Here is a 110,564-nt window from a genome sequence, read left to right on the forward strand (position 1 = left end):
CGAGGTCTTCGGACCGTGGGCCGAGGGGGAGCGCACCGGTCGCTATCGGGACGGCGGTGACGTGCTCGTCCGCGATGAGGACGGCACGTCCTACATCTCCGGGGCGGACTTCGCCGTCGCCATCGTCGACGAGATCGAGCAGGGCAACCACCACCGCGAGCGGTTCACCGTCGGCTACTGACGCCGTCCGGAACCGGAGGGGCGGCCTCAGACGAGGTCGCGCCAGTCGACCTCGTCGTCGTCGCCGAGCGCCAGCGTGCCGGTGACGACGGGCAGGCCCATCGTCTCCGTCGGGGGTCCCATGATGGTGGCCTCGTCGCGGCGATGGCGGAGCACGTCGTTGATGTAGCTCGTCAGCACCTCCGCGAGGGACACCGAGCGTCCCTGCGCCTGCGACAGATACCAGCGGTGCTCCAGCACCTGGTGGAACACCTCGGCCGGCTCCAGCTTGGCGCGCAGGTCGTACGGGATGGCGCGCACGACGGGCTCGAAGACGCGCGTGAGCCACTCGTGCGCGTACATCTCCTCGTCCGCCCACTGCTTGGTGGAGCGGGCACGGAACTCGTCGAGGTCGTTGAGGAGCCGTCGCGCCTGGTTCTCCTCGACATCGAGACCGGTGAGGCGGATGAGTCGGCGCTGGTGGTGTCCCGCGTCGACGACCTTGGGTTGGATCTCCACCACGGTGCCGTCCGCGGTCGTCGACATCGACATCTCGTCGATGTCGAAGCCGAGGGCGTTGAGCCGCTCGACCCGCTCGGTGATGCGCCAGGTCTCGGCGGCGGAGAAGGACTCCTGCGCGGTGAGCTCGGCCCACAGCGAGCGGTAGGAGGACACGATGCCGTCCGCGATGGCGACCGCGTCGACGCCGTGCTCCAGGCGGCCGCCCGCGGCGAGGTCCATGATCTCACCGGCGATGTTCGTGCGGGCGAGATCCAGATCGTAGGCGCGCTGTCCGTCCGTCAGGCCCTCCTCGTGCAGCTCCCCGGTCTCCGCGTCCACGAGGTACGCCGCGAACGCTCCGGCGTCCCGGCGGAACAGGGTGTTGGAGAGCGAGACGTCGCCCCAGTAGAAGCCGACGTTGTGCAGACGCACGAGCAGCAGGGCCAGCGCGTCGACGAGGCGGGTGGCCGTGTCCGGGCGGAGCACCCGGGTGAAGAGCGCCCGGTAGGGCATCGAGAAGCGCAGGTGCGAGGTGACCAGCGCCGCGGGCAACGGATCACCCGACGAGTCCGTGCGGCCGGCGATCACCGCGACCCGCTCCACGCACGGCACGTCGAGGCGCGCGAGGTTGCCGAGCATCTCGTACTCCCGCCGTGCCATCTCGGTCGTCGTCTCCTTGACGGCCACCACGCGACCCGAGAGGTCCGCGAAGCGGACGAGGTGGCGCGAGAGGCCCTTGGGGAGGGAGACGATGTGCTCGGACGGCCACTTCTCCAGGGGCGTCGACCACGGCAGGGCGAGCAGCCCGGGGTCGACCGTCTTGGCGGTGATCCGGAGGGATTCCTGCATGGGGACTCCTGAGGGGTGCCGGGGAAAAGACGCGGCGCGGGCGACCGAAGTCAGCCCGCGCCGCGGTGGAGGTGTCCGATCAGGCCGAGACGACCGGCTTGTCGTTCAGGCGGTCGCCGGACTCGAGGTCGAACGCGTGCACGTGACCCGGGTTCGCGGCGAGAGTGACGGTCTCCCCGGCGTTCGGGTGGTTGCGGCCGTCGACGCGGGCGACGAGGTCGGTGCGCTTGCCGTTGATCTCGGTGTGGCCGTAGAGGTAGCCGTCGGCGCCGAGCTCCTCGACGAGGTCGACGACGACCGAGAGACCCTGACCGTCGGCCGGCCCGACGGTGATGTCCTCGGGGCGGACGCCCACGGTGACCTGGGAGCCGTTGGCACGGCCAACGGTGTCGCGGTCGAGCGGGACGACCTCGGTACCGAAGCGCACGCCGCCGTCGGCCAGGTCGGCCGAGAACAGGTTCATCGCGGGCGAGCCGATGAAGCCGGCGACGAAGACGTTCTCCGGCTTCTCGTACAGGTCGCGCGGCGAACCGACCTGCTGGAGCAGACCGTCCTTCAGCACGGCGATGCGGTCACCCATGGTGAGCGCCTCGGTCTGGTCGTGCGTGACGTAGACCGTGGTGACGCCGAGGCGGCGCTGCAGCGACGCGATCTGCGTACGGGTCTGGACACGGAGCTTGGCGTCGAGGTTCGACAGCGGCTCGTCCATGAGGAAGACCTGGGGCTGACGGACGATCGCGCGACCCATGGCGACACGCTGACGCTGACCACCGGAGAGAGCCTTAGGCTTGCGGGTGAGGTACTGCTCCAGGTCGAGGAGCTTCGCGGCCTCGAGGACGCGTGCGGCACGCTCCTCCTTGCCGACGCCGGCGATCTTGAGCGCGAAGCCCATGTTCTCGGCGACGGTCATGTGCGGGTACAGCGCGTAGTTCTGGAACACCATCGCGATGTCGCGGTCCTTCGGCGGCACATCGGTGACGTCGCGGTCGCCGATGAGGATGCGGCCGGAGTTGACCTCTTCAAGGCCGGCGAGCATGCGGAGGGAGGTGGACTTACCGCAACCGGAGGGACCGACCAGGACGAGGAACTCGCCGTCTCCCACCTCGAGGTTGAGCTTGTCGACAGCCGGACGGGTACCGCCGGGGTACAGGCGGGTGGCCTCGTCGAAAGTCACAGATGCCATCGTGTTTCTCCTTCACCGGCAGGTACGTGCCGGACGATCCGTAGTGAATGAAGCGGCGGAGCGACCCGCCGTGACCCTCCATCGGGTCGGGATCAGTATGGCACGAACGGCCGCACCTGGGTATTTCTCAGCCTCACTGGTTAGCATCGAACCCGGCCGTGCGCAGCGGCGATCACCGCCCGACGGTGGTCGGGGCCAACCCGGACCCCCTGAGACTCAAGAGGAACGATGTCGAGCGACGAAACGCCGAACGTCCCCGCCCCTCGCAATTCGCGCGAGGCCGTGCGGGAGAAGGCACAGAAGGTGCACGCCCAGCAGTCGCGGGCGCGTCTGATGCGACGGATCATCATCGGCGCGGTCGCGATCATCGCGGTCGGCGCGATCGGGACCGCGGTGACGCTCGCCGTGACCTCGCAGACGTCCAAGCCGCAGCTCAGCCCGAGCGGCATGGAGGCCGACGGCGTCGTGGTGACGGACATCGCCTCCGCCGCCATCGCCGGCACCACCTCCGCCACGCCGGAGCCCGAGCCCACGGAGGCCGGTGCGACCGAGACCCCGGCCCCGGAGCCCACCGCGGCCGGTGCGGTGGACGTGCACGTGTACGTCGACTACCTCTCACCGGACGCCGGCAAGTTCGAGCGCGCCAACGCCCGCCTGCTCGCGCAGTGGATCGAGGACGGCGCCGCGACCGTGAGCTACCACCCGGTCGCCCTGCTCACCGCCAGCTCCAACGGCACCAAGTACTCGCTGCGCTCCGCTGCTGCCGCCGCCTGCGTCGCCACGCACTCGCCGGACCAGTTCTACGCGTTCAACCACGACCTCCTCGACGACCAGCCCGACGTGGGCAGCGACGGGATGTCCGACGAGGAGCTCGCCAACCTCGCGGGCGCCGTGGGCGTGGACGATGCGAAGACCGTGCGCTCGTGCATCCAGGACGGCGACTACGTCAACTGGGCGAAGGAAGCGACGACGCGTGCGCTCAAGGGGCCGCTCCCCGGCTCCGACGACCTCGTGCTCACCGCCGCCCCGATGATCGTCGTCAACGGCGAGGCCTATGTCGGCGCGCTGGACGACCCGCAGGAGCTGTCGACGTTCGTCATGTCCGTCGCCAGCGAGGCGTACTACGAGTCGACGTCCCCGACGCCGACCCCGACCGCCACCTCGGCGCCGGCGGAGTAGACCGCCGCGCGTCCCCGCCATCGCTAAGCTGTGATGGCATCCGCCGACTTGGCGCAATTGGTAGCGCACCGTACTTGTAATACGGGGGTTACGGGTTCGAGTCCCGTAGTCGGCTCCGCACGCGAAGGGCCGCATCCCCTGGGAAACACCGGGGATGCGGGCCCTCTGCTCATCCAGGTGAGGAGGGCTGCCCACTTCCCCGGCGCCCACGGCCCCAACGCTAGGCTCTGCGCATGAGCGCACCCGCGGACGAGTCCGACCCGTCGCTGATTCCGCAGCGGCTCGCACTGCAGCGACGGAGGACGTGGGCGATCGTGCTCGCCGTCTTCTGGACGGTGAGCGCCGTCTGGTGGCTGAGCTCTGGTCTCTTGACGGACGCGCGCGCCCTCGATGTGATGCGGGTGGCCGTCGGCGTGGTGAGCGTGGGGTTGGCGATCGCGTACGCGCTCACATTGCGGCGCGTGCTGCGGGACATCCGAGACTTCGACGCGCGACACGGAGCGGACGCGGGCCGCCGATAGCCGGCAGGTGCGCCGAGATGTCAGGGCGCCCGCATATCGCGTAGCACATCGGAGGGTGTTATGTTACTGGGGTGCAGGTGGTCGGCACCCCGCCCCGGCCACCTGCGCATCTTTTCCGATCCCCCGTGGGAATGTTCGCGCCGCTCGCTGCGGTTGTCTCGGACATGACCCGTATCGGCTCCAGTGACCTCGACGTCTTCCCCCTCGCCCTCGGCGGCAACGTGTTCGGCTGGACCGCCGACCGTGACGCGTCGTTCGCCGTCCTCGACGCCTTCCTCGACGGGGGCGGCGACTTCATCGACACGGCGGACTCCTACAGTGCGTGGGTTCCCGGCAACAAGGGCGGCGAGAGCGAGACGATCATCGGGGCGTGGCTCGCGTCGCGGCGGCCCCAGGGCGTCGTCGTCGCGACCAAGGTCAGCCAGCATCCCGACTTCCGCGGCCTCTCGGCCGGGAACGTCCGCCGCGCGGCGGAGGCATCCCTCGCTCGCCTCGGCGTGGACGAGATCGACCTCTACTACGCGCACTTCGACGATGAGTCGGTGCCGCTGGAGGAGACCGTCGAGGCGTTCGGCGCCCTCGTCACGGACGGACTCGTGCGGCACGTGGCGGTGTCGAACTACACGGCCGACCGCATCCGTCAGTGGATCGACATCGCCGACCGGCTCGGCGTCGCGCGCCCCGTCGCCATCCAGCCGCATTACAACCTCGTGCACCGCAACGACGTCGAGGACACCATCATCCCCGTCGCCGAGGAGTTCGGGCTGGGCCTCGTGCCGTATTACGCGCTGGCGAGCGGCTTCCTGACCGGCAAGTACCGCTCGACGGATGCCGGGGGAGAAGGGTCGCCGCGCGCCGCCGGAGCCGCGAAGTACGCCACCGCGGCTGGACTTCGGATCATCGACGCGCTGGATGAGATCGGCGCCGCGCACGACGCATCCGTCGCCGCGACGGCTCTGGCCTGGCTGCGGGCGCAGCCGACCGTGGTGGCGCCCATCGCCAGCGCTCGGACGGTGGATCAGGTTCCGGATCTGCTCGTCGGAGCGCGGCTGGAGCTGTCGTCCGAGGAGGTCGAGCGCCTGAACCGCGTGTCGGCCTGGACGCCGCCTCAGAGCTGACCCGGCCTCACCGCCCGACGAGCCCGAGCCGGTGCGCGAGGATCACGGCGTGGATCCGGTCCCGTGCCCCGAGCTTGGCCAGGATGCGGCCGACGTGCGTCTTGACCGTGGACTCGCCGACGTAGAGGGTCGCCGCGATCTCGGCGTTGGAGAGACCCCTTCCCATCGCGAGGAAGACCTCCTGCTCGCGGTCGGTCAGGGAACGGTATCCGGCGTCGTCGACCGTCTCGGCCGCCGGCGCGGCGCTTCCCAGCTGCGGACCGACATGCTCCAACAGCATGCGGGTCACCCGCGGCGCCAGGGCGGCGTCGCCGCGGTGCACGGCACGGACCGCGGAGAGCATCTCGTGGCGCTGGGCGTCCTTCAGGAGGAAGCCGCTGGCGCCCGCGCGGATCGCACCGAAGGCGTACTCATCGAGATCGAACGTCGTGAGGACGAGCACCCTCGTCTCGGGATGCGCGCCGACGATGGCTCTCGTCGCGGCGATCCCGTCGAGCTCCGGCATGCGGATGTCCATGAGCACGAGGTCAGGGGCGAGGGCAGCGCTCTGGGCGATCGCGGCGTTCCCGTCGGCGGCTTCTCCGATGACGACGATGTCGGGCTCCGCCTCCAGGACCATGCGGAAACCCAGACGGATCAGCTCCTGGTCGTCGACCAGGAGCACACGGATCGGCGCTGTCATGTGTTCTCCTCTCCGCCCGGCGACACGGCCGGGGCCTCGGCCGACGTCGGCAGGACAGCCCGCAGGGTCCATCGCCCCTCGCCGTCCGGCCGGGACTCCAGGGTGCCGCGGACGTGCGCGGCACGCTCCGTGAGCCCTCGTAGTCCGAAGCCGCCCTCAGCGGGAGCCCCGGCCACGCCGTCGTTGACGATCTCCACCCTCACGGTAGCGGGCGTGTACTCGAGGCGCACGGACGCCGTGGTCGCCGTCGGCGCGTGCCGCATCGCGTTCGTCAGCCCCTCCTGCACGATCCGGCCGAGGGCATGGGCCACGTCGGACGACACCTCCGCCTGACCGGCTGTGGCGAGGGTGACCGGATACCCGGTCCGCTGCGCCGCCGCGACGGTCTCCTGTGGCGACGCGGGAGACACCGGCGCGAGGAGCAGCGGCGCGTCGTCGTCTCGCAGCACGCCGAGCATCGCCCGCATCTGGGTGAGCGCGCTGCGGGCGGTGTCCGCCGCGGAGGTGGCGGCTGCGCGGGCCTGCTCTCGGTCCGGGGTGGCGGCCGCTCCCTCGGACAGCGCCACGACCACGGTCAGGGAGTGCGACACGATGTCGTGCATCTCCCGCGCGATCCGCGCGCGCTCGGCGGCTGCGGCGAGCTGCGCCTGCTGATCCCGCTCCACGAGAAGCTGCCGCGAGCGATCGATGACGGCGTCCAGATAGCGTTTGCGGTTGCCCACGTTCGCGCCGATCAGGGTGCCGATGAGCCCGAGCACGACCGTGCCGAGGAGCGCGTTGACCGCCTCTTGAAGGGTGAAGACGCCAGCCCAGAGGAGGAGCCCGGCCCCGGAGGCGGTCGTCGCGACCCCGATGCCGAAGGCCGTCCACGCCGCGCGGGCGGAGCGGTAGACGGCGAGGGAGTAACCGGCGATCAGCAGGAGCGGGCTGCTCCCGGGCAGGGCGGTGAACAGGAGGAAGGCTTCGAGCAGGATCGCCGCGACCGCGGGAAGCCAGGGCTTCCGTCGACGCCAGAGCAGGGTGGCGCACGCCGCGATCACGCACAGCGGCAGCAGGGCGGCGAGCACGAGCCCGACGGGCCCGCGGTCGGCGTCATCGATGCGCGCGGCGGGGGTGATCGTGAGGATGATGCAGAGCAGGGTGAGCAGGACGTCGGCGAGGACGGGATGGCGCGCCCAGAAACGACGGAACACCCCGGGAGGACGAGGGAGCCGCAGCCCCTCGTCCTCCCGGACGGTGTCCGTTCCGCGTCGCGTCGCCGGCACCCGGTCTCCTACGCGTCGCGCGTGCGGAGGACGGCCCAGGCGGCCAGCAGGCCGCCGACCACCCAGCAGCCCAGCGTGAGGTAGGCGACCGGAGCGTCGAGCGTCGCCGTGTCACCGGGCAGGATCGCGTTCTGCGCAGCGGCGACCGGCAGGTAGGCCGAGGCGTCGAGCACCCAGGCCCAGGCCTCGCCGGCCATCGAGAAGAAGCTCGCGACGATCGGGAGCACGAACAGCAGACCGACCGTCGCCGCGATCGCCCCGGCGCCCGAGCGCAGGATGAAGCCGAAGGCCACACCGATCAGCGCGAAGACGGCCATGGCGAGCGAGGCGACCACGATCGGCAGGACGGAGCTCGAGGGGTCCGACCAGTCGATGCCCCGCTCGCGTCCCGCGACCACGGCGGAGACGGCCGCCGCCGCGGCACCGAAGATGACCAGCGACGACACGAACAGGAAGCCCGCGAGCACGAGCGACTTCGCCAGCAGCACCGACCCGCGGATCGGGTCGGCTGTCAGCGTCGAGCGGATCATGCCCGTGGAGTACTCCCCGGTCACCGAGATCGCGCCGATGATGCCGGCGAGCAGCATCGTGAACTGGATAGGCATGACGACGGCCTGGATCGGGTCGAACCCGGGGGCGTCGATCGCCTGGGCGATGAGGACGGCGATGCCGATCGTGAGCACGGCGGCGATCGCGATGGACCACCACGTCGACCGGAGGGTGGTGAGCTTGATGGCCTCGCCGCGCACGGCGCGCGCGAACGTGAGGCGCCGGCCGGAGTCAGCGGCGGGGGGTGCGACGGCCGGGGTCGTCACGGCGGGGGCGGCGGTCATGAGAGCTCCTTCGTGCGGTACTCGACGGCGTCGCCGGTGAGGGCGAGGTAGGCCTCTTCGAGGGATCCGGTGGTCGGGGTGAGTTCGTGCAGCGGGATCCCCCGCTCCGCGGCGAGGTCGCCGATGCGCGCCGCCGGGATCCCAGCGATGTCGAGCAGATCGGGAGCCGCGCTGACGATCTCCACGTCGGGACCGCCCACGGCGGCCACGAGGTCGGTCGGGCGCGGCGTCCGCACGCGCACGCGGTTGGTCGTCCACGAACGGACCAGCTCGGCGAGCGGGGCATCGGCGAGGACCTTGCCCCGTCCCATCACGATGACATGGTCGGCGGTCTGCGCCATCTCGCTCATGAGGTGACTCGACAGCAGCACCGTCCGGCCCTCGGAGGCGGCGTGTCGCACGAACTGCCGCACCCAGCGGACGCCCTCGGGGTCGAGGCCGTTGACGGGCTCGTCGAGGATGAGGGTGTGCGGATCGCCCAGCAGTGCGGAGGCGATCCCCAGGCGCTGCCCCATGCCGAGGGAGAACTTCCCGGCGCGCTTCCGGGCGACCGAGCCGATGCCGGCGAGCTCGATGACCTCGTCGACGCGGGAGGTGGGGATGCCGTGCGTGGCGGCCATCGCGCGGAGGTGATCGCGCGCCGTCCGTCCGGTGTGCACCGCCTTCGCGTCCAGCAGCACGCCCACCTCGGTGAGCGGTGCGCGGAGCTTGCGGTACTCCCGCCCGGCGACGGTCGCCTTCCCGGCCGTCGGACGGTCGAGCCCGACGATCATGCGCATGGTCGTCGACTTCCCTGCGCCGTTCGGTCCGAGGAAGCCGGTGACGCTGCCGGGCTGCACGGTGAAGGACACGCCGTCCACGGCGGTCTTGTCCCCGAATCTCTTGGTGAGGCCTTCTGCGGTGATCATGGGTTCCACGCTACGGATCGGCGGGTCGCGGCGCGTCCTCCCGGAGGACGATTCCCGGAAGCGGTGGGATCGTCCCCCGGGAGGACCGTGTGGGGGAGGACGGGTGGGCTGCGTCGCTCCGATAGTGTCGACAGGTGACCCCCGCCCGCCGACTCCCCGCTCCTCTGGCCCTCGGGGGAGCCGTCGCGATCGGGGTCATGACCGCGGTCCAGGCGCGCATCAACGGCGTGCTGGGCGTGCGCGTCGACAACGGCATCGTCGCCGGTTTCCTGTCCTTCGCGGTCGGGCTCGTGGCGCTCGCCGTGGTCATCTCGTTCCTGCCCTTCGCCCGGCGCGGCGCGATGCGCCTCGGACGGGGGATCCGGGAGCGCAGCATCCCGTTCTGGATGCTCCTCGGCGGTGCCTGCGGTGCGCTCACCGTGTCCACCCAGGGGTTGACGGCGGGGATCCTCGGCGTCTCGCTCTTCACCGTCGGCGTCGTCGCGGGACAGACCCTGCACGGCCTCGTCCTCGACCGCATCGGCTTCGGCCCGGCCGGCGTCGTGGCCGTGACCCCCGGTCGCGTGATGGGCGGCGTGCTGGCCCTCGCCGCGGTCGGCATCTCCCTCTCCGGCGATGTGCTCGCGACCGCCCCACTGTGGATGCTGCTGCTTCCGTTCGCCGCCGGCGTGGGCATCGCCTGGCAGGCGGCGACCAACGGGCGCCTGGCCCAGCGCGTGCAGTCGCCGATCGCCGCCACCCTGATGAGCTTCATCGCGGGAACGCTGGTGCTGGCTGTCGCCGCCGGCACCAGCGTCGCGGTGCGGGGGTGGCCGGCCGCGCTGCCGGCAGAGCCCTGGCTCTACCTCGGCGGTTTCCTGGGGGCCGGCTACATCCTGCTCGGCGCGTTCATCGTCGCGCACACGGGCGTGCTGCTGATGGGCCTGGGCTCGGTGCTCGGGCAGCTCGTCACGTCCGTCGTGATCGACCTGCTCTGGCCGGCGCAGGCGGGACCGGCACTGTGGCAGGTGATCGCGATGGTCATCGTGGCGATCGGCTCGGTCCTCGTCGCGGTGCCCTGGCGTCGCCGCCGGCTCTAGGAACCGCTCTTCCTGGCGGCCTTCTTCTTCGCCTTCTTCTTCGCCTTCTTCTTCGCCTTCTTGCGGGCCTTCTTCTCCGCCGTGGCGGCCTTCTTGTCCGCGGCCTCCCGCGCGGCCTCCTCCGCAGCCGCCCGGGCTTCGGCGGAGAGCTTCGGCGGGCGGGTCAGGAGGGCGCGGGCGTCGACGGTCTTGCGTCGGCCCGGGCTCTTGCCCTCCGGCTTCGTGCCGACGTAGAGCCAGCCGAGGAGTTCCTCGTCCGGACCCAGTCCATGCATCCGCGCGACCGGCTCCGAGCGCGTGTAGTGCCCGGTGCGCCAGATGACGCCCCACCCCGCCTCATCGAGAAGCAGGCTCAGCACATGGGCGATGCCAGACGCCACCGCCTCCTGCTCCCAGCGCGGTACCTTCTCGCTCGGGCGGTAGCTCGCGACCACCGCGATGAGGAGCGGAGCACGCAGCGGCTTCGTGGACGGCTCCGCGTCCCCCTGCGCCTCGGCGATCGCGGCGCCGAGCGCCTCACGGTCCGCGCCGCGGAGTTCGATCAGACGCCAGGGGCGCAGCGACGAGTGGTCGGCGACGCGGCCGGCGGCGCCGACGAGCGTCACCAGCTCCTCACGTCCGGGAGCGGTGTCGCCGACCTTCGACCAGGACTGCCGTGCGCGGACGGCGTCGAGGGCGCTCACGACGCGTCGGGCGTGAAGTTCAGCGCGATCGAGTTCATGCAGTAGCGGTCACCGGTGGGCGTGCCGAAGCCGTCCGGGAAGACGTGGCCGAGGTGCGAGCCGCACGACGCGCACCGGACTTCGGTACGGACCATGCCGAGGCTGTCGTCCTCGAGCAGTTCCACCGCGTCCGGACGGACCGACTCGTAGAAGCTCGGCCAGCCGCAGCCCGAGTCGAACTTGGTGCCGCTCTTGAAGAGCTCCGCACCGCAGGCGCCGCAGGTGTAGAGGCCGGCGCGCTCCTCGTCGAGCAGCTCACCGGTCCAGGCGCGCTCGGTCGCCGCCTGGCGCAGCACGGCGTACTGCTCCTCGCCGAGCTCTTCGCGCCACTCGTCTTCGGTCTTGTTCACGCTGTAGGGCATCGTGTCCTCCTGAGTCCCTTCCATTCTCCCTTGTGCGGAGCCTTCGTGGCGCTCCGCGTCAGAATGGACGAATGACCGACGCCGTGCACGAGCGCTATGCCCGATTCGCCGCGATGGAGGCGCCGGGGCGCAGCGCGCTGTATGCGGAGTGGGCGGCGGGGGTCGCCGAAGACCAGGAGATCACGCACCTCCTCCAGCGGATCCCCGCGACCCGACGTCAGCCTCCCCTCGTCTTCGCCGTGTCCCGCCTGCTCGGTGCCGGTCATGGGCCGTACTCGGAGTGGCGTCGCTTCGTCCTCGCGCACGCCGACCGGCTCGTCGAGGAATGCACACGGCGCGCGCTCCAGACCAACGAGCCGCTGCGTACCGCCGCGCTGCTCCCGGTGCTCTCCGAGATCGACGGACCCCTCGCTCTGCTGGAGGTCGGCGCCTCCGCCGGCCTCTGCCTGTACCCCGATCGCTACTCGTATCGCGTCATCGACGGAGACGGACTCGTCCGTCAGGCGCTCGATCCCCTCGACGGCCCCTCGTCGGTGGTGCTGGAGAGCGTCGTCTCCGGCGACCTGCCGTCGCTGCGGATGCCCGAGGTCGTGTGGCGTGCGGGGATCGACCTCGCGCCGCTGGACGCCGCCGACGACGAGGATCGGCGCTGGCTGCGCGCTCTCGTGTGGCCGGGGGAGGAGGGGAGGGAGCAGCGCATCACGGCCGCTCTCGACATCGCGGCCGCCGACCCGCCTCTTCTCGTCGCCGGAGACGCGGCTGTCCACCTGGAGGACCTGGCGCGGGCCGCCCCGGCGGACGCCACGCTGGTGATCACGACGCCGGGCGTTCTCGTGCACATCCCGCGGGCGGAGCGGGAGGCGCTGGTCGCGAGCATCGCGGCGCTCCCCGCGCACTGGGTCACGATAGACCCGCCCGCCCTGCTCGACGTCTGGGATCCGCCGGTCGCCGCGGAGACGTGGCCCGGGTTCGTCGTCGCGCTCGACGGTCGGGTGCGCGCCGCAGCCGACCCGCTCGGCGCCCGGTGGGAGTGGCGCGCGGGCGAAACACCGACCACGACCTAACCTGAGGACATGCCCGCAGACCACCTCACGGAGCGCGATCGCGCGATCCTCGCCCTGGAGGCCGCCTGGCCGCGCCACGGCGGCATGAAGGAGGAGGTCATCCGTACGCGGCTGGGGATGAGCGCGGCGCGCTACTACCAGCTCCTCGGTCGGCTCATCGACTCGGAGGCGGCCCTCGCCTTCGATCCGATCCTCGTCGGCCGCCTGCGTCGGCTGCGGGATGCCAGGAGCGCCCGGCGGTCGGCGCGGGTCCCCGGCTTCACGGGCTGACCCGACCCGCGGCACGCGATCGGGCTCGTCGCGGAACGGTTTGCCAGAGACGTGCCGCTAGCATCGAGGGGTGTCCAAGCTCCCCCGTGACCGTTTCGACGAGGTCCCCCGTTCCACCGGACGCGTGGGAGCACACCGCGCCGAAGCCCCGGGCATGAACGGCTGGGTCGTGCTGCTGTGGTCCTTCGTCGCCGCTCTCGTGCTCATCATCGCCGGCATCTTCGGCGCCCTGGCCGTCATGGGACGGATCGACCTCTTCCCGGAAGCGGCGCCGTCCGCGGCCCCCACGCCTGAGCAGACCGGGGTGATCGACCCGAGCTATTCGGTGCTCATCCTCAACGCGACCCCGGACAGCGGGCTGGACGATCAGATGCGCGACACCCTCATCAACGCCGGGTGGGCGGCGGCGACCGTGCTCGCCAGCGACAGCGCCAGCGACGACTTCGAGACCACGACCGTCTACTACGTCAGCGCCGAGGACGAGGAGGCGGCGAAGGGCCTCGCCGGCGTCATCGGCGGTGCCGAGGTGCAGCAGAGCGACTACTACGCCGGCCAGACGGAGGACGGGCAGAAGCAGCTCACCATCGTGATCGGCGTCGACCGGGCCGCGTCGGTGCCCGAGACTCCCGCGCCCTGACGCCCGTCTCCCTCCCGGATCGTGCGGCTTGCACTCGATGGTGTCGAGTGCCAGAATGGCGTTAGCACTCTCTCACTCTGAGTGCTAAACCCACCGTCTACGTCCAGGAGGGACGACAAAACTCATGGCAAAGATCATCGCCTTCGATGAGGAGGCCCGCCGCGGCCTCGAGCGTGGCCTCAACATCCTCGCCGACGCGGTCAAGGTGACCCTCGGCCCGCGTGGTCGCAACGTCGTGCTCGAGAAGAAGTGGGGCGCCCCCACGATCACGAACGACGGTGTCTCCATCGCCAAGGAGATCGAGCTGGACGACCCGTACGAGAAGATCGGCGCGGAGCTCGTCAAGGAGGTCGCCAAGAAGACCGACGACGTCGCCGGTGACGGCACGACGACCGCCACGGTGCTCGCCCAGGCCCTGGTCCGCGAGGGGCTGCGCAACGTCGCGGCCGGCGCCGACCCCATCTCGCTCAAGCGCGGCATCGAGAAGGCCGTCGCCGCGATCACCGAGGAGCTGCTGAGCACGGCGAAGGAGATCGACTCCAAGGAGCAGATCGCCGCGACCGCCTCCATCTCGGCCGCCGACCCGGCGATCGGCGAGCTCATCGCCGAGGCCATCGACAAGGTCGGCAAGGAGGGTGTGGTCACGGTCGAGGAGTCGCAGACCTTCGGCACCGAGCTCGAGCTCACCGAGGGCATGCGCTTCGACAAGGGCTACCTCAACCCGTACTTCGTCACGGACCCGGAGCGCCAGGAAGCCGTCTTCGAGGACCCGTACATCCTCATCGCGAACCAGAAGGTCTCCAACATCAAGGACCTCCTGCCCATCGTCGACAAGGTGATCCAGGACGGCAAGGAGCTCGTCATCATCGCCGAGGACGTCGAGGGTGAGGCCCTCGCGACCCTCGTGCTGAACAAGCTCAAGGGCATCTTCAAGTCGGTCGCCGTCAAGGCTCCCGGCTTCGGCGACCGCCGGAAGGCGCAGCTGCAGGACATCGCGATCCTCACGGGCGGCCAGGTCATCACCGAAGAGGTGGGCCTCAAGCTCGAGAACGCCACGCTCGACCTGCTCGGCCGTGCGCGCAAGGTCATCGTCACCAAGGACGAGACCACGATCGTCGAGGGTGCCGGCGAGGCCGACCAGATCGAGGGTCGCGTCACGCAGATCCGTCGCGAGATCGAGAACACCGACAGCGACTACGACCGCGAGAAGCTGCAGGAGCGCCTGGCGAAGCTCGCCGGTGGCGTGGCCGTCATCAAGGCCGGCGCTGCGACCGAGGTCGAGCTCAAGGAGCGCAAGCACCGCATCGAGGACGCCGTCCGCAACGCGAAGGCGGCCGTCGAGGAGGGCATCGTCCCCGGTGGTGGCGTCGCGCTCATCCAGTCCGGCACGAAGGCGCTCGACGCTCTCTCGCTCGAGGGCGACGAGGCGACCGGTGCGAACATCGTGCGCGTCGCGATCGAGGCTCCGCTGAAGCAGATCGCGCTGAACGCCGGTCTCGAGCCGGGCGTCGTCGCCAACAAGGTGTCCGAGCTCCCCGCGGGCCAGGGCCTGAACGCCGCCAGCGGCGAGTACGGCGACATGTTCGCACAGGGCATCATCGACCCGGCGAAGGTCACGCGTTCCGCGCTGCAGAACGCCGCGTCGATCGCCGGTCTGTTCCTGACGACGGAGGCCGTCGTCGCCGACAAGCCGGAGAAGGCTGCTGCTCCCGCGGGTGACCCCACGGGCGGCATGGACTTCTGATCCTCTGACAGGATCGGAGACCCCGGTCTCACCGACAGAAAGCCCCCGGCTCCGGCCGGGGGCTTTCTGCGTGTCCCTCAGCGGAACAGGCTCGCCGAGTACTGATCTGCGTCGGCGTACTGGGTGGCCACGGCGCCGAGCGAGGTGCCGATACCGTCCAGGACGAGCTCGACGTGCTGCTGGGCGCCCTGCCACTCCTCCGCGCACGCCTGGAACGCCGTGGCGGCGGTGCCGACCCAGGCGGTCTGCAGGTGCCTGAGCTGCGACATGAGGGTGGCGGATTCGGCGCGCAGACGCTCGATGGTGGCGCGCGTCGCGGCTTCCGCTGCGTGGACGGCGTCGGTGTCGACGGTGAAGACGGTCATGGGAACTCCCTTCGAGGAAACCCCGACGATACGCAGGCGGCAGTCCCGGGGCGCGCGGAGAGGGAGCGCGGCGCCGCGGACGGGAGAACGCCGCGGTGCGAGCCTACTGTGCAGAAGAGGCGGTTACGGCAGGTCGAGGCGGTCGAGCGGCTGCGTGTCCTCGAGGAGATGCTCCGGGGTCGAGCGCGCCGGCGCCAGTGGCAGCGTCACGGTGAAGGTGGCTCCGCCTCCAGGGCTCTCGGAGACCGCGATGTCGCCGTTCAGAGCCTTGAGGATGGAGGCGACGATGGCGAGCCCGAGACCGGATCCACCGGTCTCCCGTGCCCGGGACGTGTCGGCGCGCCAGAACCGCTCGAAGATCTGCTCCCGGATCTGCGGGGGGACACCCTCGCCGTGATCGACGATCGAGATGCTCGCGGTCCCGGCGATGCGGTCCGAGTCCACCACGATCTCGATCGGACTGTCCTCCGGGGAGAAGCGGCGCGCGTTCCCCAGGAGATTCGTGACCACCTGGCGGACCTTGTTCTCCTCGCCGAGCACGATCGGCGGCGTCCGGACCGGGATGTCCGCGACCTCGGTGAAGTCGATGGCGGGGGGCTGCTCCGGCGTGCGCGGACGGCGGCGCAGCCGCGACAGGGTGGCCCGGGGCCGGGTCTTGGGTGCGGGGTCCTGGGCGATGGGCACCACGGGCGTGCGGATGGGGGCGGTCGGGACGTTCTCGACCGTCCTGTCGATCACGGAGATCACGCGTCCGGGCGCCGCGGCGCGCACGTCGAGGGCGGCGTCGCGGGCGATGGGGCGGAGGTCGAGAGGGACGATCTCCGGCTCGCGCTCCTCGTCCAGCCGTGCGAGCGCGAGGAGATCCTCCACGAGCACGCCCATGCGGATCGCCTCCTTCTCGATGCGCTCCATCGCCCGAGCGGTGTCCTCCTCGCCCTTGATCGCGCCCATGCGGTACAGCTCGGCGTACCCGCGCACGCTGACGAGCGGGGTCCGCAGCTCGTGACTGGCGTCTCCGATGAACCGGCGCATGTGCTGCACCGTGCGGTCGCGTTGGGCGAGGGACCGGTCGACGCGGTCCAGCATCGTGTTGATGGCCGCATTGAGGCGGCCGACCTCGGTGGTCGGCTCCAGGTCGGTGAGCCGCTGTCGGAAGTCGCCGGCGGCGATCGACATGGCGGTCTGCTCCACCTGCCCGAGCCGTCGGAAGGTCAGCGTCACGAGGCCGCGGGTGAGCAGCGCTGCGACGAAGATCGTGATGAGGGCGATGGTGATGTAGATGCCGAAGTACTGACTGATGATGCGGTCGGCTTCGGCGAGGGGGAGCGCCACCATCTGGATGCTGAGCGGGTCGCCCTCCTGCTGCACGACCGCGGCAGCCGCGTGGTAGACGCCGCCGTCCGCGTCCTCGAGCGCGAGGACCTGCTCCTCATTCGCCTGGGCGTCGGAGAGCGAGTACTCGGCGGGGAAGACCGGAGCTCGGCCCGACGCGCTCGGCGCGGTCGCGCGGAGGGCGCCCTCCGCGTCGTACACCGCGAACGAGAAGTCACGCGGCTTCTCGTCTCTCGGCGTGTATGTGGTGACGCCGTCGATCGTCGTCGTGTCGAAGTACCGGTTGACGAGGTCGCTGGTCACCAGCGCAGGGAGCTGCGCGTTGATGTTCTCCACCAGGGCGTTCCGCAGCAGCGGTACGGTCCCGATGCCCGCGACGAGGAGGCCGAGCGCGAGGACGGCCACGGTGACGCCGGTGACCTTGGCGCGGAGGCTGATGCGCCGCCACCACGCGGTGACCGCATCCGGCTTGTGCGCCATGCGGTCCTCCCTGCTGCGACGGCGGTGCCGTCCGGGGACGGCGGGTGCGGACTCGACGGTCTCAGACCGTCTTGCCCACCTTGAGCATGTACCCGAAGCCGCGCTTCGTCTGGATCAGCGACTCCTCGGTGTGCGGGTCGATCTTGCGGCGGAGGTACGAGATGTAGCTCTCCACGATGCCGGCATCGCCGTTGAAGTCGTACTCCCAGACATGGTCGAGGATCTGCGCCTTCGACAGCACCCGGTTCGGGTTCAGCATGAGGTAGCGCAGGAGCTTGAACTCGGTCGGGCTCAGGTCGATCGGCTCCTTGCCGACGTGCACGTCGTGCGTGTCCTGGTCCATCGACAGCTCGCCGGCGCGGATGATCGACTCCTCGTCGGCCTGCATCGTGCGGCGGAGGATGGCCTGGGCCCTGGCGACGATCTCGTCCAGGCTGAACGGCTTGGTGACGTAGTCGTCGCCGCCGGCGTTGAGTCCCTCGATCTTGTCCTCCGTACCGTCCTTGGCCGTGAGGAAGAGGATGGGTGCGGTGAAGCCGGCGCCGCGGAGGCGCTTGGTCACGCTGAACCCGTTCATGTCGGGGAGCATGACGTCGAGGATGATGAGGTCCGGCTCCTCTTCGAGGACGGCGGAGATCGTGGCGGCGCCGTTGGCCACCGTCTTCACCTGGAACCCGGCGAAGCTGAGACCCGTGGAGAGCAGGTCGCGGATGTTGGGCTCGTCGTCGACGACCAGGATGCGCGCAGCAGTCATGACCCCATTATGGTGACTTCGGCCATGCGCGGGCTGATTATCCTGCGGAACGGCGTGGATGCGGTCGATCCGTCGGCAGGTGGATGTGCTGCACAGGCGGTCGGGGGAGGATCGAGGCATGAGTTCGATCGAGGACGCCACCGCCGCCCCCGTCACCCCGTCCGCCGCGTCTCCTGAGGGGTCCGACGGAGGGCTCGAGTACCACCGTCTGGCGCTCCTCCGCCCGCGCCCCCGGTGGTGGAAGCCGCTGCTCACCGGGCTCCTCGGCATCGCGTTCTACCTCGCGATCGTCGTGCTCGTGATCGTTCCGCTGGTCGTCGTGTCCGCCCTCGTCCCGGGCTGGGCGGCGGAACTGCAGATGATGTTCCGGACCACCGCCTACTTCCAGCTCGACCGTCCGTGGCTCCTCGTGGCGCTCGTGCTCCCGCTCATCCTCATGATCCCGGCGCTGCTGCTCGCCTCGCGGGTGGTGCAGGGGCGGGGCGTCGGCCTGCTCTCCTCGGTCACCGGGCGGCTGCGGATGGGGTGGCTCGGCCGGACCCTCGGGCTGGCACTCGCCGTGTTCGTGGTCTACTTCGCCGTGGTGCTCGGCTGGTCGGCCGCCGCGGGCGACGCGGTGACGCCCGACTTCTCCCACCCGGGGCTGCTGCTCATGGTGGTGCTCCTGCTCGTGCTGATCCCGTTCCAGGCCGCAGCGGAGGAGTACGTCTTCCGGGGGTACCTCATGCAGCTCGTCGGGAGCTGGCTGAGGCACCCCGCCTTCGCGATCCTGCTGCCGGTGCCGCTGTTCGTGCTGGGGCACGGCTACGACGTCTGGGGTGCGGCGAGCGTCGGCCTCTTCGCCGTCGTCGCCGCCTGGCTGACGTGGCGCACGGGCGGTCTGGAGGCGGCGATCTCGCTCCACATCGTCAACAATCTGCTGATCTTCCTGCTCGGCTCCGTCGCCGTGGTCGATGCGAACGCGACCTCGGGCACGCCGGTCGATCTCCTCGGCTCCGCGCTGGCGATGCTCGTCTTCGCCGTCGTCGCCGACCGCTGGGCCCGCCGCCGGGGCATCGAGCGGACCGCAGCGATCACCGACGGCGCCGCGGGCACGCATCAGCTCCCGCGGATGCTGCGCGGCTGAGCGCCGTCACCGCCGTCAGGCGGCGATCGCCTCGGCGTCCATGATCGTGTAGCTGTACCCCTGCTCCGCGAGGAACCGCTGCCGGTTCTGCGCGTAGTCCTGGTCGATCGTGTCGCGTGCCACGAGCGTGTAGAAGCTCGCGGTGTGGCCGGACTGCTTCGGACGGAGAAGGCGCCCGAGGCGCTGGGCCTCCTCCTGCCGGGAGCCGAACGAGCCGGACACCTGGATGGCGACCGATGCCTCGGGGAGGTCGATGGAGAAGTTCGCGACCTTGGACACCACGAGCAGCGAGATGTCGCCCTCCCGGAATGCCCGGTACAGCTCCTCCCGCTCCTCGACCGGAGTGGACCCGGTGATCTGCGGGGCATCGAGCGCCTGCGAGAGCGCGTCGAGCTGGTCGAGGTACTGGCCGATGACGAGGATCTGCTCGCCCTGGTGAGCCGCGATCAGCTCGCGCACCGCATCGATCTTCGCCGGGGCGGAGGCCGCGAGTCGGTAGCGCTCGTCGTCGGTGGCCGCCGCGTACTCCAGGCGGTCCGCCGGGGGAAGGTCGACCCGCACCTCGAAGCAGGCGGCGGGGGAGATGAAGCCCTGCGCCTCGATCTGCTTCCAGGGGGCGTCGAAGCGCTTCGGGCCGATCAGGCTGAAGACGTCGCCCTCGCGCCCGTCCTCGCGGACCAGGGTCGCGGTGAGGCCGATCCGGCGGCGGGCCTGGAGGTCGGCGGTGAGCTTGAACACGGGCGCCGGCAGCAGGTGCACCTCGTCGTACACGATGAGGCCCCAGTCCAGCGCGTCGAGGAGGGCGAGGTGCGCGTACTCGCCCTTCCGCTTCGCGGTGAGGATCTGGTACGTCGCGATCGTGACGGGTTTGACCTCCTTGGCCTGCCCGGAGTACTCCCCGATCTCCTCGGGGGTGAGGCTGGTGCGCTTGAGCAGCTCGTCCCGCCACTGCCGCGCGGACACCGTGTTCGTCACGAGGATGAGAGTCGTCGTCTTGGTGGCCGCCATGGCCCCGGCGCCGACGATCGTCTTGCCCGCACCGCAGGGGAGCACGACCACGCCCGAGCCGTCTTTCGAGAAGGCGTCGACGGCGTCCTGCTGATACGGACGGATGGCCCACCCGTCCTCGGCGAGCTCGATCTCGTGAGGGGTTCCTGGCGTGTACCCGGCGAGGTCCTCCGCCGGCCAGCCGATCTTCAGCAGCTCCTGCTTGATCTGACCGCGGGCCCAGGCGTCCACGACGAACGTGTCCGGCGCCGGGTGCCCGATGAGCAGGGGCTGGATGCGCTTGTTGTTCGCGACCTGGGCCAGCACGGCGGGGTCGGTCGAGCGCAGGATGAGCACGCCCTCGTCGTCGCGCTCGATGACCAGGCGGCCGTACCGGTTGACCGTCTCGCGCAGGTCGACGGCGACGGAGGGCGGGACGGGGAAGCGCGACCACCGGTCGAGCGTCTCCAGCATGTCCTCGGCGGTATGCCCGGCGGCGCGGGCGTTCCACAGCCCGAGCCGCGTGATCCGGTAGGTGTGGATGTGCTCGGGTGCGCGCTCCAGCTCGGCGAAGATCGCGAGCTCGTGGCGGGCGCTCTCGGCGTCGGCGTGGGCGACCTCGAGGAGCACGGTGCGGTCGCTCTGGACGATCAGGGGGCCATCAGACATAGCTGACCAGTCTACCGGCCCCTGGCTGCACGGGGCCTAGGTCGGGACGACGGTCGCGGCGCGGATGCTCGACACGGGCAGGGTGCGCTCGACATCGGCCGCCCTGTCCCTTCCCCGCAGCCGCCCGCCGCCGATCCCGGTGGCCTCGAGGAGGAGGTCCCTGGTGGATCCGTCCGGCATGCCGACCGTCACCCGCAGCACGGCCTTCGCGCGCACCGCCGCCTCCAGCTCCCTGTCCAGCCACGCGGCGTCCGCGTCGGGTCCCTGGCGTTCGCGCAGCCGCGCGATCAGCGGTGCGTAGTCGGGGGCGGGGGCGGGGTCGGGTACGGCAGCCGGGTGTCGCGTGCGTACAGCGACGGTCCCGTCGCGATCGACGAGGGTCGCGGGGTACCTGGCGTCGGTCAGCGCCCAGTAGACCGTGTCCTGCCCGACCTTGGTCGTCAGCGAGCCGACGTGCGCGGTGAGCCCGAGCGGCCGGAGCGACTGGTCGACCGCCATGGCTTCGAGGAGGTGCGCGTCCGTGCTCTCCACCCGCGTGCGCCCCGTCTCCTCGTCCACGGAGACCCGCACGAGTCCGTGGCGCTGGCCGGTCTGCGCGACGAGGTAGCCGAGGGGCTGCGGAATGCCCGTGAGTGAGATCTCGCCGAGGAACCCCAGGATCGAGGCCTCGTCCTCCCCTGCGGCGAACGCATGTGCGACCGACTCCGCGGTGAAGCGGTACGACGAGGCCTGGGAGGCGGACTCCCGACGGGCCATGGTCCGCAGCCGCACGTCCAGTGCAGGGTGCAGGGGGCCCGGCGCGATCGCGGTGAGGTCGTTCTGGAGGAAGATCCGGTCCACCTCCGCGGGTAGGAGCGCCGAAAGGGCGGAGGGATCGGCCGCCTCGCCGCGCCGCAGCGCCGCGGACCACGGGGGCTCGGAGCCGTCCTCCGCGATGAGGCCGAGAAGACGAGCGGCCTCGAACTGTCGAGCCGCCTCCTCCGGCCAGGCCGGATCCCAGGGATGGGCGAGGGGCCATTGACTCGGCGGCAGCCACCCTCCCGTCGCCGTGCGGATCCCGCGGGGGAGCGTGTCACGGAAGGCGGTGGCCAGGAGGTTCCAGCGTGCGGGCGCGGGGGAACGGAGCCAGTCCTCAGCGGCCGGGGTGGTGCGCAGCAGGCGCTCGACGGGAGCGGCGAGACCGGCGCGCACGGCGAGCGCCACCAGCGGATCGACGCTCTCGACATCGAGGCCCGTCTCGGTGAGCTGACGCTTCTGGCCCGCGCTCACCGCACCGCCCATGAGGAGGGTGAACGGCTGCTCCCTGGCGAGGAGCAGGATGTCGGCGAGCACGCCGACGGTGGTGAAGGCGCGCTCCGCGGCGTGCGCGGAGACGGACTCCTCCGCTGCCGGTGCGGGGGTCTCGTCGAGGGGAGCAGGCCGAGACCTCCCGGCCACCGCCTCGGCGACGGGCGGGTGCGGTGTGCCGTCGGCGCGGAGCAGGGCGAGCGCGGTCAGACGCTCGCGGTCGGCGCCGGCTCCGTCTCCCGCCACGGCGTCGACGAGCGCGGCGGCCTCCGCGGCGGTCAGAGCGGGCAGCGCACGGCCGATCGACGCAGCGTCCAGCAGGGCCTCGGCCGCGTCGAAGAGGTCCTGCCAGGCGACATCGGGACGCACACCGCGCGCGATCAGCAGCGCCGTCAGCTCGTCATCGCTCGCCGCGGCCAGGTCGTCGGCCAACGGGCGTGCGTGCGTGCTCATCGATGCGGCCTCAGCGACGCGACTCGGCGCGACCCTTCCGCACGAAGCTCATCACCAGCAGCGCGATGATCATGACGAAGGCGAGCGGCAGCCCCCAGTAGGGGATCGCGGCGATCACCGGCCACAGACCCTCACCGAACGCGGCCCTGTCCATGCCGAGCGCGGTGCCGATGATGATGACGAAGAAGCAGATCACCGACGCGGCCGCGATACCGAGCGCGGTGAACGCCAGGATGCGGTCGATCCGACGGATGGGGACCTCCGGTCCGGGACTCTGCGTACTCATCCGCCCCAGCCTACTCGCACGCGCGGGAGCGGTTCCGTTCCGCCCGTGACCGGTAGGCTGGGGGACACGCGCACGAGCGCGCTCCGTCCGCATTCGATCCAGCGAGGTTCTCCCATGCCCACCGGCAAGGTCAGGTTCTACGACGAAGACAAGGGTTTCGGCTTCATCGCCAGCGATGACGGCCAGGACGTCTTCCTGCACGCCTCCGCGATGCCGGCCGGCACCGCGGTGAAGGCGGGTGCGCGCGTGGAGTTCGGCGTGGCCGACGGCAAGCGCGGTCTCCAGGCGCTGTCGGTCCGGGTGCTCGAAGCGCCGCCCAGTCTCGCGAAGGCGAAGCGCAAGCCCGCCGACGACATGGCGATCATCATCGAGGATCTCGTGAAGCTCCTCGACGGCATCGGCGGCGACCTGCGCCGCGGCCGCTACCCCTCCTCGAGCCACGGCCGCAAGATCGCGGCCGTCCTGCGCAAGGTCGCCGATGACCTCGAAGCCTGACGCCGACGCGCGGCTCGTCGAGGCGCACGACCTCGCGCTCGCCGCCCTGCGCGAGATCACCCCTGCCGCCACGGTCGGGCCGGCTGCCGGCTTCACGCCGGAGGAGGACGGATCCGTCTCCCTGCGATTCGAGAACCGGCTCCCCGGCTACCCCGGCTGGTACTGGACGGTGACGGTCGCCCGTGTCGAGGACGAGGAGCCCACCGTCCTCGAGGTCGAGCTGCTCCCCGGCGATGGTGCTCTGCTGGCCCCGGAGTGGGTGCCGTGGGCGGAACGCCTCGCCGAGTACCGCGCACACCAGGCGGAGCTGGCCGAGGCCGCCGCTGCCGGTGGTGAGGACGCCGACGGGGAAGAAGAGGACGCCGACGGCGACCTCGACGACGACGGCATCGACGATGATGAACTCGACGAGGACGGCTCCGACATCCTCCATGCCGGAGACCTCGACGGCGTGGACATCGACGAGCTCGACCCGTCCGATCAGGACGACGGACTCGACGCGTCCGATGAGGACGACGAGGACGACGAGGCAGAGGACTCCGAAGACGACGACGCCGACGCCCGCGATGCGGACGCCGGCGACGAAGAGGAGTGAGGCGGACGCTCAGCCGCCCAGGTTCTCCTGCACGAAGTCGATGGCCCGGATGAGCTGACGCACGTCGTCCGGCTCGATCGAGACGAACGTCGCCACCCGCAGCTGGTTGCGGCCGAGCTTGCGGTACGGCTCGGTGTCGACGATGCCGTTGGCGCGGAGCGCCTTGGCGATCGCCGCGGCGTCGACACTGTCGTCGAAGTCGATCGTCGCGACCACGGGTGAGCGGTGCGCCGGGTCGGTGACGAAGGGGGTCGCGACGGCGGACGCCTCCGCCCAGTCGTACAGCGCCGACGACGACTCCGCCGTGCGCGCAGCGGCCCAGGCGAGACCGCCGTTGCCGAGGATCCACCGCAGCTGGTCGTCCAGGAGGAGCAGCGTCGTGAGCGCAGGGGTGTTGAGCGTCTGGTTGAGCCGCGAGTTGTCCACCGCGTGCTTCAGGCTCAGGAACTCCGGGATGTAGCGTCCCGAGGCGGCGATCCGCTCGATGCGGTCGATCGCGGCCGGAGACACGGCGGCGAACCAGAGCCCGCCGTCCGAGCCGAGGTTCTTCTGCGGGGCGAAGTAGTAGACGTCGGCCTGCGTCATGTCGACGTCGATGCCGCCCGCGGCGCTCGTCGCGTCGATCACCGTCAGGGCACCGTCGGCGCGGACGCGCTCGATCGGCGCGGCCACGCCGGTCGAGGTCTCATTGTGCGGCCACGCGTAGACGTCGACGCCGTCGACAGGTTCGGCCGTGCTCCGCGATCCGGGCTCGGCGGAGCGGACATCCGGCGCCTCGAGCCAGGGGGCTCCTGCCGCCTTGGCGAACTTGCCGCCGAACTCGCCGAACACGAGGTTCTGGCTGCGTCGCTCGATCAGGCCGAAGGCCGCGGCGTCCCAGAACGCCGTCGAGCCGCCGTTGCCCAGGATGATCTCGTATCCCTCGGGGAGACGGAAGAGAGCGGCGAGCTGCTCGCGGACGCTGCCGACGAGGTTCTTCACCGGTGCCTGGCGGTGCGAGGTCCCGAGGACGGAGGCCCCCGTCGTGACGAGCGCCTCGAGCTGCGCGCCGCGCACCTTCGAGGGGCCGCAGCCGAAGCGGCCGTCTGTGGGCAGGAGGTCACGGGGAATCTCGATCGCCATGGCTAGATTCTAGGGGGATCCCGCCGTTCCTCCCGTCCGCGACCCCGTCCGATGTCGCCGGAGGAATGTAGGCTTGCCTAAGAACTTCCGGAGGGCCCACATGACGGATCTGATCGACACCACGGAGATGTATCTCCGCACCATCCTCGAACTCGAGGAGGAGAACATCGTGCCGCTGCGGGCGCGCATCTCGGAGCGCCTCGGGCACTCCGGACCGACGGTCTCGCAGACCGTCGGTCGCATGGAGCGCGACGGCCTCGTCGTGGTGTCCGAGGACCGCACGCTCGAGCTCACCGACGCCGGCCGTCGCAAGGCCGTCGACGTGATGCGCAAGCACCGCCTCGCCGAGCGTCTGCTGTCCGACGTGATCGGGCTGGACTGGGCCTTCGTGCACGAGGAGGCCTGTCGCTGGGAGCACGTCATGAGCGAGCAGGTGGAGCGTCGTCTCGTCGAGCTGCTCGGGCACCCCACCGAGTCGCCGTACGGCAACCCGATCCCCGGTCTCGACCAGCTCGGCGACCTTCCCGCCCGCACCTTCGACGAGGGTGTGATCGGTCTCGTGCAGCGGCTGAACGCCGCAGGCGAGCCGGTCGAGGGGACGGTCCGCCGTCTCGCCGAGCCGGCCCAGGTCGACCCGGAGCTCCTGGAGCAGCTGCGTGACGCGGGCGTCGTGCCCGGGGCCCGCGGCGACTTCCGCTTCAACGAGGGCTATGTGCTCATCCAGATGGACGGCAAGGAGGAGGGTCTCGAGCTGCCCGTGGAGCTGGCCTCGCACATCTTCCTCGTCGGCGAACCGGCCTGAGAAGGCCTCACCGAGGATTGTCAGTTTCCCAGGGTGACATGATCGTTATCTTCCGGTAACCTCGGTCAGGTCCTCAGCGAAGAAGCCCGCTGGGGGCGAACCGCGAAGATCCGCCTTCCGGCTCGTCGTCTTCCCGACAGGGACGCACTCGAACCCGAGTAGTGCATCTCTGCCCTGGGGCAGAATGTCGACGGGCCAGCACCACCCGAGGTGCGAGGGCTCAGGAGGACCACGTTTTGGCCGCAGACATCGAACCGACCGCGAAGACATCTGAAGATCGAGTACCCGCCCGGCGCACCGGTGCACGGGTCAGTGCTCGGAAGATCGCAGCCCCTCTCCGGTCGGTGGCGATCTTCGGTGCTGTCGGCGCTCTCGTCGCCGCTGTCGCGCTGCCCGCCTACGCGGCGTCCAAGCCGACGGACGCCACGGCGCAGACCGTGCAGCAGCTCGCCGCGGTCGACGCGCAGTCGCTCGTCGTCGCGTCGGAGGCCACGGCCGCTCCGCTCGTGCGTGGTGCCTTCAGCGCGACCACGCCGGAGGAGATCGAGAAGAAGAAGGCCGAAGAGGCCGCCGCCGCGGCGGCGCGGGCCGCCGCTGCCGCTGCTTCCGCCTCCGCCTCCGCACCCTCGTCCGGCACCTTCAACACGGCCGGCTACGCACTCGTCGCTCCCGGCTCCGGCCAGGTCCGCTACCCGCTGCCGCTCGGCTCCTGGAACGTCAGCCGCACCGTCGGCGGCGGCCACAACGGCGCCGACATGCTCGCGCCCGCCGGCACGCCGATCTACGCCGCCGCGGCCGGCGTCGTGCGCGCCTCCGCCGAGAGCATCGGCGGCTACGGCGTCGCCGTCATGCTGGACAGCGTCGTGGGCGGTCAGCAGGTCCAGACCACGTACGGACACATGCTCTACGGGTCGCGCCAGGTGCAGGCCGGGCAGACCGTCGCCGCCGGACAGCTGATCGGCTATGTGGGCAGCACGGGACGGTCGACCGCGAACCACCTCCATTTCGAGGTCTGGATCAACGGCGGCCTCGTCGAGCCGATGTCCTGGCTCTCCGTCAACGCCGGCTGACCAGGACACGTTCTCGAGCATTCATCTCCCGTTTCGCCCCGGTCCTCGCGGGATGGGTTAGCCTGAACCCGTCGTCATACAGGCGGGAGAGGCTGATGGAGCGAACACCGAGCATCCGAACCATGGACGCTCTCGGTCGTCACGTCCTTCGGCATTGCCCGCAGGGATGCCGCGGTGCTGCCGCGCGCGAAAGGCGCCGTCTGTAGACGGCGCCTTTTCTCGTCCCTGCGAACACTCCTCCTCCTGCACGACGTCGTGTGAGTCGAGAGTGCCGGGAAGCCGTCCCGGCGGATCGAGAGGATGACGAATGCGCACACTGGTCCTGAACGCCGGATACGAGCCCTTGGCGATCGTGTCCTTCAAGAGAGCCCTCGTCCTGGTCATGAACGACAAGGCGACGGTCATCGAGAGAGTCGAGGACGACCCCGTCTGGGGAACCCACGGCGTCTACGATCGCCCGGCGGTGATCATCCTCTCCCGCTACGTGCGCGTCCCCCTCAGCCGTCGCGTGCCGGTCACCCGCCGCGGGGTCCTGCGGCGCGACGGGCATCGCTGCGGATACTGCGGCAAGGCCGCGGCGACGATCGACCACGTCCTGCCCCGCTCGCGCGGCGGCGCGGACTCCTGGGAGAACCTCGTCGCCTGCTGCCTGCGCTGCAACAACCTCAAGAGCAACCGCACGCCGCAGGAGATGCGGTGGCAGTTGCGGTTCACGCCGCGCCCGCCGCACGGGACGGCGTGGACGGTGCGCGGGGTGGAGCGCAGCGACCCCCGCTGGGAGCCCTACCTCGCCCTCGCCGCGTGAGAGCCAGCGCGAGGGCGCGCAGCCGTGGTCCCGTAGACTGGCTGTGCGCCCTCGTAGCTCAGCAGGATAGAGCAGCCCTCTCCTAAAGGGCAGGTCGCAGGTTCGAATCCTGTCGAGGGCACTCCCGCTTCCGCATGCGTCAGGGCTGCCCGCGCCGCCACAGCTTCGACGGCCACCAGATGGTCTTGCCGAGGTCGTAGGCGAGCGCCGGCACGAGGAGCGAACGCACCACGAACGTGTCCAGCAGCACGCCGAACGCGACGATGAACGCGAGCTGCACGAGGAAGAGGATCGGGATCACCGACAGTGCCGCGAACGTCGCCGCCAGCACCAGCCCGGCGGAGGTGATGACGCCGCCGGTGATGGAGAGCCCGCGGAGGATGCCCTCCCTCGTCCCGTGCTGCTTCGACTCCTCCCGCACCCTCGTCATGAGGAAGATGTTGTAGTCGATGCCCAGGGCGACGAGGAACACGAAGCCGTAGAGCGGGACCGCGGGGTCGGCACCGGGGAAGTCGAAGATGCCGTTGAACACCAGCGCCGAGACGCCCATCGCCGTACCGAAGGACAGCACCGTCGTGAGGATCAGCAGCACCGGCGCCAGGATCGAGCGCAGGAGCAGCATCAGGATGATCATGATGACGACGAGGATCACCGGGATGATGAGGTTGCGGTCGTGGATGGACGCGTCGTTCGTGTCGATCGAGGTGGCCGTCACCCCGCCCACCACGGCTCCGATGTCGTCGAGCTCTCCGCGCAGCTCGCGCACGGTGGAGGCGGCCGCGGCGGAATCGGCCGCATCCGTCAGCGTCCCCTGCAGGAGCACCTGTCCGTCGACTGTCGTGGGCTCCGGAGCGGGGGTCCCGGGAGGGCCGACGGCCGTGATCCCGTCCGTCGTCACCGGGGCGGACCCGCTCGGGGAATTGGCCGCGGTGACGGTCACCCCGTCGATCCCGTCGTTCGCGAGGAGCACATCGGCGGCATCCTGCAGGCGGTCCTCGTCCACGATCACGGAGACGGGGCTCCCTGAGCCGCCGGGGAAGTGCTCGCCGAGCGCGACCTGACCGTCGCGCGCCTCCGACGCTCCGAGCACGAGGTCGGACTGCGGGACGCCCTGTGCGTCGAGCTGTGTGACGCCCGCCGCGCCGGCGAGGAGGACGAGGGTGGTCGCGATCCAGATGACGCGGGGGCGCTTCTTGATGAGGCCCGACAGTCGCGCCCAGAGGCCGGTGGTGCGCATGCCGTGCTCCTCGGCCACGACCTCGGGCTCGAACCGGGGACGCCGGGGCCAGAAGACCGCGCGTCCGAACAGCAGCAGCAGCGCGGGCAGGAGCGTGAGGGCCGAGAGCATCGCGAACACGATGCCGATCGCCGCGACCGGGCCGAGGGTGCTGTTCGACTTCAGGTCGCTGAGCAGGAGGCACAGGAGTCCCGCGATCACGGTGCCTCCGGAGGCGACGATCGGTTCGACCGATCCCTTCCACGCGGCGAGGAGGGCGACGCCCTTGTCCTGCGCGACCCGCAGCTCCTCCCGGAACCGCGCGACGAACAGGAGCGCGTAGTCGGTGGCGGCGCCGATCACGAGGATGAAGAGGATGCCCTGGGTCTGTCCGCTGAGCAGCAGGATCTCCCATTTCGCCAGCCACCACACGACGAGGAGCGCGACGCACAGCGCGAACAGGCTCGTGGAGAGCACGACGAGCGGCAGCAGGAACGAACGGTAGACGAGGACGAGGATCACGAGCACGGCGAGCAGGGCGACACCGAGCAGGAGTCCGTCGATGCCGGCGAACCCGGCGGCGAGGTCGGCTGTGAAGCCTGCCGGCCCCGTGATGTAGACCGTGACGTCGTCCGGTACCGCCGCGCGCAGCTCGTCGCCGAGAGCGGCGGTGGCATCGCTGAGCTCGGCGTCGCCGTCGATGGGGATGAAGGCCTGCACGGCCCGGCCGTCCTCGGAGGGGAGCGCGGGGGAGACGTCGTCAGTGACTCCCTCCACGTCCGGGGCGTCCGCCACGGCGGCGGAGATCGCCTCGAGTGCGGACGGCGTCAGCTCCTCCTCGGAGGTGAAGACCGCGATCGCCGGGATCGCGTCGCTGTCGGAGAACTCACCGAGGAGCTGCTGCACCGTCGTGGCGTCCGCGGACTCCGGCAGGTACGTCGTCTGATCGTTGGACGACACCTCGTCGACCTTGCCGAACAGCGGACCGCCGAAGGAGGCACCCGCCAGCCACACCAGGATGAGGGCGACCGGCAGGAACACCCGCAGCCAGGAGTGGCGTCGGGTGCGCTCGCGGGTCGGCGGCGTCGGTGCGGGGGCGAGGCGGGACATCGGGGTCCTTTCGGGAGAGGGGCGGGGCGCGAAGGGTCAGGAGACCCAGGCGAGGATGAGGATCATCGTGGCGAGGAAGCCGGCGATGTAGTTGAGTGCGATGAACCGGCGCCAGGCGCGGTTCGTGCCGGCCGAGGTCTCGTCGGTGACGTTCCACCACGGCGCGGCGTTGACGATGTAGGGCAGCGCCAGCACGGCGGCGAGCGGTCCCGGCCACGGGGTCAGCAGCATCGCACCGCCGGCGACGGCCCACAGCACGAGGGAGAGCCGGACGGTCGCCCTCGCGCCGATCACGGTCGCGATGGAGGAGATGCCACCCTCGCGATCGGGCCCGATGTCCTGCACGGCACCGAACGCGTGAGCGGCCATGCCCCAGAGGAAGAACGCGACGAGCACGAGGACGCTGGTCGTGGTGACGGGCGCTCCGGCGAGGGAGAGGCCGACGAGGGCGGGGCTGACGAAGTGCGTGCTGGAGATCACGGAGTCCAGGAACGGGCGCTCCTTGAAGCGCAGCACCGGAGCCGAGTAGGCGAGGACGGCGAAGACACTCACGGCGAGCCACAGCCACGACGCCGGGGTGCCGACGGCGAAGAGGTAGACCAGGAACGGCACGTTCGTGGCGGCCGCCGCCCACAGCGTCGCGCGGTGGATGCGCGGGGACAGCAGCGCGCCCTCGATCCCGCCCTTGCGGGGGTTCGCCAGGTCGGAGGCGTAGTCGAAGACGTCGTTGATGCCGTACATCGCGAGGTTGTACGGCACCAGGAAGTACAGGGTGCCGATCACGAAGGTCGCGTCCATCTCCCTGGTGCTCAGCAGGTAGGCGGCGGCGAAGGGGAAGGCCGTGTTGATCCAGCTGATCGGCCGGGACGAGAGGAGGATCTGGGCGATGTCGTGGCCGATGCCGCCGCGGGAGGTCTTCTCCGTCATGCGTGCTCCTCCCGGTCTGCGGCGGTGCGCGTCCGGGATCGGCGCGCGCGCAGGGCGGTCCACAGCGCGGGGAGCAGCAGCACCCCGGCCAGCGGATACGCGAAGTCCTCGAGCGGCGCGAGACCGATGTGCACGCCGGCGAGCTGCGTCGGCGCGTAGTGGAACAGCCCGGTGGCGATCATGACGGTGTCGAACACGGCGGTCAGCACGAGGAGAGCGAGCGCGGTGAGCGTGAGGGCGCCGAGGTGCGGGGTGCGCCGCGCTCCGACGCAGAGGGCGACCGCGGCCAGAGCGGCGACGGCGAGGAACACGGCGGACAGCTGCAGGTAGGTCATCGCGCCGCTCCCTCCCCCGCGCTGACCCGACGGCGATCCAGAAGCCGGACGGCGCCGCCGTAGAGCACCATCGTGCAGACGACGAGGAAGATCAGGAAGATCGGCTCCTCCAGGGGGAGCTCCGGAGCCAGGACGATACCCGTGGCGATCGCCGCCTCGCCGCGGAAGAAGATCCCCGCCGCGATGCCGGCCACGTCCCAGACGAGGAAGAAGGCGAGTCCGACTATCGTGACGATGGCCGCCGCCACGGCATCCCGCCAGAAGAAGAGACGGAACCGCCAGTCGAGCAGCAGCATGCAGCCGAGGGAGACGAGCAGAGCGGTCAGGTAGATCGCGCCCATCATGCCTTCTCGGGTGTGGTGGTTCGGGTGGCCGGCTCCGGCAACGGGCCGGGCGAGTGGTCGCCTCGGATGCGCTTGAGCACGATCTCGGCGCTGATGAGGCACATCGGCACGCCGACGCCGGGCGCGGTGGTCGCTCCGGCGTAGTACAGCCCCCGCACGCGCCGGGAGGCGTTCTGCGCGCGGAACATGGCGCTCTGCGAGAGGATGTGCGCGGGGCCGAGCATCCCGCCCCGCCACGAGTGGTAGTCGTCGCGGAAGTCGGCCGGACCCACCGTCTCCCTGACCACGATCCGCTCGCGCAGGTCGGGGATCCCCGACCACGCTGCGATCATGTCGATCGCGGCGTCCGCGGCCTTCTCGACCTTCGGCGAGCCGGCGCCGTTGCTCCCGCCGTGGCCGAGCTCGACGTCGGCCGGGACCGGGATCAGGACGAAGAGGTTCTCGTGCCCGTCCGGCGCGACCCCCGCGTCCGTCGCGCTGGGCCGACAGACGTAGGTGGACGCCGGCGTGGGGACGCCGGGGGTGCGACCGAAGATCGCGTCGAAGTTCGCATCCCAGTCGTCGGTGAAGAACAGCGAGTGATGGGGGAGCTCGGGCAGGGTCCCGCGGACGCCGAGCATCACGAGCACGCCGCCGGGCCCGCTCGTGCGCCGCGCCCACCAGGACTCGGGGTAGGACTGCAGCGTGGGAGGCAGCAGCGCCGTCTCGGTGTGGTGGAGGTCGGCGCCGGAGACGACGATGTCCGCGTCCTCGACGTGCTGATGGCCGTCGCGATCCGTCCAGCCGACACCGGTCACGTGGGTCGCACTGTCCGCGTCCTGCGTGCGGATCCCGGTGACCTCGGCACCCGTGACGATCCGCGCGCCGGCATCCTGGGCCAGCGTCGCCAACCGCTCGACGACACGCCAGAAGCCGCCCTGCGGATACAGAACGCCCTGGTCGAGGTCGAGCGCGCTCATCAGGTGGTACATCGCCGGCGCCGTCCGCGGGTCGGTGCCCAGGAAGACGGCGGGGTAGCCGAGGATCTGCCGCAGCACCGGGTGCCGGAAGCGCCGGGCGGCGAAAGCCTGGAGGCGGGTGCCGAGCAGCGAGAACAGTCGCGGCAGCGCGCGCACCACCTCGGGAGCGGCGAGCGTCCTGGTGCGGGTGAACGGATTGTAGAGGAAGTACCGCCTCGCCATGGAGCCGGCATCGTGGGCGGAGGCGAGATAGGTCTCGAGTGCCGCGGCGGAGCCCGGTTCCATCGACTCGAACAGCGCGGACACGGCTTCCCGCCCGGCGGGCACCGTCACGGGGTCGTCGCCGGACTCGGGGGAGCGGAAGACGCGATACCCCGGGTCGAGCAGGGTCAGATCGAGCTGCTCCTCGGTGCTCGTGCCCATCATCGCGAAATAGTGGTCGAAGACCTCGGGCATGAGGTACCACGACGGGCCGGAGTCGAATCGGAAACCATCGCGCTCGATGGTGCCCGCCCGTCCGCCGACGCGGTCGTTCTTCTCCAGCACCACGACGTCATGTCCGTCGCGCGCGAGCAGCCCAGCCGTGGCCAGACCGGCCACGCCCGCGCCGATGACGACGACGCGGCTCATCGGTCCCGCTCCAGGGCCGTGACGAGGACGGCGCGCGCAGCGAGCAGCGCCTTGATCGGGTCCGGCACGCGCACTCGGCGGCGGTACAGCTCCGCAGCCGGCGTGCGTGCGACGCGGTGCGTCAGGGCGGCGAAGAGGGCGAGGGCGCTCCGGACAGCGGCACGGGCGTCCTTCGGGAGCAGCGGGATCGCGGCTCTCGCGTCGGCGAGCTGACGGTGGACGGTGTCGACCCAGGTGTCGCGGTCGGCGTCGGTGAGAGGTTCCGTGCCGCCGAGGTAGCCGCGCTGCAGGCGGTCGGTGTCGTCGGCGAGGTCACGGAGGAAGTTCACGTTCTGGAACGCGGCGCCCAGCCGACGCGCTCCGCGGTCGAGGATGTCGAGCTCCGCCGGCGTCCGCGTGGCGTCGCGCAGGAAGACCCGCAGGCACATCAGGCCGACGACCTCCGCCGAGCCGTAGACGTACGCGGCGTGTGCGTCGGCGTCATAGGCAGTGAAGCCGGACGGGCCGGCGATGTCGGCCCTCATCGAGTCGAAGAACGGCTGGGTGAGGTCTTCGCCGATCCCGCACTCGCGCGCCGTTCGCGCGAACGCATGCAGGATGAGATCGCTGCTGTAGCCGGTCCGCATGGAGCGATGGGTCTCCGTGATGTAGGAGTCAAGGGCCGCGGCCTGTGCACCGGCATCGAGTCCGGCCTCGGCGGCGACGCCGTCGACGATCTCGTCCGCGATGCGCACCATGGCGTAGATGTTGCGCACGTGCTGGCGATGGCGTCGCCCGAGAAGACGCGTCGCCAGTCCGAACGACGTCGAGTAGGTGCGGATGACGTCGGATGTCGCGATCTCGGCAGTCCGGCTGAAGCGTCGCAGCGCCGCGTCGTCGCGGGGCTCGGAAGGGGTCGCGGTCATCGGCTGCGGCCCTCGATCCGGTCGGCCAGAGCGAGGATGATGCGTCCGGCGTCGGCCGAGAGCGTGCCCGCCTCCTCGGCTTCCGCCAGGACCGTCGACACGGCCGCGAGCTGCTCCTCCACGAGTCCTCGGACGAATCCCTCCGCGCCGCACTCGCGGAGGCGGTCGCGCATCTCCGCCGCGTCGTCGATGCTGAGGTCGTTCTCGCCGAACCGCAATTCGATGCCGGGCCAGTGGCTGGTCATCCGGGCGTACGCGATGATCGCGGTCTCCTTGCCCTCGCGGAGATCGGAATAGGGGTCCTTGCCGTGAGCGTCCGGGTCCCCGAACACCGACAGCAGATCGTCCTGCAGCTGGTAGGCGAGACCGAGGTGGCCGCCGATCTCGGTCAGCTGCTCCTCGGCGGCGGTCGGAGCGCCGGACAGGATAGCCGCCGCGCGGAGCGGGAGGACGAACGAGTAGGCGGCGGTCTTCGACGCGCTGGTGGCGAGGATGGTGCGGAGGTCGGCCGCGATGATGCCGTCGCTGAGGGCGACGTCGGAGTGCTCCCCGGCGACGGTCTCGAACACGGTCGTCTCGAGGAGAGCGAGGAGCCGCTCTCGTCGCGGCGCGGGGACGTCGGCACGGGCGAAGCCGAGCACGGCGGTGGAGAGCAGGAGGTCTCCGAGGAGGATGGCGCTCGAGCGGCCCCAGTGCAGCGCCGTATCGCCGGCCTCGTCGGGGCGACGGGAGACCAGGGAGCCGATGAGATTGGGACGGCGGCGGCGGGTGAGGTCGCCGTCGATGACGTCGTCGTGCAGGAGGAACGCGAAATGCAGCAGCTCGACATGAGCGGCCACGTCGATCGCCCGCGCCGTGTCCTTCTCCGTGAGGGGGGTCGTGGCGAGTGCGGACAGCAGGTCCATGAGCATGCGCGGGCGCAGGAGCTTCCCGCCGAGGGCGTGCTCGGCGGCCGTGTGCCACAGGGCGGCGAACTCCGCCCCGTAGTGCTCGGCGGCGGCAGTGCGCTCGGCGAACCGTCGTCGCAGCACCGCCTCGATCCTGGTGCCGAGGTCTTCTTCTGTCACCATGACCGCCATGGCTCAGACCTCCCCGTGTCGACGGAGGAGAGGGAGCTGCTCGGCGAGCCAGGGGCTGAAGGCGAACGGGGTGCGGATGACCGCGGCGAGCAGGTCATCGACATCGACCCACTCCCACTCCGCCACCTCGTCCGGGTTCGCCGAGGGCTGCTCGTCGACCACCGCGACGTGCACCGGGCAGATCTCGTTCTCCACGATGCCACTCGCGTCCACGGCGCGGTAGCGGTAGTCGGGGAGAGCGAGGCGGATCTCGGTCACCTGGATCCCCAGTTCGTCGGAGCCGCGCCGTCGCACCGCATCGGCCATGTCCTCGCCGGGCTGCGGGTGCCCGCAGAAGCTGTTGGTCCAGACCCCGGGCCAGGTGCGCTTGCCGAGCGCGCGACGCGTGACGAGGAGGCGTCCCTCTCGATCCTGCACATAGCAGGAGAAGGCGAGGTGGAGAGGAGTGTCGGTCGTGTGGACTTCGCTCTTGGGCAGGATGCCGACGGCAGTCCCGTCTTCGGCGAGGAGTGTGACGTTGTCCATGGCGTCCTCTCGTCGTTTAGCTAACCTGGCGAAATATCAACTTAGCATGAAGCTGTTCGTGTGTAACATGATCGCATGCCCTCCGAGCCCCGCACCACCCCGGTCGCCCACGCGACGGCGGCGGCGGAGCGGGACGAACTCGCTCAGGGGTCCATCTACGACGTCGACGCCAGCGACCCGCGCAGTACGCTCGTCGATCGCTCGGGCGTCGCCCCGGAGGATCTGCGTCAGATCGGACGCCTCATGGAGGCGCTCGGCGGGCTGCGCGAGGCCGAGCAGCGTCTCTCGCAGGCGTCCCGGCGCTACATGCAGTTGAACGAGACCGACATGCGCGCGCTGCACTACCTGATCGTGTGCGACAACCGAACGGTCGTGGCGACGCCCAGCGGGATCGCCCACCATCTCGGGGTCTCCACCGCCGCGACGACGAAGCTGCTCGACCGGCTGGAGAAGGGTGGGCACATCCGGCGCTCGCCGCATCCCACCGACCGACGAGCCCTCGCGATCACCATCACCCCCGAGACCAGGCACGCCGCGATGGAGACGGTCGGGCGGCAGCAGGCCAAGCGCTTCTACGCGGCGGCGCGACTGTCGGCTGCGGAGCGGGAGGTCGTGATCCGCTTCCTCCTGGACATGACGGAGGAGATCACCCTCCGCGATGAGGCGTGGGCGCTCGAGGGTGCGAAAGAAGATCCCGCCCGACCGTGAGGTGGGGCGGGACCGGATCAATGCGCGGCGCGGTAGGCCTCGAGGATGGGAGCCGGTACGCGACCCCGCTCCGAGAGCGTGTAGCCGTTCTCCTTCGCCCAGGCGCGGATCGCGGCGACCTCCGGGTTGCGTGAGGGCCGCTTCCGCGACGAGGACGAGGACGAGGACCGTCCTCCGCCGGACGCCGCTCCCGATCCGGCCCGACGCCCGGCTGTGATGTAGGGCTCGAGTGCCTGTCGCAATTCCTCGGCGTGCGCGGAATTCAGATCGATCTCGTAGGAGGTGCCGTTCAGCGAGAAATGCACGGTCTCGCCTTCCCCGACCTCCAGGACGGTGCCGTCGATGTCGTCGACCAGCTGGTGCACAATTCGTCTCGCCATGGGGCCGACTTTATCGCGGGTGCGGGAATGCGCACAACAAAGGCCGTTTCGTCATGGCGAACAATGACGCAGCCGCCGAGAATGTCGATTCAGGGGAGAAGGCCGGCGCGACGCGCTTTGGTCACGGCGGCATGCCGCGTCGACGCATCCAATTTCGACATCGCGGTGCCGAGATAGGCCTTGACAGTCCCTTCCCGCAGACCGAGGTGCGCGGCGATCTCCGCATTCGTCGATCCCAGGGCGGCGCAGGCCAGGACATCCGTCTCGCGCGGGGAGAGGTGGACGACGGGGACCGGGCCGGTCGTGGTCGTCGGCAGGTCGTCTCCGGCGAGGGTCAGCAGTCGGCGTTCCACCTGCGCCAGCCGCGCGCGGATGCCGGCGTCGTCGACGGTCGCGGCGATGCTGCGGAGCTCGGCGAAGCTCTCCCGCAGCTCCTCGCGCTGTGCCGGCGCGACCGCGGCGGGTGTCGGCGATGCGGCGCGGAGGCGCCGCTGCACCTCGTCGCGGATGCGCAGCTCGTCAGCGACGGACTGGGCGACCTGCATGGCCGGGGCCGTGGTCACGCCGCCGATCCTCTCCTCCGCCCACGCGCCGGCATAGAGCACGCCGCGAGGGCGGCCCTGGACGACGATCGGCAGGGCGAGCAGGGTCCGCAGGCCTTCGCCGAGGACGAAGACGTCGTAGTCATGGGTGATCTGGCGGGAGGAGCCGTAGTCGCTGGTCATCCGCGGACGCAGCTCCATCATGGCCCGCCCACCGAGACCGCGCTCGGGGCGTACGCGGAGACCGTCGAGAGCGCGTGTGCGGGCCCCGACGATGCTCGTGACGCTCACGACGCCCTCTTCGATCAGCCCACCGAACGCCACCGGGAAGCGCGTGCGCCGCGCCAGCTCGCGCACCGCGTTGGCGACGAGCTCCGCCTCGGGTTCGACGGTGATCGGAGAGCTCACGAATACCTACTTTCGGGGGTGACGGCGGTGTTCCCCGTTTCGTAGCGTCGACCCTACCACTCGGGCGGCGACGGCCGCGCGTGCAGCGGACATGTGGCAAGGAGGCCCCATGAGCGAACAGGTTCCGACCCCTCAGAACGGTGCGATCGATTACGTCGCCGTCGAGCAATCCCCTCGATTCCTGCGGTTGAAACGGACGCAGCGGTCATTCATCTTCCCCCTCGCCGTGTTCTTCCTGGTGTGGTATTTCGTCTACGTGCTGCTGGCCGCATTCGCCCGCGATTTCATGGCGCAGCGCGTATGGGGGGATATCACCGTCGGGCTGCTTTTCGGGCTCGGGCAGTTCGTGACGACGTTCGCCATCACGATGGCATATGTCGCGTTCGCCAACAGGAAGCTCGATCCGTTGGCGTCGGAGATCCGTGAAGAACTCGAGAAGGCGCAGGCCGACGCATGAGCATCATCCGCACGGCCACCGAGGATGTCGCGCTCGACATCAACCCGGTGTTCAACATCTCGATCTTCCTGGCCTTCGTCGCGGTGACATTGTTCATCGTCATCCGCGCCAGCAGGAACAACAAGACCGCCGCCGATTATTACGCGGCGGGGAGGTCCTTCACCGGACCTCAGAACGGATTCGCGATCGCGGGCGACTATCTGTCAGCCGCATCCTTCCTGGGCATCTGCGGTGCCATCGCGATCAACGGCTACGACGGATTCCTGTACTCCATCGGCTTCCTCGTCGCCTGGCTGGTCGCCCTGCTGCTGGTGGCCGAACTCATGCGCAACACGGGCAAGTTCACGATGGCGGATGTGCTCTCGTTCCGGTTGCAGCAACGGCCGGTGCGGATGGCGGCGGCGATCACCACGCTCGCGGTGTGCTTCTTCTACCTCCTCGCGCAGATGGCCGGGGCAGGCGGTCTCGTGTCGCTGCTCCTGGGGATCGACGGGAGGGTCGGGCAGTCGGTCGTCATCGCCGTCGTCGGCATCCTCATGATCGTCTACGTGCTGATCGGCGGTATGAAGGGCACCACCTGGGTGCAGATCGTCAAGGCGGTGCTACTCATCGGCGGCGCCCTCGCGATGACCATCGGGGTCCTCGCGATCAACGGCTTCAGCCTGAACACCCTGCTGGAGGCCGCCGTGGCGAACTCCGACAAGGGGGAGGCGGTGCTGGCGCCCGGCCTGCAGTACGGCGCGAACCCGTGGGACTTCCTCTCGCTGGGGATGGCCCTGGTGCTCGGCACCGCGGGCCTGCCGCACGTGCTGATGCGCTTCTACACCGTGCCGACGGCCAAGGAGGCGCGGCGTTCGGTGGTGTGGGCGATCTGGCTGATCGGCGGCTTCTACCTGCTGACGCTCGTGCTCGGCTACGGCGCCGGCGCGCTCGTCGGCGCCGACGTGATCGCGGCGGCACCCGGGGGCGTGAACTCCGCGGCTCCGCTGCTGGCGCTCAAGCTCGGCGGTCCGGTGCTCCTCGGGTTCATCTCCGCGGTGGCGTTCGCCACGATCCTCGCCGTCGTCGCGGGACTCACGATCACCGCGGCGGCGTCGTTCGCCCACGACATCTACGCGAACGTCATCCAGAAGGGACGCAAGGACGCGGAGGGGAAGCCCGTCGAGCCCGATCCCAACGGCGAGGTGCGGGTCGCCCGTCGGACGGTGATCGTCATCGGCATCCTCGCGATCGTCGGCGGCATCGGGGCGCAGGGGCAGAACATCGCCTTCCTCGTGGCCCTCGCGTTCGCCGTGGCGGCGTCCGCCAACCTGCCGACGATCCTCTACTCGCTGTTCTGGCGCCGGTTCACGACGCGCGGTGCGGTGTGGAGCATGTACGGCGGGCTCGGCTCGGCGATCATCCTCATCATCCTGTCGCCCGTGTTCTCCGGCACGCCCACCTCGATGATCCCCGGCATCGACATCGCGATCTGGCCGCTGAACAACCCGGGCATCGTCTCGATCCCGCTCGGGTTCGCGCTCGGCTGGCTCGGGACGATCACCAGCACCCGGCGGGAGTCGCCCCAGCTCGCGGCCGAGATGGAGGTGCGCTCTCTCACCGGCTTCGGGGCGGAGAAGGCCGTCGATCACTGACGCGTCACCCCTCGGGTGCGGGCCCGGCGGCCTACTCGCCGGGCCCGCACCCGAGGAGCGGGGGACTCACCGGGACTCGAGGTCCAGCAGGAACCTCTTCCGTTCCGGGTGACCGCCGTAGTGCCCTGCGGAGCCGTCGGACCGCACCACCCGGTGCACGGGCACGATGAGGGAGAACGGTGTGAGCCGACAGGCGGTGCCGACGGCCCTGGCCGCTCCGGGGTGGCCGGCGAGGACCGCGACCTCCCCGTAGCTCAGTGTCTGTCCCCACGGGATCTCGCAGACGGTGCGCAGCGCCGCCCGGTGGAAGCCGTCCACGAGGCGCCAGTCGAGAGCGACATGCTCGTCGAAGCGCACGGGCTCTCCGTCGAAGTACGCCTCCAGGAGCGGGACGAGCTCGTCGGCAGCTCCGGGCACGGGCTCCGGGACGGCGCCGAGCTGCCGAGACACGCCCTCCAGCAGCCACGGCACCTGCGGATCCGCGGACTCGGACAGGTCGAAGCGCACGATGCCGTCGTCGGAGAAGACCGCGAGGGCGTCGCCGAAGGGCGTCGGAGCGAAGTCGTAGCGGAAGGTCATGTCCCCATCCTGACCGTCCGGGTCGACAGCGGAGAACCGGTCGCCGGGTCCGTCGCGCGTTCCGTGGACAACGAGAGCGCACGACCATGCGGGCAGGAGTAGTCCGAGCGAGTGCCGCACCGGCGGTTTTTCACCGGAAACCCGCCGGGGATACCGATCTCCGGCGGTGTCGCGCCTAGGGTGTCAGTGTGTGGCGACGGGAAAGCAGGTCTGCGAACAACACGGCGGTGGACAACGCTGTGTCCCTCGGCGACCTGCGCGACTCGTCCACCGGCGTCGGCATCGCGCACGCCGCGGAGGCGGAGCGCACGCGGCTGCGGGCGGAGGCGGCTGATCTGGGTGGACCCTCGCCGTTGAGCAGCTTCCGCGACGGCCCGGAGTCGGGCATCGACATCTCCAAGGCGCACCCCGGCAGCCTCCCGCAGTTCATCACCGGCAAGTCGACGCTCCTGTCCAACCTCTTCCGCGATGAGGTGGGTCTGCGCACCGCGCGGCTCGCCGCCGAGCGCATCACGGCCAAGAACACCGAACTGCGCACCGTCCGCGGCATCGAAGCGGTCCACCTCGCCGTCGGCGTCGCACGGTGGCGCATCGGCGGGGCGACCTTCGCCGCCCCCGTCCTGCTGCGGCCGCTCGCGATCCGCCGCCATCACACCGATTTCGAGCTCAAGCTGCAGGGGGCGTTCGAGGTGAACCCGGAGCTCGTGCGGGTCGCCCGCGAGCACTTCGGGCTGACCCTCGATGCGTCGGCGCTCGCCGCACTCGCGTACGACGGCGGCATCTTCAAGCCCCAGCCCGTGATCGACAGCCTGCGCGCGCTGACCCGATCCATCGAGACGTTCTCCGTCGAACCGCGACTCGTCGTCTCCGCCTTCGCCGACGTCGCCGGCGCCATGGCCCAGGACGGCGGCAGCCTCGACCATCCCGTCCTCAACGCGCTCGGCGGCCACGTCGGCGATCGTGAGCAGGTCACGGCACCCCGCGCCGTCCCGCACCACGTCGGGCCCGACGACCGTGCGCCCGCGTCGGACAACCTGCTGCTCGATGCGGATGCGGAGCAGGAGGCCGTGCTGGCCCGCATCGCCGCCGGGCACTCCCTCACCGTGGCGACCCTTCCGGGCACCGGAGGGACGCAGACCGTCATCAACGCGCTCGGGGAGCTCGTCCGCGCCGGGAAGAAGGTCCTCGTCGTCTCGGCCCGGCGGTCCACGCTCGACGGTGTTCGTCATCGCCTCGCCGGTATCGGGCTGGACAGCCTCGCGGTGTCGCCGGGGAGCCTGCGCCGCGATCTCGTCCGCGCGATCGGACGCAACGAGAAGGCGACGGCTCCGAAGGTCAGCGAGGTCGACGACGCGCTGGTGCGGCTGCGCACGGTGCTGCGCGACTACCGCGACGCGCTGACCGTCCCCGTCCCCGGTCTCGACGCCTCCGTGCTGGATGCGACCCGACACCTCACCCGGCTCGCCTCGCTTCCCGTCCCCCCGTCGACGACAGCGCGGTTGAGCGTGGATGCGCTGCGCAGGCTGGCGAGGGACCGCACGGACGCGGCCGCGGCGCTGGCGCAGGCCGCGCGCCTCGGAGAGTTCCGCGTCGGGCCGAACGACTCGCCCTGGTACGGCGTCACCTTCGGCAGCACCGAGGCGGCCCGCGCCGCGCACGAGCTCGCCGGACGCCTGCACGCCGACAGCGTGCCCGCCCTGCTCGAGCGCGGGTACGAGCTCATCGCGCAGACGCACATGCGGCCCTTCTCGACGATCGACGAACTCGGCGAGTACCTCGGGCTGCTGGAGGGCATCCGCGACACGCTCGACCGCTTCAGCCCCACCGTGTTCGAGCGGCCGCTCGGGGAGCTCATCCAGGCCCACGGTTCGCGACGCGACGCGCCAGGGATGTCGGGGGCCAATCGTCGTCGGCTTCGTCGCCTGGCCAAGGAATACGTCCGCCCGGGCGTGCACGTGACGGAGATGCACGAGGCGCTGCTGCGCATCCAGACCCAGCGCACCCAGTGGCAGCGGTACGTGGAGGCGGGCGTCGCTCCGGAGATCCCGCTCGGTCTGGCCGATGTGTCCGCCGCATGGCAGCGGGTCGAAGCGGAGTTGGCGGAGCTCGATGCCGCCCTCGGCCGCCGCGAGCCCCTCTCGTCCCTGCCGGTCGCACGGCTCGTGCGCATGCTCGCCGGCCTCGCCGCGAAGTCGGACGTCTTCGAGAACCTCGTCGAGCGTGCCCAGCTGCGCGACGAGCTCGCTCTCCTCGGCCTGGAGCCGCTGCTGACCGAGCTCTCGGTGCGGCACGTCTCCGAGGCGCGGGTGGGGGAGGAGCTCGAGTACGCCTGGTGGCAGTCCCTCCTGGAGCGCGCACTGCAGGACAACCGGGCCCTGCTCGGCGCGAACACCGCCGTGGTCGACCGCCTCGAGCGCGATTTCCGGCTGGTGGACGAGGCCCATGCGGCCATGGCAGGGCCGCTGCTCGCGTGGCAGCTCGCGAACCAGTGGCGCATCGCCATCGTCGACGAGCCCGAGCAGTCGCAGAACCTCCGCCGCGCCCTGACCCAGTCCGCGACGACCGCCGCGGAGGTCGTCAGCGCCGCGCCGACCCTCGTCGACGTGCTGGCTCCGGTCTGGATCTCGTCGCCCTACCTGGTGCCGGAGATCCCGGATGCGGTGGAGTTCGACACCGTGCTCCTCGTCGACGCCGCGGCCATCAACCTCGCCGAGGCGGCTCCGGCCATCCGCCGCGCCCGTCAGGTCGTGGCGTTCGGCGATCCGGTCACGCAGCGTCCCTCTCCCTTCCGCATCGCGGTCGACCCCGCCGAGGAGTGGGAGGAGGAGGTTCCGTTCGATGACGTCTCGGTCTTCGAGCGCCTGTCCGAGCTGTTCCCGGTGATGACCCTGACCCGTAGCTACCGGGCCGGCGGCGAGGATCTCGCGGAGCTCATCAACGACGCGTTCTACGGCGGAGAGATCGTCTCCCTCCCGTGGGCCGGTTCGTACCTGGGGCGTGGCAGCCTCACCGTCGACTACGTCGAAGGCGGTACCGGCGCGCCCGACCCCGTCTCGGGCGCCGTCGAGAGCCCGGACGCCGAGGTCGCCCGCGTCGTCACCCTCGTCGTCGAGCATGCGGTGCATCGCCCGACCGAATCGCTCATGGTCGTCACCGCCAGCACCCGCCATGCCGAGCGCGTGCGCGCCGCCGTGACCGCCGCCTTCGCGGGACGCTCCGACGTCGCCGACTTCGTCGCCCGCGACACCGCGGAGCCGTTCGCGGTGCTGACGCTCGAGGAGTCCGTCGCGGAGAGCCGCGACCGCGTCATCTTCTCCCTCGGCTTCGGGCTCACGAAGCACGGCCGCGTCCTGAGCGACTTCGGCGATCTGTCGACGCCGGACGGCGAGCGACTGCTGACCGTCGGGATGACCCGGGCGCGGCGCTCGATGGTCATCGTCTCGTCCATCCGCCCCTCGGCCTTCGACGACGGGCGCCTTGAGCACGGCGCGGCCACGCTCATGTCGATCCTCGGCGGTCTCGCGGCCCGTGCCCGCGACGCGCGACTGGAGGACCTGGCCGACCCGCTCACCCTCGCACTGGCCAGGGAGCTCCGGCGTCTCGGGGCATCGGTCGACGTCGACTATCGGGGACTCCTGCCGCTCGTGGCGCAGCACAACGGCAAGGCGGTCGTGATCGAGTCTGATCCGGAGTCCCGGGGAGAATCCCTGCGCGAGACGCTGCGGCTGCGCCCTCATGTGCTCCGTCGCCTCGGCTGGCACTACGTCCGGGTGCACGCGTTCGACCTCTACAGCGACCCGCGCACCGTGGCGTCCCGGATCGCGACCGTCCTCGGCATCTCCGAGACGGCCCCGCGCGCGGAGAACGACACGCAGCCTCTCGATCTCGGCGATCACCGGAATGACTGACGACCGGGACGAGCCGCGTCAACGGGTCGTTCGGGTGCCGGGCTCCCGGCGGGCGCGGCTGACGCCGGTCGATGGCAGCGATCCGGCACCGGAGGTCCCGGAGGGCGGCGCGCCGCAGCGGTCGGCGCCCGGCGACCGGAAGGGTCCCAACGACGACCAGCTCCTCCGCGATGTGCCCCCGCATTACTGACGCGTCCGGGCCGGAACGAGAGAGACCCACGGCCCTCCGAGGAGAGCCGTGGGTCGTGAGGGCGGTGCGATCAGACGCCGCGCGGGCCCTGCTGGGTCTTGAGCAGATCGCGGATCTCGACGAGCAGCTCCGCCTCGGTCGCGGCGGCCGGCTCCTCCTCCGGCTCCTCGGCCGGCGTGCCCTTGCGCGCCTCGACGTGCGCCTTGAACGTGTTCATCGGGAGGACGAACACGAAGTAGACCACTGCGGCGACGGCGAGGAAGCTGATGAGCGCCGAGATGAGGTCGCCGATCGGGAAGACGACCTCTTCACCGTAGATGTTGGTGACAGGGATGCCGAACTTGCCGGCGGCATCGGCCTTGAGGAAGAGCGCGATGAGCGGGTTGATGACGCTGTTCACCACGGCCGTCACGACGGCCGTGAAGGCGGTGCCGATGACGACCGCGACGGCCAGGTCGACGACGTTCCCGCGGAGCAGGAAGTCCTTGAATCCTTTGAGCATGGAAACCCCCAAGTCGACTGGGCCTCAGTTCGAGGCGGGAGTCGACGCAGCAGCCGGTTTGGCGCTCGTCGTCGAATCCGACTTCGATGATGCCGAAGCATCCTTCGAACCCCCGGATTTGGCGCGCGAGTCCGTGCGATAGAAGCCGGAGCCGTTGAAGGTCACACCGATCGAGCCGTACTGCTTGCGCAGGGCGCCGCCGCATTCGGGGCAGACCGTGAGCGCGTCGTCGGAGAAGCTCTGGACGGCGTCGAACTGGTGCCCGCACGCGGTGCAGGCATAGGCGTAGGTGGGCATGGCGGTCCTTGCGGGTCAGCGTCGCCGGGGCGACAGATGCAGCGTCTGCGACGGGGTCACGATGCCGTCGACCGGCTGGTCGTGCACCTCGCGCGGCAGTTCGTCGAGTACCTCGGAATCATAGATCACCGCGTACACCGGAGGGCATTTCTCCATGGAGCCGATGGTCTTGTCGAAGTAGCCGCGGCCCCAGCCCATCCGCATCCCCGAGCGGTCGACGGCGGCGGCGGGGACGATCATCAGGTCGACGTCGTTCACCGCGATCGGACCGAGCACCTCGCCGGTGGGCTCCGGCAGCCCGTACAGGCCCTCCGCGATCTCCTCGGTGTCGTCGGCGACGGCCCAGTCCAGCAGTCCGTCGGAGCGGGTGACCGGGAGGAGGACCCGGATCCCGCGGCGGACCGCGCGAGTCACGAACTCCCTGGTGCCCGGCTCCGTGGTGGTGGAGAGGAAACAGGAGACGGAGCGGGCCCCGAGCTCGTCGACGAGGGCATCGAGGCGTTCGCCGATCGCCTCGGCAGCGGCCTCGCGCTGCGGATCGGACAGCAGCTGACGCCGCTCGCGCAGCTCCGCGCGGAGGGCTCGCTTGGCGTGCTCGACGTCGTTAGCCATGGTCCGAGTCTAGGGCGGCCCCCACCGGTAGGCTGTGGGAATGGCTCACGAGAAGATCAAGGCTGTCATTCCCGCTGCCGGGCTGGGGACACGATTCCTGCCCGCGACGAAGGCGATGCCGAAGGAGATGCTCCCCGTCGTCGACAAGCCGGCGATCCAGTACGTCGTCGAGGAGGCGGCGAACGCCGGGATCGAGGACATCCTCGTGATCATCGGGCGCAACAAGAACGCCATCTCCAACCACTTCGACTCCGTGCCGGAACTCGAGGTGAAGCTCATGGAGAAGGGCGACACCGGTCGCCTGGAGCGCGTGATGAAGTCGAGCGACCTCGCCGACATCCACTTCGTCCGCCAGGGCGAGCCCAAGGGTCTCGGCCACGCCGTGCTCCGCGCTCGGACGCACGTCGGCGACAGCTCGTTCGCGGTGCTGCTCGGTGACGACCTCATCGACGAGCGCGACCCGCTGCTCACGGAGATGATCGCGGAGCACGGGCGCACGGGTGCCGCCGTCATCGCCCTCATGGAGGTCGACCCGGACAACATCCACATGTACGGCGCCGCCGCCGTCGAGGCGATCGAGGGCTCGGACGCCGTTCGTGTCACGGGCCTCGTCGAGAAGCCTGCCAAGGAGGACGCCCCCTCCAACCTCGCGATCATCGGTCGCTACGTGCTCCCGGCGTCGGTCTTCGAGATCCTCGAGCGCACCGAACCCGGAAAGGGCGGCGAGATCCAGCTCACCGACGCGCTCCAGGAGCTGGCGACGGCGGACGGCGGACCCGGCGTGGTCGGCGTCGTCTTCGGAGGCCGCCGCTACGACACCGGTGACCGCGTGGACTACATCAAGGCGATCGTGCAGCTCGCGGCCGACCGTGACGACCTGGGCTCCGAGCTCCGCCCCTGGCTCAAGGACTTCGCGGAGCGCCTCTAGGCGCCTCGCGGTCGTCGGAGGTGCGGCGTGGAGCTGTCGACGGGGATGCGGCACGGACCGGTCGAGCTGCGTCTCATCCGGACGAAGGACGCGCGGCCTCTGCAGCAGGAGCTGCTCGCCAATCGCGCGTGGCTGCAGCCGTGGGAGGCGACCATTCCGCACGGAGCGGTCTCCTTCGACATGCGGGTCAGCATCCGTCGCCTGCTCCAGCAGTATCGGGACGGCGGCGGCTACCCGTTCGTGATGGAGTACGACGGCGAGGTCGCCGGACAGCTGAACGTCTGGGGCGTCGCCCGGGGCTCGCTGTGCTCGGCGACGATCGGCTACTGGGTGAGTGAGCGGTTCGCGGGTCGGGGGATCACCCCGACCGCGGTCGCGCTCGCCACGGACGCCTGTTTCACGGAGTACGGGCTGCATCGGATGGAGATCTGCATCCGCCCCGAGAACGCCGCGAGTCTGCGGGTCGTGCAGAAGCTCGGCTTCCGATACGAGGGGCTGCGCCGCCGGTACATCCACATCGACGGGGACTGGCGTGATCACTACGCCTTCGCCCTCACGCAGGAGGAGGTTCCGCAGGGTGTCCTCGCCCGGTGGATCCACGGACAGGTGCCGCCGCAGGCGGCGACGATCCCGCCGGCGGACCGTCTCACCCTCTGACGCCCCCGTCGCGGGAGGACTCGCCGCGACACGCGCCCCGACTGCACGGCGCGGCCGGTCCGCCGCCGTTACCGTTGACCTATGGACGGGCCGGTGCTGAGTGGGGGAGTGATCGTGCTCGTCGCCGTGCTCCTGTGGATGCTGTATCTCCTGCCCTCCTGGCGTGGCCGCTTCCAGTACAACGCGGCTGAGCGCAACGCCGTGCGGCTGAATCAGGCGCTGCGGATCCTCGCCGAGACGAGTGAGACTCCCGGCGAGGTGCACATGGAACTCAACGCCCGCACCGTCGTCGCGCAGCAGAAGCTCGCGAAGCGGTTGCAGGCCGAGCGGGAGGCCGCAGAGCTCGAAGCGCTCCGCCAGGAGCTCGCTGCGACCCGCGCCGATCCCGTGATCCGTCAGGCCCGCGCCCGCCGCCGCGTGCGTCTGGCGGCGACCGGCGCGCTCGTGCTCGGACTCGTCGCCGTCGGTCTCGGCGTCTGGCAGCTCCTCGCCACCGGGGGCGCCGTGCTCCTCTGGAGCGGTGGAGCCACGGCGCTCGTGGCGACCATGGTCCTGCAGCGGATGGCGTCGGTCGCGCTGCGCGCCGCCCGTCGTCCGCAGGCCGCGGCGGTCGAGACCGTCGAGAGGAGAGAGGCCCCGGTCCTGCACGACCAGGGCCCCGCCACCTGGACTCCGCGTCCGCTTCCGGAGCCGATGGTGTCGGTCACAGGATCCCGCGCACAGGCGGCTCGCGCCGAGATCGATGCGCAGGAGGAGCGCCGCAAGGCCGCCCGAGTGGCCGCGCTCCGTGCCCGTGCCGAGGAGATGGCGCCGCCGACGCCGGTCACCCTCCTGGCGGCATCGACGGAATCGCCGTACGCACGTATGGGATTCGTCGACGACGCCGAGATCGAGGAGCACGTGCGCCGGCTTCTGCAGCGCCGGGCCGCCGGTTGACGGCTGCGGGGAGCGCGGGTCTCCACCGCTGATACCGGATGCGGGAGAGTGTCGCTCCTCGCGTCAGCGCCGCTCGGGGCCGTAAAGTCGTGGGATGGGAACCATGCAGTACGGCTCCGGCAGCGAGATCCAGATCGAGGACCGCGCCCTGGCCCATCTGAAGGTCGCGATCGCGACCAAACTCCGTCGGAACGAGAGCTTCACGCTGTCCTGGAAGCACCCCGACGGGGATGTGCCGGGGCGCTCGACGATCTGGCTGCATCCGTCGATCCCGCTGCGCTTCACCTTCGGCGAGCCGGAGACGCCGGAGCTGAACGTGAAGTGGGTCCAGGCCCTCATGGTCGAGGCGAGCTCGTCGGGGGGCATCAGCCTCGTGGACGAGGTCATCGACGGCCCGGCCGACTGAGCGCCTCCGCTACTCGGCGGGGTACGCCTGTGCGGCGAGCTGCTGCGCGAGGTGCGCCGCGTTCCGGGCTGCCGTCGTGATCGCGGAGCTCACGGCCTCCGGAGTCTCGTCGAGGTCCTTGTAGTCCACGGTCTGCATGGCCTCGCCGTTCCAGTACACCGAGGTCTGCGCGGGGATCGTGTACCCGATGTCGTTCAGCGCCTGGAAGAGGATCGCGGAGATGTGGTGAGCGCCGTCCTCGTTCCCGAGCACGCCGGCGATGGCGACCTTGTCGAACAGGATCGGGCGGCCCTGCTCGTCCGTCTCGCTGAGCTCGGCGTCGAGGCGCTCCAGCACGCGCTGGGCGACGCTCGAGTGCTGTCCCATCCACGTGGGCGTGACGAACACGAGGATGTCGGCGTCGAGGACGCGCTGTCGCAGGGTCGGCCACTGGTCGCCGTCACCCATGTCCTTCTCGACGCCGGGTCGGATGTCGACATCGACCGCTCGGACGAGGTCGCCCGTCACGCCGTGCTCGGCGAGGGCATCGAGGAGCTGACGCGCGAGCAGATCCGAGCTCGACGACGCGGGGGAGGGCTTGAGCGTGCAGGAGATCGCGACGGCGGTGAGTGGAGTGTTCATGCTCCGACCCCACCAGGGATCCGGGCGGCGGCACAGGGCCTTTCCGGGTCCGGGCTATCCTGGTAGAGCACCGACGACAGGAGATCCCGTGATCCTCAGCTTCCTCTTCTTCATGATCATGTTCCTCGGAGGCTTCTGGCTGCTGGGGATCGCGCACGAGATGCCGGACACGCTCGCCGCGCTCACCTTCGTCGGCGGCATCCTGCTCGTCTCGCTGGCCCTCGGGTTCGCGATGCGTCAGCGCGGTTCCGCCACGCGTCGCTCCAAGAACTGGACCGGCAGCCCGACCGAGTGATCGCCGCGGGGCTGCGCCCCGCGCTCACCGTCGCCGGGCGAGCCTCGCTTCGAGGTTCGCCCGCACCGCCGGCCACTCCGGCTCGATGATGGAGTACTCCACGCTGTCCCGGAGCGCGCCGTTGCGGTAGCGGCTCATGGCCCGCATCACGCCGTCCTGCTTCGCGCCCAGTCGCTCGATCGCGGCGCGCGACTGGAAGTTCACCCACTGGGTCGTCAGCCCGACCCGGAAGACCCCGAGCGTCTCGAAGGCGTGGCGGAGGAGCAGCAGCTTCGATTCCGCGTTGGTACCCGTGCCGTGGGCGGACGGGCGGTTCCAGGTGTATCCGATGTGCAGCCGGGGGACGTCGGCGACGATGTCGTAGTACGAGGTCAGCCCCAGCACGCGACCGGCGGCGTCGAAGGCCGTGAACGGCACCATCTCGCCGGTGGCGACGAGGCCCAGGCGCCGGTCGACCTCGGCGGCGACTCCATCGGGTGCAGGAACAGAGGTGTACCAGGCCGTCTTCCACAGGTCGCCCTCGGTGACCGCTTCGACGAGCCCGTCGACGTGCGACCGGTCGAGAGGGCGGAGCTCGACGAGCTCACCGGTGAGAGTGACGGGGGCGGGGGCGACGTGGAAGGCCATGAGGTCATTCAACCAGCGTCGGGCGCTGCGCCCGGCCCTCAGGCGGGGACGGCCAGGTGCTCCCGGCTCAGCACGCGCTGGAACGCGAGGACGATCTCGATCGTCACGTCCAGCTCGAAGGCGAGGCTGGCCAGATGTGTGCCGCGCAGCTGCTCCGCCGCCGCGTAGGCCGCCGGCGTGATCAGGCGTCGCGCGGCCCACTCGTCGGCCTGCCGCTCCTGCCGAGCGCGAAAGGCGGGGTGCCGTGTGGGCAGGTGGCCGAGGTGGGCGTGACCGAGTTCGTGGGCGAGCACGCTGCGGGCGGTGCGCCTGCTCATCCCCGGAGCGAGCCGGATCGTCCGGGTGGCGGGTTGGAAGCCGCCGGGTGTGGGCCCGGGGCGCTCGACCACGCGAAGCCCGAGGTCGTCGGCCAGACGGAGGAGCTGCTGCATGGGCCTCCGTCCGGTCGGTGTCGTCTACTCGTAGAGGTCGTCGGTGTCCGTCTCGCCGGTGGATCCGGATTCGAAGGCGACCTCGCGGGCATTATCGCGTGGGGTGGCGACATCGGTGCGGCGCCGGAGGGGAGTGACGATCGCCGACGTGCCGTCGGCGGCCAGACGCTCCTCGGCCCGGGCGACGAGGATGTGCGGCTCGACTCCCAGCGTGGCGCACACCGCATAGACGACGGGCACCGGGATCGCGCGCTTGCCGGTCACGTAGTTGTCCAGCGCGCTCCGGGCGATGCCCACGTCGCGTGCCATGGCGGCGATGCTGCTTCGTGCCGCCGCGATCTCCGCCCGCATCTGACGGCCGACCGCCTCGTTGAACTCCTCGGCTGGTGTCTTCATCCGGCTCACCTTAGCAGCGGGCCGAGAGCAGGATGCCGTCATATTGGTCTCTCGTGACCCGACGAGTGTCCGTGCGTGGCGGTACCGTAGGCGCATGGGGACAGAACTGCGTCATCTGGTGGCATCGGCGGTGGAGGCTGCGCGCCTGCACGCCGGAGTGTCGTTCATCGAGCTCTCGGAGCGGGCCGGAATCGCGCCGGCCGCGCTGACCGACCTTCTCGAAGAGCGCGCGGACTTCACGATGGAGGATCTGGCGGGGATCGCGACGGTCCTCGGCGTCCCCGTCACGCGGCTGCTTCCCTGCGCGCCGTAGACGATGCCCGCTCGCGCCTCGGACCGGGCGATGCGATGAAGTAGCGTGGGCTCATGAAGACCGTTTCCTTCGGATCGACGACCGCTCCGGCCCTGATCGCCGGGATGATGCGCATCGACAGCCTCGACGACGAGCAGATCCGCGACCTGTACGCGACCGCCCGCGACGCGGGCATCGACTTCTTCGACCACGCGGACATCTACGGCGGGCAGATGCACCGCTGCGAAGCGCGATTCGCCGATGCCCTCCAGCTCAGCGCCGCGGAGCGGGACGAGGTCGTGCTGCAGACCAAGTGCGGCATCGTGCCGGCGCAGGGCATGTTCGACTTCTCCTACGACCACATCATCGCGCAGGTCGAGGGCTCGCTCGCGGCCCTCCGCACGGACCGCATCGACGTGCTCCTGCTGCACCGGCCGGACGCCCTGGTCGAGCCGGACGAGGTGGCGCGCGCCTTCGATCATCTCGAGTCCTCGGGCAAGGTGCGGGCGTTCGGGGTGTCCAACCACACGCCCTCGCAGATCGAGCTGCTGAAGACCGCGGTGGGGCAGCCCCTGGTCGCGAACCAGCTGCAGCTGTCCCTCACACACGCGCCGATCATCGCGCAGCCCGTGGCCGCGAACATGGCGGGCCACGACCAGAGCATCGGACGGGACGGCGGCGGCATCGTCGACTACTGCCGGATCCACGGCATCACCGTGCAGGCGTGGTCGCCGTACCAGAGCGGCTTCGGTGGCGGGGTCTTCCTCGGGCACCCGGACTACCCCGAGCTCAACGCCGTGATCGAGCGCCTGGCGGGGGTCCACGGAGTGACGCCGACGGCGATCGCCACCGCTTGGATCACCCGTCACCCCGCCGGGATGCAGGTGGTGCTCGGGACGACGACACCGCACCGGGTCCAGGAGGCCGCGGCCGGGGCGGATGTCGCGCTCACCCGGGCCGAGTGGTACGAGCTCTTCCGCGCCGCGGGACACCTGCTGCCGTGATCCCTCCGCTCCGGCCCGCGCGTCGTCTACCCTGATCCCATGCCGTTCCTGTTCTCGCTCCTGGTCATCGCGCTGATGATCGGTGCACTGATCGACATCATCACGCGCGACGACTCGCAGGTGAAGTATCTGCCGAAGATGGTCTGGATCATCATCGTGATCCTCCTGCCGTTGATCGGCAGCGCGCTGTGGTTCGCGATCGGCCGGGAGTACGGGGAGGCCGGTGTCCCCCTCCCGCGGATGCGGCGAGCCGAGCGCCCTGCGGCCCCGACGACCACCGTCGCACGGCCTGCGCCGTCGGTGGACACCCGTTCGACCGAGCAGCAGATCGCGGACCTCGACCGCGAGATCGAGGAGTGGCGGCTGCGCGAGGAGATCGAGAAGCGCCGTCGCGAACGCGGAGACGACGCCCTCCCGCAGTCCTAGCGATCGACCGCTCCGGGCTGTCAGGATGCCGTCATGAGCATCCTCGTGAACGTCGACAACTTCGCCCTCGCCGAGACACACCGCATGATGCGCGACCTCCAGAAGGAGGCCGGGGGTGTGGCTCGGTTCCTGCACAACAGGGCTCCGGCCGCGATCGACCGGCAGACCGTGATCCGGCTGAACCGGGACACGCTCTACAGCTTCGCCGTCCTGGACATCAGCGAGGGAGCCGCCTTCGCGATCCCGGAGCACGGCGACCGCTACCTCTCGGCGATGGTCGTCAACGAGCACCACTACGTGGATGCGATCTTCCACGAGGCGGGCGAGCACACTCTCACCAAGGCGCAGTTCGGGACGCCGTACGTCGTGCTCGCCGTGCGCATCCTCGTCGACCCCACCGATCCGACGGATGTGGCGGCGGTGACCGCTCTCCAGGACCGCATCGCCCTGCGCAGCGGGGCGGCCACGCCCTTCACGATGCCGGACTACGACACCGCCAGCCTCGACGAGACCCGCCGGGCGCTGCTCGCGTTGGCCCGGAACCTCCGGGGCTTCGACCGCATGTTCGGCAGCGAGGACGAGGTCGACCCGGTGCGGCACCTCATCGGCACGGCGGCGGGCTGGGGAGGGCTTCCCTCGTCCGAGGCGAGCTACATCGGCGTCGACCCGCGTCTGCCGGTGGGGCGGTACGAGCTCACGGTCGGCGACGTTCCCGTCGACGGCTTCTGGTCGATCTCGGTGTACAACGCGGACGGCTTCTTCGAGCCGAACGATCGCGACGCCTACACGATCAACGACATCACCGGCGTCCGCAACGACGACGGCACGCTCACCGTCCGCTTCGGCGACCACCCGGAAGGCCTGCCGAACGTCCTGCCGATCACGGAGGGCTGGAACTACCTGGTCCGGCTCTATCGCCCCCGTCCCGAGGTGCTCGACGGCAGCTGGACGTTCCCGACGCTCCAGGAATCGGCTTGACGGCCTCTTCACGCGGTCGGGATCAGGCCGCGCGCGGTCCGGAGCTCACGTCGGCGACGGCGAACGAGGCGCGGACGGCCTCTTCCAGGTCGGGGTAGCGGAAGGTGAAGCCGGCGGCGGTGAGCTTCTCGGGCAGGACCCAGCGGCTCTTCAACACGAGCTCGGTCTCGGTGCGGATGCCGATCGCGCCGAGCTCGAGCATCCAGCGCGGCATCGGCGGGCCGACCTTCGCCCCCAGCACCCGGCGCACGGTGGCCATGAAGGCGGCGTTGTCGACGGGGTGCGGCGAAGCGGCGTTGACCGGGCCCTCCAGCGCCGGGGTCTCCTCGAGGAACTCGATGATGCGCGCCACATCCTCGATGTGGATCCAGCTGAAGCGCTGCCGACCGCGACGGGCGCCGGGGAGGTGTGCGGTCCCGGCGGCCCGGCGCGCGGGCCCGACCGGCCAGAACCCGTCGTACTGCGGGCCGCCGAGGCCCCGTCGGGCGAGCGTGCGGAGCGGTTCCAGCACGCCGCCGTCGCCGAGGACGATGGCGCTGCGGAGAGCCACGCGACGGGTGCCGGGCAGGGCGTCGGCGAAGAGCGCGCGCTCCCACGCCTTGGCGACCTCGACCGAGAAGCCGGTGCCGATCTCGCCGGATGACTCCGTCATCGGCCGGTCTTCGGCATGTCGGTAGATGGTGGCCGTGGAGGAGTTGACCCACAGCGGCGGCGGAGTGGCGGCGCGGGAGATCGCGCGGCTCAGGGCTGCGGTCGTGTCCAGTCGGGAGCGGAAGATCTCGGCCCGGTTGCGCGGCGTGTACCGGCAGTTCACGCTCTTGCCCGCGAGGCCGATCACGAGGGACGACCCATCGACGGCGGCATCGATGCCGTCCTGGTCGCCCCAGGACAGGTCGCTGCCGGAGCGGGAGATCGTGACGACCTCGCGCCCGGCATCCCGCAGGCGTGCAGCGAGATACCGTCCCATGAAGCCCGTCGCTCCGCCGATGACCACCCGGTCCGTGCTCATGCGTCGTCGTCCTTCCGATCCGGTTCCAGGATGTAGCTGAAGTCGCCGCGGTATTCGTAGAGGCGCCCGAGGAGCGGCGCATCCACGGTCAGCCGCACGCGCTGCCGCTCGGCCTCCTCGTCCCAGCGCTCGACGAGCCGGACGACAGGGGCCACGACCCGCGGGATGCGGAGCCGGAAGCGCCCGACGCGGATGCCCACCGCGCGACTCGTCAGGTGCAGGGCGCCGGCACGGGGCTCCACGTCGAAGCAGGCCACGACCAGGCCGGGCTCGCCGAGCTCGTCGACGATGCGGCCGTGCCTGGTCGGGGCCACGGCATCGCGCATCACCCACGGCCCGCCCGCGAATCGGAAGGTGCGCTCGGCGATTGCCCGGGAGGCGATGGTGCGGTTCTCGATGCGGAACGGCACGTCGCGCTCCCAGCGGGCGGCGATCACCCCGCGCCGTTCGAGGCGGCGGAGCAGGGGCCAGAGGGCCCGGCGGGGCGTGCCGACGCGCTGGAACGTCCCTTCGCCGACGCCGACCATCCCGTCGGGGACCGCCTGGAAGTAGGCCCGCAGCCGGGGGTGCAGCGCGGTGAGACGCGCGCCGAGAGCCCTCGCGTACGGGGACTGCGGCACGGGCGTCACGCTTCGAGCCTAGCCCGCGGAGGACCCCTCCCGGCCCGCGTCGTCGGTCGGGCGGAGCAAGCGGTCGAGGAGGGCGAGGGCCTCATGCTGCGGAGCGGTGTCGTCCAGGAGCCACTGCGTCTGCAGGCCGTCCGAAGCGGCGACGACGAGGGCGGCGACCGCGAGCGGATCGACGTCCGTACGGATGCTTCCGTCCTTCTGCTGCTCCCGGACCGTCTCGGCGATGTCGGCCCGCAGACGGGCGAAGCGCTCGGTCGCGAACCTGCGGGCGGCGGGGTGGCCCTCCTCGAGAGCGCTGGCGACGAGCGTGGAGTAGAGCTGCACCAGACCGGGCACCTCGCGGTTGGCCCTGGCCGACCGGATCATGCCCTCGACGGGGTTCGCGGGTTCCGGGTCGGTCTTCCGTTCCGGCGCGTTGCTCTCGACGTAGACCGCGACGAGCAGCTCCTCCAGCGACCCGAAGTAGTGGGTGAGGGCGGCATGCGTCACCCCCACCGCCTTCGCGATCGCCCGCAGGCTCGTGCGGTCGGCGCCCCGGGCCGCGAACACCTCGATCGCGCGGTCCAGGATCTCCTGGCGCCGCGCGACGCCCTTGGCGTAGGCGCCGCGCGGGCGCGGGCGTTCGGAGTCCTCGGAGGGTGCGGGGGGCATGGCCCGAGTCTAGCGACAAAAAACTTCCATGTGGAGGTATTCGGTGCTAGCGTGCCTCCGGGGCGCGATGCCCGCCTGTCACCGACGACCGAGGAGCACGACCGATGACGATCCAGACCTCTCTCCAGCTGTTCACGATCCGCGAGCAGTTGGAGGCCGACCTCGAGGGCACGCTCGCCGCCGTCGCGGCGCGTGGATTCAGCGCGGTCGAGCCCTACGACTTCGTCCGCCGGGCGGAGGCGATGGCTGCCGCGGTGTCGGCCGCTGGACTGACGGCGCCGTCGGGGCATGCGTTCCTCGCGACCCCGACCTTCGTGCGCCCGGACGGTTCCGGTACCACGGCCCCCGTGCCTTCACCCGCGGAGGTCTTCGCGGCCGCGAAGGCGCTCGGCATGGACACGGTGATCGATCCGTACACCGAGCCCGCGCGCTGGGAACAGGTCGATCAGATCGTCGAGACCGCCCGGCTGCTCAACGAGGCGGCGGAGATCGGCGCCGAGGCCGGCGTCCGGGTCGGCTACCACAACCACGCGCATGAGCTGGAGGCGGTGTTCGACGGGGTGACCGGGCTGGAGGTCCTCGCGGAGCACCTCGATGAGCGCGTCGTGCTGGAGGTCGACCTGTACTGGGTGGCCCGCGGTGGTGTCGACCCGGTGACCCTCGTGGAGCGTCTCGGCGAGCGCGTGATCGCCGTGCACGCGAAGGACGGTACGCTCGACCCCGCGCTGCTGGACGCCTACCCGCCCGCGGATCAGGTGCCCGCGGGCGACGGGGCGGTGCCGCTCCGGGAGGCCATCGCCGCCGCGCCGGCGCTCGAACTCGCCATCGTCGAGTTCGACCACTACGACGGCGATCTGTTCGACGCCATCGAGCGCAGCCGGGTCTTCCTCGACGCCGAGGCGGCGCGCTGATGGTGCGCGGCGGCGACGTCGTCGGCGTCGGCCTCATCGGCGCGGGCAACATCAGCGACCAGTATCTGCAGAACCTCACGCGCTTCCCGGACGTGGAGGTGCGGGCGATCGGCGACCTCGTCGAGGAGCGTGCACGCGTGCAGGCCGCCGCGTACGGGGTGCCGCGAGCCGGTGGCGTCGAGCTGGTGCTCGATGATCCCGACATCGACATCGTCGTGAACCTCACGATCCCCGCCGCGCACGTCGCCGTCTCGGAGGCGATCGTCGCCGCGGGGAAGCACGTGTGGACGGAGAAGCCGCTCGGCGTGGACCGCGAGGAGGCGCGACGCCTGCTGGAGGCGGCCGCGGCGGCCGGACTCCGCGTCGGCGTCGCGCCAGACACCGTCCTCGGCCCCGGGGTGCAGACCGCGAAGCGCGCCATCGCCCGCGGCGACATCGGCCGCCCGCTGTTCGGCCAGACGACCTTCCAGTGGCAGGGGCCGGAGATCTTCCACCCGAACCCCGCGTTCCTCTACGCGAAGGGCGCGGGGCCGCTCCTCGACATGGGACCGTACTACGTCTCGACCCTGGTCCACGTCTTCGGGCCGGTCGCCGCGGTGGCCGCGCTCGGGCTGCAGGGGTCGCCGACGCGCCGGGTGCAGGTCGGCGACCGCGCCGGGGAGGAGTTCCCGGTCGAGATCCCGTCCACGCTCAGCGTCCTGATGGACTTCGAGGGCGGCGGTCAGGCGCAGAGCCTCTACAGCACGGACTCGCCGCTGGTGCGGCAGGGGATCGTGGAGATCACGGGGACCGAGGGCACCCTGGTCATCCCCGACCCGAACACGTTCGGCGGGCCGATCGCGATCACCCGGCCGCTGTCCCGACACTTCGTGCCGCCGGAGCCGGTGGTGCAGGAGGTCATCGACGTCGTGCCGGAGGGCGTACTCGCGGGGCGCGGGCTCGGGCTGCTCGACATGGCGCGCGCGATCGCGGAGGATCGACCGCACGTCGCCACCGGCGAGTTCGGGTACCACGTGCTCGACACCCTGCTCTCGATCGAGGAGGCTGCGGCGCGGCGCACCTTCGTGGAGGTGGCGAGCACGCTGGATCAGGTGGGCGCGCTGCCCGCCGACTTCGATCCCTTCGCGGCGACGTAGCGGTCGACGCTCGCGGGGGAGAGCACCTCGCGAGCGACCATGATCGCCGCCCCCAGCACCGCCGCGCGGTCACCTGCCTGCGACTGCACGATCGCGAGGTGCTGGGTGGCGAGCGGGATCGAGCGGCGGTAGACGACCTCGCGGACCCCGGCGAGCAGGTGCTCACCGGCGCGGGCGATGCTGCCGCCGAGCACGATGATCGACGGGTTGAACAGGTTCACGACGGTCGCGAGCACCTCGCCGACATCGCGTCCGGCCTGACGGGTGGCCTCGATGGCCGCGGCGTTGCCGGCGCGGACGAGGCCGACGACGTCGGAGGCAGTGTGCACGTCATGCCCCTCGGCGCGCAGCGCGACGGCGAGGGCCGACCCGCTCGCGAGGGCTTCGAGATCCCGTTCGTCGCCCGGCTGCCGTGCCGAGCCCGCGCTCATCGGCACCTGGACGTGGCCCATGTCGCCCGCCGACCCCTGGGCACCGCGCTGGAGCTGCCCGCCGGCGATGATCCCGGCGCCGATGCCGGTCGACACCTTCACGAACACGAGGTCGTCCACCCGGGGCCAGCTCGTGGCCTGCTCGCCGAGGGCGAGGATGTTCACGTCGTTGTCGACGAGGACCGGCACGTCGAACGTGCGCTGCACGTAGCCCGGGACGTCGAAGCGGTCCCAGCCCGGCATGATCGGCGGGTTCGTCGGGCGCCCCGTGGAGTGCTCGACGGGGCCGGGGACGCCGATGCCCACGCCCACGAGGGGGAGGCCGCCGGCGGTCGCCTCGAGCAGGGCGCTGCCCTCCGCGAGGATCGCGTCCAGCAGGGCCTCCGGCCCCTCGCCGATGTCGATCGCGCGCGTGCGTGCGTCCAGGATCACGCCGGCGAGGTCGGCCACGGCGACGGTCGCGTGGGTGGCTCCGAGGTCGACGGCCAGGACGAGCCCGGCGCGCGGGTTGAACGCCACGCGGGCGGGAGGACGACCTCCGGTCGACACCGCTTCACCGGCGGGGCGCAGGAGGTCGGCGGCCAGCAGAGCATCGACCCGGGAGGCGACGGTGGAGCGGGCCAGTCCGGTGAGGGCGGCGAGCTCCGCCTTGGTGCGGGCGTGCCCGTCGCGGAGGATCTGGAAGATCTCGCCGGTCCCGGGGGAGGGCGTCGCAAGCGGTCTCAGCACGTCAACCATGGCGTCAGTAAAGCACAGCACTTCCTCCGCTCCGTGGTGCGACTTCGAATTCGTTACACACAACTTTTGACGAAGGACTAGCAAAAGTCCTCATCGCTGTGTCAGACTCACCGGCATGACAACGGATGTCACTGACACCGGTCTCGGGACGATCCGGACCGGGATCCTCGGCGGAGGCTTCATGGCCCGCGTGCACCGCACGGCCGCCCGAGACGCAGGCGGGGCACTGCGCGCCGTCGCCACCCGGTCCGCCCAAGGCGCCAGGGATGCCGCGCACCTGCTCGGCGCCGCCCGCGCCGAGCACGACGCGGAGGCCCTGCTCGACGCCGACGACATCGACGTCGTCCACATCTGCACCCCCAACGCCACGCACGCCGACCTCGCCCTGCGTGCGCTGCGGGCGGGCAAGCACGTCGTGTGCGAGAAGCCCCTCGCCACGACCGCCGCCGACGCCGCCGCGCTCGCCGCGGAAGCCGCCGAGACCGGACTCGTCGCCGCCGTCCCCTTCGTGTACCGCTACCACCCCATGGTGCGCGAGGCCAGGGCGCGCATCGCCCGCGGCGAGGCCGGCGAGCTGCTCACGCTGGACTGCTCGTACCTGCAGGACTGGATGCTGCGGCCCACCGACGACGACTGGCGGGTGCGCTCCTCGTCCGGCGGCGCCTCCCGCGCCTTCGCCGACATCGGCTCGCATCTGTGCGACCTCCTCGAGTTCGTCACGGGCGATCGGATCCGGACCCTCAGCGCTCGCACCCGCCGGGTGTTCGCCGAGCGGGCGGGGCAAGCCGTCGACACGGAGGACATCGTCGCCGTGCTCGTCGAGACCTCGGCGGGGGCACTCGGCACGCTGCTCATCTCGCAGATGGCGGCGGGCCGCAAGAACGCCCTCACCCTGGAGCTGCACGGGACGCGGCAGAGTCTGCGGTTCGAGCAGGAACGGCCGGAGGAGCTCTGGGTCGGCATGCGGGAGGAGTCGCGGCTGCTGCTGCGCGACCCCGCCACGGCCGACCCGGAGTCCGCCCGGCTGCAGCGCGTCCCCGCCGGGCACGCCATGGGGTACCAGGACGCCTTCAACGGCTTCGTCGCGGACGTCTATGCCGCGATCGCGGGCGACGTGCCCGACGGTCTGCCGACGTTCGCCGACGGCCACCGTGCGGCGGTGCTGACCGAGGCCGTGCTCGATTCCGCCGCCCACGAGGGCCGCTGGACGGAGGTGCCGGCATGACCGCGACGACGACGCAGCCGGTGCTGCAGGTGGCCGGGATCCGCAAGGCGTTCTTCGGCGTGGAGGTGCTGAAGGGCATCGACTTCGACGTGCGACCGGGGGAGGTGCACGGCCTCGTCGGCGAGAACGGTGCAGGCAAGTCCACCCTCATGAAGATCATTGCCGGCGTGCAGCCGGCCGACGAGGGGACGATCGCCTACCGCGGCGCGGAGGTGCGCCACGCGCACCCCCGGCAGGCGATGGACGCCGGCATCGTCACGGTGTTCCAGGAGTTCACCCTGCTCCCGGAGCGCACGGTCGCGCAGAACGTCTACCTCGGCCGGGAGCCACGGCGCGCGGGACTCATCGACGTGCGGGCGATGAACGAGCGCACCGCGGAGCTGCTCAGCGACCTCGGAGTCTCCTTCATCGACCCGCAGGCCCGGGTGGGCTCGCTGACGGTGGCCGAGCAGCAGATCGTCGAGATCGTGAAGGCGCTGTCGTTCGATGCGCAGGTGATCTCGATGGACGAACCGACCGCGGCGCTCAGCGACCGCGAGGTGGAGCTGCTGTACGCGATCATCCGCCGGCTCACCTCCCGTGGTGTCGCCGTCATCTACGTCTCCCACCGGTTGAAGGAGATCTTCGACCTCTGCGACCGGATCACGATCCTCAAGGACGGCGCCCTCGTCTCCACGGACGAGACCGCGGCCCTGACCACCGACGAGCTCGTGCGCCGGATGGTGGGCCGGTCGATCCAGTCCTACTTCCCCGACCCGGTCGCCGGCACCGCGGTCGGCGCGCCCCGGCTCGAACTCGACCGCTGCGGGAACGCCTACGTGGACGGGGTGTCGCTGACGCTCCGCGCCGGGGAGATCGTCGGGGTGGCCGGGCTCCAGGGCTCCGGACGCACGGAGCTCGTGGAGGGGGTGTTCGGCATCCAGGCCTTCACCCGCGGCGCCGTGCGGATCGACGGGAAGCCGGTGCGGATCACCGGGCCGCGTGCGGCCGTGCGCGCCGGACTCGCCCTGGTCTCGGAGGACCGCAAGGCCCAGGGGCTCGCGCTGGGGCAGTCGATCCTCGACAACGCCCTGCTCGTGGTGCGGAACGTGTTCGCCGGACGCACCGCGGCGTCGCGCCGGGAGGTGCCGGGAGTGCTCCGCACGCTGGAGGTGTCCTCGCGCGGTCTCGACCAGGAGGTGCGCTTCCTGTCCGGCGGCAACCAGCAGAAGGTGGTGCTGGCCAAGTGGCTGCTCACCCAGCCGCAGATCGTGCTCTTCGACGAGCCGACACGGGGCATCGACGTGGGGGCGAAGTACGCCGTCTACCAACTCATGCGCGAGCTGGCGGCGCAGGGGAAGGCCGTGCTCATGGTCTCGAGCGAGCTGCCGGAGGTCATCGGCATGAGCGACCGCATCCTCGTCATGCACGACGGCGAACTCGTCGCCGAGCTGCCGGCCGGTGCGGCCGAGCACGAGATCCTCGCGGCGGCCACCGGCGCCGACAGCGGTCCGAGGGCGAAGGGAGGTGCGCGATGAGCCGCCGCCCCGGAGCCCGTCTCCGCATCGACTCGACCGCCATCGTGCTCGGCATCCTGCTGCTCGCCCTCGTCGTCGGCGCGATCCTCGTCGCCACGGTCGGTCGCAACTTCCTCAGCCCGGGGAACATCCGCGACATCCTGACCGGCATGAGCGTGCTCGGCCTCGTGGCCATCGGGCAGACGCTCGTGGTGCTCGGCGCCTCGCTCGACCTGTCGGTCACCTACGTCATCAGCCTGTCGAGCCTGCTCGCGGCGACGATGATGGCCGGGAACGCCGGCAACATCCCGCTCGCGGTGATCGTGACGCTCCTCGTGTGCGCGGGGATCGGGCTCGTGAACGGGCTCATCGTGACGGTACTCAAGGTCAACGGCTTCATCGCGACGCTCGGCGTCGGGCTCATCCTCCAGGGCATCCTCAACACGAACTTCGAAGGCTCGGCGGGCGAGGTCCCGTGGGCGTTCCAGCTCATCGGCGCGACCGGGGTCGGACCGATCCCGGTGTCCACGCTCATCATGATCGCGCTCGCCGTGCTGGTCTGGGTGCTGCTGAACCGCACCCGTACCGGTGCCCATCTCTACGCCGTCGGCGGGGACCCCGAGATCGCCCGGCTCAGCGGTGTGCGCACCCGCCTGCCGCTGATCTGGGCGCACGTGCTGTGCTCCGTGTTCGCGGGGCTCGCCGGACTCCTGCTCGCCAGCCGTCTCGGCGTGGGCAGCCCGACGGTCGGTCAGCAGGGCGGATACGCACTGCTCTCCATCGCCGCGGTCGTGCTGGGCGGCACCCTGCTCCTCGGCGGACGCGGCTCGATCTGGGGCACCATCGGCGGCGTCGCCATCCTCGCCGTCGTCGACAACGTCATGAGCGTGCTGCAGGTGAATCCCTTCCTCAAGGACGTGGTGCGCGGCATCGTCATCGTCGCCGCCGTCGCCGTCTACAGTCGGCGGGCCATCGTGCGGCGTCGTCCCCGCTTCGGTGCCGGCGGCACGCGCACCGGGGGAGACGACGCCGCGAAGGCGGCCGAAGCCGACATGGCGGTCGCGGCCGCCGAGCTCGCGGATCCGACCACCGAGGTCGCCGCCGTCGACAGCGCCGGGGATACCGCCTCCGTGCGGGAAGGAGGACGCTCATGAACGCGCTGCGCACGCTCGTCAGCCCCCGCGGGGCGGTCTTCCTGCTGCTCGTGATCCTGCTCGTCGCGGTCGCCGTGCTCAACCCGAGCTTCGCCGAGCCCGGGCAATTCATGCGGTACCTGCAGCGCGTCGCCCCCATCGCGATCGTCGCGATCGGGCAGTACTTCGTGATCATCGCGGGGGAGTTCGACCTCTCCCAGGGATCGCTCATCACGGCGCAGGTCATCATCGCCGGCAACCTCGTCGGCCAGGACGACGCCCGCACCCTCCCTGTCCTGCTGCTCATGATCGTGTTCGGCGTGGTCGTCGGGCTCGTGAACGGCGTCCTCACGACGCTGCTCAGGGTGCCGTCGTTCATCGTGACGCTGGGCATGATGCTCGCCCTGCTCGGCGGCGTGATGTGGTGGACGGGCGGCGCGGCCACGGGGAACCCGGCCGACAGCTTCCGGGAGATCGGCCGCGGCGGGATCCGCGACCTCCCCGTGCTGGAGTTCCTGCCCTGGGCCGTCCTCCTGCTCGCCGCCTGGCTCGCCCTCGGCATCGTCATCACCAAGCGCCCGCTGGGCAAGACCCTCATCGCGATCGGCGACAACGCCCGCGCGGTGGACTACGCCGGTGCCCGCCGGGCCTGGGTCACGACCCGCGCGTTCGTGCTGTCCTCCCTCTCGGCCACCCTCTCCGCCGTCCTGCTCGTCGGGTACGCGGGAGTGCACCCGTCCGTCGGCCGGGGCTACGAGTTCACCGCGATCACTGCGGTGGTGCTCGGCGGGGTCGTGCTGGGCGGAGGTCGAGGCTGGATCGTCGGCGCCGTGGCCGGAGCCTTCGCGCTGGAGGCCCTGTTCCTGCTCCTGAACATCGCGGGCGTCCCCTCCACCCTCCGTGACGCCGTGCAGGGCGTCATCATCATCGCGGCCGTCGCCTATGCGGGTGTCGCCTTCCGAGCCCGCCGCCGGCGCGGTCCCCAGCCGACGGACGTCCATACCGTGGGGACCGAGAACGCCGAGAACCGCAGCACCGCATCAAGCCCTACAACCAGAGGAGATTAGCAATGCGACGATCGATGAAGATCGCCACCGCAGGGGTGGCCCTCTTCGGCCTCATCGCGCTCGCCGGGTGCACGACCGACCCGTCCGTGGCGCCGGCGGAGTCGGAGAACCCCGAGGAGTCGGCCGAGACCACCGAGTGGTTCGACCAGGAGCTCTTCGACAAGCAGGACGAGGAGCGCGGCGTCGACCCCCAGGGCCCCGCCGACCAGCCCTACCTGCAGCACATCAACGCCGAGATGGTCGACACGTCGGAGTTCGCCAGCACCGGCGCCAAGAAGGCCTGCTTCGCGAACGCCTCGATCTCGAACCCGTGGCGGCAGACGGGCTGGATCACGATGAACGAGCAGCTGAAGGTGCTGCAGGAGTCGGGCGCGATCAGCGAGATGGAGACCCGCGACGCGCAGGACTCCGACGACACCCAGATCGCCGACATCGACTACTTCATCTCCGAAGGCGAGTGCGACGTCTTCCTCATCTCCCCGAACAGCACGGCGGCGATGACCCCCGCGGTCGAGCGGGCGTGCGAGACGGGCAAGCCGGTGGTCGTGTTCGACCGCGGCGTGAACACCGACTGCCCTGTCACGTTCATCCACCCGATCGGCGGCTTCGCCTGGGGCATCGACACCGCGGAGTTCCTCATCGACAACCTCGAAGAGGGCGACAAGGTCGTGGCTCTCCGGATCCTCCCCGGTGTCGACGTGCTGGAGCACCGCTGGGCCGGAGCCGAGAAGCTGTTCGAGGAGGCCGGGATCGAGGCCGTGGACCACTTCACCGGAGCGGACCCGGCCGAGATCAAGAGCATCATCAGCGACGAGCTCGCCAAGGGCGACGTGCAGGGCATCTGGATGGACGCCGGTGACGGCGCCGTCGCCGCCATCGAGGCCTTCGAGGATGCCGGGGCCGACTACCCGGTGATGACCGGCGAGGACGAGATGAGCTTCCTGCGCAAGTGGAAGGACACGGGCCTCACCGGCCTCGCCCCGGTGTACTCGAACTTCCAGTGGCGCACCCCTCTGCTCGCGGCGCAGATGATCTTCGCGGGCGAAGAGGTGCCGAAGGAGTGGGTGCTCCCGCAGAAGCCGATCACCGAGGCCGAGCTGGACGACTACCTCGCGGCGAACGAGGGGATGCCCGACGGCCACTACGCCAAGTTCGGCGGCGAGGACCTCCCCGGCTACCCGACGGTCTGGCAGGAGCGTCAGATCCCGTAACCCCGTGTGCTCCCGCCCTTCCGCTCGGCCCGCGCCGAGTGGGAGGGTGGGAGCACCCGTACGATCACAAGGACAACGATGCCCCGCACGATCGCCGTCAACACCTGGGTCTGGACGTCTCCGCTGACGGACGACACCCTGGAGCCGCTCGCCCGCACGGCGGCGCGGATGGGCTACGACGCCCTGGAGCTGCCGCTGGAGAGCGTCGGCGACTGGGATCCGCTCCGGGCCCGCACCGTGCTGGACGGCCTCGGCATGGGCGCGGTCGTGGTCGGCGCGATGGGTCCTGGTCGCTCGCTGCTCGCGCGCGCCGGAGACGTCGCCGCGACGCAGGACTACCTCCGTGCGTGCCTGGACGCCGCGGCCGTGCTCGGGGCCTCGATCGTCGCCGGACCCTTCTACGCCCCGACCGGCGTCACCTGGCGCATGGACGAGGCGGAACGGGCGAAGGTCGTCGGCGAGCTCCGGGAGAACCTCGCTCCGCTCGCCAGGGAGGCCGCGGCGATCGGCGTGACGCTGGCCGTCGAGCCGCTCAACCGCTACGAGACCAGCGTGCTGAACACTGTGGCGCAGAGCCTCGATGCGCTGGCGCCGCTGCTCGGTGCCGGGGTGGGGCTGGCCCTCGACACCTACCACCTCAACATCGAGGAGAAGCGTCCCGCCGACGCGGTCCGGGCGGCGGGCGCCACCATCGCGCACGTGCAGGTGTGCGGCAGCGACCGCGGTGCCGTGGGTGACGACCACACCGACTGGCCGGAGATGCTCCGCGCGCTCGACGACGCCGGCTACCGCGGCGTGCTGGGGCTGGAGAGCTTCACGGGCGAGAACGCGACGATCGCGGTCGCCGCCTCGGTGTGGAGACCGCTCGCCGCGAGCCAGGACGACCTCGCCGCCCGCAGCATCGCCCACCTGCGCGCCCTCGGCGCCTGAACCCCCCGCGATACGAGCACCCGCGATACGAAGGAGTATCCATGAGCAGTCACCCGGTCACCCTGTTCACCGGCCAGTGGGCCGACCTGCCGTTCGAGGAGGTGGCCCGCCTCGCCGCGGAGTGGGGATACGACGGGCTGGAGATCGCCGCGTCCGGCGACCACCTCGACCTCCGCCGGGCCGATGAGGACGATGCCTACGTCGCCTCCCGCCGCGAGATCCTCGACCGGCACGGACTGCGGGTGTTCGCGATCTCCAACCACCTCGCCGGGCAGGCGGTGTGCGACGACCCGATCGACTTCCGGCACCAGGGCATCCTGCGCCCGTACGTCTGGGGCGACGGCGCGGCCGAGGGTGTGCGGCAGCGGGCGGCGGAGGACATGACGCGTGCGGCCAGGGTGGCCAGGAAGCTCGGCGTCGACACCGTCGTCGGCTTCACCGGGTCGTCGATCTGGCCCTATGTCGCGATGTTCCCGCCGGTGCCGGAGACGGTGATCGCCCAGGGGTTCCAGGACTTCGTCGACCGATGGAATCCGATCCTCGACGTGTTCGACGGCGAGGGCGTGCGCTTCGCGCACGAGGTGCATCCCGGGGAGATCGCGTACGACTACTGGTCGAGCGTGCGCGCCCTCGACGCGATCGACCACCGCGACGCTTTCGGCTTCAACTGGGACCCCTCGCACATGATGTGGCAGAACATCGATCCCGTCGGCTTCATCGTCGATTTCGCCGACCGGATCTACCACGTCGACTGCAAGGACACCCGCCTGCGACCGAGGAACGGCCGTGCCGGGGTGCTCGGCTCGCATCTGCCGTGGGGCGACCCTCGGCGCGGCTGGGACTTCGTCTCCACCGGCCACGGCGACGTGCCCTGGGAGGACGCGTTCCGCGCGCTCGATGCGATCGGGTACGACGGCCCGATCTCGATCGAGTGGGAGGACGCCGGCATGGACCGCCTGCACGGCGCCCCCGAGGCGCTCGGTTTCGTGCGCTCCCTGCTGTGGCCGCAGCCCGCGGCCGCCTTCGACGCCGCGTTCCGCCACCAGTGACGGGACGGCAGGCGACCGGCCGTGCTCAGGGCTCCCGCAGGCGGACCAGGCGCTCGTGCCCGGTCTCCTCGAGCTCGGCGATGTCGTCGCGCGACTTGAGGAAGTCGGAGAAGGACCGGTAGCCGAGGGCCTTCTCGCTGAAGGACGGGTCCATGCGGCGCATGTGCGTCTTGACCGCGGAACTGTGCAACCACTCGTCGGCATCCGCCTTGTCGTGGCCGAGGCGCAGGGCGCGCTCCAGGAGCCGCGTGGCCTCGCCCTGGTCGTCGATCTTCTCCTCGACCTTGGGCTCCTCGGCAGTGGCCTTGGCCTTGGCTTTCGCCCGGGACTTCGACGCGGTCTTGGGCTTCGGGGTACCCGCGTCCGCGGCGGCCGGGGCGGACGGCTCCGCCGGGGCCTCGACCACCAGAGCGACCGCGGGCTGTGCCGCCTTCGCCGGACGCGCCACGCCCGGAAGCGAGTCGTACGACTCGAACTCGTCGCAGGCCGCGGCGAGCGACTTCGCCGTCGACCCGGCCACGCCCACCCCGATCACGTACCGGCCGAGGCGCTTGCAGCGCTGGGCGAGCGGCACGTAGTCGCTGTCGCCGGCCACGATGACCACATGGGTCAGGTCCGGAAGACGGAACATGTCCTCGACCGCATCGACCGCCAACCGGATGTCCGCGCCGTTCTTGGCGTACGCCGCGGCGGGGAAGAGCTGGACGAGATCCACCGCGCGGGCCACGAGCTGCGACCGGTACTCGGCGTTGACCGGCGACGACCAGTCCGCGTACGCCCTGGTCAGCACGAGGGTGCCGAAAGACGCCGCGTAGTCGATGATGGCGCCGACCTCGATCATCGCCCGGCTCAGCCGCTCGGCGACCTCGGGGTCGTTCGGGTGCTCCGTGATGCGCTGGCGGTCCTTGCCGTAGGAGTTCCGGCCGTGGACCCGGTCGTACCAGGAGATGACGATGTTGTCGAAGTCCAGGTACACCGCCACGCGGGCGTCGGTCGTCTCAGCCACGGTCGTCCTCCTCGCCGGGGTAGCGCACGCCGATCTGCGCGCGGATCTCGTCCAGGGCGCCCATGATGGCGACGCTCTCCGCGATGGGGAGGACGTCGCCCTCGAGGAGACCGTCGCGGACGAGGCGCTCGGCCGCGAACGCCTGGTACTGCATGCCGCGACCCTCGACGGACGAGACGTACTCCTCCTGCACCGTGCCGTCCGGCAGCACGAGACGGAACGAGGTGGGGGCGTACCAGACCCGGTCGATGTCGATGCGGGCTTCGGTGCCGACGATGCTCGCGGCGTTGGGGCCGGCGCCGCGCGAGGAGGAGAGCGTCGTGGAGATCGCCCCGCTCTCGTGGATCATGAGGGTGGCGACCTCGGAATCGGCTCCGGTCTCGACCAGACGCCCCACCGCGCGGATGGTGGTCGGTGCGCCGAGGACATCCCAGACGAAGGAGATCGGGTAGATCCCCAGGTCGAGCAGCGCCCCGCCGCCCAGTTCGAGGGCGTTGAGACGGTGGGCGGGGTCGGTGGGCAGCTGCTGCGTGTGGTCGGCGGTCACGGTGCGGATCTCACCCAGGGCGCCGTCGGCGAGGAGCTCGCGGATGCGGACCATGTGCGGCAGGTACCGGGTCCACATCGCCTCCATGACGAGCAGCCCACGCTCGGCGGCGAGCCGCTGGAGGTCCGCGGCCTGGGCGTGGTCGAGCGTGAACGCCTTCTCGACGAGGACGTGCTTCCCGTGCTCCAGGGCGAGCCGGGCGTTCTCGTGGTGCATCGGGTGCGGGGTGGAGACGTAGATGATGTCGACGTCGGGATCGGAGACCAGCGCCTCGTATGACGGATGCGCGTGCGCGATGTCGAAGCGCGCGGCGAAGGCATCGGCCGACTCCTGCGAGCGTGAGCCCACGGCGACGAGGTCGAGGCCGGCCGTGCGCAGATCGGATGCGAAGGCGCCGGCGATGCCGCCGGTCGCGAGGATTCCCCAACGAAGTCCAGTCATCCTCTCAGCGTAGAGGGTGGCGCGTGTGACCGTCTGTGACATCCGGTGACCTCCGGCTTCCTCCCCGTGGCCGGGATGGAGGCGGCGCTCCTACCGTGTCGGCATGACGGAACCCCTCGTGATCGGCGCCATGGTGCGCACCCTCGGTGCCTACCCCTCCGGCTGGCGGTATCCCGGAGCCCACCGCGACCCCGCGGAGGACGCGGACATCCTGCGCCGCATCGCGCGGGAGGGGGAGGACGCGGGTCTGGACTACCTCTTCTTCGGCGACTGGCTGGCGACCGGACCCGACCTGGAGTTCCGCGACCCCTACCTGCTCGCCCGCATCGACCCGCTGAGCGCGGTGCTGTTCCTCGCCGGGGTGACCTCGCGGATCGGTCTCATCGCGACGGTCAACACCACCTATGCCGATCCGTACGCCACGGCGCGGGCGCTGGCCTCCCTCGACGTCCTCACCCACGGCCGGGCGGGGATCAACCTCGTCACCGGCGCCGAGCCGCGTGCCGCGGGCAACCACGGCCGTGACGCCCACGCCGACACCGAGACCCGCTACGACCGGGCCGAGGAGTTCGTCGTCGCTCTGCGCCGGCTCTGGGACTCGTGGGACGAGGACGCCTGGATCGCGGACGCCGAGCGCGGCGTGCTCATCGACCCCGAGGGGCTGCGCGCGGCCGAGGTCGCGGGCGCACATGTGCGGGTCGCCGGTCCGCTCAATATCGCGCGTCCGCCGCAGGGGCGCATCCCGATCGTGCACGCGGGGACCTCGCCGCGGTCGCGGGCGCTCGCCGCGACCGCCGCCGATCTCGCGCTCATCGCCGCGCCCACCCTCGCCGATGCCGTGACCACGCGGCGGCTGCTGAAGGACATCGCCGCGGACGCGGGGCGCCCGGCGGAGGAGCTGAAGGTCATCGCCCCGGTGCTGCCCGTCGTCGCGGACTCGGACGCCGGGGCGCACCGGATCGTCCGGCGGCTGCTGGAGCTCGTGCCGCTCGCTGAGGGGGTGCAGCCCGATCGCGTCGCGTTCCCGCCGAACCGCACGGTGGATTCCCTCGCCGACGCACTGGAGGTGGCCGCCGACGACCCGCTGCGTGCCGCCGCCTTCGACGCCCCGGTGACGGCCGCCGAGGCGCTCCGGCTGGGGGAGCGGGGTGCCGCGCTCGTCGAGCGACTCGCGCGGATCGCCGGGCTCGCGGTCGGGGCGGAGGCGGCAGTGACCTGGCGGCATCTCGTCGCCGCGCACGCCGTCCCCGCGGCCTTCGTGGTCGGCGATGCCGGCACGATCGCCGACCACTTCGAGAGCTGGCGCGACGCGGGGGCCGCCGACGGCTTCAACGTCCTCTCGGCATTCCAACCCGCGCAGTTCGAGGCCTTCACCCGCCTCGCGGCCCCCGAGCTCCGCCGCCGTGGCCTGCTCCGCGCGGCGGAGGAGGCCGACCAGGACGGCCGGCGGGAGACGCTGCGCGACCGCCTCCGTGTGACGTCGCGTGTCGGCGCGTGACCACGGGTGTCGTCTCGCGACACCCGGAGTCCGCCGCCTCGCCCCCGTGCCCTGCCGCTTCCTACCGTGAACACCACCTGCACCCCCTCCGCACCCGAGACCCTGTCTTCCGAATCCGAGGAGTCCCCCGCATGAACCGCCGCCTCATCCGCACCGCCGCCGTCGCGGTCCCGCTCGTCCTGGCCGGCAGCCTTGCCGCTTGCGCCACCTCGCCCGCCCCAGGGAACACTCCGGCCGACGCGGGGGACCCGGTCTCCGGCGGCACCCTGACCTACCTCGAGCACCAGGCCTACACGAACCTGTACCCGCCGCAGGCCGGCTTCTACCCGAACGGCGGCATCGTCAACAACATCGCCGCCCGGCTCACCTGGCAGAATCCGGAGACGCTCGAGATCGAGCCGTGGATCGCCGCGGAGTGGACCGTGAACGACGACGCCACGGAGTACACCTTCGACCTCAACCCGGACGTGACGTTCTCGGACGGCACGCCCGTGGACGCCGCCGCCGTCGCGAAGAACTTCGACACCTACGGCCTGGGGGACGCCGAACGCGGTCTCACCGTCTCCGAGGCCATCAACAACTACGCCGGCAGCGAGGTGGTCGACGAGGACACCGTGACGTTCCGCTTCAGCGCGCCGTCGCCCGGCTTCCTGCAGGCGACGTCGACCATCAACTCGGGGCTGCTGTCCCCGGAGACACTGGACGGCACGATCGAGGATTTCGGCGCCGGCAACGCGGAGGAGATCATCGGCTCCGGTCCCTTCACCGTCACCGACGAGAAGCTCGGCACCGAGTACACCCTCACCGCCCGCGACGACTACGACTGGGGCCCGGACAGCGCCGAGAACGACGGTCGTCCCTACCTCGACGCCGTGCACGTGCTGGTGACCCCCGAGGACTCCGTCCGCATCGGGTCGCTTCTCGCGGCCCAAGCCGACTACGTCCGCTACGTCCAGGCGTTCGACGAGGACCGCGTGGAGGGGGCCGGCTTCACGCTGTACGCGCCGCAGACCCGCGGCGTGAACAACTCGATCGCCCTCCGCCCGGAGAACCCGCTGCTGTCCGACATCCGCGTGCGTCAGGCGATCATCGCCGCGGTCGACGCGCAGGAGGTCGTCGACACCCTGTTCACCGAGAACTACCCGGTGGCCACGTCGGTGCTGTCCTCCCAGGCAGCGGGATACAAGGACGAGTCCGCGCACTACGCCCACGACCCGGAGAAGGCGGAGGCGCTGCTCGACGAGGCGGGCTGGAAGCCCGGCGCCGACGGCATTCGCGAGAAGGACGGCGAGCGGTTGTCCATCACGGTCTACGAGGCCAAGCCGCAGCCGCTGTCGAAGCAGACCCTGGAGCTCGTGGCGCAGCAACTCGCGGCGGTCGGCGTCGAGCTCACCGTCAAGCCCGGCGACGCGGGCAGCTACGCGGAGGACACGCGTGATCCCCTGAAGACGGGGTTCTACCACTCGATGGTCGGCCGTGCGGATCTCGACGTGATCAAGAGCCAGTACTTCACGAAGAACCGCGACGTGCTCATCTCTCAGGACGCGACGCTCGACGAGCTGCTGCTGGCCGTCGCCTCCGAGCCGGACGCCGAGAAGCGGGTCGCCGCCTCGCAGGCCGTGCAGGACTACATCGCGGAGCAGGCGTACGTGATCCCGCTCTTCGAGGAGCCGCAGGTCTACGGTGCGGCCACGTATGTGCACGGCGTCGCCTTCGAGTCGGTCGGCCGCCCCACGTTCTCCGGCGTGTGGCTCGCGGAGCACTGAGGACCACGGTGACCCCATGACCTTCGTCCTCCGACGGGCCGGGCAGGCCGCGATCGTGCTGATCGCGGCCTTCACGGCCACGTTCTTCCTGCTGCAGCTGCTGCCGGGAGACGCCATCCTCATCAAGTTCTCCGACCCGAGCCTGGGGCTCTCGCCGGAGCAGCTCGACGACATCCGCGCGACCTACGGCGCCGACGTCCCGTGGGGGGAGCAGTATCTGCACGCGGGTCTCGGCTTCCTCGCCGGCGACTTCGGCTACTCGACCCAGTACGGCACCCCGGTCCGGACGATGCTCGCTGAAGCACTGCCCGCCACGCTGCTGCTCGCGGCGCTCGGGCTCATGGTCGCCGTCCTGCTCGCGGTGCTGATCGCGGTGCTCTCCTCGCTCGCGCCCTTCGCCTGGCTGCGGGACGGTCTGCGGCAGGTGCCGGGACTGTTCGTGGCGGTCCCTGTGTTCTGGCTCGGGATCCTGCTCATCCAGGTGTTCTCGTTCGGGCTCGGATGGGTGCCGATCGTGGGGGCCGATCCGATCAGCGGCCTGCTCCTTCCCGTCCTCACGCTCGCCGTGCCGATCTCGGCGCCGCTCGCCCAGGTCCTGGTCCGATCCATCGACCGCGTGCAGGCGCAGCCGTTCGTGACCGTGGTGCGGGCGAAGGGCGCGCCGCCGGCGTGGGTGCTCACGCGGTCGGTCGCGCGCAACGCGGCCGTCCCGACCCTCACCATCGCGGGCGTCCTGTTCGGAGAGCTCGTCGGAGGAGCGGTGGTCACCGAGACCGTCTTCGGCCGCACCGGCATCGGACGCCTCACGGAGCAGGCCGTCGCGAACCAGGACATCCCGGTGCTGCAGGGAGTGGTGCTGCTGTCGGCGCTGGGGTTCGTGGTGATCAGCTTCGCCGTCGACCTCGCCACGCCCCTGATCGACCCGCGGCAGCGACGGGCGGCCCGCGCCGCCCGGTCGCGCCCCGTCCGTCCCGCCGCCCAGGAGGTGCCCGCATGACCGCTCCCGTGATCGCGGAGACGTCGGTCGAGACGTCGGGTGCCCCGCCCGCGCCGTCCGCCCCGGCGCCCGTCTCCGCATCCCGTCCGCGACGGCGTTCGCGCGCCTGGGGGCTGTACCTCGCGTTCGCTGTCGTCGCCGTGGCGGTGCTGTGGGCGGTGATCCCGGGGGTCTTCGCGCCGGGCGATCCGCTGACCGGCGTGCCCGCCGACAAGCTCCTGCCGCCGAGCGCCGCGCACTGGTTCGGGACCGACGCCCTCGGCCGCGACCTCTTCGGTCGGGTCGTGCACGGCGCGGTGCACTCCCTGTCGGGCGCGCTCATCGCCGTGACGGTCGGCCTCGCGCTCGGCACGCTCCTCGGAGCCGTCGCCGGCGCGACCGGCGGTGTCGTGGACGACGTGCTGATGCGGATCGTCGACGTGCTGCTGGCCATCCCCGGGCTGCTGCTGTCGCTCTCCGTCATCATCCTGCTCGGCTTCGGAACGGTGAACGCGGCGATCGCCGTGGGACTCGGCAGCGTCGCCGCCTTCGCCCGGCTCATGCGCGCCGAGGTGGCGCGGGTGCGCCGCACCGAGTACGTCGAGGCGGCGTACGGCAGCGGCGGCACCTTCGTCGCCGTGCTGCGCCGGCATGTGCTCCCGAACGCCCTCACCCCGATCATCGCGCTCGCCGCGCTGCAGTTCGGCACGGCCATCCTCGCCATCTCCACCCTCGGCTTCCTCGGCTACGGGGCCCCGCCGCCCACCCCCGAGTGGGGCCTGCTGATCGCCGAGGGGCGCAACTACATCGCGACCGCCTGGTGGCTCACGGCGCTCCCCGGCCTCGTGGTGGTCGCCGTCGTGCTCAGCGCCAATCGCATCAGCCACCGGCTCGGAAGGAGCGCCCGATGACCGCGCCCCCGTCCTCAGCAACCCTCGTCCTCACCGCGACGGACCTGCGGGTCTCGTACGCCGCCCGCGAGGTCGTGCACGGCCTCTCCTTCGCCATCGCGGAGGGGGAGACCCTCGCCCTCGTCGGCGAGTCGGGCTCCGGCAAGTCCACCACGGCGCACGCCCTCCTCGGCCTGCTGCCGGAGGGCGGACGGGTCGAGAGCGGGCGCGTCCGGCTCGGCGACCTCGACATCTCCGGATGGTCGGATCGGGCGTTCCGCGGCATCCGCGGGTCGGAGATCGGGCTGGTCCCGCAGGATCCGACGACCTCGCTCGACCCGGTGCGCCCCGTCGGCGTGCAGGTCGCCGAGGTGCTGCGTCTGCACGGGCATCGCGACCGTCGTTCCCGGAACTCCCGCGTGCTCGAGCTGCTCGACCGCGTCGGGCTGGACGACCCCGACCTGCGTGCTCGACAGTATCCGCACGAGCTCTCCGGCGGGATGCGGCAGCGGGTCCTCATCGCGGCCGCGATCGCCCTCCGCCCTCGGCTGCTCATCGCGGACGAGCCCACCAGCGCCCTCGACGCCACGGTGCAGCGCCGGGTGCTGGATCTGCTGAACGAGCTGCAGCGCGAGGACGGCACGAGCATCCTGCTCGTGACGCACGACCTCGGCGTCGCCGCGGACCGGGCGGCGCGGATCGCGGTGCTGAAGGACGGCCGGATCGTGGAGCAGGGGCCGAGTGCGCAGGTGCTCGCGGAGCCGGAAGACCCGTACACGAGGCAGCTGCTCGCCGACGCGCCCGCCTTCACGACCGGCTTCCGGCGTCCGGACGCGCCGCCGTTCCTCCGGGACGCCGCGGCAGTGGCCGCCGAGAAGCCCTACGAGATCGTGGCTGCCGGCCTCGTCAAGGAGTTCCGGGTCGCGGGTCGTGAGCGCTTCCGGGCGGTCGACGACGTCTCCTTCCGGGTGCGGCGCGGGACGACCCATGCGCTGGTCGGCGAGTCCGGATCGGGCAAGTCCACGACCGCGCGCCTGGTCACGCGCTTCCTCCGTCCGGACGCCGGGACCGTGGAGCTCGCGGGGGAGGACGCGACGGCCGTCGAGGGGGCGCGACTGCGTGCGCTGCGCCGACGGATCCAGCTCGTGTACCAGAACCCCTTCGCCTCCCTGGATCCACGGCAGCAGATCGCCGACGTCGTGGCCGAGCCGCTGCACAACTTCCGCATCGGCGGCCGGTCCGAGCGTCGGGAACGTGCGGTCGCGCTGCTCGAGCGTGTGGCGCTGCCGGCGGATGCGGCCCGTCGCACGCCGAGCGAGCTCTCCGGCGGGCAGCGGCAGCGGGTCGCGATCGCGCGGGCGCTCGCCGTCGACCCCGAGATCCTCGTGCTCGACGAGGCGGTGTCGGCGCTCGATGTGACGGTGCAGGCGCGCATCCTCGAACTGCTCTCCGCGCTCCAGGCCGAGCTCGGACTCACCTACCTCTTCATCTCGCACGACCTCGCGGTGGTGCGTCGCATCAGCCACACCGTCTCCGTCATGCACCGCGGGCGCGTGGTGGAGGACGGGCCGACCGAAGAGCTGTTCCACGACCCGCAGCACGAGAACACCCGGGAGCTGCTGGCCGCGGTTCCCGGTCGAACGGAGATCCTCGCATGAGCGCCACCGCCCCTCGCCCCACCGTCGCGTTCTTCACCCGGCTCCTGGACGATGCGTCCCCCGCGGACCGCTACCGCCTCGCCCTGGCGCAGATCCAGCACGCCGAACGGCACGGCGTGGGGAGGGCCTGGGTGGCACAGCATCATTTCCGGGCGGCGGAAGGCGGGCTGCCCTCGCCGCTCGTCTTCCTCGCGCACGCGGCGGCACGCACTTCGGGGATCCGGCTCGGCACCGGGATCATCACGCTGCCCCTCGAAGACCCGGTACGGGTGGCCGAGGACGCCGTGGTGGCCGACCTGCTCGCGGACGGGCGGATCGACCTCGGGCTCGGCAGCGGCGGCACCCCGTCGTCCTTCGCGCCCTTCGGGGAGGACGTGCGCGACAAGGGGCCCACCTACGAGCGCAAGCTGGGCGTGCTGCTCGACGCTCTCCAGGGCCGCGACGTCGGTGCGGGGAACACGCTGTATCCGGACGCGGGGTCGCTGGCCGCGCGGATCTGGCAGGCGACGTTCTCGGCACCTGGCGGTCATCGAGCAGGCGTCCACGGTCACGGACTGCTGCTGTCGCGCACGCAGCCCCGCCCCCACGACCGGCTGCACGCGCCGCTGTCCGCCCTGCAGGACCCGATCATCGACGCGTACCTCGACGCGCTGCCCGCCGGCGCGACTCCGCGGATCACCGCCTCCCGCACCGTGTTCGTGGCGGACGACCGCGCCGAGGCGCTCCAGTTCGCCGAGGTCGGTCTACGGCGAGCAGCCGAGGGCTTCCGGCGGCAGGGCCAGACGATCCCCGGCGACGGCATCGACGACCTCATCGCCGCTCTCGACACGCATCTCGGCACCCCCGAGGAGGTCGCCGCCTCGCTCGCCGCCGACACCACGTTGCACCGCGCGACCGAGGTGGCGTTCCAGGTGCACTCGGTCGACGCGCCGCACGCCCACGTCCTGCGCTCGATCGAGCTGTTCGCGACGGAGGTCGCCCCGGCCCTCGGCTACGCGCTCACGCCGCCGGATCCCGAGACCACCCACACGCCCGAGAACACCCCCACCGTGAAGGAGAACGCATGACCGCCGACATCGTCGACCAGCTGACGGGGGTGACGCCGGAGTTGGATGCGCTGCGTCGGCGCCGTCCCGTGACCAGGGAGCAGCTCCAGGCGAGCTTCGACGCGCTCTTCCACCCGGTATCCGCGGAGCATGTGTCTCTCGCAGAGCGCGCGCTCATCGCGGCATTCGCGACCGCGCTCGCCGGTGCCGACGACCCCACGGCGGTGTTCTACGCCGGGCGGGCCCGCGAGATCGACCCGGAGCGCGCCGCGATCGTCGCCCGAGAGGCTGAGGCCGCCGCGACCACGGGACCGTTCGGCGCCTACACCGAACGCGGGCTGGAGGCGGAGAGCACCGACGGCACGCGCTACCTCCCGGACGAAGCGGCATCGGCGGCCTTGGGGGAACGTCTCGCGACCGCTCTCGCGCACACGCACCTGCTGGTGTTCCGTCCCCGCGAGGCATCCGGCGCCGACCTCGGCAGCCTGCACGACGCCGGCTGGTCGACGGACGGCATCGTGACGCTGTCGCAGCTCCTGTCCTTCCTCGCCTTCCAGCAGCGGGTCGTCACCGGCCTCCGCGTGCTTCAGGAGGCCGGACGCACCACCGCCGACACAGCGACCGCCACCGACACCGACACCGACACCGACGAGGAGGCCGCATGACCGCCGCCGACACCGTGCTCCGCCACGACGCCGCCCCCTATCCACACGCCTTCACGCGCGCCGAGGTCGGCTGGACACCCCACCTCGCGCCCCTGGCGGAGGAGGATCTGACCCCGCGGCACCTCGACGGCCTCGTCGATGCCGCCCGGGCGAAGAACGAGTACTTCCGGCTGCTCGCGCGCGACCCCGAGGTGCTCCGCGCGCGCACCCTCGTCGACAAGGACATCTTCTACAACGCCGCGGAGGGCCTCCCACGGGCGGAACGGGAGCTGGCGGCCACCGCCGCCTCGCGCCGCAACGGTTGCGTGTTCTGCGCCTCCGTGCACTCCCGGTTCGCGGCGCACCACAGCAAGCGGCCGGAGGACGTCGACGCGCTGCTCGCCGAGGGTGTGGACGCGGATCTCGGGGAGCGCTGGAACGCGATCGTCGCGGCCGCGGTCGCGCTGACCGACACGCCACGCCAGTTCGGTCCCGCGCACATCGCGCGCCTCCGTGCGGCCGGACTGGACGACCTCGAGATCGCGGACGTCGTGCACGGCGCGGCCTTCTTCAATTGGGCGAACCGGCTGATGCTCTCGCTCGGCCGCCCCGTCGCTCCATTCTGACCGACAGGGAGGTCGTCGCCAGATGCGCTACCGTCGCATCATGACAAGCCGTCTGCGGCGCCGAAGCCTCCCTGTCGTCGGCTTCGTCGCTGCGGCCGCAATGTTCGTCGGGTGCGCGCCGAGCATCGAGAACCTCGTGCGGGTGAGCCTCGCGGATTCCATCGAAGACGCGCAGGACAGCATGTGGGAGCACCGCGGCAAGATCGTCACGGACCCGGAAGCGACCATCGCCGAACTCTCCCTCGCCTCCGACCTCCGAGACGGAACCGACGAGCTCGACGGCAACCCCCTCAAGCTCCTCGACCTCGACAAGAGGGACGACAGCACCACCCTGACACTCCTCGCACTCGGTGGCGCGCAGACGGGCGGTGGCTGGTGGTACGAGCAGCGCCAGGGGGCGGTGTGCTTCACCCTGACCTTTCCGCGAGGCGAAGAGATCGTGGAGACAGGCCCCGCGGACTGCCCGGACATCCCGGAACTGGACGGCATCGAGGACGTCGTCCCGCTCGAAGAACTCGACGCCAGAATCACCGCCACCAAGGCCGACTACCCTGACTCGGTGTGCCAGTGCTACAGCGGCAGTGAGTGCGACTGCCCCGGAGGCTAGGCGATCGGGTCGGAGCCCGTCGTGGCCGCAACCCCGCTCCGGTGCCACCCTGATCCCTCAGGGGACGAGGATGATCTTCCCCGTGGCCCCGCCGGTCTCCATGAGTTCATGGGCCCGTGCCGCCTCGGCGAGGGGCAGCTCCGGGCCGAGCTCGATGGTGAAGTCGCCCGCGGCCAGGAGGTCCACGGTCTTCTGCAGCGCCTCGGCGCGCCACTCCAGCTCCTGCGGCGTGAGCGGCTCGGGGGACCCGCCGGAGAACGCCCGGATGCCGAAGTCGGCGGCGTCGGGACCGCGGACGATGGTCGCGATGCGGTCGCGGTCCGCGACCAGGGCGAGGGAGGTCTCGATGGCCTCATCGGTGCCCGCACAGTCCAGGACGACGGTCACGGGGGAGGGGGCCGCCGCGCGGACGCGGTCGAGCAGGCCGTCGCCGTAGGCCACGGGGATCGCGCCGAGCTCGCGGAGCTGGTCGTGCCGGGCGGGGCTCGCGGTGGCGATCACCGTCGCGCCCCAGGCGACCGCGAACTGCACGGCGGCCTGGCCGACCGAGCCGGATCCTGCGTGCACGAGGAGCACGTCGTCGGCCGTCACGGCGAGCGAGCGGAGGGACTGGTAGGCGGTGCCGGCCGGGATGCCGATCGCCGCACCCTCGGCCGCGGTGACGGCGTCCGGGAGCTTCACGAGCTTGTCGACCTCGACCGCGAGGGCGGAGGCGTAGGTCCCGAGCGTGTCGCGGATCGCGACGCGGTCGCCGACCTCGAACCCGTCGACGCCCTCGCCCAGCACCTCGATCACCCCGGCACCGTCGAATCCGACCGGACGCGGTTCGGTGATCGGCGCAGACGGGCGCTTGCCGCCACGGAGCTTCGCGTCGATGGGGTTGGCACCGGCCGCCTCGATGCGCACCAGCGCCTCGCCGCGGACGGGCACGGGGTCAGGCACCTCCATCAGGTGGAGGACAGCGGGGGATCCGAACTCGGTGTAGACGATCGCGCGGGCCATGCCCTCAGGCTACCCGGCGGGGGTCACTTCCCCGCGAGCGCCTTGGTGATCCGCTGCGGCGACACCGGCTGCGCGGTGCCGAGACGCTGAGCGAAGACGCTGACCCGGTACTCCTCCAGCAGCCAGCGCACCTCGACGATCGCGGGGGGAGCGTCGGGCGCGAGGGGGATCGTGCCGCCGGCGTCCGCGAACAGCACCGCCATCCGCTCGAACTCCGTCATCCGTGCGCGGTCTTTGCCCGGCTCGTTCGCCAGGGTCTTCAACCGGTCGATCATGCCGTCGAGGTACCGGGGGAAGTGGGCGAGTCGGTCGACACCCGCCGCCGCGCCGAAGCCGGAGTGCAGCAGTCCGGAGAGCTGGGTGCGGATGTCGTTCAGCGGGCCGAGCAGCGCCAGCGAGTTCTGGGACTTGATGCCGCGCTCCACCTCCCGCGCCTTCGTGAGGATGCGGGCGACGAGGGAGACGCAGGCGAAGAGCTCGTCGACGAGCACGGCGGACACGGCGTCGCGGACCCGGGCGAACTCGGCCTCGGTGCGCACGACGCCACGGTCCTGGCCGTCGGCGCCGGTCGACGCGTCGATCACGCGACGGGCGACGGCGGCTCGGCAGTCCTCGATGAGCGCGGCCGCCGACGGATAGGGCGAGGCGGCGAGGGCGAGCTTCTCCTGGCTGGTGAGGTGCTGCTGCACGTACGAGGACGGCGAGGGCACCGCGAGCAGGACGAGACGGAGCACGCCGTCGCGCGTGGCGGCGGCCGCGGCGTCCGGGGTCGCCTCGACCCGCACCGACACGCTCGTGCCGGCATCGACGATCGCCGGATACCCGCGGACGACGCCGCCCGCGACCTTGGTGTCGATGACCGCCGGGAGGTCGCCGAACGTCCACGCCGTCAGCCCGGTCTGCTCGACGGGAGCGGCGGCCACGCGCTCCGCCCCGCGCGGCCCCGGTGCCTCCGCACGCCCGGGTCGGGCGATGGAGCGGGCGACGCTGCTGCGCGCGCGGTCGGAGAGCTCGGCCTGCAGCGCCCGGAGATCACGCCCTGACCCGACCACCCGTCCCCGCTCGTCCACGGCGCGGAAGTTCATGCGCAGGTGCGCCGGCACCCGCTCGTCATCGAAGTCCGCGGCCGTCACCACCTGGTTCGCGAGCGGCTGCACGAGCCGCGCGAGCGCTTCCTTGAGGGTGCGCGGGGGGAGGCCGCCGTGCACCTCCGGACCCTCGTCGGCCAGCGCCGCCCCGAACTTCTCCGCCCAGTCGGCGGCGGGGACGACGTGGCGGCGGATGGCCTTGGGCAGCGCGCGCAGCAGTCCGGTGACGAGCTCGGCGCGGAGCCCCGGCACCTGCCAGTCGAAGCCGCGATCCTCGATCTGGGCGAGCAGCGGCAGCGGCAGCACGACGCTCACGCCGTCATCGGGGGCACCCGGCTCGAACCGGTACGCGAGGCCGAGCACCTGGTCGCCCTGCGTCCACCGGGTCGGGAACTCGCGCTGGTCGGCGCGGTCCTCGTCGTCGATGAGGTCGCTCTCGCGCATCACGAGCAGCTTCGGCGTCGTCGTCAGCGCCTCGCGCCACCACTTCTCGAACGACCGCATGTCGAACACCTCGGCGGGGATGCGCTCGTCGTAGAACCGGAAGACGGCCTCGTCGCCGGCCAAGATGTCGCGGCGCCGCTCACGCTCCTCGAGCTTCTCGAGGCGGCGCCGGAGCTCGGCGTTGCTGCGCCAGAACGCGCTGACCCGCTTGTCGATCCGGGACGGGTCCCACTCGCCCTCGACGAGAGCATGACGGACGAAGAGCTCGCGCGAGGCGGCCCGGTCGATGCGGGCGAACTGCACGCGCCGGCGCGGGATGATCTCGACCCCGAACAGCGTGACCTTCTCGAACGCCACCGCGGCTCCGGCGTCCTTGGACCAGTGCGGCTCGGTGACCTGACGCTTCGCGAGGTCGCCGGCGAGGGGCTCGGCCCAGGCGGGGTCGATGGCGGCGACGGTGCGGGCGAAGGTGCGGGAGGTCTCCACGATCTCGGCCGCCATGACCGCCCGGGGACTCTTCTTGCGCAGCCCCGACCCCGGGAAGATCGAGAACCGGATACCCCGCGCGCCTCGGTACTCCGTGATCCGGCGGCGGGCGTCCTTCGCGGGAGAGTGGGCCTTCCCCGCGGGGGCGGTGCGCTCGTCGAGGACGCCGATCTGCGACAGCAGGCCGGACAGCAGCGCGCGGTGGATGGCATCCGGATCGGCCGCGCCACTCGGCTCCGCCCCGCGATCGGGGCTCTTGACGAGCGTCCGGAGCTGGCGGTGCACGTCGAACCACTCGCGGACGCGCACGTAGTTGAGGTGCTCGCTGCGGCACAGGCGCCGGAACGCGCTGGAGCCGAGTTCCCGCTGCTGTCCGCGCAGGTGGTTCCAGAGGTTCAGGAGGGTGAGGAAGTCGCTCGTCGGGTCCACGAAGCGCGCGTGCAGCCGGTCGGCCTCCTCGCGCCGCTCCTCCGGTCGCTCCCGCACGTCCTGGATGGACAGCCCCGCGACGATCGCGAGCACGTCCCGCAGCACCGACGAGTTCCCTGCACCCCGCTGGGTCCCTGAGCTTGTCGAAGGGCCTGCACCCCGCTGGGTCCCTGAGCTTGTCGAAGGGCCTGACCCCCGCTGGGTCCCTGAGCTTGTCGAAGGGCCCGCCTCGATGAGCATCCGCGCGAACCGGGGGTCCATCGGCATCCGGGCGATGTCCCGCCCGATGCGGGTGAGCCGGGGGCCGTCGTCCGGTCCCTGAGCCTGTCGAAGGGCGCCGAGCTCGGTGAGCAGGTCGAACGCCGCCTTCACGCCCCGGGAGTCGGGCGGGGTGAGGAAGGGGAACGCGGTGATGTCGCCGAAGCCGAGCGCGAGCATCTGCAGGATGACGGAGGCGAGCGAGGTGCGCAGGATCTCGGGCTCGGTGAACTCGGGGCGCCGCGCGTAGTCCTCTTCCGAGTACAGCCGGATGGCGATGCCGTCGCTCGTGCGGCCGGCGCGACCGGAGCGCTGGTTCGCCGACGCCTGCGAGATGGCCTCGATGGGGAGCCGCTGCACCTTCGAGCGGTTGCTGTACCGGGAGATGCGGGCCGTGCCGGTGTCGATGACGTACTTGATGCCGGGCACCGTGAGGCTCGTCTCGGCCACATTCGTCGCGAGCACCACGCGGCGACGGACGCCGGCCACGGTGCTGCGCTCGAACACCCGGTGCTGCTCCGCGGCGGAGAGCCGGCCGAACAGGGGGAGGACCTCGGTGGGAGAACGGTCCTTGGCGTAGGCGGCGCGCACCGCGTCAGCCGCGTCCCGGATCTCCGCTTCGCCGGGCAGGAACACCAGCACGTCGCCCGGGGCCTCCCGGTCGAGCTCGCGGAGCGCCGTGACGATCGCGCTCACCTCGTCCTCCGGCTCGCCGGCGGCGTCCTGCTCCGCGTCCTCGTCGACGAGCGGGCGATAGCGGATCTCGACGGGATAGGTGCGCCCCGACACCTCGATGACCGGAGCGGGGGTGCCGTCGGCCGCGGCGAAGTGCCGCGCGAAGCTCTCCGGATCGATCGTGGCGGAGGTGATGATCACCTTCAGGTCCGGGCGCTGCGGGAGGATGCGGGCGAGGTAGCCGAGCAGGAAGTCGACGTTGAGGGACCGCTCGTGGGCCTCGTCGATGATGATCGTGTCGTAGCGCGTCAGCAGGCGGTCTCGGTGGATCTCGTTGAGGAGGATCCCGTCGGTCATCAGGGCGATGCGCGTCTCGTCGGAGACCTTGTCGGTGAAGCGCACCTTGTAGCCGACGAGCGTGCCGAGCTCGACCCGCAGCTCCTCGGCCACGCGCTCCGCGATCGTGCGGGCGGCCAGCCGCCGGGGCTGGGTGTGGGCGATGCGCTCGCGGCCCAGTTCCAGCGCGATCTTCGGCAGCTGCGTGGTCTTCCCCGATCCGGTCGCGCCGGCGACGATGACGACCTGGTGGTCCCGGACGGCGTCGGCGATCTCGTCCCTGGCGGCGCTGACGGGCAGCTCCGGGGGGTAGGAGATCACAGGGGAGGACATAGCCCTCCATCGTATGCCGGGATGCACACCGGAGCCGCCGCGATCGCCGCATACGATCATCGGGTGATGACTGCTCTGCGCCCCGTGCGCTGGTTCCGCGAGTTCGGTCGGCCGCCGCGCATCCTCGGCCTCGACGTCGCACGGGGTCTGGCGATCCTGGGAATGGCCGGCGCCCACGTCGGCATGACCGACGCTTTCGACTGGGGCGACCCCACCACATGGACGGACCTCGTGCACGGTCGTTCCTCGATCCTCTTCGCGCTGCTCGCTGGCGTCTCCATCGCGCTCATGACGGGGCGCGACATGCTGCCGGAGCGGGAGCGTCTCCCCGGCATCCGCCTGAATCTCGTCGGCCGCGGCGCCGTGATCTTCGTGATCGGCCTGGCGCTGGAGCTCCTCAACACCCCGATCGCCGTGATCCTGACGCTCTACGGGCTGCTCTACGTCGCGGTCATCCCCGTGCTGCGGTGGCGGCCCCGGCAGCTGCTCCTCGGCGCCGCCGTCCTCGCGCTCGCCGGTCCGGCGCTGCTCGCCCTGATCAGCGCGGTGGCGCTGCAGCCGTTCGGCGCGGGCATCGGGTTCGTGCTCTACGGCACCTATCCGATCACCGTGTGGCTCGCTCTCGTGCTGGGCGGCATGGCCCTGGGCCGGCTCCGGGTGCAGGAGGTGCGTACGGCCGTCGTCGCCCTCGTCGTCGGGGTGGTCCTCGCCGCGATCGGCTACGGCCTGGGAGCCGTGGGCGCGAGTACAGGTCTCGGCGGGACGGGCTCGCTCACCTCCTCGACGAGCGGGTACTCCGGCAGCGAGAGTCTGGACAGCCTCGCCAGCGAGAGCCTGGACAGCCTTCTCGCCGAGAGTCTGTCGTCGTTCATCCCGGACGACGTGATGCCGCCGTCCGGTTGGGAGAGCTACCCCGAGGCTCTCGCCGTGAGCGATCCGCTCGGTTCGATGGTCCGCGCCGTCTTCGCCGTCGATCCGCACAGCGGCGGCACTGCGGAGATCCTGGGCTCCGGCGGGTTCGCCCTCGCGGCGATCGCGCTGTGCCTGCTCCTGAGCCGCCCGCTGCGCTGGCTGCTGCTGCCGCTCGGCGCTTTGGGGTCCATGCCGCTCACGGCATACAGCCTGCACGTCGTCTCCGTCGTCCTCGTCGCGGGCCCTGGCGGCTTCATCGCGGACAACTCGTTCTGGGGGCTCACGGCCGTGGCACTCCTGGTGGTGACGACGCTGTGGTCGATGTTCGTCGGCCGTGGTCCTCTGGAGCGCCTCGTCGGTAAGGGTGCCGCCGCGATGGCCGCGGTCCCTCGGCGCTGACCCTTTCCGTCATCCGCACGGGCACGCCTGTCATCACAGGTCCTAGGCTGGGGGGATGACCATTCCTGCACTCGAACTGAACGACGGCAACTCCATCCCCCAGCTGGGCTACGGCGTCTTCAAGGTGCCGCCGGCAGAGACCGAGAAGGCAGTGAGCGAGGCCCTCGAGATCGGGTACCGCCACATCGACACCGCCGCGATCTACGGCAACGAGGAGGGCGTGGGCGCTGCCATCGCGTCCTCCGGCATCCCGCGCGAGGAGCTCTTCGTCACCACGAAGCTGTGGAACGACCGTCATCACGACGACGAGCCCCGCGCCGCCATCGGCGAGAGCCTCGAGAAGCTCGGCCTGGAGCAGGTCGACCTGTACCTCGTGCACTGGCCCACTCCGGCGAAGGACGACTACGTCCACGCGTTCGCGAAGCTCATCGAACTTCGTGACGCGGGCCTGACCCGCAGCATCGGCGTCTCGAACTTCCTCGTCCCGCACCTGGAGCGCACGGTGAAGGAGACTGGTGTCGTCCCGGCCGTGAACCAGATCGAGCTGCACCCGGCGTACCAGCGCCGCGAGGAGGTCGCCTGGGCCGAGGCCAACGGCGTCCGCATCGAGGCGTGGGGTCCGCTCGGCCAGGGCAAGTACGACCTCTTCGGCACTCCGGCGGTCGCCGATGCGGCCGCCGCCCACGGCGTGACGCCCGCGCAGGCCGTCCTCCGATGGCACCTGCAGAAGGGCATCATCGTGTTCCCGAAGTCGGTGCGCCCGGAGCGCCTGCGGGAGAACCTCGACGTGTTCGGCTTCAAGCTGACCGACGCCGAGATCGCCGCGATCGACGCCCTCGACCCGCTCGACGGCTCCGGCCGCGTCGGCTCGCACCCGGACGAGGTCAACTGATCCCGCTCTCATACCGGCCGCGGGCTCGGCACTGACGCCGTCACCGAGCCCGCACTGACCGGAGCCTTGCTCCCGAGCCCGCGGCCCGTGGCTCGCCTCCGTTCCACATGACGCCCCGTGTCGCTTCGCGCGACACGGGGCGTCCGCGTGGGTACCGTCGAGCGCATGACAGCTCCGCTCCGCGTCGTCGCCGTCTCGGGCTCCCTCCACGAGCCAAGCAAGACCACCGCCCTCCTCCGAGCGATCACCGCCGCGGTCGCCGAGCGTGCCCCCGTCGAGGCGCAGCTGATCGAGCTCACGCAGATCGGGCCGTCGCTCGCGGGTGCTCTCACCCGTGACCAGCTCCCGCCGGAGGTGGAGGTGCACCTGCAGGCGATCGAGACCGCCGACCTTCTCATCGTGGGGAGCCCGGTGTACCGCGCCTCGTTCACCGGGCTGTTCAAGCACCTGTTCGACTTCGTGGACCAGTACGCGCTCGTCGGCACGCCGGTGCTCCTCGCCGCGACCGGCGGCGGCGAGCGGCACGCCCTCATGATCGAGCACCAGCTCCGGCCGCTCTTCGCCTTCTTCCAGGCGCTCACGCTGCCCCTCGGCGTGTACGCGAGCACCACGGACTTCGACGGCTACGAGGTGGCCACCGACGTGCTGCGCGCGCGCATCGCCTTGGCCGCCGAGCGAGCCCTCCCGCTCGTCGGCTACACCCTGTCCCGTCCCGCGGAGCTGCTCGTCGGCTGATCCGGGTCCGGAGTCGGTGACCCCGGCGTAGCGTGGGAGCATGACGAACCGGCTCGCCGACACCCTCAGCCCCTATCTGCGGGCGCACGCGGACAATCCCGTCGACTGGTACCCCTGGGGCGAGGAGGCCTTCGCCGAGGCCCGCCGCCGGGATGTGCCGATGCTGATCTCGATCGGCTACTCCACCTGCCACTGGTGCCATGTGATGGCGCGCGAGTCGTTCGCCGACCCGGAGACCGCCGCCCGCATCAACGAGGGGTTCGTCGCGGTGAAGGTCGATCGCGAGGAGCATCCGCACGTCGACGGCGCCTACATGGCCGCCGCGTCCGCGTTCACCCAGAACCTCGGCTGGCCGCTCACGGTGTTCACCACGCCTGCCGGACGCGCCTTCTACGCGGGGACGTACTGGCCACCCGAGGCGCGACCGCCGATGCCCGCGTTCCGCGATGTGCTGGCCGCGGTGCGCGAGGCGTGGACGACGCGACGGGCCCAGGCCGAGGAGTCCGCCGACGCGGTGACCGCGGCCCTCGCCGAGGCGGCGGAGACCACGGCGTCGAGCCTCCCGGACGCCTCGTCCCTCGCGGAGGCCGCCCGCGGTCTCGCCGCCAGGGAGGACACGGAGTTCGGCGGCTTCGGCGGAGCTCCGAAGTTCCCGGTGGCCACGACCCTGCGGTTCCTCCAAGAGCCCCTCATCCGCGCGGCCGCACCGGAGGCGGCGGCTGCGGCCGAGCGCGCCCTCGCGGCGATGGCGGCCTCGGATCTGCGTGACGCCGACGGCGGGTTCTTCCGCTACGCGACCCGGCGTGACTGGACGGTGCCGCACTACGAGCGCATGCTGACCGACAACGCCCAGCTGCTCGAGGTCGCGCTCGACGCCGGCGACGAGGAGACCGCCCGCGGGATCGCCCGCTTCCTGCTCGGCACGCTACGGCAGGAGGGTGGCGGCTTCGGCGCTGCGCAGGATTCCGAATCGTGGATCGACGGGGCCCGCAGCGAAGGGGGCTACTACCTCCGTCCCGTCGCGGAGCGCGCGGCGCTGGAGCCGCCCGCAGTGGACGGCAAGGTCATCATGGGATGGAACGGCCTCGCGATCGCGGCACTCGCCCGGGCGGGGGCGGCGCTCGGCGACGACGCGTGGATCGCCGCCGCTGCGGAGGCCGCCGCTGCCGTGCTCGACACCAATCGCGGGGCCGATGGCGCGCTCGTGCGGGCATCGCTGGGCGGCCGGGCCTCTGCCGCGGTCGCCACGGCCGCCGACCTCGCGCTGCTCGCCGAGGGCCTGTTCGCCCTCGCGGCGGCCACCGGCGACGTCGCTCCGGCGGCCACGGCCCTGGGCCTCCTCGACGGAGCGCTGGACGGCGCCGCGGGGGACGACCCGATGCTCCGCGCGCAGGGCATCGCCGCCTCGCCCGACCACACCGACGGCGATCTCCCCTCGGACACGGCGGCGGTCGCGCACGCCGCGCTCACCGCCTGGCGGCTGGGAGCGGGGGACCGCTATCGCGCGGCAGCGGCGGAGCGGGTGGAGGCCCTCGCCTCCCGGGCGCTCGCCCAGCCCTTCGCCCACGGCAGTCTGCTCCGGGTCGCCGCCGGACTCGCCACCGCGCCGCGGCAGCTCGTCGTGGTGACGGAGGATCCGAGTGGGGCGCTCGCCGCCGCGGCCCGCGGGGCCGATGCCGATATCGTCGCCGTCGTCACGCCGGCGCAGGCCGCGGCGTTCGCCGCCGCGGGGTTCGAGCTGTTCGAGGGCAAGGAGGCGGCCGCCGAGCGCGCCTACGACTGCCGCGCCTTCGTCTGTCGCCTGCCGGTGAGCGATCCGGCCGCGGTCTCGCGCGCACGGTGAGCGCCCTTCTCCGGCGCAGCGCTGTGCATTCTGCCTACCGCGCGGCGTCCGTCTGCCCGTCGAGTGCGCGCGATGCGCAGCTTCGAGTGCACGGTTTGCCCAGCGCCCGCGATCCGTTCTAGGGTGACGCGACCCCTCTCGGATCACAGCAAGGATGCTCTGACGATGACTCTCTCCGCCCGCGCCGGTCTCGACGCCGTGCCCGCCTACCGACAGGGGCGCTCCGCCCCGGCCGGTGCCTCCAAGCTCTCCTCGAACGAGTCGCCGCATCCGCCGCTGCCCTCCGTCGTGCGCGCCGTGCAGGACCGGGTGGCCGGCATCCACCGCTACCCGGACATGAGCGCCTCCGCGGTCCGGGAGGCGCTCGCCGCCCGGTACGCCGTGGACCCGGCGCAGGTGACCGTCGGCGCGGGGTCGGTGGAGATCGCCGCCCAGCTCATCCACGCGGTCGCCGGCGAGGGGGACGAGGTCGTCTTCGCATGGCGGTCCTTCGAGGCCTATCCCTCGCTCGTCCGGATCGCGGGCGCGACGCCCGTCGCCGTGCCGCTGGACGCCGATCACGGGCACGACCTCGACGCGATGCGCGCTGCGATCACTCCGCGCACGCGTCTCGTCTTCGTGTGCAACCCCAACAACCCGACCGGCACCGTCGTCGACGCCGAGGCCCTGGAGCGCTTCGTCGCCGCGGTGCCGCACGACGTCCTCGTCGTCATCGACGAGGCCTACGTGCACTTCGACCGCACCGACAGCCGCGGCGCCGGGATCGAGCTGTTCCGCCGCCACCCGCACGTCGCGGTGCTGCACACGTTCTCCAAGGCGTACGGCCTGGCCGGGCTCCGCATCGGCTACGCGATCGCCCCCACCGCGATCGCCGAGGCGCAGCGCAAGGTAGCCGTGCCGTTCGGGGTCACCGACCTCGCCCAGGCCGCAGCCCTCGCCTCGCTCGCCGCGGAGGACGAGCTCGCCGTACGCATCGACGAGGTCGTGACGCAGCGCGATCGGCTGTACACCGTGCTCACCGCCGCCGGCTGGCCCGCCGTCCGCTCGCAGGCCAACTTCGTCTGGGTCCCCGCGGGGGAGCGCACCGCCGAACTCGACGCCCTCCTGCACGCCGGGGGTATCGTCGCCCGCGCCTTTCCCGGCGAGGGCATCCGCATCTCATCCGGCTCCGCCGCCGACATCGACAGGGTCGAAGCCGCCCTCGCGGTCTCCGGCGACGCCGCGCACGAGTCCGACCACGATTCCGACCTGATGGAGGTGGGCGCATGACCACGGAGGTCCCCGTCACCACGACGACCACGAAGGGCCTGCACCCGGGCCTCACCCGCCGCCAGATCTCGATGATGGGGCTCGGCGGCGCGATCGGCGCGGGGCTGTTCGTCGGCTCAGGGCAGGCGATCAGCATCGCCGGACCCGCCGTGCTGATCTCCTACCTCGTCGCGGGCGGCATCGTCGTGCTCGTGATGGCGATGCTCGCCGAGATGGTCGCGGCCCGCCCGAGCTCCGGCGCCTTCAGCTCGTACGCCCAGAAGGCCATGGGGCGCAGCGCCGGAAGCGCGGTGGGCTGGCTGTACTGGATCCAGCTGGTCGTCGTGATCGCCGCCGAGGCGACCGGCGCGGCCGGGATCGTGGCGAACTGGGTGCCCGGGATCCCCGCGTGGGTCTGGGTGCTGGTCTTCGTCGTCGCCCTCACCGCGGTGAACCTCTTCGGCGTGCGCAACTACGGCCGTTTCGAGTTCTGGTTCGCGGCGATCAAGGTCGCCGCGATCATCGCCTTCCTCGTCGTCGGGGTGTGCGCGATCGTCGGACTCATCCCCGGTGTGCCGGCGACGGGGATCTCGAACCTCGTGGACGAGGGCGGCTTCGCCCCGCACGGGATCACCGGCATCGCGGCGGCGCTCCTCATCGTCGTCTTCGCGTTCGGCGGCACCGAGGTCGTGGCGATCGCCGCGGCCGAGTCCGACGACCCCGCGCGGAACATCCGCCGGATCGTGCGCGAGGTGCTCGTGCGCATCCTCATCTTCTACGTCGGCTCGATCTTCGTCATCGTCGCGGTGCTCCCGTGGGACGACCCCGCCGTGCAGGCCGGTCCGTTCTCGGCCGTGTTGGACACGCTGAACATCCCGGGCGTCGGCCTCGTGATGGACCTCATCGTGGTGATCGCGCTGCTCTCGGCCATGAACGCCAACATCTACGGCGCCTCCCGGATGGCGTACTCGCTGGGGGAGCGGGGACTGGCGCCGCTGTCCGTCACCCGGACGAGCCTCAAGGGCGTCCCGTTCGTCGCGGTGCTCGCCTCGGTGGCCTTCGGCTTCGTCACCGTCGGACTGAACTGGGCGTTCCCGGATGTCGTGCTCCCGGCGCTGCTGAACGTCGTGGGGTCGACCCTGCTGGTGATCTGGACGGCGACGGCGATCTCGCAGATCGTGCTGCGACGGCGGGCCGACCGTGCCGGCGAGGCGATGCCCATGCGGCTCTGGGGCTTCCCCTGGGTGTCGTGGCTGTGCCTGGTGCTGCTGGCCGCCGTGATCGCGCTCGCGATGATCGACCCGGCCGCGCGCATCCAGCTGCTGCTCACGCTCGGGCTCACCGCGGTGCTGCTCGTCGTCGCCCGCCTGACGCGGGGTGTCTCCCGCCCCGGCATCGTCAGGGAGTGACGTGCGGATCGATCGCCTCGACGCCGCGCTGATCCGGCTGCTGACGGAGTCGCCGCAGCTGCCTCTCCTCGAGTGCGCGCGCCGGCTGGGCATCGCGCGAGGGACGGCCACCAGCCGCCTCGCGCGGCTGCACGAGGGCGGGGTGATCGAGGCGATCGTGCCGCGCATCGACCCCGCCGGCTTCGGCTACGGCGTCGTGGCGTTCTGCCTCGTCGAGATCGATCAGAAGGTCGGGCACGACGATGTGGCGACGGCCCTCGCGGACGCGGTGCCGGAGATCGTCGACATGCACACCGTGACCGGCGCGAGCGACATGCAGCTCCGGCTCGTCGCGCGCGACGCGACCCGGCTCCAGGAGGTGCTGGACCGGGTCGCCCTGGTGCCGGGCGTCGCGCGGACGGCGTCCTCGATCGCCATGCGCACCCACCTCTCCGGTCGCGTGCTCCCGCTCGTGGAGCACGTGGCCGACGAGATCCCCTGACCGGGGTTCACGGCGCGGCGGGTCAGACCCAGCCGGGCAGCCAGTTGTGCAGGCGCCAGAAGTCGTACGGCACGCTCATCCCCGTCCACAGCGGCAGGAAGAACGCCGAGACGAGGACGACGACGCCGAGGAAGATCAGGACGGTCCGCTCTCCGGACTGGCGGCGCACGAGCGGATCCTCGCGGCGCCCCGCGATGACCCGCAGCGTGACGGTGAGCGCGAGCACGAGGAACGGCATCATGACGACCGTGTAGAACTGGAAGATCGTCCGCTCAGGGAACATCAGCCAGGGGAGGTAGGTGACGGCGAGCCCCACGAGCGGAAGACTCAGGGCCGGGCCGACCGGCTGTCGGGTGATCCAGCCGCGGATGAGGCGGTAGAGCAGGTAGACGCTGGCCGCGACGCCGCCGTACCAGATGAGCGGGTTGGGGATCGCCGAGATCACGCCGATGCAGTGGTCGACGCCGCAGCCGGTGGGGTCGCTGTCCACCCACACCGCCGTCGGGCGGAGCAGGAAGGGCCACTCCCACGCCGGGCTCGCGTACGGGTGTCCTCGGGTGAGGCCCACGTGGAAGCCGAGCATCGCCTCGTGGTAGTTCCACAGCGCGACGAGCGGGTTCGGATCGCTGCCGCGGTCGTAGCCGTTCGCCGTCACCAGCCATCCGGTCCAGCTCGCGAGGTACACCGCGAGCGCGGGGACGACGAGGAGCACGAACGACACCGGCCCCTGCCGGAAGACCGCGGATGCCGGCCATACGACGACCCCGCCGCGGCGCCGGGCGAGGGCGTCGGTGATCACGACGTAGAGGCCGAAGCCCGCGAGCACGTACAGTCCCGACCACTTCACCGCCGAGGCGGCGCCGAGCGCGAGACCCGCGGCGACGAGCCACGGACGGCGCCACAGGATCGGTCCCCACAGCGGATCCTCGTCGTCCGGATCCCGACGTTCGAGCAGCGGGATCGTGTGCTGGCGGTCGATGAGCACGAACAGCACGCCCAGCAGCACGAAGAAGGTGAGGATGCCGTCGAGCAGCGCGATCCGGCTCATCACGATGCTGAGGCCGTCGATCGCGAGGAGGGTGCCGGCCACGGTCGCCGCCACGACCGAGCCGGTCAGGCGTCGGGCGATGAGGTAGACCAGCAGCACGGACGCTGCGCCGAGCACCGCGGTCGCGAGACGCCAGCCAGCGCTGTTGTCCGGTCCGCCGATGGCCATGCCCAGCGCGATCAGCCACTTCCCGAGCGGCGGGTGCACGATGAACGCACCCTTGTTCGTCAGGGGGAGCTCCTGCAGGGTGATGAACGCGTCGTTCGCGTTCTCTCCCCACACCCCCTCGTAGCCGAGGCTCCACAGCGACCAGGCGTCCTTGACGTAGTAGGTCTCGTCGAAGGCGAGCTGATGGGGATGGCCGACGTTCGCCAGGCGCAGCACCGCGGCGAGGGCAGTGATCAGCAGCGGGGCCAGCCAGCCCATCGCCCGGCCCCAGTCCGGGGCGTGCAGCACGCGGTCCCGGAGCCGCTCGTAGCGCGTGAGCCGCTCCTCGGGGGCGGGCGGCAGGGGCTCGGGCGCGGTCACCGGTCCAGCCTAGACACACTCCGCCCTGTGCTTCCGGTATGCCGGCACCGGTCCGCTCCGACGGCCCCGACTCAGACCCACGCCTAAGCTGGGCGGGTGATCATCCTCGCCGCGACCCCGATCGGAAACCTGGGCGATGCGTCGCGGCGACTCGTGGAGGTGCTGGAGAACGCGGAGATCGTCGTCGCGGAGGACACCCGCACGACGCAGCGACTCCTGCAGGCCCTGAAGATCGACAACCGGCCCCGGCTGATCGCGCTGCACGACCACAACGAGAAGCAGAAGGCCGCGGAGCTGGCCGCGCTCGCCGCGGAGACCGACCTCGTGGTGCTGAGCGACGCGGGGATGCCGACCGTGAGCGATCCGGGATACGGTCTCGTCGCCGAGGCCGTGGCGCAGGGGGTCACGGTGACCGCCATCCCGGGACCCAGCGCGGTGCTCATGGCCCTGGCGATCTCGGGGCTTCCCACGGACCGCTTCACCTTCGAGGGGTTCCTGCCGCGGAAGCCGGGGGAGCGCCGGGCGACCCTCTCCGCCCTCGCCGCCGAGCCCCGCACGATGGTGTTCTTCGAGTCGCCCTCGCGCCTCGCGACCACCCTCACCGACATGGGAGCCGCCTTCGGCGCAGACCGCCGGATCGCCGTGTGCCGGGAACTGACGAAGCTGTACGAGGAGGTCCGTCGCGGCACCGCGTCCGAGCTCGCCGCCTGGGCCGCCGACGGCGTGAAGGGCGAGATCGTCGTGGTCGTCGAGGGTGCGCCGCGGCGGGAGGCCTCGCCGGAGGACGCCCTCGCTCAGGTGCAGGCCCTGGTCGCGGACGGCACCCGGTTGAAAGACGCGGCCTCCGAGGTCGCGGCCCTGACGGGCCTGTCCTCCAGGGACCTGTATCAGGCCGCCCTCGCGGCGCGGTCACGGTGACTCCGGTCGCAGATTCGCATCCCGGTCGCAGGGATTCCGGGGAGGCGTGCGACGCGGGTCCGGATCTGCGACCTCCCGCAGGCGATCCGGTCGCGCGAGCCTACGACGAGAGGGCCGCGGAGTACCGGGAGGTCGCGGGGGACCTGGGGTTGATGGATCCGCGCGACCGCGAGCTCATCCGTCGCTGGCGCGATGAGACCCCGGGGATGCTGCTCGACGCGGGATGCGGTCCCGGTCACTGGACGGCCTTTCTCCACGGGGATGACGGCGCAGAGTTCGAAACCGGGCGCGACGTCGAGGGGATCGACCTCTCCACGGCCTTCATCCACAAGGCGAGGGTTCGGTATCCGCACCTCACGTTCCATCACGGGTCGTTCCGGACGCTGCCGCAGGCATCGGGCACGGTCGGCGGCACCCTCGCGTGGTACTCGGTGATCCACACGCCTCCGGCCGAGCTCACGGAGGTGTTCGCCGAGTTCGCTCGGGTGCTCGCCCCCGGCGGGAGCCTGCTCCTCGGATACTTCGTCGGCGAACCCCGGGCGGCCTTCGCTCATGCGGTCGCACCCGCGTTCTTCTGGACCGCCGAGGCCCTGTCCCCGCTGCTCGCCGCCGCCGGCCTCGAGCTGCAGTGGTCCGAGGCCCGCGAGCGAGAGCCAGGCGAGATCAGCTCTCGCCCCCACGGAGCCCTCCGCGCCCGCCGCGCGTGATTCTGCACCGTCCAGGAACCCCGTCGCAGATCTGCACCGTGTCGCAGGTTCTGGCACCATCCGTGCGACACCGACGCGAATCTGCGCCCGCGCGCGGGAGAGGACGGGGGCACCGGGGGAGACTGTCCTACGCTGACAGAACCAGAACCAGAACCAGAACCAGAACCAGAACCAGAACCAGAACCGGAACCGGAACCGGAACCAGAACCGCGGGGGAGAGGAGCACGCGTGAGCAAGGCCGCGACGGTGTACGACGTCGCCGAGCGCGCCGGAGTGTCGATCGCGACCGTCTCGCGTGTGCTGCGCTCGCCGGAGGCCGTCCGTCCGGTGACCCGGGAGCGGGTGCTCGACGCGGTCGCCGCGCTGGGCTACGTCCCCAGCGGCAGTGCGCGGGGTCTGGCCGAGCGTCGGACGGGGGTGCTGGGGCTGTACTTCCCCCAGTTCGACGCCGCCGAGGACGCCCCGCCGCTCGACGTGCTGTCCGCCGCTGCTCGCCCGCCGTTCACGGTCGTGTCGGACGATCAGGACCCGCCGCACTCCTCGATGCTGTTCCTCGACGAAGTCCTGCGGGGGGCCGAGCTGGAGGCGTGGAAGCAGGGGTTCGTGCTCATGGTGGGCGTCGGACGTGACGACCCCGACCGCTCGACCGTCCGCGACATGGCCGGCCGGGTGGACGGACTCATGGTGCTCGCCCGCAGCGTGCCGGACGAGGTGCTGGCGCGGCTGGGGCGGCGTATCCCGGTGGTCGTGCTGTCCGGGCCGCCGCGGGGCGATGCCTACGACCATGTCACGGTGAGCAACGCCGAGGCGATGGGGGAGCTGACCCGCCATGTGCTGTCGCAGGTCGGGGAGGGGGAGATCGCGTTCCTCGCCGGGCCGGCCGACTCGCCGGACGCGGAACAACGGTGGGAGGGCGTGTCGACCGCGCTCGCCGCAGGGGGGCGTGATCCGGCAGCGGTGCGCGTGCTGCGGGGCGACTTCACACGGGCCTCCGGGCGCCGGGCCGGGCAGGAGCTGACGCGCGACGGCGTGCCCGCCGCGCTCATCGCCGCCAACGACCAGATGGCCCTCGGGGCGATGGACGTGTTCCGTGCTGCGGGCGTGCAGGTGCCGGACGACGTGCTCGTGACGGGGTTCGACGGCATCGAGGCGGCGACCCTGGTGTCGCCGCCGCTGACCACGATCCGGCAGCCGATGATCGAGCTCGGACGCGCGGCCGTGCAGGTGCTCGCGCGCCGGCTGGAGCAGCCGGACGCCCCGCCGCTCACCACGCGTCTGCCCCTCCAGATCCTCCTCCGCGAGAGCTCCACGCGCCCGGCCTGAGTCGGCACGACGGCGCCGCCAGCGACGACCACTCGCTCGTCACAGGGTTGCCGATTCAAAATGTATGCGCTTACAATCTGGTGTACGGCTTCGGCCGGCAGGACTCCCCACCCCCCGGGGCGCCCTTCATGACAGAGACGACATGAGGTCATCCAGTGGCAGAGACGCACACCTTCCGACGCTGGCGCCGCGCCGCCGTCGTGGGGCTCGCGGCCGCAGCGGTCGCGCTCAGCGGCTGCAGCATCCAGATCAGCTCGCAGCCCGACCCGTCGATCGGCGACGACACGATGCTCATCAACGCCGACAAGGGAAACCCGTTCTTCACGCAGAACTTCAACCCTTACCTCACCAACACCAGGACCGCCTCGCGGTGGATCTACGAGCCGCTCATCCTGGTGAACCCGCTCGATGGCGAACTCACCCCGTGGCTCGCGTCCGAGTGGACCCAGCCCGACGCCCGCACGATCGTGATGACGATCCGCGACGGCGTCGAGTGGAGCGACGGCGAGGCGCTCACCCCGGAGGACATGGCGTTCACGTTCCAGCTCATCAAGGACGAGCCCTCGCTCGACATCAAGGGCGCGTGGCAGCACATCGACCGCATCGAGATCGACGGCGACGACATCGTGTTCCACCTGCAGAGCGACGACGCGCCCTCGCTCTCGATCCTCGGGCAGACCATGATCGTCCCCGAGCACCTGTGGGCGGATGTGAAGGACCCGGCCACCTGGCGCAACGAGGAGCCGGTCGGTACCGGGCCGTTCGTGCTCGGCAACTACAACGACCAGCAGTACTCGATGGACCGCAACCCGGACTACTGGCAGGCGGACAAGATCGAGATCGAGCACATCATCCTGCCGGCCACGAACACGCAGCTCGACACCGTGACCCGCGGCTACGACTGGGCCTACTCCTTCATCTCCGACGTCGAGGGCACCTGGGGAGCGGCGAGTCCCGACAACACCTGGTGGTTCCCGCCGGGCGGCGTCATCTCGCTCGTGCCGAACCTCGAGGTCGCGCCCTTCGACGACGTGAACGTCCGCCGCGGCATCGCGCTCGCGCTCGACCGGGAGGAGATCGCGGAGACCGCCTCCGAGGGGTACATGCAGCCCGCAGGGCAGACCGGCCTCATCCTGCCCAACCAGGAGCAGTACCTCGACCCGGAGATCCCCGATCAGGGCATGCTCGCGCAGGACCACGACGCCGCGCTCGCGGCGTTCGCCGAGTCCGGGTACACCCTCCAGGGCGACCAGCTCGTCGGCCCGGACGGCGAGCAGCTCGCGTTCTCGTTGACCACCGCCAACGGTTTCTCCGACTGGACGCGCGCCGCTCAGACCGTGCAGCGGCAGCTGGCAGACATCGGCGTCAAGGTGTCGCTCAAGCTCCCGCAGCCCGCGGGCTACCAGAGCGCGATCGGCACCGGCGACTTCGAGATGGCGATCGGCGGCATGGGCAACGGCGACGTGTACCAGGCCTACAACAGCCTGCTCTCCAGCGACTTCTACGTGCCGGCCGGCGAGGTGACCACCAACAACTTCGAGCGCTACCGCTCGCCGGAGGCCGACGCCCTCCTGGAGGAGTTCCGCGCGGCGATCGATCCCGACCGCCAGACCGAGATCGTGCACGAGCTGCAGAGCATCGTGTACGAGGAGGTCCCCGTGATCGGCATGTACTACGGCGGGATCTGGGGCCTGTTCAACGACGCGAAGTTCACCGGTTGGCCCTCCGCGGACGACCCGTACATGATCCCGCAGAACTACGACTCGGCGCCCCTGGGGATCTTCACCCACCTGAAGCGCACGGACGGGGGAGACCAGTGAAGTACGTCCTCCAGAAGATCGGCCTGTTCGTGCTCACCCTGTGGGCCGCGATCACCCTGAACTTCTTCCTGCCCCGCCTGATGCCCGGCTCTCCCGCCGACGCCGCGATCGCGAAGCTCTCCCAGAACGGTCCGGTCTCCGACGCCACGCGCGCCGCGATCGAGGCCCAGCTCGGGGTGCCGACCGGTTCGATGTGGGACCAGTACGTGGCCTACCTCGGCCAGGTCGTCCGGCTCGACTTCGGCGTCTCGTACACGTTCTACCCCCAGACCGTGTCGAGCATGGTCTCCACCGCGCTGCCCTACACGCTCGGCCTCGTCGGCATCGTCACGATCCTCGCGTTCGTGATCGGCACGCTGATCGGCGTGATGGCCGCCTGGCGGCGCGGCACGTGGCTGGACTCGCTGCCGACGCTGACCGGGTCGTTCCTCAGCACGTTCCCGTACTTCTGGACGGCGCTGCTGCTGCTGTTCTTCCTCGGCTACGTGCTGCATTGGTTCCCGACCACCGGCGCCTACTCGGCGACGACCACCCCGGGGTTCACCTGGGACTTCATCGTCGACCTCGTCCGGCACGCGTTCCTGCCCGCGCTGACGATCCTGCTCACCTCCCTCGGCGGCTGGATCATCGGCATGCGCAACGCGATGATCAACACGCTCGGCGAGGATTACATCACCTTCGGCGAGGCGAACGGCCTCCGCGGCCGCACGATCGCCCTCCGCTACGCGGCCCGCAACGCGATCCTGCCGAACCTCACCGGCTTCGGGCTCACGCTCGGCGGCGTGGTGGGCGGCTCGATCCTCGTCGAGCAGGTGTTCGGATACCCGGGCATCGGCTACCTGCTGTTCAACGCCGTGATCGGGCAGGACTACCCGCTCATGCAGGCGCTCTTCCTGATGATCACCGTGAGCGTGCTCATCGCCAACTTCCTCGTGGACATCCTCTACGGGGTTCTCGACCCGAGGACTCGACGATGACGACCCCGAACCCCACCCCCAGCACCGTGACCGTCAAGGTCCCGACCGACCGCATCGCGGCGCCCAGCCCCTGGCGCGCCTTCGGCCGCATGGTCGGCACCCTGTGGTCCAACGGCAAGGCCCGCATCGGCCTCTGCCTCCTCGCGTTCTTCGTGCTCGTCGCCGTGTTCGCCCCGCTCCTGGCCCCCTACGGGCCGAAGGAGAACGGCTTCCCGCGGAACGCCGACGCCTCGTGGGAGCACTGGCTCGGCACGACCGCCGCAGGGGAGGACGTGCTCAGCCAGCTCATCTACGGAGCGCAGGTCAGCCTCCTCGTGGGCTTCGCGGCGGGGCTCCTCTCCACGATCGTGGCCGTGCTCATCGGACTGAGCTGGGGCTACATGCGCGGCTTCGCGGGCGAGGTCGTCGGGTTCATCGTGAACCTCTTCCTCGTAATCCCCGGCCTTCCGCTGATGATCGTGATCGCCGCCTACCTGCAGAACGGCGGCATCCTCATGATCATCGCCGTGATCGTCGTGACCGGATGGGCGTGGGGTGCGCGCGTGCTGCGCAGCCAGACCCAGTCCCTCCGCGGCAACGACTTCGTCACCTCGGCGCAGTTCTCCGGCGACAGCAGGGCTCGCATCGTCTTCCGGGAGATCCTGCCGAACATGACCTCGATCATCGCCGGGACGCTCTTCGGGGCGGCGACGGCGGCGATCCTCGCCGAGGCGGGGCTGGAGTTCCTCGGGCTGGGCGACTCCAGCATCGTCAGCTGGGGCACGATGCTCTACTGGGCGCAGAACTCGAACTCCCTGCTCACCGGCCAGTGGCTGCTGCTGTTCGCGCCCGGTCTGTGCATCGCGCTGCTCGCCCTCAGCCTCACACTCATCAACTTCGGCGTGGACGGCATCTCCAATCCGCGCCTCCGCGAAGGGAAGGGCCGATGAGCGCCATGGAGCACGACGACATCCTCCTCGACGTCCAGTCGCTGTCCGTGGAGTACGCCTCCCCGGGGCAGGTGCCGGTGCCGGCCGTGCACGACGTGTCGTTCGCGCTCCGGCGCGGCGAGTTCGTCGGGCTCGTCGGCGAGTCCGGGTCGGGCAAGTCCACGCTCGGCTTCGCGCTCACGCGGCTGCAGAAGCCGCCGGCGCGCATCAGCGGAGGACGCATCCTCTTCGACGGCCGCGACATCCGCGAGCTCGACGCCGAGGAGCTGCGGCGTCAGCGGCAGGGCGGATTCGCCATGGTGCTGCAGTCCGGCATGAATGCGTTGAACCCCGTCCGCACCGTGGGCAACCACTTCCGCGACATCTTCGCCGCGCACGGCCATGTGCCCGCGGAGCAGCGCGAGGCCAGGGCGCGGGAGCTGGTCGGCAAGGTGGGGCTGAAGCCGGAGGTGCTCGACCGGTACCCGGGGGAGCTCTCCGGCGGCATGCGGCAGCGCGCCTCGATCGCCCTCGCCCTCTCGCTCGAACCCCAGCTGATGGTGTTCGACGAGCCCACCACGGCGCTCGACGTGCTCGTCCAGCACTCGGTCATGGACACGATCCAGGAGCTGCAGCGGTCCGAGCGGTTCACGGCGATCCTCATCAGCCATGACCTCGGCATCGTCCTCGAGGCGACCGACCGGGTGATGGTCATGCACGAGGGGCGCATCGTGGAGGATGCCTCCAGCCAGGACATCCTGCACCGTCCGCAGGACGAGTACACCCGGATGCTGTTGAGTCACTACGCCGACCCGCGCGCCGAGAAGATCGAGATCCCCGGGTTCGTCGATCTCGGCACCCGTCGCCGGGAGGGGCGCAGCCGCACGGACGTCACCGAGACCCTGCCGACGGTGTCGCCGCGGGACGCCCGCCGCGCCGACGCTGCGATCGTGGTGGAGGGCGTCTCGAAGCGCTATCCGGCTCCGCGCCGCGGACAGGATCCCGTCGTCGCGGTCGACGACGTGTCGTTCCGGCTGGAACCGGGGGAGGCTCTCGCCCTCGTGGGCGCGTCGGGTTCGGGCAAGTCGACGATCGCGAAGATGCTCACCGGGGTCGAGAAGCCGACCTCCGGCCGCATCCGCTTCGGCGATACCGACGTCGCGTCCTTGAAGCGCCGCGGACTCCGCGACCTCCGCAAGGACGTGCAGATGGTGTTCCAGGATCCGTACGCGGCCCTGAACCCGCTGCACACCGTCGAGTACGCGCTGACCCGTCCCGTCGTGAACTACACGAGGCTGCGCGGGGCGGGGGCCAGGGCCCGTGTGCTCGAACTGCTGGAGACGGTGGGTCTGACGCCCGTCGAGCAGTTCGCCGCCAAGCTGCCGCACCAGCTCTCCGGCGGGCAGCGGCAGCGCGTCGTGATCGCCAGGGCGCTCGCGAGCGACCCGCAGGTGCTGATCGCGGACGAGCCGGTGTCGATGCTCGACGTGTCCCTCCGCGCCGGCGTGCTCGCGCTGCTGGAGGACCTCCGTGAACGGTGGGGCATCAGCATGCTCTACATCACGCACGATCTGCTGAGCGCGCGTCTGGTCACCGAGAACATCCTCGTGCTCAACAGCGGCCGCGTCGTCGAGCGGGGCGAGACCTCCCAGGTGCTGCAGCATCCGGAGGACCCGTACACGGTCGAACTGCTCGACGCCGTGCCGAACCCCGCCCGCGCCCGCTGAGGCCCGGGAAAGACTGCAAGAAAGAGAGAGGAGCGCATCCGTGCTCGCATTCCCCGACGGCTTCCTCTGGGGCGCCGCGACCGCCGCCCACCAGGTGGAGGGCAACAACACCACGAGCAACTGGTGGGCGATGGAACACGCGCCGGACTCGACCATGGTCGAGCCCTCCGGCGACGCCGCCGACCACTTCCACCGGTATCCGGAGGACATGCGGCTGCTCGCCGAGGCGGGGCTGAACTCCTATCGCTTCTCGGTCGAGTGGGCGCGGATCGAGCCGGAGCGCGGGTTCGTCTCGCGGGCGATGCTCGACCACTACCGCCGCATGATCGACACCGCCAGGGAGAACGGTCTGGACCCGACGGTCACCCTCATGCACTTCACGGTGCCTCAGTGGTTCCAGAAGGACGGCTTCTGGCGTGCGGACGACGCGGTGGACCTGTTCTCCCGCTACGTCGAGACGGTGCTGCCGATCCTCGACGGGGTGCGCTACGTGTGCACGATCAACGAGCCGAACATCGCGGCGATGCTGGCCGGGGGAGAGGACGCGGCGAACCTCGTCGCCTACGGCCTCCCGAACCCCGACCTCGGCGTCGCGGACACCCTGCTGCAGGCGCACCGGCGCGCGTCCGAGATCCTGCACACGGTCACCGGTGTGCAGGCGGGGTGGACGATCGCCACCCAGGCGTTCCACTCCACGGGGGAGCCCGGCGCGGACGAGATGCTCGCGACGTACGGCGACCCGCGTGACCACTGGTACCTGGAGCAGTCCGCCGGCGACGACTTCGTGGGCGTGCAGGCCTACACCCGCACGTTCATCGGTCCGGAGGGTCCGCTGCCGGTGTCGCCGGATGTGGAGACGACACTCACGGGCTGGGAGTTCTTCCCCGAGGCCCTCGAGCTGGGCGTGCGCAGCGCGTGGGAGCGCAGCGGCGGCGTGCCCGTGCTCGTCACGGAGAACGGCATCGCCACGGCCGACGACACCCGGCGCATCGCCTACACGCAGGGGGCGCTGGAGGGGCTGCACCGCGCCATCAGCGACGGCATCGAGGTCCGCGCCTACCAGCACTGGAGCGCGCTGGACAACTACGAATGGGCGAGCGGATTCCGGCCGACGTTCGGTCTCATCGGCTTCGACCACGAGACCTTCGAGCGGTTCCCGAAGCCCTCGCTGGCCTGGCTCGGCGAGGTCGCCCGCCGCAATGGGCTCTGACGAGCCGCACGGCGTAACCACGGGCATGGGGGCACCTAGAATTGTCCCCATGCCCGCTGGCGACTCCTTCTACATCACCACGCCCATCTACTACCCCTCCGATGTGCCGCACATCGGCCACGGGTACACGACGGTGGCCGTCGACACCCTCGCGCGGTGGCACCGCCAGGCGGGGGACGACACGTGGATGCTCACGGGCACGGACGAGCACGGTCAGAAGATGCTGCGGGCCGCGGCGGCGAACGGCGTCACCCCGCAGGAATGGGTCGACAAGCTCGTCAGCGAGAGCTGGTTCCCGCTGCTGAAGACCCTCGACGTCGCGAACGACGACTTCATCCGCACCACGCAGGAGCGGCATGAGGCGAACGTGCAGACGTTCTTCCAGCGCCTGTACGACCGCGGGTACATCTACGCGGGAGAGTACGAGGCGCTCTACTGTGTGGGCTGCGAAGAGTTCAAGCCGGAATCGGAGATCGTCGACGGCACGGGTCCGTTCGAGGGGCTGAAGGTCTGCGCCATCCACTCGAAGCCGCTCGAGCTGCTGCAGGAGAAGAACTACTTCTTCAAGCTCAGCGAGTTCCAGGACCGCCTGCTCGAGCTCTACAAGACCGAGCCCGACTTCGTGCGGCCCGACTCGGCGCGCAACGAGGTCGTCTCGTTCGTGAGCCAGGGCCTCAAGGACCTCTCGATCTCCCGCTCGACCTTCGACTGGGGCATCCCGCTGCCGTGGGACGAGTCGCACGTCATCTACGTGTGGGTCGACGCGCTGCTCAACTACGCCACGGCCGTCGGCTACGGCTCCGACGAGGAGACCTTCGCGCGCCGCTGGCCCGCCTACCACGTGGTCGGCAAGGACATCCTGCGCTTCCACGCCGTCATCTGGCCCGCGCTGCTGATGGCGGCGGGGCTCGACGTCCCGAAGGGCGTGTTCGCGCACGGCTGGCTGCTCGTGGGCGGCGAGAAGATGTCGAAGTCGAAGCTCACGGGTATCGCGCCGACCGAGATCACCGACGTCTTCGGCTCCGACGCGTACCGCTTCTACTTCCTGTCCGCGATCGCGTTCGGTCAGGACGGCTCCTTCTCCTGGGAGGACCTCTCCGCCCGGTACCAGGCCGAGCTCGCGAACGGCTTCGGCAACCTCGCCTCGCGCACGACCGCGATGATCGAGAAGTACTTCGAGGGCATCGTGCCGCCGGCGGCCGCGTACACCGAGGCGGATCTCGCGATCCAGAAGATCGTGGCGGACGCCGCGACGAAGGCGGACGCCGCGATCGGCCAGTTCCGCATCGACGAGGCCATCTCCGCGATCTGGACCATCGTCGACGCGCTCAACGGGTACATCACCGAGAACGAGCCGTGGGCGCTCGCCCGCGACGAGGACCAGCGCGAGCGTCTGGGCACCGTGCTCTACACGTGCGCCGAGGGGCTGCGCGCGCTCGCCGTGCTGCTGTCGCCGGTGATGCCGCAGTCCACCGAGAAGCTGTGGATCGCCCTCGGCGCCGCGGAGACCCTCGGCCGCCTGCAGGACCAGCCCATCCGCGAGGCGGGAGCCTGGGGCGTGCTGAAGCCGGGCACGAGCGTCAACGGCCTCGCTCCGTTGTTCCCGCGCGTGGAGTCCACGGCCTGACATCCGGGGAGAACACCATGGCGGAGACCTACGTGCGCGAGCGCTCGGGCGACGGGCGCAAGGATCGGACCTACCCGGCGGCCCCGGAACCCCTCGCCGTGCCCGTCTACGACAACCACGCGCACCTCGAGATCGCCGATGGCCCTTCGACAGGCTCAGGGACCCAGGCTTCGACAGGCTCAGGAACCCAGGGGCTCTCGCTCGTCGAACAGCTCGACCGGGCGGAGGCGGTCGGCGTCATCGGGGTCGTGCAGGCGTCCGGAGACATCGAGTCGTCCCGCTGGGCGGTCGAGGCCGCCGCCTCCGATCCGCGCGTCCTCGCCGCGGTCGCCATCCACCCGAACGACGCCCCGACGTACGCGGAGGAGGGCCGTCTCGATGAGGCGCTCGGCGTGATCGACGAGCTCGCCGCGCATCCGCGCACGCGGGCGATCGGCGAGACCGGCCTCGACTTCTTCCGCACCGAGCCGGAGCGCCGCGCTCCGCAGTTCGCCTCCTTCGAGGCGCACATCGCGCTCGCCAAGAAGCACGGCATCGCGATGCAGATCCACGACCGGGATGCGCACGAGGCCGTGCTCGAGACGCTGACGCGGGTCGGCGCTCCCGAGCGCACCGTGTTCCACTGCTTCTCGGGGGACGAGGCGATGGCGCGGGTCTGCGCCGATGCCGGGTACTACCTCTCGTTCGCCGGGAACGTGACGTTCAAGAACGCGCAGAACCTGCGGGACGCGCTCAAGGTCACCCCGCGGGACCGCCTCCTCGTCGAGACGGACGCCCCGTTCCTCACGCCGGTCCCGCTGCGGGGCCGCCCGAACGCGCCGTACCTCGTACCGATCACGGTGCGCTTCCTGGCCGCCGAGCTCGACCTGGACGTGGACGAGCTCTCCGCCCAGCTCGCCGAGAACACAGTGCGGGTCTACGGCTCGTTCGCCGACTGACCCTCCGGCTCGACGTCGTCCGGCCCGGTCTCGGCGACGGGCTTCGCGCTGACGATGTGCGAGATGGGCTTCCACACCAGCAGCAGGGTGATCGCCGCACCGCCGAACGCGAACCACCAGGGCGCCGTCAGACCCCAGGTCTGCGCGATGACGCCGCCGAGGGCCTGGCCGACGATCATCCCGCCGAACACGCCGACCATGTTGACCGAGGCCACGCGCCCCTGCAGGGACGCGGGGACGAGCCGTTGCCGGACGGTCGTGGAGATCGTGCCCCACACGAAGGCGTACGCGCCGAAGAAGAACATGATGACGAGGGCGACCGTGCCCGTGGTGGTCAGCGCGAAGGCGAGGTGCATGAGCACTTCGAGCGAGAGCACGATGCGCATCAGGGTCGCGAAGGACACGTGCCGCTCCAGCCAGCCGAAGCTCAGCGTCGCGGCGATGCCGCCCGCCGCGGACGCCGTGGTGAGGGCGCCGTAGCCCACGGGCCCCATCTGCAGGTGCTCGGTGGCGTAGAGCACGAGCACGCCCCACGGTGCGGCCCAGGTCACGTTGAAGACGAGGATGATGAGCACGAGCATCCGCACCGGCGGGTTGCGCCACAGCCAGCGCAGACCTTCCGCGATGTCGGTGTGCACCGGCGGGTGGGTCTCGGTCTCCCGTGGCGGGACGGGGGTGCGCGCCATCCGGGAGATCAGGACGATCGCGAGCGTCACGCACAGGACTTCGACGAGGAACGGCCACGCGCTCCCGGCGGCGAAGAGGAAGGCGCCCAGCGGCGGTCCGGCGAACTGGTTCGCCACGAGATATCCCGCCTGCAGCCGTGCGTTGCCGATGCCGAGGTCAGCCGGCTTCACGAGCATCGGCAGCAACGTGCTCCCCGCGGTGTCGACGAAGACCTCCGCGGTGCCGTAGAGGAACGCGACGGCCAACACGATCCCTATGTTCGCCGTTCCCGTCACGAGGAACACGCAGAGGGCGGCGAGCACGACGGCGCGCACGGCGTTGGCGGTCATCACCAGGCGGCGCCGATCGAAGCGGTCGGCGATCGCCCCGGCGTGCAGGCCGAAGAGCAGCCACGGCAGGAACTGCAGGATGGCACCGGAGGCCACGAGGATCGGCGACGACGTCATCGAAGCGATGAGCAGAGGAGCGGCGGCCAGCGCCACTCCGTCTCCGATGTTGCTCGTCCACGACGACGCGAGCAGCCAGCGGAAATCCCTGCCCAGGCGCCGCGGAGCGATCAGTTCACCGAGGGAGGGCACCTCCGAAGGATAGCGATGATCACGGACACTGCCGAGGAACTCACCCAGGAACCCACCCAGGATCCGGGCACGGCCCGTCATCCGGGAGAATGGACCCATGACCGTCACGTTGCTCGGGGCCACCGAGATCCGCCGTCTGGCCGCCGAGCTCGATGTCACCCCCACCAAGAAGCTCGGGCAGAACTTCGTCGTCGACGCGAACACCGTGCGCAAGATCGTCCAGGCCGCCCGCGTGCAGCCGGGGGAGCGGGTGGTGGAGGTCGGACCGGGACTCGGGTCCCTGACCCTGGCGATCCTCGAGGCGGGGGCCGCGGTCACCGCCGTGGAGATCGACCACCGCCTGGCCGCCCGCCTGCCGCAGACCGCGGCCGAGCACGGCGTGCCGGAGGGGATGCTGACGGTGGTCGACGCGGACGCCCTCCGCGTGACGGAGCTGCCGGGCGAGCCGACCGTCCTCGTCGCGAACCTGCCGTACAACGTGTCGGTGCCCGTCCTGCTGCACTTCCTGGAGACCTTCCCGTACCTGCAGCGGGGCGTCGTGATGGTGCAGGCCGAGGTGGCCGAGCGCCTGGCCGCGAAGCCCGGATCGAAGATCTACGGCTCGCCGAGCGTCAAGGCCGCCTGGTACGGCGAGTGGAAGCTCACCGGGAACGTCTCCCGGCAGGTCTTCTGGCCGGTGCCGAACGTGGACAGCCTCCTCGTCGGCTTCGACCGCTCCGAGGGGGAGCGCGGACCGGTGGAGGAGCGCCGACGCACCTTCGCGATCGTCGATGCGGCCTTCAACCAGCGCCGCAAGATGCTGCGGCAGGCCCTCTCCGGGATCTTCGGCAGCTCCGCCGCGGCGATCGAGGTGCTGACCGCCGCCGGCGTCGCCCCGACGGCCCGCGGGGAGGACCTCACGGTCGACGACTACCAGCGGATCGCCCAGCACGCAACGGCGATCGAGGGTTCCGGCGTCAGCGGCTAATCTGGCACGGTGACCGACTCCCCCCGCTTCCGCCCCGATGTCCCCGAGCTGCACCGTCCGTACGCCGCCGACGAGGGCCGCTACGGACGGTTCGCCTACCGTCAGGTCGGCTCCTCCGGCCTGTACCTCCCCCCGATCTCGCTCGGGCTCTGGTGGAACTTCGGCGACAACATACCGCTCGACAACCAGCGGGCGCTCCTGCGCCACGCGTTCGACAACGGCATCACGCACTTCGACCTGGCGAACAACTACGGCCCGCCGTACGGCTCCGCCGAGAAGAACTTCGGTCGCATCTTCGCGGAGGACCTGCGTCCGTACCGCGACGAGCTGATCATCTCGTCGAAGGCCGGCTGGGACATGTGGCCCGGCCCGTACGGCGACTACGCGAGCCGGAAGTACATCCTCGCGAGCGCGGAGCAGTCCCTCACCCGCATGGGGCTGGACTACGTCGACATCTTCTACTCGCACCGCGTCGACCCGGTCACCCCGATCGCCGAGACGGTCGGCGCTCTCGACACCCTGGTCCGCCAGGGCAAGGCGCTGTACGTCGGCATCTCCTCCTACAGCGCCGAGCGCACGGCCGAGGCCGTCGCCGTGGCGAAGGAGCTGGGGACGCCGCTCGTCATCCACCAGCCCGCGTACTCGATCCTCAACCGCTGGATCGAGGACGGCCTCACGCAGACCCTCGAGGAGTCGGGCCTCGGCGCCATCGCCTTCACCCCGCTCGCCCAGGGGCTGCTCACCGACAAGTACCTCGGTGACGGCACCGCCGAGCGCGCGCAGCAGCGCGGTTCGCTGCCGAAGGGCAAACTGACCGATGACGCCGTCCAGACGCTCCGCGCGCTGAACGAGGTCGCCCAGGGCCGGGGACAGTCGCTCGCACAGCTCGCCCTGCAGTGGACGCTGCGCACCCCGGTCGTCGCCTCGGCTCTCATCGGAGCGTCCCGCACGGAGCAGCTCGACGAGAACCTCGCGGCCCTGGACGGTCCCGCCTTCACCGACGAGGAGCTCGGCCGCATCGACGAGCTCGCCGGCGCCATCGACGTCAACCTGTGGGCGACCTCGTCGGACCTGTGATCCGCTCATGAGCCTCGCCGCGTCCTCCCGGTCCGTGCACGTGCGCGCGCCGGGGAAGATCAACGTCTACCTCGGGGTCGGCGGACGCCATGACGACGGCTATCACGCCCTCGCGACGGTCTTCCAGGCGGTGTCGCTCTACGAGGACGTGATCGCCAGGGAGGCCGACGACTTCTCCCTCACGGTGTCAGGCGTGGAGGACGACGGCTCGGTTCCGCTCGACGACCGGAACCTCGCGATGCGCGCGGCCAAGCTGCTGGCCATGGCGACCGATCATCCGGGCGGGGTGGCACTGCGGATCCGCAAGAGCGTCCCCGTCGCGGGCGGCATGGGCGGCGGTTCCGCGGACGCGGCAGCCGCGCTGGTCGCGTGCGATGCCCTCTGGGGCACAGGACTCTCGGCTGCACGGCTGCACGATCTGGCCGCGCGGCTCGGCGCCGACGTGCCGTTCGCGCTGCACGGCGGCACCGCCGTCGGCACCGGCCGCGGCGATCAGCTGAATCCGGCCCTCGCCCGCGGCCGCTTCGATTGGCTGCTGGTGACCAGCGACGAGGGGCTGTCCACCCCCGCCGTGTACACCCGGCTCGATGAGCTGCGCGAGGAGGAGGGCGCGCTCGCCGACGACCCGCCGCTCTCGCTCGACGTGCCGATCCCGGTGCTGCAGGCGCTGCGGACCGGAGATGCCTGGCAGCTCGCGGACGCGCTCCACAATGACCTCCAGGCGGCCGCCCTGGACCTGCGACCGGATCTGGCCCAGACCATCGAACGCGGGGTCGCGGCCGGCGCGTTGCACGGCCTCGTCTCGGGATCAGGGCCGACCGTGGCGCTCCTCTGCGCGGATCCCGAGTCCGCGCAGGCGGTGCAGACGGCTCTCCGCGAAGGCGGCCTCGATCCACTGCACGTGCACGGCGCCGTCCCCGGAGCCCGCATCATCGGCTGAGCCTTCCCGATCCGCCGCGTCCGGGACACGAGGGGTGTGCGCGCGGTCGAGGTGCATCCAGGGGTCATGGCAGACATAATGAAGTGGTCATGTGACCGTGCACACGCGAGGAGGCTGGATGTCCACCTCCTCCGAGCGTGCCCGCATGCCCAGCATCCGCGACGTCGCCCGCCTCGCCGGCGTCTCCCACCAGACGGTGTCCCGGGTGCTCAACGACCACCCCAGCATCCGCCCGGAGACCAAGGCGAAGGTCCTCGACGCGATCGCCGTCCTCGACTACCGCCCCAACCTCGCCGCCCGCGCGCTCGTGACGAGCAAGTCGAACATGCTCGGCATCCTCTCCGC

General features: G+C 71.0%; 111 protein-coding genes and 2 tRNA genes (2 of these 113 cut by a window edge). 70 read left to right on the plus strand and 43 right to left on the minus strand.

Annotated features, from left to right (window positions below; all coding sequences use genetic code 11):
* On the plus strand, nt 1-181 hold the 3' end of the coding sequence (locus AB0P08_RS11890; protein ID WP_363589994.1) for an NAD(P)-dependent oxidoreductase. The gene continues 461 nt to the left of window position 1, outside the view; the window shows 181 of its 642 coding nt (coding positions 462-642); its start codon lies beyond the left edge, outside the window; it ends in the stop codon at nt 179-181.
* Nucleotides 182-207: 26 nt separating this feature from the next.
* Here the strand turns inward: AB0P08_RS11890 and AB0P08_RS11895 are convergent, their stop codons facing one another.
* Nucleotides 208-1,509 carry a DUF4032 domain-containing protein gene (locus tag AB0P08_RS11895; protein ID WP_259951412.1) on the minus strand — a complete coding sequence of 434 codons (1,302 nt, stop codon included), beginning with the start codon at nt 1,507-1,509 and terminating at the stop codon, nt 208-210.
* Nucleotides 1,510-1,588: 79 nt separating this feature from the next.
* Complete coding sequence (locus AB0P08_RS11900; RefSeq protein ID WP_187662078.1) at nt 1,589-2,692, minus strand: ABC transporter ATP-binding protein; 1,104 nt, start codon at nt 2,690-2,692, stop codon at nt 1,589-1,591.
* A gap of 228 nt (nt 2,693-2,920) precedes the next feature.
* Here AB0P08_RS11900 and AB0P08_RS11905 point away from each other — a divergent pair, with 228 nt between their 5' ends.
* The 4 genes from AB0P08_RS11905 to AB0P08_RS11920 all read left to right on the plus strand — a co-directional run bounded on the left by AB0P08_RS11905 (nt 2,921) and on the right by AB0P08_RS11920 (nt 5,510).
* Complete coding sequence (locus AB0P08_RS11905) at nt 2,921-3,871, plus strand: thioredoxin domain-containing protein (RefSeq protein WP_363589995.1); 951 nt, start codon at nt 2,921-2,923, stop codon at nt 3,869-3,871.
* A gap of 42 nt (nt 3,872-3,913) precedes the next feature.
* Nucleotides 3,914-3,986 (plus strand) — tRNA-Thr (locus AB0P08_RS11910).
* A 118-nt stretch (nt 3,987-4,104) separates the two neighbouring features.
* On the plus strand, nt 4,105-4,392 hold the full coding sequence (locus tag AB0P08_RS11915; protein WP_363589996.1) for a hypothetical protein: 288 nt from the start codon (nt 4,105-4,107) through the stop codon (nt 4,390-4,392).
* A gap of 164 nt (nt 4,393-4,556) precedes the next feature.
* Nucleotides 4,557-5,510: an aldo/keto reductase gene (locus tag AB0P08_RS11920; RefSeq protein WP_363589997.1), complete on the plus strand. Its 954-nt coding sequence runs from the start codon at nt 4,557-4,559 to the stop codon at nt 5,508-5,510.
* 7 nt (nt 5,511-5,517) lie between these two features.
* On the opposite strand, the gene AB0P08_RS11925 is transcribed toward AB0P08_RS11920, so the two are convergent.
* From AB0P08_RS11925 to AB0P08_RS11940, 4 genes are read right to left on the minus strand one after another with little or no spacing between them, the layout of a single operon-like run.
* Nucleotides 5,518-6,192 (minus strand): response regulator transcription factor, encoded by a 675-nt coding sequence (locus AB0P08_RS11925; protein WP_268776753.1) that lies wholly within the window; start codon nt 6,190-6,192, stop codon nt 5,518-5,520.
* Nucleotides 6,189-7,457 (minus strand): sensor histidine kinase, encoded by a 1,269-nt coding sequence (locus AB0P08_RS11930; RefSeq protein ID WP_280566870.1) that lies wholly within the window; start codon nt 7,455-7,457, stop codon nt 6,189-6,191. The genes AB0P08_RS11925 and AB0P08_RS11930 overlap by 4 nt, the downstream gene beginning before the upstream one ends.
* 8 nt (nt 7,458-7,465) lie before the next feature.
* Nucleotides 7,466-8,290, minus strand: coding sequence for an ABC transporter permease (locus tag AB0P08_RS11935; protein WP_268776755.1), 825 nt, complete (start codon nt 8,288-8,290; stop codon nt 7,466-7,468).
* Complete coding sequence (locus AB0P08_RS11940; protein WP_363589998.1) at nt 8,287-9,198, minus strand: ABC transporter ATP-binding protein; 912 nt, start codon at nt 9,196-9,198, stop codon at nt 8,287-8,289. The genes AB0P08_RS11935 and AB0P08_RS11940 overlap by 4 nt, the downstream gene beginning before the upstream one ends.
* Before the next feature lie 164 nt (nt 9,199-9,362).
* Between AB0P08_RS11940 and AB0P08_RS11945 the strand changes: the two genes are divergently transcribed.
* Nucleotides 9,363-10,277: a DMT family transporter gene (locus AB0P08_RS11945; protein WP_363590151.1), complete on the plus strand. Its 915-nt coding sequence runs from the start codon at nt 9,363-9,365 to the stop codon at nt 10,275-10,277.
* On the opposite strand, the gene AB0P08_RS11950 is transcribed toward AB0P08_RS11945, so the two are convergent.
* The gene (locus tag AB0P08_RS11950; RefSeq protein WP_522727308.1) at nt 10,274-10,960 is read right to left on the minus strand and encodes a nitroreductase family protein; all 687 of its coding nucleotides are present in this window, start codon (nt 10,958-10,960) and stop codon (nt 10,274-10,276) included. The two genes, AB0P08_RS11945 and AB0P08_RS11950, sit on opposite strands and share 4 nt — an antisense overlap.
* Entirely contained in the window at nt 10,957-11,361 is a 405-nt protein-coding gene (gene msrB / locus AB0P08_RS11955) for a peptide-methionine (R)-S-oxide reductase MsrB (RefSeq protein ID WP_268776757.1), read from the minus strand. Before msrB ends, AB0P08_RS11950 begins: the two co-directional genes overlap by 4 nt.
* 71 nt (nt 11,362-11,432) lie before the next feature.
* On the opposite strand from msrB, the gene AB0P08_RS11960 reads away from it, so the two are divergent.
* The 4 genes from AB0P08_RS11960 to groL all read left to right on the plus strand — a co-directional run bounded on the left by AB0P08_RS11960 (nt 11,433) and on the right by groL (nt 15,076).
* Nucleotides 11,433-12,425, plus strand: coding sequence for a DUF2332 family protein (locus tag AB0P08_RS11960; RefSeq protein ID WP_363589999.1), 993 nt, complete (start codon nt 11,433-11,435; stop codon nt 12,423-12,425).
* Nucleotides 12,426-12,434: 9 nt separating this feature from the next.
* Nucleotides 12,435-12,695 (plus strand): DUF3263 domain-containing protein, encoded by a 261-nt coding sequence (locus AB0P08_RS11965; protein WP_259951423.1) that lies wholly within the window; start codon nt 12,435-12,437, stop codon nt 12,693-12,695.
* 70 nt (nt 12,696-12,765) lie between these two features.
* Complete coding sequence (locus AB0P08_RS11970; protein ID WP_363590000.1) at nt 12,766-13,332, plus strand: LytR C-terminal domain-containing protein; 567 nt, start codon at nt 12,766-12,768, stop codon at nt 13,330-13,332.
* Between the two features lie 124 nt (nt 13,333-13,456).
* The gene (gene groL / locus AB0P08_RS11975; protein ID WP_025105526.1) at nt 13,457-15,076 is read left to right on the plus strand and encodes a chaperonin GroEL; all 1,620 of its coding nucleotides are present in this window, start codon (nt 13,457-13,459) and stop codon (nt 15,074-15,076) included.
* Between the two features lie 77 nt (nt 15,077-15,153).
* On the opposite strand, the gene AB0P08_RS11980 is transcribed toward groL, so the two are convergent.
* From AB0P08_RS11980 to AB0P08_RS11990, 3 genes are all read right to left on the minus strand, one after another.
* Nucleotides 15,154-15,441, minus strand: coding sequence for a WXG100 family type VII secretion target (locus AB0P08_RS11980; RefSeq protein WP_363590001.1), 288 nt, complete (start codon nt 15,439-15,441; stop codon nt 15,154-15,156).
* A gap of 123 nt (nt 15,442-15,564) precedes the next feature.
* Nucleotides 15,565-17,253: a sensor histidine kinase gene (locus tag AB0P08_RS11985; RefSeq protein ID WP_363590002.1), complete on the minus strand. Its 1,689-nt coding sequence runs from the start codon at nt 17,251-17,253 to the stop codon at nt 15,565-15,567.
* Nucleotides 17,254-17,314: 61 nt separating this feature from the next.
* Nucleotides 17,315-18,007 (minus strand): response regulator transcription factor, encoded by a 693-nt coding sequence (locus AB0P08_RS11990; RefSeq protein WP_025105529.1) that lies wholly within the window; start codon nt 18,005-18,007, stop codon nt 17,315-17,317.
* A 118-nt stretch (nt 18,008-18,125) separates the two neighbouring features.
* Between AB0P08_RS11990 and AB0P08_RS11995 the strand changes: the two genes are divergently transcribed.
* Nucleotides 18,126-19,133 carry a CPBP family intramembrane glutamic endopeptidase gene (locus tag AB0P08_RS11995; RefSeq protein ID WP_363590003.1) on the plus strand — a complete coding sequence of 336 codons (1,008 nt, stop codon included), beginning with the start codon at nt 18,126-18,128 and terminating at the stop codon, nt 19,131-19,133.
* A 15-nt stretch (nt 19,134-19,148) separates the two neighbouring features.
* Here the strand turns inward: AB0P08_RS11995 and AB0P08_RS12000 are convergent, their stop codons facing one another.
* Genes AB0P08_RS12000 through AB0P08_RS12010 form a run of 3 tightly spaced genes read right to left on the minus strand, consistent with a single transcriptional unit; the run spans nt 19,149 to nt 22,815 of the window.
* Nucleotides 19,149-20,789: a DNA repair helicase XPB gene (locus AB0P08_RS12000; RefSeq protein WP_363590004.1), complete on the minus strand. Its 1,641-nt coding sequence runs from the start codon at nt 20,787-20,789 to the stop codon at nt 19,149-19,151.
* Nucleotides 20,790-20,825: 36 nt separating this feature from the next.
* Complete coding sequence (locus tag AB0P08_RS12005) at nt 20,826-22,529, minus strand: helicase-associated domain-containing protein (RefSeq protein WP_363590005.1); 1,704 nt, start codon at nt 22,527-22,529, stop codon at nt 20,826-20,828.
* A gap of 10 nt (nt 22,530-22,539) precedes the next feature.
* On the minus strand, nt 22,540-22,815 hold the full coding sequence (locus tag AB0P08_RS12010) for a multidrug ABC transporter ATPase (RefSeq protein WP_187662063.1): 276 nt from the start codon (nt 22,813-22,815) through the stop codon (nt 22,540-22,542).
* Between the two features lie 114 nt (nt 22,816-22,929).
* On the opposite strand from AB0P08_RS12010, the gene AB0P08_RS12015 reads away from it, so the two are divergent.
* Nucleotides 22,930-23,310: a cold-shock protein gene (locus AB0P08_RS12015; RefSeq protein ID WP_025105533.1), complete on the plus strand. Its 381-nt coding sequence runs from the start codon at nt 22,930-22,932 to the stop codon at nt 23,308-23,310.
* A complete protein-coding gene (locus AB0P08_RS12020; RefSeq protein ID WP_363590006.1) occupies nt 23,294-23,905 on the plus strand; it encodes a DUF3027 domain-containing protein in 612 nt (203 codons plus the stop codon). Before AB0P08_RS12015 ends, AB0P08_RS12020 begins: the two co-directional genes overlap by 17 nt.
* Before the next feature lie 9 nt (nt 23,906-23,914).
* Here AB0P08_RS12020 and serC read toward each other — a convergent pair whose 3' ends face one another.
* Nucleotides 23,915-25,027 carry a phosphoserine transaminase gene (gene serC, locus AB0P08_RS12025; protein ID WP_363590007.1) on the minus strand — a complete coding sequence of 371 codons (1,113 nt, stop codon included), beginning with the start codon at nt 25,025-25,027 and terminating at the stop codon, nt 23,915-23,917.
* 100 nt (nt 25,028-25,127) lie between these two features.
* Between serC and AB0P08_RS12030 the strand changes: the two genes are divergently transcribed.
* The 4 genes from AB0P08_RS12030 to AB0P08_RS12045 all read left to right on the plus strand — a co-directional run bounded on the left by AB0P08_RS12030 (nt 25,128) and on the right by AB0P08_RS12045 (nt 27,825).
* Nucleotides 25,128-25,829 (plus strand): iron-dependent transcriptional repressor DtxR, encoded by a 702-nt coding sequence (locus AB0P08_RS12030; protein ID WP_025105536.1) that lies wholly within the window; start codon nt 25,128-25,130, stop codon nt 25,827-25,829.
* Nucleotides 25,830-26,173: 344 nt separating this feature from the next.
* Entirely contained in the window at nt 26,174-26,899 is a 726-nt protein-coding gene (locus tag AB0P08_RS12035) for a M23 family metallopeptidase (RefSeq protein ID WP_232089064.1), read from the plus strand.
* Between the two features lie 307 nt (nt 26,900-27,206).
* Nucleotides 27,207-27,704, plus strand: a complete 498-nt coding sequence (locus tag AB0P08_RS12040; RefSeq protein ID WP_060921795.1) for an HNH endonuclease — start codon at nt 27,207-27,209, stop codon at nt 27,702-27,704.
* Between the two features lie 47 nt (nt 27,705-27,751).
* A tRNA-Arg gene (locus AB0P08_RS12045) sits at nt 27,752-27,825 on the plus strand.
* Between the two features lie 18 nt (nt 27,826-27,843).
* On the opposite strand, the gene AB0P08_RS12050 is transcribed toward AB0P08_RS12045, so the two are convergent.
* Genes AB0P08_RS12050 through idi form a run of 8 tightly spaced genes read right to left on the minus strand, consistent with a single transcriptional unit; the run spans nt 27,844 to nt 35,734 of the window.
* Nucleotides 27,844-30,030: an MMPL family transporter gene (locus AB0P08_RS12050; protein WP_363590008.1), complete on the minus strand. Its 2,187-nt coding sequence runs from the start codon at nt 30,028-30,030 to the stop codon at nt 27,844-27,846.
* A 36-nt stretch (nt 30,031-30,066) separates the two neighbouring features.
* Nucleotides 30,067-30,957: a prenyltransferase gene (locus AB0P08_RS12055; RefSeq protein WP_363590009.1), complete on the minus strand. Its 891-nt coding sequence runs from the start codon at nt 30,955-30,957 to the stop codon at nt 30,067-30,069.
* On the minus strand, nt 30,954-31,292 hold the full coding sequence (locus AB0P08_RS12060; RefSeq protein WP_187662057.1) for a lycopene cyclase domain-containing protein: 339 nt from the start codon (nt 31,290-31,292) through the stop codon (nt 30,954-30,956). The genes AB0P08_RS12055 and AB0P08_RS12060 overlap by 4 nt, the downstream gene beginning before the upstream one ends.
* Nucleotides 31,289-31,633, minus strand: a complete 345-nt coding sequence (locus tag AB0P08_RS12065) for a lycopene cyclase domain-containing protein (RefSeq protein WP_232089249.1) — start codon at nt 31,631-31,633, stop codon at nt 31,289-31,291. Before AB0P08_RS12065 ends, AB0P08_RS12060 begins: the two co-directional genes overlap by 4 nt.
* The gene (gene crtI / locus AB0P08_RS12070) at nt 31,633-33,225 is read right to left on the minus strand and encodes a phytoene desaturase family protein (RefSeq protein ID WP_363590010.1); all 1,593 of its coding nucleotides are present in this window, start codon (nt 33,223-33,225) and stop codon (nt 31,633-31,635) included. The genes AB0P08_RS12065 and crtI overlap by 1 nt, the downstream gene beginning before the upstream one ends.
* Nucleotides 33,222-34,130 (minus strand): phytoene/squalene synthase family protein, encoded by a 909-nt coding sequence (locus AB0P08_RS12075; protein ID WP_187662055.1) that lies wholly within the window; start codon nt 34,128-34,130, stop codon nt 33,222-33,224. The genes crtI and AB0P08_RS12075 overlap by 4 nt, the downstream gene beginning before the upstream one ends.
* Nucleotides 34,127-35,200 carry a polyprenyl synthetase family protein gene (locus AB0P08_RS12080; RefSeq protein ID WP_268776766.1) on the minus strand — a complete coding sequence of 358 codons (1,074 nt, stop codon included), beginning with the start codon at nt 35,198-35,200 and terminating at the stop codon, nt 34,127-34,129. Before AB0P08_RS12080 ends, AB0P08_RS12075 begins: the two co-directional genes overlap by 4 nt.
* Nucleotides 35,201-35,212: 12 nt before the next feature.
* Nucleotides 35,213-35,734, minus strand: a complete 522-nt coding sequence (idi, locus tag AB0P08_RS12085) for an isopentenyl-diphosphate Delta-isomerase (protein ID WP_187662053.1) — start codon at nt 35,732-35,734, stop codon at nt 35,213-35,215.
* Between the two features lie 75 nt (nt 35,735-35,809).
* Between idi and AB0P08_RS12090 the strand changes: the two genes are divergently transcribed.
* A complete protein-coding gene (locus AB0P08_RS12090) occupies nt 35,810-36,442 on the plus strand; it encodes a MarR family winged helix-turn-helix transcriptional regulator (protein WP_187662052.1) in 633 nt (210 codons plus the stop codon).
* 17 nt (nt 36,443-36,459) lie between these two features.
* Here the strand turns inward: AB0P08_RS12090 and AB0P08_RS12095 are convergent, their stop codons facing one another.
* Nucleotides 36,460-36,822 (minus strand): histone-like nucleoid-structuring protein Lsr2, encoded by a 363-nt coding sequence (locus AB0P08_RS12095; protein ID WP_268776767.1) that lies wholly within the window; start codon nt 36,820-36,822, stop codon nt 36,460-36,462.
* A gap of 89 nt (nt 36,823-36,911) precedes the next feature.
* Nucleotides 36,912-37,772 carry a LuxR C-terminal-related transcriptional regulator gene (locus tag AB0P08_RS12100; protein ID WP_315637896.1) on the minus strand — a complete coding sequence of 287 codons (861 nt, stop codon included), beginning with the start codon at nt 37,770-37,772 and terminating at the stop codon, nt 36,912-36,914.
* Between the two features lie 109 nt (nt 37,773-37,881).
* Here AB0P08_RS12100 and AB0P08_RS12105 point away from each other — a divergent pair, with 109 nt between their 5' ends.
* Both AB0P08_RS12105 and AB0P08_RS12110 read left to right on the plus strand, forming a co-directional pair.
* Nucleotides 37,882-38,229: a DUF485 domain-containing protein gene (locus AB0P08_RS12105; protein WP_363590011.1), complete on the plus strand. Its 348-nt coding sequence runs from the start codon at nt 37,882-37,884 to the stop codon at nt 38,227-38,229.
* Entirely contained in the window at nt 38,226-39,863 is a 1,638-nt protein-coding gene (locus tag AB0P08_RS12110) for a monocarboxylic acid transporter (protein WP_363590012.1), read from the plus strand. Before AB0P08_RS12105 ends, AB0P08_RS12110 begins: the two co-directional genes overlap by 4 nt.
* Nucleotides 39,864-39,929: 66 nt before the next feature.
* Here AB0P08_RS12110 and AB0P08_RS12115 read toward each other — a convergent pair whose 3' ends face one another.
* Nucleotides 39,930-40,442, minus strand: coding sequence for a methylated-DNA--[protein]-cysteine S-methyltransferase (locus tag AB0P08_RS12115; protein WP_187662048.1), 513 nt, complete (start codon nt 40,440-40,442; stop codon nt 39,930-39,932).
* A gap of 227 nt (nt 40,443-40,669) precedes the next feature.
* Between AB0P08_RS12115 and AB0P08_RS12120 the strand changes: the two genes are divergently transcribed.
* Nucleotides 40,670-44,350, plus strand: coding sequence for an AAA family ATPase (locus tag AB0P08_RS12120; protein ID WP_363590013.1), 3,681 nt, complete (start codon nt 40,670-40,672; stop codon nt 44,348-44,350).
* Entirely contained in the window at nt 44,343-44,540 is a 198-nt protein-coding gene (locus AB0P08_RS12125) for a hypothetical protein (RefSeq protein ID WP_363590014.1), read from the plus strand. The genes AB0P08_RS12120 and AB0P08_RS12125 overlap by 8 nt, the downstream gene beginning before the upstream one ends.
* Before the next feature lie 70 nt (nt 44,541-44,610).
* On the opposite strand, the gene mscL is transcribed toward AB0P08_RS12125, so the two are convergent.
* From mscL to AB0P08_RS12140, 3 genes are read right to left on the minus strand one after another with little or no spacing between them, the layout of a single operon-like run.
* Nucleotides 44,611-45,042 carry a large conductance mechanosensitive channel protein MscL gene (mscL, locus tag AB0P08_RS12130; RefSeq protein ID WP_363590015.1) on the minus strand — a complete coding sequence of 144 codons (432 nt, stop codon included), beginning with the start codon at nt 45,040-45,042 and terminating at the stop codon, nt 44,611-44,613.
* Between the two features lie 24 nt (nt 45,043-45,066).
* Nucleotides 45,067-45,339: an FmdB family zinc ribbon protein gene (locus AB0P08_RS12135; RefSeq protein ID WP_025105556.1), complete on the minus strand. Its 273-nt coding sequence runs from the start codon at nt 45,337-45,339 to the stop codon at nt 45,067-45,069.
* A 15-nt stretch (nt 45,340-45,354) separates the two neighbouring features.
* Nucleotides 45,355-45,951, minus strand: coding sequence for a 5-formyltetrahydrofolate cyclo-ligase (locus AB0P08_RS12140; protein ID WP_187662044.1), 597 nt, complete (start codon nt 45,949-45,951; stop codon nt 45,355-45,357).
* 40 nt (nt 45,952-45,991) lie between these two features.
* On the opposite strand from AB0P08_RS12140, the gene galU reads away from it, so the two are divergent.
* The 4 genes from galU (at nt 45,992) to AB0P08_RS12160 (ending at nt 48,878) form a co-directional block, all read left to right on the plus strand.
* Complete coding sequence (gene galU, locus AB0P08_RS12145; RefSeq protein WP_363590016.1) at nt 45,992-46,879, plus strand: UTP--glucose-1-phosphate uridylyltransferase GalU; 888 nt, start codon at nt 45,992-45,994, stop codon at nt 46,877-46,879.
* A gap of 45 nt (nt 46,880-46,924) precedes the next feature.
* Nucleotides 46,925-47,536 (plus strand): GNAT family N-acetyltransferase, encoded by a 612-nt coding sequence (locus AB0P08_RS12150; RefSeq protein WP_187664199.1) that lies wholly within the window; start codon nt 46,925-46,927, stop codon nt 47,534-47,536.
* A gap of 81 nt (nt 47,537-47,617) precedes the next feature.
* A complete protein-coding gene (locus AB0P08_RS12155; protein ID WP_363590017.1) occupies nt 47,618-48,472 on the plus strand; it encodes a hypothetical protein in 855 nt (284 codons plus the stop codon).
* A gap of 94 nt (nt 48,473-48,566) precedes the next feature.
* Nucleotides 48,567-48,878, plus strand: a complete 312-nt coding sequence (locus AB0P08_RS12160; protein WP_187662041.1) for a DUF7882 family protein — start codon at nt 48,567-48,569, stop codon at nt 48,876-48,878.
* Nucleotides 48,879-48,887: 9 nt separating this feature from the next.
* Here AB0P08_RS12160 and AB0P08_RS12165 read toward each other — a convergent pair whose 3' ends face one another.
* Entirely contained in the window at nt 48,888-49,499 is a 612-nt protein-coding gene (locus tag AB0P08_RS12165) for a flavodoxin family protein (RefSeq protein ID WP_363590018.1), read from the minus strand.
* Between the two features lie 88 nt (nt 49,500-49,587).
* On the opposite strand from AB0P08_RS12165, the gene AB0P08_RS12170 reads away from it, so the two are divergent.
* Complete coding sequence (locus tag AB0P08_RS12170) at nt 49,588-49,794, plus strand: hypothetical protein (protein WP_025105563.1); 207 nt, start codon at nt 49,588-49,590, stop codon at nt 49,792-49,794.
* Nucleotides 49,795-49,818: 24 nt separating this feature from the next.
* Here the strand turns inward: AB0P08_RS12170 and AB0P08_RS12175 are convergent, their stop codons facing one another.
* Genes AB0P08_RS12175 through AB0P08_RS12185 form a run of 3 tightly spaced genes read right to left on the minus strand, consistent with a single transcriptional unit; the run spans nt 49,819 to nt 51,248 of the window.
* Nucleotides 49,819-50,421, minus strand: coding sequence for a GNAT family N-acetyltransferase (locus AB0P08_RS12175; RefSeq protein ID WP_187662039.1), 603 nt, complete (start codon nt 50,419-50,421; stop codon nt 49,819-49,821).
* A 38-nt stretch (nt 50,422-50,459) separates the two neighbouring features.
* Entirely contained in the window at nt 50,460-50,852 is a 393-nt protein-coding gene (locus tag AB0P08_RS12180) for an ImmA/IrrE family metallo-endopeptidase (RefSeq protein ID WP_363447137.1), read from the minus strand.
* Between the two features lie 24 nt (nt 50,853-50,876).
* Nucleotides 50,877-51,248 (minus strand): helix-turn-helix domain-containing protein, encoded by a 372-nt coding sequence (locus AB0P08_RS12185; RefSeq protein ID WP_232089061.1) that lies wholly within the window; start codon nt 51,246-51,248, stop codon nt 50,877-50,879.
* Between the two features lie 94 nt (nt 51,249-51,342).
* Between AB0P08_RS12185 and AB0P08_RS12190 the strand changes: the two genes are divergently transcribed.
* The 4 genes from AB0P08_RS12190 to AB0P08_RS12205 are packed head-to-tail and all read left to right on the plus strand — an operon-like array spanning nt 51,343 to nt 53,948.
* Nucleotides 51,343-51,561, plus strand: a complete 219-nt coding sequence (locus AB0P08_RS12190; RefSeq protein WP_232089060.1) for a helix-turn-helix domain-containing protein — start codon at nt 51,343-51,345, stop codon at nt 51,559-51,561.
* 53 nt (nt 51,562-51,614) lie between these two features.
* On the plus strand, nt 51,615-52,544 hold the full coding sequence (locus AB0P08_RS12195) for an aldo/keto reductase (protein WP_363590019.1): 930 nt from the start codon (nt 51,615-51,617) through the stop codon (nt 52,542-52,544).
* Between the two features lie 39 nt (nt 52,545-52,583).
* Nucleotides 52,584-52,970, plus strand: a complete 387-nt coding sequence (locus tag AB0P08_RS12200; RefSeq protein WP_363590020.1) for a PLDc N-terminal domain-containing protein — start codon at nt 52,584-52,586, stop codon at nt 52,968-52,970.
* A gap of 33 nt (nt 52,971-53,003) precedes the next feature.
* Nucleotides 53,004-53,948, plus strand: a complete 945-nt coding sequence (locus tag AB0P08_RS12205; RefSeq protein ID WP_363590021.1) for a DUF1214 domain-containing protein — start codon at nt 53,004-53,006, stop codon at nt 53,946-53,948.
* 22 nt (nt 53,949-53,970) lie between these two features.
* Here the strand turns inward: AB0P08_RS12205 and AB0P08_RS12210 are convergent, their stop codons facing one another.
* Genes AB0P08_RS12210 through AB0P08_RS12220 form a run of 3 tightly spaced genes read right to left on the minus strand, consistent with a single transcriptional unit; the run spans nt 53,971 to nt 56,237 of the window.
* On the minus strand, nt 53,971-54,957 hold the full coding sequence (locus tag AB0P08_RS12210) for an epimerase (RefSeq protein ID WP_363590022.1): 987 nt from the start codon (nt 54,955-54,957) through the stop codon (nt 53,971-53,973).
* Nucleotides 54,954-55,586: a DUF4166 domain-containing protein gene (locus AB0P08_RS12215; RefSeq protein ID WP_363590023.1), complete on the minus strand. Its 633-nt coding sequence runs from the start codon at nt 55,584-55,586 to the stop codon at nt 54,954-54,956. The genes AB0P08_RS12210 and AB0P08_RS12215 overlap by 4 nt, the downstream gene beginning before the upstream one ends.
* Before the next feature lie 9 nt (nt 55,587-55,595).
* Nucleotides 55,596-56,237 carry a TetR/AcrR family transcriptional regulator gene (locus tag AB0P08_RS12220; protein WP_259951456.1) on the minus strand — a complete coding sequence of 214 codons (642 nt, stop codon included), beginning with the start codon at nt 56,235-56,237 and terminating at the stop codon, nt 55,596-55,598.
* Between the two features lie 104 nt (nt 56,238-56,341).
* On the opposite strand from AB0P08_RS12220, the gene AB0P08_RS12225 reads away from it, so the two are divergent.
* The gene (locus AB0P08_RS12225; protein WP_315637908.1) at nt 56,342-57,148 is read left to right on the plus strand and encodes a sugar phosphate isomerase/epimerase family protein; all 807 of its coding nucleotides are present in this window, start codon (nt 56,342-56,344) and stop codon (nt 57,146-57,148) included.
* Nucleotides 57,148-58,284, plus strand: coding sequence for a Gfo/Idh/MocA family protein (locus AB0P08_RS12230; RefSeq protein WP_363590024.1), 1,137 nt, complete (start codon nt 57,148-57,150; stop codon nt 58,282-58,284). Before AB0P08_RS12225 ends, AB0P08_RS12230 begins: the two co-directional genes overlap by 1 nt.
* Here the strand turns inward: AB0P08_RS12230 and AB0P08_RS12235 are convergent.
* Nucleotides 58,236-59,453 (minus strand): ROK family transcriptional regulator, encoded by a 1,218-nt coding sequence (locus AB0P08_RS12235; protein ID WP_363590025.1) that lies wholly within the window; start codon nt 59,451-59,453, stop codon nt 58,236-58,238. The two genes, AB0P08_RS12230 and AB0P08_RS12235, sit on opposite strands and share 49 nt — an antisense overlap.
* A 115-nt stretch (nt 59,454-59,568) precedes the next feature.
* Here AB0P08_RS12235 and AB0P08_RS12240 point away from each other — a divergent pair, with 115 nt between their 5' ends.
* The 7 genes from AB0P08_RS12240 to AB0P08_RS12270 all read left to right on the plus strand — a co-directional run bounded on the left by AB0P08_RS12240 (nt 59,569) and on the right by AB0P08_RS12270 (nt 67,564).
* Nucleotides 59,569-60,678, plus strand: a complete 1,110-nt coding sequence (locus AB0P08_RS12240; protein WP_363590026.1) for a Gfo/Idh/MocA family protein — start codon at nt 59,569-59,571, stop codon at nt 60,676-60,678.
* Nucleotides 60,675-62,195, plus strand: coding sequence for a sugar ABC transporter ATP-binding protein (locus AB0P08_RS12245; protein WP_363590027.1), 1,521 nt, complete (start codon nt 60,675-60,677; stop codon nt 62,193-62,195). Before AB0P08_RS12240 ends, AB0P08_RS12245 begins: the two co-directional genes overlap by 4 nt.
* The gene (locus tag AB0P08_RS12250; protein ID WP_363590028.1) at nt 62,192-63,328 is read left to right on the plus strand and encodes an ABC transporter permease; all 1,137 of its coding nucleotides are present in this window, start codon (nt 62,192-62,194) and stop codon (nt 63,326-63,328) included. Before AB0P08_RS12245 ends, AB0P08_RS12250 begins: the two co-directional genes overlap by 4 nt.
* Nucleotides 63,325-64,374, plus strand: a complete 1,050-nt coding sequence (locus AB0P08_RS12255) for an ABC transporter permease (RefSeq protein ID WP_363590029.1) — start codon at nt 63,325-63,327, stop codon at nt 64,372-64,374. The genes AB0P08_RS12250 and AB0P08_RS12255 overlap by 4 nt, the downstream gene beginning before the upstream one ends.
* Before the next feature lie 14 nt (nt 64,375-64,388).
* A complete protein-coding gene (locus tag AB0P08_RS12260) occupies nt 64,389-65,585 on the plus strand; it encodes a substrate-binding domain-containing protein (protein ID WP_522727309.1) in 1,197 nt (398 codons plus the stop codon).
* Nucleotides 65,586-65,663: 78 nt separating this feature from the next.
* Nucleotides 65,664-66,515 carry a sugar phosphate isomerase/epimerase family protein gene (locus tag AB0P08_RS12265; protein ID WP_363590031.1) on the plus strand — a complete coding sequence of 284 codons (852 nt, stop codon included), beginning with the start codon at nt 65,664-65,666 and terminating at the stop codon, nt 66,513-66,515.
* Nucleotides 66,516-66,556: 41 nt separating this feature from the next.
* Nucleotides 66,557-67,564 (plus strand): sugar phosphate isomerase/epimerase family protein, encoded by a 1,008-nt coding sequence (locus AB0P08_RS12270; protein WP_363590032.1) that lies wholly within the window; start codon nt 66,557-66,559, stop codon nt 67,562-67,564.
* Between the two features lie 25 nt (nt 67,565-67,589).
* On the opposite strand, the gene AB0P08_RS12275 is transcribed toward AB0P08_RS12270, so the two are convergent.
* Together AB0P08_RS12275 and AB0P08_RS12280 are read right to left on the minus strand one after the other, a co-directional pair.
* A complete protein-coding gene (locus AB0P08_RS12275) occupies nt 67,590-68,570 on the minus strand; it encodes an NYN domain-containing protein (RefSeq protein WP_363590033.1) in 981 nt (326 codons plus the stop codon).
* Entirely contained in the window at nt 68,563-69,558 is a 996-nt protein-coding gene (locus tag AB0P08_RS12280; protein WP_363590034.1) for a Gfo/Idh/MocA family protein, read from the minus strand. Before AB0P08_RS12280 ends, AB0P08_RS12275 begins: the two co-directional genes overlap by 8 nt.
* Nucleotides 69,559-69,661: 103 nt before the next feature.
* On the opposite strand from AB0P08_RS12280, the gene AB0P08_RS12285 reads away from it, so the two are divergent.
* From AB0P08_RS12285 to AB0P08_RS12325, 9 genes are all read left to right on the plus strand, one after another.
* Complete coding sequence (locus AB0P08_RS12285; protein ID WP_363590035.1) at nt 69,662-71,056, plus strand: NtaA/DmoA family FMN-dependent monooxygenase; 1,395 nt, start codon at nt 69,662-69,664, stop codon at nt 71,054-71,056.
* Nucleotides 71,057-71,187: 131 nt separating this feature from the next.
* On the plus strand, nt 71,188-72,822 hold the full coding sequence (locus AB0P08_RS12290) for a TIGR04028 family ABC transporter substrate-binding protein (protein WP_363590036.1): 1,635 nt from the start codon (nt 71,188-71,190) through the stop codon (nt 72,820-72,822).
* A gap of 16 nt (nt 72,823-72,838) precedes the next feature.
* On the plus strand, nt 72,839-73,819 hold the full coding sequence (locus AB0P08_RS12295) for an ABC transporter permease (protein WP_363590037.1): 981 nt from the start codon (nt 72,839-72,841) through the stop codon (nt 73,817-73,819).
* The gene (locus AB0P08_RS12300; protein WP_363590038.1) at nt 73,816-74,709 is read left to right on the plus strand and encodes an ABC transporter permease; all 894 of its coding nucleotides are present in this window, start codon (nt 73,816-73,818) and stop codon (nt 74,707-74,709) included. The genes AB0P08_RS12295 and AB0P08_RS12300 overlap by 4 nt, the downstream gene beginning before the upstream one ends.
* Nucleotides 74,706-76,346: a dipeptide ABC transporter ATP-binding protein gene (locus tag AB0P08_RS12305; RefSeq protein ID WP_363590039.1), complete on the plus strand. Its 1,641-nt coding sequence runs from the start codon at nt 74,706-74,708 to the stop codon at nt 76,344-76,346. Before AB0P08_RS12300 ends, AB0P08_RS12305 begins: the two co-directional genes overlap by 4 nt.
* Entirely contained in the window at nt 76,343-77,413 is a 1,071-nt protein-coding gene (locus AB0P08_RS12310) for a putative FMN-dependent luciferase-like monooxygenase (RefSeq protein WP_363590040.1), read from the plus strand. Before AB0P08_RS12305 ends, AB0P08_RS12310 begins: the two co-directional genes overlap by 4 nt.
* Entirely contained in the window at nt 77,410-78,057 is a 648-nt protein-coding gene (locus AB0P08_RS12315; RefSeq protein ID WP_363590041.1) for a CMD domain protein, read from the plus strand. Before AB0P08_RS12310 ends, AB0P08_RS12315 begins: the two co-directional genes overlap by 4 nt.
* Nucleotides 78,054-78,662 (plus strand): alkylhydroperoxidase domain protein, encoded by a 609-nt coding sequence (locus AB0P08_RS12320; RefSeq protein WP_363590042.1) that lies wholly within the window; start codon nt 78,054-78,056, stop codon nt 78,660-78,662. Before AB0P08_RS12315 ends, AB0P08_RS12320 begins: the two co-directional genes overlap by 4 nt.
* Before the next feature lie 40 nt (nt 78,663-78,702).
* The gene (locus AB0P08_RS12325) at nt 78,703-79,269 is read left to right on the plus strand and encodes a hypothetical protein (RefSeq protein ID WP_363590043.1); all 567 of its coding nucleotides are present in this window, start codon (nt 78,703-78,705) and stop codon (nt 79,267-79,269) included.
* 57 nt (nt 79,270-79,326) lie between these two features.
* On the opposite strand, the gene AB0P08_RS12330 is transcribed toward AB0P08_RS12325, so the two are convergent.
* Both AB0P08_RS12330 and hrpA read right to left on the minus strand, forming a co-directional pair.
* Nucleotides 79,327-80,271, minus strand: coding sequence for a quinone oxidoreductase family protein (locus AB0P08_RS12330; protein ID WP_363590044.1), 945 nt, complete (start codon nt 80,269-80,271; stop codon nt 79,327-79,329).
* 23 nt (nt 80,272-80,294) lie between these two features.
* Nucleotides 80,295-84,320: an ATP-dependent RNA helicase HrpA gene (gene hrpA / locus AB0P08_RS12335; RefSeq protein ID WP_363590045.1), complete on the minus strand. Its 4,026-nt coding sequence runs from the start codon at nt 84,318-84,320 to the stop codon at nt 80,295-80,297.
* A gap of 66 nt (nt 84,321-84,386) precedes the next feature.
* Here hrpA and AB0P08_RS12340 point away from each other — a divergent pair, with 66 nt between their 5' ends.
* The 7 genes from AB0P08_RS12340 (at nt 84,387) to AB0P08_RS12370 (ending at nt 92,239) form a co-directional block, all read left to right on the plus strand.
* Nucleotides 84,387-85,631: a heparan-alpha-glucosaminide N-acetyltransferase domain-containing protein gene (locus AB0P08_RS12340; RefSeq protein ID WP_363590046.1), complete on the plus strand. Its 1,245-nt coding sequence runs from the start codon at nt 84,387-84,389 to the stop codon at nt 85,629-85,631.
* 55 nt (nt 85,632-85,686) lie between these two features.
* Nucleotides 85,687-86,523 (plus strand): aldo/keto reductase, encoded by an 837-nt coding sequence (locus AB0P08_RS12345; RefSeq protein ID WP_363590047.1) that lies wholly within the window; start codon nt 85,687-85,689, stop codon nt 86,521-86,523.
* A gap of 165 nt (nt 86,524-86,688) precedes the next feature.
* Entirely contained in the window at nt 86,689-87,258 is a 570-nt protein-coding gene (msuE, locus tag AB0P08_RS12350; RefSeq protein ID WP_363590048.1) for an FMN reductase, read from the plus strand.
* 40 nt (nt 87,259-87,298) lie between these two features.
* Entirely contained in the window at nt 87,299-89,101 is a 1,803-nt protein-coding gene (locus tag AB0P08_RS12355; RefSeq protein ID WP_363590049.1) for a thioredoxin domain-containing protein, read from the plus strand.
* Between the two features lie 165 nt (nt 89,102-89,266).
* Nucleotides 89,267-90,370, plus strand: a complete 1,104-nt coding sequence (gene hisC, locus AB0P08_RS12360) for a histidinol-phosphate transaminase (protein ID WP_363590050.1) — start codon at nt 89,267-89,269, stop codon at nt 90,368-90,370.
* Complete coding sequence (locus AB0P08_RS12365) at nt 90,367-91,758, plus strand: amino acid permease (RefSeq protein WP_292797336.1); 1,392 nt, start codon at nt 90,367-90,369, stop codon at nt 91,756-91,758. The genes hisC and AB0P08_RS12365 overlap by 4 nt, the downstream gene beginning before the upstream one ends.
* Before the next feature lies 1 nt (nt 91,759).
* Entirely contained in the window at nt 91,760-92,239 is a 480-nt protein-coding gene (locus tag AB0P08_RS12370) for an Lrp/AsnC family transcriptional regulator (RefSeq protein WP_144882465.1), read from the plus strand.
* A 22-nt stretch (nt 92,240-92,261) separates the two neighbouring features.
* Here AB0P08_RS12370 and AB0P08_RS12375 read toward each other — a convergent pair whose 3' ends face one another.
* Complete coding sequence (locus AB0P08_RS12375) at nt 92,262-93,815, minus strand: dolichyl-phosphate-mannose--protein mannosyltransferase (protein ID WP_363590051.1); 1,554 nt, start codon at nt 93,813-93,815, stop codon at nt 92,262-92,264.
* A gap of 96 nt (nt 93,816-93,911) precedes the next feature.
* Between AB0P08_RS12375 and rsmI the strand changes: the two genes are divergently transcribed.
* The 10 genes from rsmI (at nt 93,912) to AB0P08_RS12425 (ending at nt 105,970) form a co-directional block, all read left to right on the plus strand.
* Nucleotides 93,912-94,733: a 16S rRNA (cytidine(1402)-2'-O)-methyltransferase gene (gene rsmI / locus AB0P08_RS12380; protein ID WP_259951490.1), complete on the plus strand. Its 822-nt coding sequence runs from the start codon at nt 93,912-93,914 to the stop codon at nt 94,731-94,733.
* A gap of 152 nt (nt 94,734-94,885) precedes the next feature.
* Nucleotides 94,886-95,440, plus strand: a complete 555-nt coding sequence (locus AB0P08_RS12385; RefSeq protein ID WP_363590052.1) for a class I SAM-dependent methyltransferase — start codon at nt 94,886-94,888, stop codon at nt 95,438-95,440.
* A gap of 228 nt (nt 95,441-95,668) precedes the next feature.
* On the plus strand, nt 95,669-96,763 hold the full coding sequence (locus AB0P08_RS12390) for a LacI family DNA-binding transcriptional regulator (protein WP_363590053.1): 1,095 nt from the start codon (nt 95,669-95,671) through the stop codon (nt 96,761-96,763).
* 155 nt (nt 96,764-96,918) lie between these two features.
* Nucleotides 96,919-98,583, plus strand: a complete 1,665-nt coding sequence (locus tag AB0P08_RS12395; protein WP_363590054.1) for an ABC transporter substrate-binding protein — start codon at nt 96,919-96,921, stop codon at nt 98,581-98,583.
* Nucleotides 98,580-99,560 (plus strand): ABC transporter permease, encoded by a 981-nt coding sequence (locus AB0P08_RS12400; RefSeq protein ID WP_187661998.1) that lies wholly within the window; start codon nt 98,580-98,582, stop codon nt 99,558-99,560. The genes AB0P08_RS12395 and AB0P08_RS12400 overlap by 4 nt, the downstream gene beginning before the upstream one ends.
* Nucleotides 99,557-100,489, plus strand: a complete 933-nt coding sequence (locus AB0P08_RS12405) for an ABC transporter permease (protein WP_280565617.1) — start codon at nt 99,557-99,559, stop codon at nt 100,487-100,489. Before AB0P08_RS12400 ends, AB0P08_RS12405 begins: the two co-directional genes overlap by 4 nt.
* 5 nt (nt 100,490-100,494) lie before the next feature.
* The gene (locus AB0P08_RS12410) at nt 100,495-102,195 is read left to right on the plus strand and encodes an ABC transporter ATP-binding protein (RefSeq protein ID WP_522727313.1); all 1,701 of its coding nucleotides are present in this window, start codon (nt 100,495-100,497) and stop codon (nt 102,193-102,195) included.
* Between the two features lie 40 nt (nt 102,196-102,235).
* Complete coding sequence (locus tag AB0P08_RS12415; RefSeq protein WP_268776803.1) at nt 102,236-103,405, plus strand: glycoside hydrolase family 1 protein; 1,170 nt, start codon at nt 102,236-102,238, stop codon at nt 103,403-103,405.
* Nucleotides 103,406-103,454: 49 nt separating this feature from the next.
* Entirely contained in the window at nt 103,455-105,032 is a 1,578-nt protein-coding gene (gene metG, locus AB0P08_RS12420) for a methionine--tRNA ligase (RefSeq protein ID WP_363590056.1), read from the plus strand.
* 17 nt (nt 105,033-105,049) lie between these two features.
* A complete protein-coding gene (locus AB0P08_RS12425) occupies nt 105,050-105,970 on the plus strand; it encodes a TatD family hydrolase (protein ID WP_363590057.1) in 921 nt (306 codons plus the stop codon).
* Here the strand turns inward: AB0P08_RS12425 and AB0P08_RS12430 are convergent.
* Complete coding sequence (locus AB0P08_RS12430) at nt 105,949-107,235, minus strand: MFS transporter (RefSeq protein WP_363590058.1); 1,287 nt, start codon at nt 107,233-107,235, stop codon at nt 105,949-105,951. The two genes, AB0P08_RS12425 and AB0P08_RS12430, sit on opposite strands and share 22 nt — an antisense overlap.
* A gap of 97 nt (nt 107,236-107,332) precedes the next feature.
* Here AB0P08_RS12430 and rsmA point away from each other — a divergent pair, with 97 nt between their 5' ends.
* The 4 genes from rsmA to AB0P08_RS12450 form a co-directional block, all read left to right on the plus strand.
* Nucleotides 107,333-108,202, plus strand: coding sequence for a 16S rRNA (adenine(1518)-N(6)/adenine(1519)-N(6))-dimethyltransferase RsmA (gene rsmA, locus AB0P08_RS12435; protein ID WP_268776807.1), 870 nt, complete (start codon nt 107,333-107,335; stop codon nt 108,200-108,202).
* A 9-nt stretch (nt 108,203-108,211) separates the two neighbouring features.
* The gene (mgrA, locus tag AB0P08_RS12440; RefSeq protein WP_363590059.1) at nt 108,212-109,279 is read left to right on the plus strand and encodes an L-glyceraldehyde 3-phosphate reductase; all 1,068 of its coding nucleotides are present in this window, start codon (nt 108,212-108,214) and stop codon (nt 109,277-109,279) included.
* Between the two features lie 7 nt (nt 109,280-109,286).
* Nucleotides 109,287-110,219 carry a 4-(cytidine 5'-diphospho)-2-C-methyl-D-erythritol kinase gene (locus AB0P08_RS12445; RefSeq protein WP_268776809.1) on the plus strand — a complete coding sequence of 311 codons (933 nt, stop codon included), beginning with the start codon at nt 109,287-109,289 and terminating at the stop codon, nt 110,217-110,219.
* A 118-nt stretch (nt 110,220-110,337) separates the two neighbouring features.
* Nucleotides 110,338-110,564: the beginning of a LacI family DNA-binding transcriptional regulator gene (locus AB0P08_RS12450; RefSeq protein WP_187661980.1), read on the plus strand. Its footprint extends 787 nt past the window's final position; the window shows 227 of its 1,014 coding nt (coding positions 1-227); the start codon lies at nt 110,338-110,340; its stop codon lies beyond the right edge, outside the window.

Source organism: Microbacterium meiriae, assembly GCF_040686935.1.
Lineage (GTDB): Bacteria > Actinomycetota > Actinomycetes > Actinomycetales > Microbacteriaceae > Microbacterium > Microbacterium meiriae.

Excerpts from the sequence above, each read along its gene's own strand:
- AB0P08_RS11990 (WP_025105529.1), bottom strand. The coding sequence starts at position 18,007 with ATGACTGCTGCGCGCATCCTGGTCGTCGACGACGAGCCCAACATCCGC.
- AB0P08_RS12040 (WP_060921795.1), top strand. The coding sequence starts at position 27,207 with ATGCGCACACTGGTCCTGAACGCCGGATACGAGCCCTTGGCGATCGTG.
- hrpA (WP_363590045.1), bottom strand. The coding sequence starts at position 84,320 with ATGTCCTCCCCTGTGATCTCCTACCCCCCGGAGCTGCCCGTCAGCGCC.
- serC (WP_363590007.1), bottom strand. The coding sequence starts at position 25,027 with ATGGCGATCGAGATTCCCCGTGACCTCCTGCCCACAGACGGCCGCTTC.
- AB0P08_RS12315 (WP_363590041.1), top strand. The coding sequence starts at position 77,410 with ATGACCGCCGACATCGTCGACCAGCTGACGGGGGTGACGCCGGAGTTG.
- msrB (WP_268776757.1), bottom strand. The coding sequence starts at position 11,361 with ATGCCCTACAGCGTGAACAAGACCGAAGACGAGTGGCGCGAAGAGCTC.
- AB0P08_RS12180 (WP_363447137.1), bottom strand. The coding sequence starts at position 50,852 with ATGCAGCAGCTCCTCCGTCTGGCCGACGACCTCGGGCTTCGCGTGGTC.
- AB0P08_RS12105 (WP_363590011.1), top strand. The coding sequence starts at position 37,882 with ATGAGCGAACAGGTTCCGACCCCTCAGAACGGTGCGATCGATTACGTC.
- idi (WP_187662053.1), bottom strand. The coding sequence starts at position 35,734 with ATGGACAACGTCACACTCCTCGCCGAAGACGGGACTGCCGTCGGCATC.
- AB0P08_RS12225 (WP_315637908.1), top strand. The coding sequence starts at position 56,342 with ATGACGATCCAGACCTCTCTCCAGCTGTTCACGATCCGCGAGCAGTTG.
- AB0P08_RS12355 (WP_363590049.1), top strand. The coding sequence starts at position 87,299 with ATGACGAACCGGCTCGCCGACACCCTCAGCCCCTATCTGCGGGCGCAC.
- AB0P08_RS11965 (WP_259951423.1), top strand. The coding sequence starts at position 12,435 with ATGCCCGCAGACCACCTCACGGAGCGCGATCGCGCGATCCTCGCCCTG.
- AB0P08_RS11900 (WP_187662078.1), bottom strand. The coding sequence starts at position 2,692 with ATGGCATCTGTGACTTTCGACGAGGCCACCCGCCTGTACCCCGGCGGT.
- rsmA (WP_268776807.1), top strand. The coding sequence starts at position 107,333 with ATGACCGTCACGTTGCTCGGGGCCACCGAGATCCGCCGTCTGGCCGCC.
- AB0P08_RS12150 (WP_187664199.1), top strand. The coding sequence starts at position 46,925 with ATGCGGCACGGACCGGTCGAGCTGCGTCTCATCCGGACGAAGGACGCG.
- AB0P08_RS12250 (WP_363590028.1), top strand. The coding sequence starts at position 62,192 with ATGAGCCGCCGCCCCGGAGCCCGTCTCCGCATCGACTCGACCGCCATC.
- AB0P08_RS12190 (WP_232089060.1), top strand. The coding sequence starts at position 51,343 with ATGGGGACAGAACTGCGTCATCTGGTGGCATCGGCGGTGGAGGCTGCG.
- AB0P08_RS11925 (WP_268776753.1), bottom strand. The coding sequence starts at position 6,192 with ATGACAGCGCCGATCCGTGTGCTCCTGGTCGACGACCAGGAGCTGATC.
- AB0P08_RS12290 (WP_363590036.1), top strand. The coding sequence starts at position 71,188 with ATGAACCGCCGCCTCATCCGCACCGCCGCCGTCGCGGTCCCGCTCGTC.
- AB0P08_RS12175 (WP_187662039.1), bottom strand. The coding sequence starts at position 50,421 with ATGGCCTTCCACGTCGCCCCCGCCCCCGTCACTCTCACCGGTGAGCTC.
- AB0P08_RS11985 (WP_363590002.1), bottom strand. The coding sequence starts at position 17,253 with ATGGCGCACAAGCCGGATGCGGTCACCGCGTGGTGGCGGCGCATCAGC.
- AB0P08_RS12240 (WP_363590026.1), top strand. The coding sequence starts at position 59,569 with ATGACAACGGATGTCACTGACACCGGTCTCGGGACGATCCGGACCGGG.
- AB0P08_RS12235 (WP_363590025.1), bottom strand. The coding sequence starts at position 59,453 with ATGGTTGACGTGCTGAGACCGCTTGCGACGCCCTCCCCCGGGACCGGC.
- AB0P08_RS12260 (WP_522727309.1), top strand. The coding sequence starts at position 64,389 with ATGAAGATCGCCACCGCAGGGGTGGCCCTCTTCGGCCTCATCGCGCTC.
- AB0P08_RS12000 (WP_363590004.1), bottom strand. The coding sequence starts at position 20,789 with ATGTCTGATGGCCCCCTGATCGTCCAGAGCGACCGCACCGTGCTCCTC.
- msuE (WP_363590048.1), top strand. The coding sequence starts at position 86,689 with ATGACAGCTCCGCTCCGCGTCGTCGCCGTCTCGGGCTCCCTCCACGAG.
- AB0P08_RS12265 (WP_363590031.1), top strand. The coding sequence starts at position 65,664 with ATGCCCCGCACGATCGCCGTCAACACCTGGGTCTGGACGTCTCCGCTG.
- AB0P08_RS11935 (WP_268776755.1), bottom strand. The coding sequence starts at position 8,290 with ATGACCGCCGCCCCCGCCGTGACGACCCCGGCCGTCGCACCCCCCGCC.
- AB0P08_RS12330 (WP_363590044.1), bottom strand. The coding sequence starts at position 80,271 with ATGGCCCGCGCGATCGTCTACACCGAGTTCGGATCCCCCGCTGTCCTC.
- AB0P08_RS12185 (WP_232089061.1), bottom strand. The coding sequence starts at position 51,248 with ATGAAGACACCAGCCGAGGAGTTCAACGAGGCGGTCGGCCGTCAGATG.
- AB0P08_RS12310 (WP_363590040.1), top strand. The coding sequence starts at position 76,343 with ATGAGCGCCACCGCCCCTCGCCCCACCGTCGCGTTCTTCACCCGGCTC.
- AB0P08_RS11940 (WP_363589998.1), bottom strand. The coding sequence starts at position 9,198 with ATGATCACCGCAGAAGGCCTCACCAAGAGATTCGGGGACAAGACCGCC.
- AB0P08_RS12365 (WP_292797336.1), top strand. The coding sequence starts at position 90,367 with ATGACCACGGAGGTCCCCGTCACCACGACGACCACGAAGGGCCTGCAC.
- AB0P08_RS12230 (WP_363590024.1), top strand. The coding sequence starts at position 57,148 with ATGGTGCGCGGCGGCGACGTCGTCGGCGTCGGCCTCATCGGCGCGGGC.
- AB0P08_RS12125 (WP_363590014.1), top strand. The coding sequence starts at position 44,343 with ATGACTGACGACCGGGACGAGCCGCGTCAACGGGTCGTTCGGGTGCCG.
- AB0P08_RS12090 (WP_187662052.1), top strand. The coding sequence starts at position 35,810 with ATGCCCTCCGAGCCCCGCACCACCCCGGTCGCCCACGCGACGGCGGCG.
- hisC (WP_363590050.1), top strand. The coding sequence starts at position 89,267 with ATGACTCTCTCCGCCCGCGCCGGTCTCGACGCCGTGCCCGCCTACCGA.
- AB0P08_RS11995 (WP_363590003.1), top strand. The coding sequence starts at position 18,126 with ATGAGTTCGATCGAGGACGCCACCGCCGCCCCCGTCACCCCGTCCGCC.
- AB0P08_RS12135 (WP_025105556.1), bottom strand. The coding sequence starts at position 45,339 with ATGCCCACCTACGCCTATGCCTGCACCGCGTGCGGGCACCAGTTCGAC.
- AB0P08_RS12080 (WP_268776766.1), bottom strand. The coding sequence starts at position 35,200 with ATGGTGACAGAAGAAGACCTCGGCACCAGGATCGAGGCGGTGCTGCGA.
- AB0P08_RS12140 (WP_187662044.1), bottom strand. The coding sequence starts at position 45,951 with ATGGCTAACGACGTCGAGCACGCCAAGCGAGCCCTCCGCGCGGAGCTG.
- AB0P08_RS12255 (WP_363590029.1), top strand. The coding sequence starts at position 63,325 with ATGAACGCGCTGCGCACGCTCGTCAGCCCCCGCGGGGCGGTCTTCCTG.
- AB0P08_RS12345 (WP_363590047.1), top strand. The coding sequence starts at position 85,687 with ATGACCATTCCTGCACTCGAACTGAACGACGGCAACTCCATCCCCCAG.
- AB0P08_RS12210 (WP_363590022.1), bottom strand. The coding sequence starts at position 54,957 with ATGAGCACGGACCGGGTGGTCATCGGCGGAGCGACGGGCTTCATGGGA.
- AB0P08_RS12295 (WP_363590037.1), top strand. The coding sequence starts at position 72,839 with ATGACCTTCGTCCTCCGACGGGCCGGGCAGGCCGCGATCGTGCTGATC.
- AB0P08_RS12165 (WP_363590018.1), bottom strand. The coding sequence starts at position 49,499 with ATGAACACTCCACTCACCGCCGTCGCGATCTCCTGCACGCTCAAGCCC.
- AB0P08_RS12200 (WP_363590020.1), top strand. The coding sequence starts at position 52,584 with ATGCCGTTCCTGTTCTCGCTCCTGGTCATCGCGCTGATGATCGGTGCA.
- AB0P08_RS12280 (WP_363590034.1), bottom strand. The coding sequence starts at position 69,558 with ATGACTGGACTTCGTTGGGGAATCCTCGCGACCGGCGGCATCGCCGGC.
- AB0P08_RS12115 (WP_187662048.1), bottom strand. The coding sequence starts at position 40,442 with ATGACCTTCCGCTACGACTTCGCTCCGACGCCCTTCGGCGACGCCCTC.
- AB0P08_RS11905 (WP_363589995.1), top strand. The coding sequence starts at position 2,921 with ATGTCGAGCGACGAAACGCCGAACGTCCCCGCCCCTCGCAATTCGCGC.
- AB0P08_RS12065 (WP_232089249.1), bottom strand. The coding sequence starts at position 31,633 with ATGGGCGCGATCTACCTGACCGCTCTGCTCGTCTCCCTCGGCTGCATG.
- AB0P08_RS12095 (WP_268776767.1), bottom strand. The coding sequence starts at position 36,822 with ATGGCGAGACGAATTGTGCACCAGCTGGTCGACGACATCGACGGCACC.
- AB0P08_RS12160 (WP_187662041.1), top strand. The coding sequence starts at position 48,567 with ATGGGAACCATGCAGTACGGCTCCGGCAGCGAGATCCAGATCGAGGAC.
- AB0P08_RS12010 (WP_187662063.1), bottom strand. The coding sequence starts at position 22,815 with ATGAGTACGCAGAGTCCCGGACCGGAGGTCCCCATCCGTCGGATCGAC.
- AB0P08_RS12270 (WP_363590032.1), top strand. The coding sequence starts at position 66,557 with ATGAGCAGTCACCCGGTCACCCTGTTCACCGGCCAGTGGGCCGACCTG.
- AB0P08_RS12195 (WP_363590019.1), top strand. The coding sequence starts at position 51,615 with ATGAAGACCGTTTCCTTCGGATCGACGACCGCTCCGGCCCTGATCGCC.
- AB0P08_RS12075 (WP_187662055.1), bottom strand. The coding sequence starts at position 34,130 with ATGACCGCGACCCCTTCCGAGCCCCGCGACGACGCGGCGCTGCGACGC.
- AB0P08_RS12005 (WP_363590005.1), bottom strand. The coding sequence starts at position 22,529 with ATGAGCACGCACGCACGCCCGTTGGCCGACGACCTGGCCGCGGCGAGC.
- AB0P08_RS12300 (WP_363590038.1), top strand. The coding sequence starts at position 73,816 with ATGACCGCTCCCGTGATCGCGGAGACGTCGGTCGAGACGTCGGGTGCC.
- AB0P08_RS12050 (WP_363590008.1), bottom strand. The coding sequence starts at position 30,030 with ATGTCCCGCCTCGCCCCCGCACCGACGCCGCCGACCCGCGAGCGCACC.
- AB0P08_RS11895 (WP_259951412.1), bottom strand. The coding sequence starts at position 1,509 with ATGCAGGAATCCCTCCGGATCACCGCCAAGACGGTCGACCCCGGGCTG.
- AB0P08_RS12385 (WP_363590052.1), top strand. The coding sequence starts at position 94,886 with ATGGATCCGCGCGACCGCGAGCTCATCCGTCGCTGGCGCGATGAGACC.
- AB0P08_RS12340 (WP_363590046.1), top strand. The coding sequence starts at position 84,387 with ATGACTGCTCTGCGCCCCGTGCGCTGGTTCCGCGAGTTCGGTCGGCCG.
- AB0P08_RS12425 (WP_363590057.1), top strand. The coding sequence starts at position 105,050 with ATGGCGGAGACCTACGTGCGCGAGCGCTCGGGCGACGGGCGCAAGGAT.
- AB0P08_RS12410 (WP_522727313.1), top strand. The coding sequence starts at position 100,495 with ATGGAGCACGACGACATCCTCCTCGACGTCCAGTCGCTGTCCGTGGAG.
- AB0P08_RS12405 (WP_280565617.1), top strand. The coding sequence starts at position 99,557 with ATGACGACCCCGAACCCCACCCCCAGCACCGTGACCGTCAAGGTCCCG.
- AB0P08_RS12155 (WP_363590017.1), top strand. The coding sequence starts at position 47,618 with ATGGACGGGCCGGTGCTGAGTGGGGGAGTGATCGTGCTCGTCGCCGTG.
- AB0P08_RS12320 (WP_363590042.1), top strand. The coding sequence starts at position 78,054 with ATGACCGCCGCCGACACCGTGCTCCGCCACGACGCCGCCCCCTATCCA.
- AB0P08_RS12325 (WP_363590043.1), top strand. The coding sequence starts at position 78,703 with ATGACAAGCCGTCTGCGGCGCCGAAGCCTCCCTGTCGTCGGCTTCGTC.
- AB0P08_RS12055 (WP_363590009.1), bottom strand. The coding sequence starts at position 30,957 with ATGACGGAGAAGACCTCCCGCGGCGGCATCGGCCACGACATCGCCCAG.
- AB0P08_RS12110 (WP_363590012.1), top strand. The coding sequence starts at position 38,226 with ATGAGCATCATCCGCACGGCCACCGAGGATGTCGCGCTCGACATCAAC.
- AB0P08_RS12060 (WP_187662057.1), bottom strand. The coding sequence starts at position 31,292 with ATGACCTACCTGCAGCTGTCCGCCGTGTTCCTCGCCGTCGCCGCTCTG.
- AB0P08_RS11920 (WP_363589997.1), top strand. The coding sequence starts at position 4,557 with ATGACCCGTATCGGCTCCAGTGACCTCGACGTCTTCCCCCTCGCCCTC.
- AB0P08_RS12205 (WP_363590021.1), top strand. The coding sequence starts at position 53,004 with ATGAGCATCCTCGTGAACGTCGACAACTTCGCCCTCGCCGAGACACAC.
- AB0P08_RS11960 (WP_363589999.1), top strand. The coding sequence starts at position 11,433 with ATGACCGACGCCGTGCACGAGCGCTATGCCCGATTCGCCGCGATGGAG.
- AB0P08_RS12020 (WP_363590006.1), top strand. The coding sequence starts at position 23,294 with ATGACCTCGAAGCCTGACGCCGACGCGCGGCTCGTCGAGGCGCACGAC.
- AB0P08_RS12285 (WP_363590035.1), top strand. The coding sequence starts at position 69,662 with ATGACGGAACCCCTCGTGATCGGCGCCATGGTGCGCACCCTCGGTGCC.
- AB0P08_RS12445 (WP_268776809.1), top strand. The coding sequence starts at position 109,287 with ATGAGCCTCGCCGCGTCCTCCCGGTCCGTGCACGTGCGCGCGCCGGGG.
- mscL (WP_363590015.1), bottom strand. The coding sequence starts at position 45,042 with ATGCTCAAAGGATTCAAGGACTTCCTGCTCCGCGGGAACGTCGTCGAC.
- galU (WP_363590016.1), top strand. The coding sequence starts at position 45,992 with ATGGCTCACGAGAAGATCAAGGCTGTCATTCCCGCTGCCGGGCTGGGG.
- AB0P08_RS12030 (WP_025105536.1), top strand. The coding sequence starts at position 25,128 with ATGACGGATCTGATCGACACCACGGAGATGTATCTCCGCACCATCCTC.
- AB0P08_RS11980 (WP_363590001.1), bottom strand. The coding sequence starts at position 15,441 with ATGACCGTCTTCACCGTCGACACCGACGCCGTCCACGCAGCGGAAGCC.
- AB0P08_RS12245 (WP_363590027.1), top strand. The coding sequence starts at position 60,675 with ATGACCGCGACGACGACGCAGCCGGTGCTGCAGGTGGCCGGGATCCGC.
- groL (WP_025105526.1), top strand. The coding sequence starts at position 13,457 with ATGGCAAAGATCATCGCCTTCGATGAGGAGGCCCGCCGCGGCCTCGAG.
- AB0P08_RS12220 (WP_259951456.1), bottom strand. The coding sequence starts at position 56,237 with ATGCCCCCCGCACCCTCCGAGGACTCCGAACGCCCGCGCCCGCGCGGC.
- metG (WP_363590056.1), top strand. The coding sequence starts at position 103,455 with ATGCCCGCTGGCGACTCCTTCTACATCACCACGCCCATCTACTACCCC.
- AB0P08_RS11915 (WP_363589996.1), top strand. The coding sequence starts at position 4,105 with ATGAGCGCACCCGCGGACGAGTCCGACCCGTCGCTGATTCCGCAGCGG.
- AB0P08_RS12015 (WP_025105533.1), top strand. The coding sequence starts at position 22,930 with ATGCCCACCGGCAAGGTCAGGTTCTACGACGAAGACAAGGGTTTCGGC.
- AB0P08_RS12305 (WP_363590039.1), top strand. The coding sequence starts at position 74,706 with ATGACCGCGCCCCCGTCCTCAGCAACCCTCGTCCTCACCGCGACGGAC.
- crtI (WP_363590010.1), bottom strand. The coding sequence starts at position 33,225 with ATGAGCCGCGTCGTCGTCATCGGCGCGGGCGTGGCCGGTCTGGCCACG.